Origin of the sequence: Thermopolyspora sp. NPDC052614, from assembly GCF_040678635.1 — a bacterium.
Classification (GTDB): domain Bacteria; phylum Actinomycetota; class Actinomycetes; order Streptosporangiales; family Streptosporangiaceae; genus Thermopolyspora.
The window spans coordinates 380,730-494,992 of the sequence record NZ_JBFATZ010000003.1 but is presented as its reverse complement, the minus strand read 5'-3'; the positions used below and the strand labels follow the sequence as shown (position 1 = coordinate 494,992).

106 protein-coding genes, 1 pseudogene and 1 riboswitch (2 of these 108 cut by a window edge) are annotated in these 114,263 nt (G+C 71.8%); of the genes and pseudogenes, 58 read left to right on the top strand and 49 right to left on the bottom strand.

Translation table 11 applies throughout. From position 1 onward, the window contains the following. Positions 1-533 carry the 3' portion of an adenylosuccinate synthetase gene (locus AB0K60_RS08855; protein WP_364050185.1) on the top strand. Its footprint begins 913 nt before the window's first position, so the window shows 533 of its 1,446 coding nt (coding positions 914-1,446); its start codon lies beyond the left edge, outside the window; its stop codon occupies positions 531-533. Here AB0K60_RS08855 and AB0K60_RS08850 read toward each other — a convergent pair. The 3 genes from AB0K60_RS08850 to AB0K60_RS08840 form a co-directional block, all read right to left on the bottom strand. Beyond that, the gene (locus AB0K60_RS08850; RefSeq protein ID WP_364050183.1) at positions 447-1,076 is read right to left on the bottom strand and encodes a hypothetical protein; all 630 of its coding nucleotides are present in this window, start codon (positions 1,074-1,076) and stop codon (positions 447-449) included. The two genes, AB0K60_RS08855 and AB0K60_RS08850, sit on opposite strands and share 87 nt — an antisense overlap. Before the next feature lie 229 nt (positions 1,077-1,305). After that, positions 1,306-1,983, bottom strand: a complete 678-nt coding sequence (gene nth / locus AB0K60_RS08845; RefSeq protein ID WP_364050618.1) for an endonuclease III — start codon at positions 1,981-1,983, stop codon at positions 1,306-1,308. A 249-nt stretch (positions 1,984-2,232) separates the two neighbouring features. Further along, entirely contained in the window at positions 2,233-4,773 is a 2,541-nt protein-coding gene (locus tag AB0K60_RS08840) for a M48 family metalloprotease (RefSeq protein ID WP_364050181.1), read from the bottom strand. Between the two features lie 175 nt (positions 4,774-4,948). Between AB0K60_RS08840 and AB0K60_RS08835 the strand changes: the two genes are divergently transcribed. Genes AB0K60_RS08835 through AB0K60_RS08820 form a run of 4 tightly spaced genes read left to right on the top strand, consistent with a single transcriptional unit; the run spans position 4,949 to position 9,873 of the window. Further along, the gene (locus AB0K60_RS08835) at positions 4,949-5,683 is read left to right on the top strand and encodes a Crp/Fnr family transcriptional regulator (RefSeq protein WP_364050179.1); all 735 of its coding nucleotides are present in this window, start codon (positions 4,949-4,951) and stop codon (positions 5,681-5,683) included. A gap of 30 nt (positions 5,684-5,713) precedes the next feature. Further along, positions 5,714-6,349, top strand: coding sequence for a hypothetical protein (locus AB0K60_RS08830; RefSeq protein ID WP_364050177.1), 636 nt, complete (start codon positions 5,714-5,716; stop codon positions 6,347-6,349). Beyond that, positions 6,346-8,481, top strand: a complete 2,136-nt coding sequence (locus tag AB0K60_RS08825) for a CHAT domain-containing protein (RefSeq protein ID WP_364050175.1) — start codon at positions 6,346-6,348, stop codon at positions 8,479-8,481. Before AB0K60_RS08830 ends, AB0K60_RS08825 begins: the two co-directional genes overlap by 4 nt. Positions 8,482-8,496: 15 nt before the next feature. Beyond that, entirely contained in the window at positions 8,497-9,873 is a 1,377-nt protein-coding gene (locus tag AB0K60_RS08820) for a hypothetical protein (protein WP_364050173.1), read from the top strand. A 137-nt stretch (positions 9,874-10,010) separates the two neighbouring features. Here AB0K60_RS08820 and AB0K60_RS08815 read toward each other — a convergent pair whose 3' ends face one another. The 6 genes from AB0K60_RS08815 to AB0K60_RS08790 all read right to left on the bottom strand — a co-directional run bounded on the left by AB0K60_RS08815 (position 10,011) and on the right by AB0K60_RS08790 (position 15,321). Next, positions 10,011-10,589 carry a hypothetical protein gene (locus AB0K60_RS08815; protein ID WP_364050171.1) on the bottom strand — a complete coding sequence of 193 codons (579 nt, stop codon included), beginning with the start codon at positions 10,587-10,589 and terminating at the stop codon, positions 10,011-10,013. 34 nt (positions 10,590-10,623) lie between these two features. Continuing rightward, positions 10,624-11,736, bottom strand: a complete 1,113-nt coding sequence (locus tag AB0K60_RS08810) for a DUF475 domain-containing protein (RefSeq protein ID WP_364050169.1) — start codon at positions 11,734-11,736, stop codon at positions 10,624-10,626. Next, a complete protein-coding gene (locus tag AB0K60_RS08805) occupies positions 11,733-12,302 on the bottom strand; it encodes a TerD family protein (protein ID WP_364050167.1) in 570 nt (189 codons plus the stop codon). The genes AB0K60_RS08810 and AB0K60_RS08805 overlap by 4 nt, the downstream gene beginning before the upstream one ends. 12 nt (positions 12,303-12,314) lie before the next feature. Then, positions 12,315-13,577: a hypothetical protein gene (locus AB0K60_RS08800; protein ID WP_364050165.1), complete on the bottom strand. Its 1,263-nt coding sequence runs from the start codon at positions 13,575-13,577 to the stop codon at positions 12,315-12,317. 221 nt (positions 13,578-13,798) lie between these two features. After that, the gene (locus tag AB0K60_RS08795) at positions 13,799-14,521 is read right to left on the bottom strand and encodes a hypothetical protein (protein WP_364050163.1); all 723 of its coding nucleotides are present in this window, start codon (positions 14,519-14,521) and stop codon (positions 13,799-13,801) included. Between the two features lie 5 nt (positions 14,522-14,526). Then, entirely contained in the window at positions 14,527-15,321 is a 795-nt protein-coding gene (locus AB0K60_RS08790; RefSeq protein ID WP_364050161.1) for a hypothetical protein, read from the bottom strand. Between the two features lie 733 nt (positions 15,322-16,054). On the opposite strand from AB0K60_RS08790, the pseudogene AB0K60_RS08785 reads away from it, so the two are divergent. Together AB0K60_RS08785 and AB0K60_RS08780 are read left to right on the top strand one after the other, a co-directional pair. After that, positions 16,055-16,294 (top strand): annotated as a pseudogene (locus tag AB0K60_RS08785) (GTP-binding protein); the annotation flags it as partial. Between the two features lie 54 nt (positions 16,295-16,348). Next, positions 16,349-16,615, top strand: a complete 267-nt coding sequence (locus tag AB0K60_RS08780; RefSeq protein ID WP_364050615.1) for a hypothetical protein — start codon at positions 16,349-16,351, stop codon at positions 16,613-16,615. Positions 16,616-16,679: 64 nt separating this feature from the next. Here AB0K60_RS08780 and AB0K60_RS08775 read toward each other — a convergent pair whose 3' ends face one another. From AB0K60_RS08775 to AB0K60_RS08760, 4 genes are read right to left on the bottom strand one after another with little or no spacing between them, the layout of a single operon-like run. Further along, on the bottom strand, positions 16,680-18,077 hold the full coding sequence (locus tag AB0K60_RS08775) for a hypothetical protein (protein ID WP_364050159.1): 1,398 nt from the start codon (positions 18,075-18,077) through the stop codon (positions 16,680-16,682). 42 nt (positions 18,078-18,119) lie between these two features. After that, positions 18,120-18,554: a hypothetical protein gene (locus AB0K60_RS08770; RefSeq protein WP_364050157.1), complete on the bottom strand. Its 435-nt coding sequence runs from the start codon at positions 18,552-18,554 to the stop codon at positions 18,120-18,122. 38 nt (positions 18,555-18,592) lie between these two features. After that, entirely contained in the window at positions 18,593-18,841 is a 249-nt protein-coding gene (locus AB0K60_RS08765) for a DUF397 domain-containing protein (protein WP_364050155.1), read from the bottom strand. Further along, positions 18,838-19,695 (bottom strand): helix-turn-helix transcriptional regulator, encoded by an 858-nt coding sequence (locus AB0K60_RS08760; protein WP_364050153.1) that lies wholly within the window; start codon positions 19,693-19,695, stop codon positions 18,838-18,840. The genes AB0K60_RS08765 and AB0K60_RS08760 overlap by 4 nt, the downstream gene beginning before the upstream one ends. A gap of 196 nt (positions 19,696-19,891) precedes the next feature. Here AB0K60_RS08760 and AB0K60_RS08755 point away from each other — a divergent pair, with 196 nt between their 5' ends. Then, positions 19,892-20,314 carry an ATP-binding protein gene (locus AB0K60_RS08755; protein WP_364050151.1) on the top strand — a complete coding sequence of 141 codons (423 nt, stop codon included), beginning with the start codon at positions 19,892-19,894 and terminating at the stop codon, positions 20,312-20,314. A 130-nt stretch (positions 20,315-20,444) separates the two neighbouring features. Here the strand turns inward: AB0K60_RS08755 and AB0K60_RS08750 are convergent, their stop codons facing one another. The 4 genes from AB0K60_RS08750 to AB0K60_RS08735 form a co-directional block, all read right to left on the bottom strand. After that, positions 20,445-21,446: an aldo/keto reductase gene (locus tag AB0K60_RS08750; protein WP_364050149.1), complete on the bottom strand. Its 1,002-nt coding sequence runs from the start codon at positions 21,444-21,446 to the stop codon at positions 20,445-20,447. 90 nt (positions 21,447-21,536) lie between these two features. Beyond that, positions 21,537-22,535, bottom strand: coding sequence for an ABC transporter substrate-binding protein (locus AB0K60_RS08745; protein WP_364050147.1), 999 nt, complete (start codon positions 22,533-22,535; stop codon positions 21,537-21,539). 57 nt (positions 22,536-22,592) lie between these two features. Beyond that, a complete protein-coding gene (locus tag AB0K60_RS08740; RefSeq protein WP_364050612.1) occupies positions 22,593-23,345 on the bottom strand; it encodes an amino acid ABC transporter ATP-binding protein in 753 nt (250 codons plus the stop codon). A gap of 8 nt (positions 23,346-23,353) precedes the next feature. Next, a complete protein-coding gene (locus AB0K60_RS08735) occupies positions 23,354-24,412 on the bottom strand; it encodes an amino acid ABC transporter permease (RefSeq protein WP_364050145.1) in 1,059 nt (352 codons plus the stop codon). A 340-nt stretch (positions 24,413-24,752) separates the two neighbouring features. After that, positions 24,753-24,867, top strand: a riboswitch (SAM riboswitch). Positions 24,868-24,912: 45 nt separating this feature from the next. On the opposite strand from AB0K60_RS08735, the gene AB0K60_RS08730 reads away from it, so the two are divergent. The 8 genes from AB0K60_RS08730 (at position 24,913) to AB0K60_RS08695 (ending at position 33,733) form a co-directional block, all read left to right on the top strand. Continuing rightward, positions 24,913-26,322, top strand: a complete 1,410-nt coding sequence (locus AB0K60_RS08730; protein ID WP_364050143.1) for an aminotransferase class V-fold PLP-dependent enzyme — start codon at positions 24,913-24,915, stop codon at positions 26,320-26,322. 482 nt (positions 26,323-26,804) lie between these two features. Beyond that, positions 26,805-27,575 (top strand): glutathione S-transferase C-terminal domain-containing protein, encoded by a 771-nt coding sequence (locus AB0K60_RS08725; protein WP_364050141.1) that lies wholly within the window; start codon positions 26,805-26,807, stop codon positions 27,573-27,575. A gap of 103 nt (positions 27,576-27,678) precedes the next feature. Further along, positions 27,679-28,719: a hypothetical protein gene (locus AB0K60_RS08720; RefSeq protein WP_364050139.1), complete on the top strand. Its 1,041-nt coding sequence runs from the start codon at positions 27,679-27,681 to the stop codon at positions 28,717-28,719. A gap of 68 nt (positions 28,720-28,787) precedes the next feature. Continuing rightward, positions 28,788-29,627, top strand: coding sequence for a DUF1684 domain-containing protein (locus tag AB0K60_RS08715; RefSeq protein WP_364050137.1), 840 nt, complete (start codon positions 28,788-28,790; stop codon positions 29,625-29,627). 41 nt (positions 29,628-29,668) lie between these two features. After that, the gene (locus AB0K60_RS08710) at positions 29,669-30,589 is read left to right on the top strand and encodes an NADP-dependent oxidoreductase (RefSeq protein WP_364050135.1); all 921 of its coding nucleotides are present in this window, start codon (positions 29,669-29,671) and stop codon (positions 30,587-30,589) included. Positions 30,590-30,689: 100 nt separating this feature from the next. Beyond that, positions 30,690-31,409: a GNAT family N-acetyltransferase gene (locus tag AB0K60_RS08705; RefSeq protein ID WP_364050133.1), complete on the top strand. Its 720-nt coding sequence runs from the start codon at positions 30,690-30,692 to the stop codon at positions 31,407-31,409. 129 nt (positions 31,410-31,538) lie between these two features. Further along, positions 31,539-32,447, top strand: coding sequence for an alpha/beta hydrolase (locus tag AB0K60_RS08700; RefSeq protein WP_364050131.1), 909 nt, complete (start codon positions 31,539-31,541; stop codon positions 32,445-32,447). A gap of 95 nt (positions 32,448-32,542) precedes the next feature. Then, positions 32,543-33,733: an acyl-CoA dehydrogenase family protein gene (locus AB0K60_RS08695; protein WP_364050129.1), complete on the top strand. Its 1,191-nt coding sequence runs from the start codon at positions 32,543-32,545 to the stop codon at positions 33,731-33,733. 27 nt (positions 33,734-33,760) lie between these two features. Here the strand turns inward: AB0K60_RS08695 and AB0K60_RS08690 are convergent, their stop codons facing one another. Further along, positions 33,761-34,351, bottom strand: a complete 591-nt coding sequence (locus tag AB0K60_RS08690; RefSeq protein WP_364050127.1) for a cupin domain-containing protein — start codon at positions 34,349-34,351, stop codon at positions 33,761-33,763. Between the two features lie 148 nt (positions 34,352-34,499). Here AB0K60_RS08690 and AB0K60_RS08685 point away from each other — a divergent pair, with 148 nt between their 5' ends. From AB0K60_RS08685 to AB0K60_RS08675, 3 genes are read left to right on the top strand one after another with little or no spacing between them, the layout of a single operon-like run. Then, the gene (locus AB0K60_RS08685) at positions 34,500-35,630 is read left to right on the top strand and encodes a substrate-binding domain-containing protein (protein WP_364050125.1); all 1,131 of its coding nucleotides are present in this window, start codon (positions 34,500-34,502) and stop codon (positions 35,628-35,630) included. A gap of 10 nt (positions 35,631-35,640) precedes the next feature. After that, positions 35,641-37,185, top strand: coding sequence for a sugar ABC transporter ATP-binding protein (locus AB0K60_RS08680; protein WP_364050123.1), 1,545 nt, complete (start codon positions 35,641-35,643; stop codon positions 37,183-37,185). Next, positions 37,182-38,234, top strand: a complete 1,053-nt coding sequence (locus tag AB0K60_RS08675) for an ABC transporter permease (protein ID WP_364050121.1) — start codon at positions 37,182-37,184, stop codon at positions 38,232-38,234. The genes AB0K60_RS08680 and AB0K60_RS08675 overlap by 4 nt, the downstream gene beginning before the upstream one ends. An 89-nt stretch (positions 38,235-38,323) precedes the next feature. Here the strand turns inward: AB0K60_RS08675 and mtnB are convergent, their stop codons facing one another. From mtnB to AB0K60_RS08630, 9 genes are all read right to left on the bottom strand, one after another. Beyond that, complete coding sequence (gene mtnB / locus AB0K60_RS08670; protein WP_364050119.1) at positions 38,324-39,007, bottom strand: methylthioribulose 1-phosphate dehydratase; 684 nt, start codon at positions 39,005-39,007, stop codon at positions 38,324-38,326. Beyond that, complete coding sequence (gene mtnC / locus AB0K60_RS08665; protein ID WP_364050117.1) at positions 39,004-39,720, bottom strand: acireductone synthase; 717 nt, start codon at positions 39,718-39,720, stop codon at positions 39,004-39,006. Before mtnC ends, mtnB begins: the two co-directional genes overlap by 4 nt. A 63-nt stretch (positions 39,721-39,783) precedes the next feature. Beyond that, positions 39,784-41,034: an S-methyl-5-thioribose kinase gene (gene mtnK / locus AB0K60_RS08660; protein WP_364050115.1), complete on the bottom strand. Its 1,251-nt coding sequence runs from the start codon at positions 41,032-41,034 to the stop codon at positions 39,784-39,786. Further along, positions 41,031-41,990, bottom strand: coding sequence for a nucleoside hydrolase (locus AB0K60_RS08655; protein WP_364050113.1), 960 nt, complete (start codon positions 41,988-41,990; stop codon positions 41,031-41,033). Before AB0K60_RS08655 ends, mtnK begins: the two co-directional genes overlap by 4 nt. Further along, positions 41,987-43,051 (bottom strand): s-methyl-5-thioribose-1-phosphate isomerase, encoded by a 1,065-nt coding sequence (locus tag AB0K60_RS08650; protein WP_364050111.1) that lies wholly within the window; start codon positions 43,049-43,051, stop codon positions 41,987-41,989. Before AB0K60_RS08650 ends, AB0K60_RS08655 begins: the two co-directional genes overlap by 4 nt. A gap of 24 nt (positions 43,052-43,075) precedes the next feature. Beyond that, positions 43,076-43,981, bottom strand: a complete 906-nt coding sequence (locus tag AB0K60_RS08645; RefSeq protein ID WP_364050109.1) for an ABC transporter permease — start codon at positions 43,979-43,981, stop codon at positions 43,076-43,078. Beyond that, positions 43,978-45,111 carry a hypothetical protein gene (locus AB0K60_RS08640; protein WP_364050107.1) on the bottom strand — a complete coding sequence of 378 codons (1,134 nt, stop codon included), beginning with the start codon at positions 45,109-45,111 and terminating at the stop codon, positions 43,978-43,980. The genes AB0K60_RS08645 and AB0K60_RS08640 overlap by 4 nt, the downstream gene beginning before the upstream one ends. Further along, positions 45,108-46,688, bottom strand: a complete 1,581-nt coding sequence (locus AB0K60_RS08635; RefSeq protein ID WP_364050105.1) for an ABC transporter ATP-binding protein — start codon at positions 46,686-46,688, stop codon at positions 45,108-45,110. Before AB0K60_RS08635 ends, AB0K60_RS08640 begins: the two co-directional genes overlap by 4 nt. 2 nt (positions 46,689-46,690) lie before the next feature. Further along, a complete protein-coding gene (locus AB0K60_RS08630; RefSeq protein WP_364050103.1) occupies positions 46,691-47,767 on the bottom strand; it encodes a BMP family ABC transporter substrate-binding protein in 1,077 nt (358 codons plus the stop codon). 165 nt (positions 47,768-47,932) lie between these two features. On the opposite strand from AB0K60_RS08630, the gene AB0K60_RS08625 reads away from it, so the two are divergent. From AB0K60_RS08625 to AB0K60_RS08560, 14 genes are all read left to right on the top strand, one after another. Next, positions 47,933-49,057, top strand: coding sequence for an LLM class flavin-dependent oxidoreductase (locus AB0K60_RS08625; RefSeq protein ID WP_364050101.1), 1,125 nt, complete (start codon positions 47,933-47,935; stop codon positions 49,055-49,057). Between the two features lie 73 nt (positions 49,058-49,130). Beyond that, positions 49,131-49,283, top strand: a complete 153-nt coding sequence (locus AB0K60_RS08620; RefSeq protein WP_364050099.1) for a hypothetical protein — start codon at positions 49,131-49,133, stop codon at positions 49,281-49,283. Further along, a complete protein-coding gene (locus AB0K60_RS08615) occupies positions 49,283-50,434 on the top strand; it encodes a putative sulfate exporter family transporter (RefSeq protein ID WP_364050097.1) in 1,152 nt (383 codons plus the stop codon). Before AB0K60_RS08620 ends, AB0K60_RS08615 begins: the two co-directional genes overlap by 1 nt. Positions 50,435-50,590: 156 nt before the next feature. Then, a complete protein-coding gene (locus AB0K60_RS08610) occupies positions 50,591-51,949 on the top strand; it encodes a lanthionine synthetase LanC family protein (protein WP_364050095.1) in 1,359 nt (452 codons plus the stop codon). Positions 51,950-52,308: 359 nt separating this feature from the next. Beyond that, on the top strand, positions 52,309-53,727 hold the full coding sequence (locus AB0K60_RS08605) for an NtaA/DmoA family FMN-dependent monooxygenase (protein ID WP_364050093.1): 1,419 nt from the start codon (positions 52,309-52,311) through the stop codon (positions 53,725-53,727). Then, positions 53,724-54,932: an LLM class flavin-dependent oxidoreductase gene (locus tag AB0K60_RS08600; protein WP_364050091.1), complete on the top strand. Its 1,209-nt coding sequence runs from the start codon at positions 53,724-53,726 to the stop codon at positions 54,930-54,932. The genes AB0K60_RS08605 and AB0K60_RS08600 overlap by 4 nt, the downstream gene beginning before the upstream one ends. Next, positions 54,929-56,098, top strand: a complete 1,170-nt coding sequence (locus tag AB0K60_RS08595) for an LLM class flavin-dependent oxidoreductase (RefSeq protein WP_364050089.1) — start codon at positions 54,929-54,931, stop codon at positions 56,096-56,098. The genes AB0K60_RS08600 and AB0K60_RS08595 overlap by 4 nt, the downstream gene beginning before the upstream one ends. 71 nt (positions 56,099-56,169) lie before the next feature. After that, positions 56,170-57,798 (top strand): ABC transporter substrate-binding protein, encoded by a 1,629-nt coding sequence (locus tag AB0K60_RS08590; protein WP_364050087.1) that lies wholly within the window; start codon positions 56,170-56,172, stop codon positions 57,796-57,798. Positions 57,799-57,946: 148 nt separating this feature from the next. Then, the gene (locus tag AB0K60_RS08585) at positions 57,947-59,017 is read left to right on the top strand and encodes an ABC transporter permease (RefSeq protein ID WP_364050085.1); all 1,071 of its coding nucleotides are present in this window, start codon (positions 57,947-57,949) and stop codon (positions 59,015-59,017) included. Then, the gene (locus AB0K60_RS08580) at positions 59,017-59,844 is read left to right on the top strand and encodes an ABC transporter permease (RefSeq protein WP_364050083.1); all 828 of its coding nucleotides are present in this window, start codon (positions 59,017-59,019) and stop codon (positions 59,842-59,844) included. The genes AB0K60_RS08585 and AB0K60_RS08580 overlap by 1 nt, the downstream gene beginning before the upstream one ends. A gap of 265 nt (positions 59,845-60,109) precedes the next feature. Then, positions 60,110-62,149: an ABC transporter ATP-binding protein gene (locus AB0K60_RS08575; RefSeq protein WP_364050081.1), complete on the top strand. Its 2,040-nt coding sequence runs from the start codon at positions 60,110-60,112 to the stop codon at positions 62,147-62,149. A gap of 182 nt (positions 62,150-62,331) precedes the next feature. After that, positions 62,332-63,399 (top strand): ABC transporter substrate-binding protein, encoded by a 1,068-nt coding sequence (locus tag AB0K60_RS08570; protein WP_364050079.1) that lies wholly within the window; start codon positions 62,332-62,334, stop codon positions 63,397-63,399. Between the two features lie 13 nt (positions 63,400-63,412). After that, on the top strand, positions 63,413-64,204 hold the full coding sequence (locus tag AB0K60_RS08565; protein ID WP_364050077.1) for an ABC transporter ATP-binding protein: 792 nt from the start codon (positions 63,413-63,415) through the stop codon (positions 64,202-64,204). Between the two features lie 216 nt (positions 64,205-64,420). Continuing rightward, positions 64,421-65,254: an ABC transporter permease gene (locus AB0K60_RS08560; RefSeq protein ID WP_364050609.1), complete on the top strand. Its 834-nt coding sequence runs from the start codon at positions 64,421-64,423 to the stop codon at positions 65,252-65,254. 81 nt (positions 65,255-65,335) lie between these two features. Here AB0K60_RS08560 and AB0K60_RS08555 read toward each other — a convergent pair whose 3' ends face one another. The 11 genes from AB0K60_RS08555 to AB0K60_RS08505 all read right to left on the bottom strand — a co-directional run bounded on the left by AB0K60_RS08555 (position 65,336) and on the right by AB0K60_RS08505 (position 74,605). After that, on the bottom strand, positions 65,336-66,166 hold the full coding sequence (locus tag AB0K60_RS08555; protein WP_364050075.1) for a hypothetical protein: 831 nt from the start codon (positions 66,164-66,166) through the stop codon (positions 65,336-65,338). Positions 66,167-66,429: 263 nt separating this feature from the next. Continuing rightward, positions 66,430-66,669 carry a HypC/HybG/HupF family hydrogenase formation chaperone gene (locus tag AB0K60_RS08550; RefSeq protein WP_364050073.1) on the bottom strand — a complete coding sequence of 80 codons (240 nt, stop codon included), beginning with the start codon at positions 66,667-66,669 and terminating at the stop codon, positions 66,430-66,432. Then, entirely contained in the window at positions 66,642-67,010 is a 369-nt protein-coding gene (locus AB0K60_RS08545; protein ID WP_364050071.1) for a hydrogenase maturation nickel metallochaperone HypA, read from the bottom strand. Before AB0K60_RS08545 ends, AB0K60_RS08550 begins: the two co-directional genes overlap by 28 nt. A gap of 111 nt (positions 67,011-67,121) precedes the next feature. Beyond that, a complete protein-coding gene (locus AB0K60_RS08540) occupies positions 67,122-67,943 on the bottom strand; it encodes a hydrogenase maturation protease (protein ID WP_364050069.1) in 822 nt (273 codons plus the stop codon). Positions 67,944-68,154: 211 nt separating this feature from the next. Beyond that, a complete protein-coding gene (locus AB0K60_RS08535) occupies positions 68,155-69,381 on the bottom strand; it encodes a hypothetical protein (protein ID WP_364050067.1) in 1,227 nt (408 codons plus the stop codon). Next, positions 69,374-70,252 carry a DUF6084 family protein gene (locus AB0K60_RS08530; protein ID WP_364050065.1) on the bottom strand — a complete coding sequence of 293 codons (879 nt, stop codon included), beginning with the start codon at positions 70,250-70,252 and terminating at the stop codon, positions 69,374-69,376. The genes AB0K60_RS08535 and AB0K60_RS08530 overlap by 8 nt, the downstream gene beginning before the upstream one ends. After that, a complete protein-coding gene (locus AB0K60_RS08525; RefSeq protein ID WP_364050063.1) occupies positions 70,249-70,482 on the bottom strand; it encodes a hypothetical protein in 234 nt (77 codons plus the stop codon). Before AB0K60_RS08525 ends, AB0K60_RS08530 begins: the two co-directional genes overlap by 4 nt. Next, positions 70,479-71,165 (bottom strand): DUF5947 family protein, encoded by a 687-nt coding sequence (locus AB0K60_RS08520; protein WP_364050061.1) that lies wholly within the window; start codon positions 71,163-71,165, stop codon positions 70,479-70,481. Before AB0K60_RS08520 ends, AB0K60_RS08525 begins: the two co-directional genes overlap by 4 nt. Positions 71,166-71,174: 9 nt before the next feature. Next, positions 71,175-71,687, bottom strand: coding sequence for a NifU family protein (locus AB0K60_RS08515; RefSeq protein WP_364050059.1), 513 nt, complete (start codon positions 71,685-71,687; stop codon positions 71,175-71,177). 8 nt (positions 71,688-71,695) lie between these two features. Next, complete coding sequence (locus tag AB0K60_RS08510) at positions 71,696-73,489, bottom strand: nickel-dependent hydrogenase large subunit (protein WP_364050057.1); 1,794 nt, start codon at positions 73,487-73,489, stop codon at positions 71,696-71,698. Between the two features lie 48 nt (positions 73,490-73,537). Then, positions 73,538-74,605 (bottom strand): hydrogenase expression protein HypE, encoded by a 1,068-nt coding sequence (locus AB0K60_RS08505; RefSeq protein ID WP_364050055.1) that lies wholly within the window; start codon positions 74,603-74,605, stop codon positions 73,538-73,540. Between the two features lie 512 nt (positions 74,606-75,117). Between AB0K60_RS08505 and AB0K60_RS08500 the strand changes: the two genes are divergently transcribed. Next, entirely contained in the window at positions 75,118-77,082 is a 1,965-nt protein-coding gene (locus AB0K60_RS08500) for a M28 family metallopeptidase (RefSeq protein ID WP_364050053.1), read from the top strand. Between the two features lie 382 nt (positions 77,083-77,464). Here the strand turns inward: AB0K60_RS08500 and AB0K60_RS08495 are convergent, their stop codons facing one another. Further along, on the bottom strand, positions 77,465-78,322 hold the full coding sequence (locus tag AB0K60_RS08495) for a TIGR03564 family F420-dependent LLM class oxidoreductase (protein ID WP_364050051.1): 858 nt from the start codon (positions 78,320-78,322) through the stop codon (positions 77,465-77,467). A 142-nt stretch (positions 78,323-78,464) separates the two neighbouring features. Here AB0K60_RS08495 and AB0K60_RS08490 point away from each other — a divergent pair, with 142 nt between their 5' ends. Continuing rightward, positions 78,465-79,403, top strand: a complete 939-nt coding sequence (locus tag AB0K60_RS08490; RefSeq protein ID WP_364050049.1) for a LysR family transcriptional regulator — start codon at positions 78,465-78,467, stop codon at positions 79,401-79,403. Between the two features lie 62 nt (positions 79,404-79,465). Here the strand turns inward: AB0K60_RS08490 and AB0K60_RS08485 are convergent, their stop codons facing one another. Beyond that, on the bottom strand, positions 79,466-80,080 hold the full coding sequence (locus AB0K60_RS08485; RefSeq protein ID WP_364050047.1) for an ATP-binding protein: 615 nt from the start codon (positions 80,078-80,080) through the stop codon (positions 79,466-79,468). 211 nt (positions 80,081-80,291) lie between these two features. Between AB0K60_RS08485 and AB0K60_RS08480 the strand changes: the two genes are divergently transcribed. The 3 genes from AB0K60_RS08480 (at position 80,292) to AB0K60_RS08470 (ending at position 83,830) form a co-directional block, all read left to right on the top strand. Beyond that, on the top strand, positions 80,292-81,656 hold the full coding sequence (locus AB0K60_RS08480; protein ID WP_364050045.1) for a helix-turn-helix transcriptional regulator: 1,365 nt from the start codon (positions 80,292-80,294) through the stop codon (positions 81,654-81,656). 154 nt (positions 81,657-81,810) lie between these two features. After that, positions 81,811-82,830, top strand: a complete 1,020-nt coding sequence (locus AB0K60_RS08475) for an ImmA/IrrE family metallo-endopeptidase (RefSeq protein WP_364050043.1) — start codon at positions 81,811-81,813, stop codon at positions 82,828-82,830. 94 nt (positions 82,831-82,924) lie between these two features. Then, positions 82,925-83,830, top strand: coding sequence for an NAD-dependent protein deacetylase (locus AB0K60_RS08470; protein WP_364050041.1), 906 nt, complete (start codon positions 82,925-82,927; stop codon positions 83,828-83,830). A gap of 215 nt (positions 83,831-84,045) precedes the next feature. Here AB0K60_RS08470 and AB0K60_RS08465 read toward each other — a convergent pair whose 3' ends face one another. The 3 genes from AB0K60_RS08465 to AB0K60_RS08455 are packed head-to-tail and all read right to left on the bottom strand — an operon-like array spanning position 84,046 to position 85,800. Continuing rightward, positions 84,046-84,264 carry an RNA-binding S4 domain-containing protein gene (locus AB0K60_RS08465; protein WP_364050039.1) on the bottom strand — a complete coding sequence of 73 codons (219 nt, stop codon included), beginning with the start codon at positions 84,262-84,264 and terminating at the stop codon, positions 84,046-84,048. Positions 84,265-84,268: 4 nt separating this feature from the next. Continuing rightward, entirely contained in the window at positions 84,269-85,081 is an 813-nt protein-coding gene (locus AB0K60_RS08460) for a nucleotidyltransferase domain-containing protein (protein WP_364050038.1), read from the bottom strand. Beyond that, a complete protein-coding gene (locus AB0K60_RS08455; protein ID WP_364050036.1) occupies positions 85,078-85,800 on the bottom strand; it encodes a nucleotidyltransferase domain-containing protein in 723 nt (240 codons plus the stop codon). Before AB0K60_RS08455 ends, AB0K60_RS08460 begins: the two co-directional genes overlap by 4 nt. Before the next feature lie 86 nt (positions 85,801-85,886). On the opposite strand from AB0K60_RS08455, the gene AB0K60_RS08450 reads away from it, so the two are divergent. Together AB0K60_RS08450 and AB0K60_RS08445 are read left to right on the top strand one after the other, a co-directional pair. Beyond that, positions 85,887-86,486, top strand: a complete 600-nt coding sequence (locus AB0K60_RS08450) for a short chain dehydrogenase (protein WP_364050034.1) — start codon at positions 85,887-85,889, stop codon at positions 86,484-86,486. Between the two features lie 207 nt (positions 86,487-86,693). Then, positions 86,694-87,227, top strand: a complete 534-nt coding sequence (locus AB0K60_RS08445) for a hypothetical protein (RefSeq protein WP_364050032.1) — start codon at positions 86,694-86,696, stop codon at positions 87,225-87,227. Between the two features lie 3 nt (positions 87,228-87,230). On the opposite strand, the gene AB0K60_RS08440 is transcribed toward AB0K60_RS08445, so the two are convergent. Next, complete coding sequence (locus AB0K60_RS08440; protein WP_364050030.1) at positions 87,231-88,181, bottom strand: wax ester/triacylglycerol synthase domain-containing protein; 951 nt, start codon at positions 88,179-88,181, stop codon at positions 87,231-87,233. A 494-nt stretch (positions 88,182-88,675) separates the two neighbouring features. On the opposite strand from AB0K60_RS08440, the gene AB0K60_RS08435 reads away from it, so the two are divergent. Continuing rightward, entirely contained in the window at positions 88,676-89,032 is a 357-nt protein-coding gene (locus AB0K60_RS08435) for a hypothetical protein (protein ID WP_364050028.1), read from the top strand. A gap of 277 nt (positions 89,033-89,309) precedes the next feature. On the opposite strand, the gene AB0K60_RS08430 is transcribed toward AB0K60_RS08435, so the two are convergent. Continuing rightward, entirely contained in the window at positions 89,310-90,374 is a 1,065-nt protein-coding gene (locus AB0K60_RS08430; RefSeq protein WP_364050026.1) for a LacI family DNA-binding transcriptional regulator, read from the bottom strand. Positions 90,375-90,950: 576 nt separating this feature from the next. Between AB0K60_RS08430 and iolC the strand changes: the two genes are divergently transcribed. The 10 genes from iolC to AB0K60_RS08380 all read left to right on the top strand — a co-directional run bounded on the left by iolC (position 90,951) and on the right by AB0K60_RS08380 (position 101,577). Further along, on the top strand, positions 90,951-91,919 hold the full coding sequence (gene iolC, locus AB0K60_RS08425; RefSeq protein ID WP_364050024.1) for a 5-dehydro-2-deoxygluconokinase: 969 nt from the start codon (positions 90,951-90,953) through the stop codon (positions 91,917-91,919). Then, on the top strand, positions 91,916-92,845 hold the full coding sequence (locus AB0K60_RS08420; protein ID WP_364050022.1) for a TIM barrel protein: 930 nt from the start codon (positions 91,916-91,918) through the stop codon (positions 92,843-92,845). The genes iolC and AB0K60_RS08420 overlap by 4 nt, the downstream gene beginning before the upstream one ends. Positions 92,846-92,884: 39 nt before the next feature. After that, positions 92,885-93,922, top strand: a complete 1,038-nt coding sequence (locus AB0K60_RS08415; RefSeq protein WP_364050020.1) for a Gfo/Idh/MocA family oxidoreductase — start codon at positions 92,885-92,887, stop codon at positions 93,920-93,922. 197 nt (positions 93,923-94,119) lie between these two features. Further along, a complete protein-coding gene (locus tag AB0K60_RS08410; RefSeq protein WP_364050018.1) occupies positions 94,120-94,812 on the top strand; it encodes a biotin transporter BioY in 693 nt (230 codons plus the stop codon). After that, positions 94,748-96,403: a class I adenylate-forming enzyme family protein gene (locus tag AB0K60_RS08405; protein ID WP_364050016.1), complete on the top strand. Its 1,656-nt coding sequence runs from the start codon at positions 94,748-94,750 to the stop codon at positions 96,401-96,403. Before AB0K60_RS08410 ends, AB0K60_RS08405 begins: the two co-directional genes overlap by 65 nt. A 213-nt stretch (positions 96,404-96,616) precedes the next feature. Continuing rightward, on the top strand, positions 96,617-97,765 hold the full coding sequence (locus tag AB0K60_RS08400) for a thiolase family protein (RefSeq protein WP_364050014.1): 1,149 nt from the start codon (positions 96,617-96,619) through the stop codon (positions 97,763-97,765). Further along, positions 97,766-98,440: an ABC transporter ATP-binding protein gene (locus tag AB0K60_RS08395; RefSeq protein ID WP_364050012.1), complete on the top strand. Its 675-nt coding sequence runs from the start codon at positions 97,766-97,768 to the stop codon at positions 98,438-98,440. 67 nt (positions 98,441-98,507) lie between these two features. Then, positions 98,508-99,113, top strand: coding sequence for an energy-coupling factor transporter transmembrane protein EcfT (locus AB0K60_RS08390; protein WP_364050010.1), 606 nt, complete (start codon positions 98,508-98,510; stop codon positions 99,111-99,113). 22 nt (positions 99,114-99,135) lie between these two features. After that, positions 99,136-99,663 (top strand): signal peptidase II, encoded by a 528-nt coding sequence (locus AB0K60_RS08385; RefSeq protein ID WP_364050008.1) that lies wholly within the window; start codon positions 99,136-99,138, stop codon positions 99,661-99,663. Positions 99,664-99,867: 204 nt separating this feature from the next. Continuing rightward, positions 99,868-101,577, top strand: a complete 1,710-nt coding sequence (locus AB0K60_RS08380; protein ID WP_364050006.1) for a VanW family protein — start codon at positions 99,868-99,870, stop codon at positions 101,575-101,577. Positions 101,578-101,683: 106 nt separating this feature from the next. Here the strand turns inward: AB0K60_RS08380 and AB0K60_RS08375 are convergent, their stop codons facing one another. Both AB0K60_RS08375 and AB0K60_RS08370 read right to left on the bottom strand, forming a co-directional pair. Next, a complete protein-coding gene (locus AB0K60_RS08375; RefSeq protein ID WP_364050004.1) occupies positions 101,684-102,547 on the bottom strand; it encodes a CAP domain-containing protein in 864 nt (287 codons plus the stop codon). A gap of 488 nt (positions 102,548-103,035) precedes the next feature. Continuing rightward, on the bottom strand, positions 103,036-103,755 hold the full coding sequence (locus AB0K60_RS08370) for a DUF1918 domain-containing protein (protein WP_364050002.1): 720 nt from the start codon (positions 103,753-103,755) through the stop codon (positions 103,036-103,038). Between the two features lie 330 nt (positions 103,756-104,085). Here AB0K60_RS08370 and AB0K60_RS08365 point away from each other — a divergent pair, with 330 nt between their 5' ends. The 5 genes from AB0K60_RS08365 to narI are packed head-to-tail and all read left to right on the top strand — an operon-like array spanning position 104,086 to position 112,109. Further along, positions 104,086-105,282 (top strand): MFS transporter, encoded by a 1,197-nt coding sequence (locus AB0K60_RS08365; RefSeq protein WP_364050000.1) that lies wholly within the window; start codon positions 104,086-104,088, stop codon positions 105,280-105,282. Between the two features lie 51 nt (positions 105,283-105,333). Then, a complete protein-coding gene (locus tag AB0K60_RS08360) occupies positions 105,334-109,005 on the top strand; it encodes a nitrate reductase subunit alpha (RefSeq protein ID WP_364049998.1) in 3,672 nt (1,223 codons plus the stop codon). Positions 109,006-109,039: 34 nt separating this feature from the next. Beyond that, on the top strand, positions 109,040-110,692 hold the full coding sequence (narH, locus tag AB0K60_RS08355) for a nitrate reductase subunit beta (RefSeq protein ID WP_364049996.1): 1,653 nt from the start codon (positions 109,040-109,042) through the stop codon (positions 110,690-110,692). Beyond that, a complete protein-coding gene (gene narJ, locus AB0K60_RS08350) occupies positions 110,689-111,384 on the top strand; it encodes a nitrate reductase molybdenum cofactor assembly chaperone (protein WP_364049994.1) in 696 nt (231 codons plus the stop codon). Before narH ends, narJ begins: the two co-directional genes overlap by 4 nt. Then, positions 111,381-112,109, top strand: a complete 729-nt coding sequence (narI, locus tag AB0K60_RS08345) for a respiratory nitrate reductase subunit gamma (protein WP_364049992.1) — start codon at positions 111,381-111,383, stop codon at positions 112,107-112,109. The genes narJ and narI overlap by 4 nt, the downstream gene beginning before the upstream one ends. Here the strand turns inward: narI and AB0K60_RS08340 are convergent, their stop codons facing one another. Beyond that, a complete protein-coding gene (locus tag AB0K60_RS08340; protein WP_364049990.1) occupies positions 112,110-112,295 on the bottom strand; it encodes an ATP-binding protein in 186 nt (61 codons plus the stop codon). Positions 112,296-112,714: 419 nt separating this feature from the next. Between AB0K60_RS08340 and AB0K60_RS08335 the strand changes: the two genes are divergently transcribed. Together AB0K60_RS08335 and AB0K60_RS08330 are read left to right on the top strand one after the other, a co-directional pair. Continuing rightward, a complete protein-coding gene (locus AB0K60_RS08335; protein WP_364049988.1) occupies positions 112,715-113,539 on the top strand; it encodes a helix-turn-helix transcriptional regulator in 825 nt (274 codons plus the stop codon). Next, positions 113,530-113,757: a DUF397 domain-containing protein gene (locus AB0K60_RS08330; protein ID WP_364049986.1), complete on the top strand. Its 228-nt coding sequence runs from the start codon at positions 113,530-113,532 to the stop codon at positions 113,755-113,757. Before AB0K60_RS08335 ends, AB0K60_RS08330 begins: the two co-directional genes overlap by 10 nt. Before the next feature lie 360 nt (positions 113,758-114,117). Here the strand turns inward: AB0K60_RS08330 and AB0K60_RS08325 are convergent, their stop codons facing one another. After that, positions 114,118-114,263, bottom strand: partial view of a hypothetical protein gene (locus AB0K60_RS08325; protein WP_364049984.1) — the 3' portion only. It continues 520 nt past the right edge of the window; only the last 146 of its 666 coding nucleotides appear in the window; its start codon lies beyond the right edge, outside the window; it ends in the stop codon at positions 114,118-114,120.

Sequence of the window (114,263 nt, the reverse complement as noted above, 5' to 3'; positions counted from 1 at the left end):
CCGCCGGGCTCCCCGACCGCCACAACGGCTTCGGCCCCTGGCAGGGCGCGTTCCGCGTCGGCCACCTGGACCTCGTCGCCCTCCGCTACGCCCTGAGCGTCGCAGGCGGAGCCGACGAACTGGCCGTCACCCACCTCGACGTCGCCCGCGACCGACGCGACCTGCTGATCTGCGACGCCTACCGCGTCGGCCCCGACCTCGTCCACCACCTGCCGACCCACCCGCCCGGCGACCTCGCCCGCCAGGAGACCCTGACCCGCCGCCTGCTCACCGCCGAGCCCGTCTACCGCCCCATGACCGACCCCGTCGAAGAGCTCGGCTCGGCCACCGGTCTCCCGATCACCCTCCGCTCCCACGGCCCCACCGCCGCCGACAAAACCCCGACCTCCCCCCGCTCGCACACCCCCGCCCAACCGTCCCGCACCGCCGACCGGGCTCCCTCACGGTCAGCCGCCGGGCCCGGTGTTCTGAATCGGGGCTCCGTCCCAACCGGGCGGCAGATCCCCCCGCTCCACGGGACTGGGCAGGGGTGACGGCGGACGGTCGGGCACGCGGGCGGGCCGCGCCCCGGCGACCGCCGCCTTCAACGTGGCCCGGTCCACCTCTTCGAGCACGCCCGCCAACGTGATGTGATGATCCCCGCGTACGGCGACGTACTCGTGGCGTCCCCCGCCCACCCGATACCAGCCGACCTCGTCCCGCTCACACCGCACCGGCGCGTCCCACGGCTGGGCGTCCGTCACCGGCACGTCGGGACACTTCGCGTCCGTCATGACGCCGCGATCCACCGCGAGCCACACCTGCCACCCGTTGCCCGCGACGTAGGAGGCCCCGAACCCGTCCTCGCCGACTATTCCGACGGACTGCCTGGCCAGCGTGTACCCCTTCACCGTCACGTCATAGATGAGCTCGGGCGCCGCGCCCCGCTGCCGCGCCTGGTCGATCACCGCCTCATCGAGCACCCCGGCGTCGCGCGCCCCGACCGACCCGGCTCCGCCCAGCAGCGATCGCCCGCCCACCACCAGCACCCCGAGGAGAACGGCGATTCCGGCGAACACCAGCACGATTCGCGTCATACCACCACTGTCCTTCGATCCGAGAGCGGGCACGAGCGGGCATAACTCGTCCGATCTTGTGGCTGGGGATGGACTCAGGGGCGGCGACTCCGAGCGGCTCGGCGGCTACCGCGTCGGAAGCCGTTTGGGAGAAGGCGGACAGGGCGTCGACGCCACCGCCGAGACGAGGATCAGGACGCCGACGGCCACCTGGTTCCATCCCTCGTTCCATCTCCTCGCCGTCATCGGCCTACTCTCGCGGCCGATCGTCGTGGGCCGAGCCGTACTCGCAAAGGTCGCGGAGTTCGCAGATGCCGCACTGCGGGACGCGGGCCCGGCAGATCGTACGGCCGTGCGTGATGAAGGCCACGTGCAGGTCGTATCTGATATCGGGTGGAATGCGCGGGGTGAGGAGGTCGTGTGCCTTCTCGGCCGTCGTGCCCGGCGGGACCCAGCCCAGTCGGGTGACGATGCGATGGACGTGGGTGTCGACGGGGAAGGCGGGGCGGCCCATCGAGAAGACGAGTACGCAGGCGGCCGTTTTGGGGCCGATGCCGGGGAGCGAGGTGAGGTAGGAGGTGACGGTCTCGTCGTCGAGGTCGTGTAGCCGGTCGAGGTTGATGCGGCCCTCGCGTTCCTCGATGGCGTGCAGGATGCGCTGGATGCGCCGTGACTTCACCTCGGCGATGCCGCCGGGGCGGATGGCGTCCGCGACCTCGTCGGGCGGCGCGTCGGCGACCTGCTCCCAGTTTGGGAAACGCTCTTTCAGTCGGGTGAACGCCCGTCCGGAGTTGACGTCCGAGGTGGCCTGGGACAGTACGGTGGCGACGACCTGGTCGACGATCGGCAGTGGCTCGCCGGGGACGAAGGGCCCCTGGCGGGCCCGCATTCGGCGCAGCACCTCCCTGATCAGCTCCGGATCGGGCATCGTCAAGTGCGCTCCTCGTCGTGAACGGCCCACCCCGAACCGGGCCGCACCGCCGGACGGGGCATCGGTCGCGTGCGACCGTGGCCGACGCGGTCAACCAAGATTACGAAGTATGCCGGATCGCCAGTCCGCGACAACCCGGGTGCCCCTCCCGGGTTCTGACGCCGGGAGGGCGCTCCATCGGCGCGGCGGGCTTTGTGCGCGGCCGGTGTGGTTGAGATTCCTGCGAACCGGGTGCCGCCGCGAAGGTCAGGGCGATGAGGTGATGTCGAGGGCGGCGGCGAAGTCGATCATGGGCCAGGGGTTGGTGTCGTTTGTGGTGCCGTCAAACTTGCGGAACCAGTGGGCGTCGATGACGGCGGGGGTCTGGCCGAGGTCGATGGTGCCGTTGATTTCGAAGGTGGTGGTTTGGCCGGCCGTGCCCTGCTCGATGGGGAGCCAGAAGGTGACGGTGTCGGCCTGGCGGAACCAGTAGCCGCCGGTGGGGTGCAGATCTGGGCGTTTCATTAGATCGGTGAAGGTGAGGCGGCCGTCCTTCTCGGCGCGCCAGACCCCCGCGCCCAGCCAGCCGGCGGCGATGTTGCGCCAGGCGGGGTCGCCGAGGAGCTGGTTGAGCTTCTGGTAGGGAGGCTGTAGGCGCAGGCTGACGGGCAGGGGCTGGCCCGCCCACGGGCGGTCGTCGATCACACCGGTCCTTTCGGGCGTCGCCGCCGAACCCGGGCCGGGGGTGAGGGAGGCGGGGACGGTCACGGCCGGGGGAGGGGGCTGGGTGGGAGTGGCGACCGGGGAACGGTCGATGGCGAGGTTGGCTTGCGTGCCCGAGGTGAGTTCGGACGGGGTGCCCGCGGTGAGTCCGCCCGCGAGGAGGAGGCAGGGGACGAGGGTGGGCGCCAGATAGGGGGCCAAACGGTGGCGGGTGGCGCGCAGCGGAGTCCAGACGCGTAGCCAGAGGGGGGCGATCAGGGGCCAGTTGACCAGGAGGACGGCCATCTCGGCGAGTTCGGTGCGGGCCGCCGCGAGTTTGCGGGGCAGTCCGTCGATCGCCGTGGCCAGCGCGTCGCCGAACGAGGAGTCGAGCAGCATGTGGGCGAGCACCTCGAACAGCGACACTCCGGCCAGCCACAGCACGTACGCCAGCGGCCACAGGGCGGCCAGCGCGGCCGTGCCGCCGGGCCACGAGCGTGCGGACCACAGCCGCAGCCGCGACGGCGGGTGGCTCAGCAGCCCGAAGATCCGGTGGAGTACGCCGACGTGCGGGCGCGTGGGGCCGAGCGCGCGTGCCAGGGCGCTGGGGCCGACCACGTTGACCGCGTACCGGTCGGCGCTCAGCTCGGCGACCCACAACCCGGCGACCGGCAGGATCAGGCTGATCGGGATCTCGAACGCGGCCAGGAGCGCGGGCAGGACCGCCGCCGAGGCGGCGGGCCCGCCCAGCAGGACGTAGAACGTCACCGGGATCACGGCGAGCACGATGAGCGCGACGGCCCAGATCCGTACCAACCAGGCGAACGGGCTGGCGAGGCCGACGATCAGGTGGTCGCCTTGGCGCAGGTGGGCGACCTCGTGCAGCAGTACGGCCTGCGCCGCCTCCCGATCGGTGCCCCACAGGCGGACCAGCGGGGGGTACACGGCCACCCGCGCCTCCCGCCACCCGACCGGGTAGACGCGGGCCAGCCGGTCGTGACGCTCGCCGAGGCGGATCCCCGCGCCGGGGGCGTGCCGCCGTACGAACGCCTCCATCTGGTTGAGCACCGGATCGTCGCCCGGAGGCAGCAGCCGGTGGCGACGCTCCACCCATCGGCCGCGCGTGCCCGGCAGCAGCACCCCGGCGAGTCCCGCGAGAAGCAGCAGCGCGGGCAGGAACTCCAGCAGGCCGGAGGCGGTCAGGACCGCGACCCCCGCCCGCTCGACCCCCGTGCCGAGGTAACCGAACAGGGTGGCCATGCCTTCGACGTCCTCGGCGATGCTCGCGATGGCCTGCGGCGCGTTCGGGGCGAGCACCCCGAGGAAGTACAGCCACAGCCACGGCGGCAGCATCCATCCCGAGCCCTCGCCCCGCGTCGCGGGCAGCGCGGCGGCCGGTGACGCGGTGGCCGTCGCCGCTTGCGCGGCCGGAGGCGCGGAGGGCGGGCTCCCGGCGAGCGCTCGCAGGAAGGCGTCGATCTCGGCCGGGTCGCGGTCCTGCCGGAAGACGAGCTTGAGCGTGTCGTAGGTGAGCGCTTCGGCCCGCTCGGGCGCGACGCCGTGCGCCCGCAGCCGCTCCCGCAGTCCCGCGATCGCCTGATCCAGCGCCGGAGCCGAGGCGGCAGGGTCAGAGGCCGGCGCGGGTGCCTGTGCCTGTTCGAACCCATGGCCGGACGCTTGAGCGGATGCCGGGTCGGGCCCGTGAGCGGGTTCTGAGCCGGGGTGGGCTTGTGGACCGGCCCCTGGAGCAGGGCCGCCCTGGCCGTACGCCGGAGCAGGCCCTTGATCAACCCATCGGACAGGGTCGGGCGGGGTCCCGCGGGCCGCCGCCCGCATGGCCAGCAGCGCGATCACCCCGGCCAGGGGGTGGTTGCCCAGTAGCCCGAGCAGATCACCGGACACGACCCGGAGCGCGTCCAGGATGATCGGCAGCTCGGCGGCCCCGGCGCCGCCGAATCCCCCCGGCTCGGCCGCCGTGGATCGCATCAGGTCGCGGCGGCGTCGCCCGCCGGACACGTACGCGGCGCCGACGCGTTCGGCCGACGCGGCCTCGGCCGGAGCCAGTTGTTCGGCCAGGCGCCGGGACCAGACCGCGACCGCGTCCACGGGCCCTCCCTACCAGTAGGTAATTCGCACACAGATCGTGACATTTAACGAAGGGAACGGTCCAGTAATTCTTTTCGCTATGCGCTATAAATCTGGATAAATCTGGTCATGCGTTCGGACAGCCGATCCCGGGAGGCGGGGAATGGCGGCATCGACGCCACGAGGACCTCGGCGAATGGGTCCCTGGCCCCCTAACACCTTCCTGGGCGCGCTGTCGCCGGCGACCAGGGAGAAGATGCTCACGCTCGGCACCCCCGTCCAGGTCTCCAGCGGTCAGATGCTGATCCTCGAAGGCGAGCGGCGCAACCGGGACGTCTTCCTCATCACCCACGGCTACGTGAAGGTGGTCAGCAACAGCGAGGACGGCAAGGTCGTGCTGCTCGCCATCCGCGCCGACGGCGACATCGTCGGCGAGCTGGCCGCCCTCGACGGCGGTCCGCGCTTGGCGTCCGTGGTCACCGTCGGCTCCTGCTTCGTACGAAAGATCGGGCAGGCCGAGTTCCGGGACTTCCTCCGCCGGCATCCGGACGCCGCGCTCGCCGCCAACGTCATCGTCTCGGCGAAGCTGCGCCTGTCCACCTGGTACCGCGTCGAGTTCGGCACCTCCGCCGTGCCGGTACGCGTCGCCCGCACGCTGCTCTACCTCGCCACCCGGTACGGCGAGCCGACCCCCGACGGCGTGCTCATCGGCTCGCTGACCCAGCCCGAGCTGGCCGCGATGATCGGGTCCCGCGAGGCCACCGTGTACAAGATCTTGAAAGCCCTGCGCACCGACAACGTCATCGAGACCAAATACGGCCGGATCCTGATCCGTGACCGGGCCGCACTCTGCGCCAAGGCGGGAATTTCCGGAATCCCGCCTGAATACGGTGTGTGGCCCGGTCAGGCACCGCAGAGTGATGAGCATTGACGAGATCATGGTCAGCTCATCGGAGGGCGTATGGAAGTCTCGGACCCGGTGCGGCGACTGTGCGTGGCGGTGGCCGCCGACGGCCCGGACCGCGGCCGTGACCGGCCCGCGCACCCGCCCGCGCATCGGCCGACATATCGGTCGGCATATCGGTCGGCGCGGCAGCAGGTGTCGCAGGTCGTCCGGCAGGTCGCGCGCGCGGTGGAGGACGCGAGCATGGCGGCCGGGCTCGACCAGGCCACCTTGCAGATCCTGCCCGCCGGCGTGCTCGTCGTGCTCAACTCCGGGGTCAACGAGGCCCGCGTCGTCACCGACCTCACCCGCGAACTGCGCAACGCCCTGTGGCGCCGGAACCAGCGGCACGCCGACAGCCGCCTGCGCTGCAGGATCTCCTACCATCAGGGGCTGGTACGGCTCACCGACGAGGGCTTCGAGGGGCAGGCGGTGACGGTGGCCGGCGACCTGTGCGCCAGCGCGGCCCTCCGCGCGGCCCTCGCCGAGGATCCCCGCCACGACCTCGCCATGATCATCTCCGGGCGTCTTCTCGACGATCTCGCCTACCCGGAGTCCGACGGCCTGCACAGGCACCACTTCCGCCCGGTCACCGTCCCCACGGGAGGCAGGTCCATCCTCGCGTACATCTACAGCCACGACCAGCCGACATGATCACCCCGCCTGATTCGCCCGGCTTATCGGACGTCGGCGTCGCCGACGCGGCGGCGCTGCGCCGCCTCGGCATCGACCTGGTGGCGCAGGGCGATCACGACCGCGCGGCCCCGATCCTCGACCGCGCCGCCGAACTCTACGCGGCCGCAGGCGCCCCCACCGGGGCCGCCGGCTGGATCGACCTCATCGGCCTGCGCAACGCCCAGGTGCACTGCGCCATCGCCCGGCGCGCCTTCCACCGCCTGCCCGATCTGCTGGTCGCCGCAGCCGACGCCCGGCGCGCGATCGCGCTCGGCCCCGACGCCCACAACCCCTGGCGGGACGCGCTCGTCTTCCTGGCCTCCACCGCCGCCGACCTGCACGAAACCCTGCGCACGCTGGCCGACGCGGCGCGTGCCGCCCCCGCCTGCCCCGACCACGTGCGCGCCGCGGCCGAGACGTCCGCCGCCACGGTCGCGACCGTGTGCGAGGCGATCCGCTCCGCCGACGCCCGGGCCGGCGACCCCGACTCCATCGAGGCCGCGGCGGCGCACCTCGACCGCCTTCTCGCCGACGCGCGCCGCACGCTCAGCGAGACCGCGGACCGGCTCGACGCCGAGCGGCCCGCTGGATCGGCAGGAGGCGACGGGGCGGCGGGGCCGCAGGAGGTGGCGACGGTGACCGTCCGCGGCGGAGTGGACCTCCTCGACCTGCTCCGGCGGCACCTGGAACGCGCCGACCCGCCCGGCGCCGCGCGCCTGGTGCGCCGGCTCACCCGCGACGCGTCCGTCGCGATCGCCGGCTACGTGGAGACGTGGCGCGCCCTCCTCGACGACCACTGGGAGAAGATCCTCTCGACGGGGCTCGCCCTGCCGTTCTACGAACGCATGGTCGCCCTGCTGCTCGACATCGACGCCTCCGAGGACGCCCTGGTCGCCTCGGAGATGTCCCGCGCCCGCGCCTTCGCCGACGCGCTGCGCGCGGGCCGGGCCGCGAGCGCGACCCGGGGACCCGGCCAGGCACCGCCGATGACCCGGCCACGGCTGCGGGACATCCTCGCCCGGCACGACGCCACCGTCGTCGAGTACTTCCTGCTCGGCGACGCGCTGCTCGTCTGGGTCTGCCCGCGCGGCGGCGACATCACGGTGATCAGGAGTGACCTCGACCGCGCCCGGCTGATCGAGGCGGTGGACGAGTTCAACCGCCTGGCCCGCACCCCCATGCACGACGCCGCCTCGCGCACCGCGATGGCGGACGTGCTGCGCCTGCTCGGCGCCATGCTCTGGGACATCATCCCGCCCGGCCTGCTGCCCGCCGACCCGGACGCGCCGATCACCGTCGTCCCGCACGCCGAGCTGTTCAGGGTGCCGTTCGGAGCGCTCCGCGACGAGGCCGGGACGTACCTGGTGCAACGGCACGCCATCCGGATGCTGCCCGCCCTCGCCCTCGCGCCCGACCTGACCACCGCCGCCGCGACCACTGCCGCCGTGACCACCGACACCGCGAAGACCGCCGCCCGCCGGGAGGGCCCGGTGTCGCTGGTGGCGCTGGTCAACCCGAGCCCGCTCCCCGAGGGCCCCGCGCTGGACTGGACCGAGCGCCACTTCGACGAGATCACCGACCTGTACGGCGAGCACCACACCGTCTACACCGGCCCCGACGCCGACCTGGCCACCCTGCGCCGGGTCGCGTCCCAGGGCACCGTGCTCTACTTGGGCACCCACGCCCGCGCCATCGGCGACGCGGACGCCGACCCGCTCATGTCCTACCTGGTGCTCGCGCCCTCGCCCGGCCACGACGGCTTCCTGCGCGCCAAGGACGTCCCCGCCCTCGGGCTCGGCGCCGACCTGGTGATCCTCGCCGCCTGCGAGACCGGCGGCGGGGCGGTGACGGCCGACGGCGTCATCGGCCTCAGCCGCGCGTTCCTCACCTCCGGCCCCACCGGGCTGATCACCACGCTCTACCCGGTCGGCGAACGGGCCGCACTCAACCTGATGACCGCCTTCCACGAGGCCTGGCTGCTCGACGGCCACGACATGGTGACCGCGCTGCGCCGCGCCCAGTGCGAGGCCGCCGCGCTCCAGCCCGCCGCGGCCCAGGAGCCCCACCTGTGGGCCGCCTTCACGTTCTTCGGCCTTGGCAGGAACCGATAGGAGGATGACAGCGGAGTGACCGACCCGACGACACGCGCCCCCGGCGCCCCCGGCGTCCCGGACGAGCCCGGGGAGTTCCCGGACGACGAACTGCTGACGAGCACCGACCTGTACGGCGCCGAGCACCTGCTCGGCCGTGGCACGCTGCGCCCGCGCGAGTCGGGGGTGAAGGTCGCCCGCCCGTACGTCTACCTCGTGCCGGACGAGCTGCTCTCCCCGGCCCTGCGCAGCCGCGCCGCCACCGCCGGCGTGCGGCACTACGAGGCCCTGTTCGCCTTCGACCTGGACGCCCTGGGGCCCGGCCGCCACTATACGGGCGTGCGGTTCGAGGTGCGCCTCCCCGACGACGCCCGCGCCCTCCGCGTCGCGGCCGGCCCGGACGCCCTGCACGACGCCATCGGCCCCTGGCCGGGGGACGAGGCCGCCCGGCGCAAGGACGTCGATCCGCCGATCGCCGAGGGCCGCTACCGGCGCCTGTTCAACCGGCTGCGCAACACCCCTGACGACCCCGAGCCCCGCGTCTTCGGCGCGCAGTACCCGAGCTTCGGGTTCACCCTCACCGCCGCCTCCGGCCGCCCGCTGACCCGCCGTTCGTACGCCCTGCGCGTGCTGCTGGAACTCCCGGCCGACGTCCCCGACCTGGCCGGCAGCCTGCTCATCGGCACCACCATCAGCCATGTGCGCCGCATCCGCACGGACCTGTTCGACGCGTCGATGGCGACGGCCGAGACGTTCAGCGAGCCGCTGCCCGGCCCCGTCCGGTCGCTCGCCCGCCCGACCGCCGGCCCCGCCGCCGTACGGCTGTGCGTGGCGACCGACATCGAGAAGTACAGCCGGTTCACCGATGCCGCCGCGATGCGCGCCCAGCAGCGGCTCGTGGACCTGCTGGCCGCGGCCCGCCGCCGCGCCGGCATCGACGAGTCCCGCGTCGATCTGCAGGAGCAGGGCGACGGCCAGTTCGCGATCCTGCCGCCGGACATCGAGGAGACGCGGGTCGTCCCCGACCTGGTCCGCGCGCTGCGCCTGGAACTGCACGCGGTGAACGCCGAGCTCAACGCCGACGCGATGCTGCGCCTGCGGGTCGCGATGTGCCGGGGCACGATCCGGCGGGCCGCGAACGGCTACGTGGGCGGCCCGGCCGTCGCCGTGCACCGGATGCTCGACGCCCCGTCGGTGCGGGCCGCCCTGTCCGCCGAGCAGGCGGCGATGCTCGTCATCGCCCTGTCGGAGTCGGTGTACGTGGAGGTCGTCGCCCGGGGCGGCACCGAGCTGGACCCGGCCGACTTCCAGCCGGTCACCGCCCGCCTTCCGGAGAAGGGGTTCGAGGAGACCGCCTGGGTGCTGGTCCCGCCGCCGCTGGCCCCTGGCCGGGAGCCCAGGGAGCTGCACTGACACCGAACCCGATACCAACCCGGCACCCGGTCCGGCACCCAACCCGGTGCCCGGTCCGGCACCTGGACCGGCGCCCGGAATGGCATCGGCCCGGCGGTCGTCGATGACCGCCGGGCCGATGCCTCCCCCCCCCAGGGTCAGGACTTGCGTCCCGGCCCCCAGCCGAGCCCCCATCCGTAGGCCGCGTCCATCGCCCGGTGCCCGCGCGCGAAGTAGCGCACCTCGCGGCGGATGCGCAGCTCCCCGTCCGCGTTGTGCAGCATGAAGATCGCGCAGACGCGGGCGTGTGGGTTGGCCTCGTCGAGCAGGACCTCGATCGGCGGCCCGCTCACCGGGTACACGGTGGCGACCGCGTCGGCCGCGGCCCAGTTCGGTACGCCGTCGTAGATGTGGGCGAACACGAGGATCCGCCGGACCCGGTCGGCCTGCCCCAGGTCGACGCGGATGTTCTCGCCCGTGTCCCCGCCCCGCCGGTCGTCCCGGTCCAGGGCGATGACCGGATCGGCGCCGCTCCTCGGCACGGTGAACTTGCCGCCGAGCGCCTGCACGCAGCCTCGGGAGCCGTCGGCCAGCTCCCACAGGCAGCACAGGTCCAGGTCGATCGGCGCCCGCTGCGAGGTTTTCCAGCTCAGATTGATCAGCATCTCCCCGCGCTGCCGGGGGATCGAGATGCGGGGGGCCTCCTTGGTGAGCACCACCCGGTAGGTTTCGGTCATCATCGGTTTCCCGTCGAATATCTCGGTCGCCCGTTCAGTCGCCCATGTCCATCGCCGTGGCAGGGGCGCGCTCCGCCGGGCCGGCGAGCGCCACCCGCCGGTTGCGCCGGGTGGAGGAGACCATCGCCAGGCCGATGAAGGCGAGCCCGACCAGGCCGGTGACGATCTCCGGTACGGCGTGGCCGAGCCCGGCGAGCATGATCACCGCCAGTGCCCCGATGGCCCAGTGCGCGCCGTGCTCCAGGTAGACGTACTCGTCGAGGGTGCCGCGCCGTACCAGGAAGATCGTGAGGGAGCGGATGTACATCGCGCCGATGCCGAGACCGAGGGCGATGATCAGCAGACTGTCGCTGATCGCGAAGGCGCCCACGACCCCGTCGAAGGAGAACGAGGCGTCCAGCACCTCAAGATAGAGGAACAGCGCGAACCCGGCCCTGCCCACGGCCCCCGCCACCCCCACAGCCCCCGCGGCCTCCGCCACCCCCGCCCTGCCCGACGGGACCGGCGGGCCGGGCAGCCCGTCGTCCCCGGCCTCGAACAGCCGGCCCAGGCCGTTGACGAGCAGGTACGTCACGACGCCGAGCACGCCGGCGGCGAGCGCCGGGCCGGGCTCGGGCGCGGCGAGCGAGGTCGCGGCGACCAGGACGGCCAGCGCGACCACGACCGACAACTGGTCGAGCTTGCCGATCTTCGCCAGCGGCCGTTCCAGCCAGGCGAGCCAGGCGTACTCGCGCTCCTCGAAGATGAAGTCCAGGAAGATCATCAGCAGGAACATGCCGCCGAACGCCGCGATGAGCGGATGCGCCTCGTGCAGCCGCCTGCCGTACTCGGCGGCGTCGGTCAGCGCCAGCGTGATCGCCTCGCCGGGGCTCATCCGGGCGGTGATCCCGACGACCAGCAGCGGGAACGCCAGCCGCATCCCGAACACCGCGATCAGGATGCCCACGGTGAGGAACATGCGCTGCCAGAACGGGCTCATGCGCTCGATCACCCGCGCGTTCACCACGGCGTTGTCGAACGACAGCGAGATCTCAAGGACCGCCAGGATGGACACCAGCGCCAGCGCCTTGAACCCGCCGAGGAACAGCGCGGCGAGCAGGGCGACGCCGGTCACGCCGAACGCCCAGCGGAAGGTGCTCAGCGTCATCCGGCCACGTCCACTCCGAAGCCGGTGACGATGCCACGCAGGCCGGTGCTGAACCCTTCCTCGATCGCCCGGAAGTGCCATTTGCTTCCCTTCCGGAAGAGCTCGCCGAAGATGATCGCCGGATACTTGGCCGCTTCCTCGGTGAGGTCGTAGCGAACCAGCTCGTCGCCGGAGGTCTGGTCGACCACCCGGATGTAGGCGTCGCGCACCTGGCCGAAGTTCTGCCCGGTGGTCTCGCCGTTGTAGATCGACACCGGGAACACGATCCGCGCGCACCGGGGCGGGACCTGCTCAAGGTCGACGCGGATGACCTCGCAGTCGCGCCCGGACACGCCCACCCGCTCGTCGCCCTCGTGAACCACCGAGCCGTCCGGGCTCTTCAGGTTGTGGTAGAAGACGAAGTGCTTCTCCGACAGCACCATGCCGTGCCGGTCAATCAGCAGCGCAGACGCGTCCAGATCGGGCTCGGGGCCGGCGTCGTCGGCGGGCCGCCAGCCGAGGGCGACCAGGACCCTGGTGAGGTCCTGGATGGGGGCGTCGCCGCCCTTGGCGAGATTCACGCTCATATCGGATGCCTTTCAGGAATCGGCCTGGATGTAGTGGCGGCGCTGGTGCCGGGCGAGTACGGCGGGGCCGTACCGCGCGGCGTCGGGGTCGTCGAGTCCGCCGAGCAGGCCCTCCATGTACTCGGCCTCCACCTCGTCGTAGCGGGCGTCGATCTGGGCGATGAGCAGCTCCCGGCTCCGTCCGGCGTCCGCGAGGTGGTCGTCGAGGAGCTTGCCGTACTCGTCGGAGTCCGCCAGGTTCGCCTCGGCGACCGCCAGGGCCGCGGCGGCGCGCTCCAGCTTGAGCCGCTGCTCCCGCAGGTCGCGGTCGTTGGGGTTGCCGGTCCGCCGGCCCAGCTCGACGGCGATCAGCGCGGTGAAGGTCATCAGGGCGAGGAACACCACGACCGTGGCGGCGAGCTTCCAGCCGTCGTCCGCCGCCGGGATCACCACTTCGCCGCCCGGCACGAGGATCCTCTTCTCGGCGGTGAGGGCCCGCAGCCGCAGCGTCACCACGCCGGTGATGGCGATGAACCAGATCACCGGGATGGCGAACAGCAGGATCGGCCGCTGGGCGAGACCGCGGCGGCGCTTGCGCACCTCCTCCTCGTCATCGAGCTCGTGGGCGGGCCGCCCGCGGAACTCCTGCCACTCCCGGAACTTGCGGCCGTACATGTGCGGGCCGAACACGAAGACGAAGATCGCGCCGACGGCCAGCGCGTACGTCATGATCGTCGCCTCGCCGAAATCGAGGAAGGTCCCGTAGTAGATGGGCGTCTCGACCGTGAGCAGCACGAGCAGCAGCAGCGCGGGCGCGCCCCAGGCGCGCAGCATCTCCCGCGCCCCGCCCTCGATCGCGACCGAGCTGGGTTTGCCGTCGCCGGGCCACTGCGACGGCCCGATCTCCAACTGCGCGACCTTGTCCCGCACCATGTCGTGCGCGGCGCGGGCGCGCACGTACTCCTCGTGCGCGGTCTCGGCGCGCCTGACGTGCGCCGCCTGCGCCGACCGCGCCTGCGATTCGTGCCGGGCGAGTTGCGCCTCCACGTCGTGGACGGTCGACTGCCGCCGGGAGTCGAGCACGATCAGGTGCTGCGGCTCGTACCCCTCGGTCTTGAGGGTGATCGAGTCGAAGGAGGGGCTTTTGGCGTCGGCCGCGCCCTGCTCCCTCGCCTTCCTTCGCAGGTCCTCCCAGTCGGGCAGGTTCACCTTCGGCGGCTGCCACCGGGTGGGGCCGGGGGCGGCCTCGACCTCGGCCGCCACTGGCCGCTTGGGGGTAATCAGCTTCATCGCCATGTCCGGTTCCTCGGGCTTGGTTCCGCGGCTCTCGTCCGCGATGCTTCTTCGGGTCGCTTCTTGGGGTCGCTTCTTGGGGTCGCTGTTTCGGGTCGCTTCTTCGGGTCGCGCTCGCGATGCCGCTCGGCGGCGGCGATCGCGGGCGGGGTGGCCGGGCGTGCCCGCCCGGCCGTGGCGTCTGTTCGCAGGGGTTCGCCGGCTAGAGGACGGCTAGACGCTGGCTAGAGGATGCGCAGGTTCGACTCGTCGACCCCGGCCGCTGCGAAGATCGCCTTCCAGAGCTCCTTCAGCGGGGGAACGCACTCCGGCCGGCGCTCCTCCAGCAGGTTGAACCCGTAGACGGTGACCGCGACGCCGCCGAGATCGGGGATCCGGCCGCCGCTCTTCAGCTTGTCCACGACGCCCGACCGGGCCGTGGGCTCGCCGAAGTCGCACGACTTGAAGTTGATGCCCTTGTTGTTCATCAGGTCGCTGAACACGATGATCCTGCGCTGCCCGCCCGCGCCGTCGGGCGCGTCGTCGAGCCGGTCCGCGATCATCTGCAGCCCGCCGAGCACGTCCGACCCGCTGGAGCCGTCATTGCAGGTCAGCAGGCCCCGGGCGCGCTCACCGGCCTGGCCGATGAGCTCCTCGCGGACCTTCTTCCTGACGAGTTCGTTGTCGTTGTTCCCCCCTTGCAGGGCCAGCGACTGCTGCTGGCACGAGGAGCCCACCGAACTGCCGGTGATCGCCGCGTATGCCACCCAGCCGCACTTGCCCAGGAACCCCGGCAACTGCTGCTTGATGAGTTCTTCGGACTTGGCGATCTCGGCGAAGCCGGTGGTGTCGATGACCGTGCCGCAGGCGGCCGTGCTCTCCTGCTCCCCCGAGCAGGCGGCGGCGCCGAGCACGGCGACGGCGAGCGTCGTGATCAGGGCGCACGCCCGGATAAGAAGATTCTTCATGGCCGTTACCGATCGAAGTCGTCGTCATGTCCGCGCTCGATGGAGCGGGGGAGCTGGTCCCGCCGCCACAATTTGAGCCACTCCTGCCAGGACTGGTTGGCGCTGTCGCGCACCCCCCGGGGGATCGCCTGCTCAAGGTGTGGCATCGGATCCTCGAACCAGTCGGGGAACAGCTCGAACGGCTGCCGCCGCCACCTGCGTTGGATCGCCGCCGCGTACTCGTGGCTGCTCAGCAGCCCGTCCACGTAGCAGTCGGCCAGCAGGTTCGCCTGCTCCAGCGCCTGTTTTGCCTGCTCCTGGTAGTGCTTCCAGATGTCCAGCCAGGTGTGGGTCGCGGTGGCGAGGCTGATCGCCCGCGACTCGATCTCCCGGTCGAACTCGCGCAGCTTCCGCTCCGCCCGCTCGCGCTTGGCCTCCTCCGGGGTGATGAACCGCACCTCCCCATACGACTCCACCGGATGACTGATGGTGGACTTCTCCAGCGCCAGCCGGCCGAAGTTGATGTCGTGGCTGATCGCCATCAATTCGTTGACCCGCTTGCGCAGCGATAATGACGAGGCATGCGCCTCCTTCTCGATTTCTCCCAGGGCCTTTGTACGGCTGTTGAGAAGCTCCAACTGCCGCGCGTTGAAAACCCTCGACACCTGCTTCAGGAAATCCGGCTGATGCCGCGGGTTCTCGACGAAGATCTGATAGTTCGCAGGATTCCTGCCGTCGGCGATACCGGCCCTCCGCGCCTTCTCCTGCGTGAGCACCTCACCCACCTCCCCAGGCAGCCCGGGGTCCAGGTCGTGCGCCATCGGCTGTGTCCCCCCTTCCCTTGCGCCGCCGCTGTGTGATCACAACCCAGAGTGGAGGAGGGCGTCACCGGAGACCCCTGCTAAATACGGGTTTGGTGCGGTTCGTCCGCGGCGGCTATAGCCACCCTTTGTCGCGGGCGCGCATGCGAGCTTTAGTGCGGTCGCGGACGCCGAGTCGGGCGTACAGGTCGGAAAGCGGACGAAACTTCATCGGTTCCGAGTAGCCCAGGTTACGAGGGTACGTCGCTCGTCGGCCGGCGAGAAGGAGGCCGCCCGCGAGGCGCTCCTGCGGAAAACCTGTTTCTCGCGAGCGCTCGGTCCGCGTACGATCTGCGCGAACCGCGTGCCACCGCGATTTGCGGGCCGCGTCGTGACGAGTGAGGGGAGCCGACCGTGCGTTACCGCACCACCGTCGTCGTTCCCTTGTCGCGGCACGAGGTGATCCTGGCATCTCCGACGCCCCGGCGCCGGCTGCGCGCCCGGCGCCGGGTGTGGTGACGAACACCTGATTTCGGTACGTCATTTCGGTACGTCCCCGGGCCCTTGACGGCCCGGCCCGTACGTGACCCGTTTGGCATGTCCGCACGCCGCGGCGCCGGCGGGAGGTCTCCATGGATCAGGTTGTTCCGTCCCGAAATCGCGCTGTCCAGCGAAAAGACGCCATGAAAGGCCATGGACCGTGCGCAACGACCTTCGACCACGTTTCCCGAATCCGCTCGCCGCCGTTCGCAACCTGGGCATCCTCGCCCACGTCGACGCGGGCAAGACCACGCTCACCGAGCGGATCCTGTACGCCAGCGGCGCCACGTACAAGCGAGGCGAGGTGCACGAGGGCACGACCGTCACCGACTTCGACTCCCAGGAACGCGACCGCGGCATCACCATCTTCGCCGCGGCGGTGAGCTGCGACTGGGACGGCCACCGGATCAACCTGATCGACACCCCCGGCCACGTCGACTTCTCCGACGAGGTGGCGTTCCGCACGGCCGGTCGCCTCGCCCTCCGCGAGGCCCTGCGCGGCTGCGCGATGGCCCTGCTGGAGCCGGTGGTCGAACTCACCGCCACCGTCCCCGACGACGCCGTCGGCGCCGTGCTCGGCGACCTCGCGGCCCGCCGCGCCCGCGTCACCGGCTCGACCACCCGGGCGGGCACCGTGATCGTCACCGCCACGGTCCCCCTCGCCGAACTGTTCGGCTACGCCACCCGCCTGCGCAGCCGGACCCAGGGCCGCGGCACCTTCACCACCCGCCCGACCGGCTACGCCACGGCCCCCTCCACGGTGCCGACGCGGTAGGCGCATGCCACGGTACGGCCCGGCCACTCCGGTCGGCCGGGCCGTACCGACGTACGCAAGGACCTCACTTGAGAGGTGGGTGAGGGCGCAGCGCGTGGGCGCGGAGGGCGGCCCTGGCGGCGGTCTCGCCGTGCGGGGTGAGGGTGAACGGGGCGCCGAAGCGGCGTTCGGGGCGGTGGCAGTCGAGGGCCCACAGGCGGCGGCGCAGGGCGATGCGCTGCCGGGCGACCGCGTCGGCGAGGCCGCCGGGGGTCGTGTTGTCGAGGGTCGGCGTGAGGTCGTCGTCCGCGGCGGGCTCCGCGGGGAGGCCGGGCCGCGCGGAGGGGCGGCGGTCTTCGTCCGGCTCGGCGGGCAGGGCCGTCGGGGTGTCCCATTCCTGGGCCAGGACGTCGATCGTCCGCTGTTCCAGCCGTTCGACCGGGGCGGGGTCGTGCACGAGGAGCAGGGTGAGCATGATCTCGCGGGTGGTGAGGGCGAGGACGGAACCCCGGCCGATGAGGGCCTGCACGGCGACGTCCCAGAACACGCGGTCGTCGGCGAGCATGCGGCGGCCCAGCGGGGTGAGCACGAGGGTCCTGCCGGTGCGGCGGATCGCCTTCATCTCGCGGGTGGCCAGCTCGCGCAGGTCGCTCAGCGGAGGGACGTCGAATTCGCGGGTCAGCGTGCCGACGAGTTCCTCACGCCAGCCGAACAGATTCACCGCCTCGGTGACCAGGCGCGGCACGATGTAGTGCCGCTCGGTGAGCGGAAGCCCGTCCCGGGCCGCGGTGAGCAGCCAGCGCAGCGGGCCGAACGCCTCCGGGGCCGGTGGCACCGGTTCGCGCAGCAGATCGGCGGCGGCGCGCAGCAGCGCGGCCTTGCGCGGGTTGACGGGCCGGGTCCAGGCGTCGAGGCGTTCGGCGTGTACGCGGTCCAGCCACGGCCCGCCGCGGCGCGGGGCGGTGAGGCAGCGGTTGGTGACCGCGGCCCGGACCCGTTCCCAGCCGCGTGCGCCGGGGCGCAGCTCCCCGGCGGCGACGGCCAGTTCGAGCGTGGCCGCGCACGCGTGCCGCGCCGCGTGCTCCTCGGGCCCGGTGAACACCCGCCAGGCCAGCAACGGGGTGTCGGGCGGCACAAGACCGGACTCGGTGATCGCCGCCTCGCACGCCTCACGCCCCGCGTCGGCGCCCTGGCCCGCGTACACCGCCAGGATCGTCCTGGTTCGCGCGCAGGTGGCGAGGTCGGCGTACCGGTCGAGGCCGGTGAGCGTGAACAGGTGGCCAAGCGCCGCCGCCACGCGCTCGGGATCGTCGATGCGCCATCCGGGCAGGGTCCGCCACAGGAACTCCTGCAGCCGATGCGCCGTGACCGCCTCCAGCCCGTCCGCGCCCGCGATCACGTCGATCGCGGCCTCGGCGAGCCGCGCCTCCCGCGCGCCGTACCGGCTGCGAAGCTCGGCGAGCGTCACTTGGTCGATTCCCATGGTCCCAGTCTGCCGGTGTGATCGCCCGGATGGTACGCATCGTCACTCGATTAAAAGCGGGACGGTCAGCGCGGTCAGCGTGATGAGGGTCCACAGGGCGGGCGCGGAGCCGAGAACCTGCGCGCGGCGGGCGGCGACGCGTTCGGCCTCCACCTGCCCGCGGGTCAGCCACCACGGGGACACCCGGCTCTCCAAGGCGTAGTAGACCAGGCCGAGCGCCGCCCCGTACGACAGGTGCCCGATGAGCGAGGGGAACAGGGCGGCGAGCGTGGCCGCGTCCCAGCGCGGCGCGCCGCCCAGCAGCAGCGGGAACAGGGTGAGCGCGCCCAGGATCCACCACAGGAATCCGTACGACAGCCCCGTGGCGGCGGATTCGGCCCCGACCAGCCGCGCCACCCGGGGGAGCACGCCGCCGGTGGCCATGACCAGGGTGAAATGGGCGGGAAGCGTGGCCACGACCATCCAGTCCACCAGCACCGGCCGGGCTCGTCACATGGTTTCGCCGCAGGGGTGAGTCACCGTTCGCTGCTGTGGCGTCGGAGTTCGCCACGTTCGATGCCGTCAACAAAGGCGTCGTATTCAGCGTCTGTAAACAGATGTGGCGGGTTTTGGGGGTTTTTTGAGTCGCGGAGAGCTACAAGTCCTTTGTCGAGGAAGGCCACTTGGACGCAGTTGGTACCGCCGCTGCTCCGGCTGCTGATCAGCCATCGGGCGTTGCGGAGCTGGGCTTCGAGCCATGCGGGGTCGAGGGCGTTCTTGTTCATGAGAGATCCTTCGCGATCGCGGAGAGGAGGGGGAGGGATGCCTTCGGAGACAGGGCGTCGGACTTCAGCAAATCGCTGGTGGTTCGGTAGAGGTCCACCGTTTCGTGGTCGTTGAGGTGCAGGGCGGCCCGGAGGGACTCGATGCATACGAGATCGCGGCCTGTGGGGAAGGACATGAGCATGAAGGGGCCGTCCATCCCCGCGTGGGCGCCGGCGGTGAAGGGCAGAACCTGGATGGTGACGCTGGGACTGTCGCGGGCCAGGAGGATGAGGTGTTCGATCTGGCCGCGCATGCAGGCTCGCCCGCCTACCTCCTGCCGCAGTACGCCTTCGGGGAGGACCGTCCAGATTTTCAGTGGCTGTGGGCGTTCCGCTATGGCGCGTTGATGTTCCAGGCGTAGCGTCACGAAGCGTTCGATGTCCCCAATGGTCTTCCATGCTCTGCTGCCCTCGGTTACCGCGCGGGCGTAGTCAGGAGTCTGAAGCAGACCGTGGATGGCAAGGGGGTTGAACACGAAGAGACCAGTGGCGCTTTCCACAAGGGAGAGGTAGTCGCCGAGCGGGTCGTCGATCACGCCCTCGTAGCGCTGCCACCAATCCACCTCGCCGGCGCGGCGGACGAGGTCACGAAGTTCTTCGCGTAGGGCGGGGTCGGTGATGTCGTAGACCTCGAAGAAGTGCGGGAGTTGCTGAATCTTCAGCGCCTGCAGCCCATTCTCGATCTTGCTGACCGTTGAGAGCGACTGATAGCCGAGACGTCGGGCCGCCTCGTCCTGAGTCCAACCCCGTGCCTCGCGGATGCGCCGGAGTTCCGCGCCGAGGCGGCGTCGGCGCGGGGTGGGTTCGACAGGCATGCACTCCTCCTCGCCGTGAGCGTAGTGCTCCCTTTGGCTCGGTGAAACCGCAGCCGTACTCAAGGAAAGACTTTCTTGTGAGAATGACTTGCCGCCAGGGGAGGTGTGCTGCATCATCGGCCGTAGCAGCGAATGGTAGTCGGATGACTACAGATTGAGATGGTCGCTGTCCCCCCGCCTATCCTGGAGACCTCACATGCCTGCTACGACGACGGATGCTCCCGCTCGGCAGTACTACATGGTGCTTTCTGAGGCCCACCCGGCGATCGTGCGGCCTGTGCGGGAGGTACTCCGAGCCCATCTGCGGCTGTGGTGCAAGAGCGAACTGAGTTCCGTGGCCGAACTCGGGGTCACCGAACTGCTGACCAACGTGCACAAGCACGCCTCTGGCATCTGCGAACTGCTGGTTCGCGAGATGCCCGATGGGATCACTATCGAGGTCACCGATTTCGAGAACCGCCTCCCCATCGTGAAGGAGTCGGTGGAGGACGAGGAGGGCGGAAGAGGGCTGTTCCTGCTCTCTGTGCTCACTGACGACCTGGGGTTCGAGCCACTGCTGGGAGGCAAGCGGGTGTGGTTCCGGTTACGGTGGCCGCCCTCAGCCTGCGATGGTGCCTGAGTGATGAGAGCAGCCACCGTTGGCCGCAAGCGCTCGTGTCCGTTGCCGGGGCCGGTGTCAGGCGTGTCCGCTTGAGCGCCCTGGTTCCGTAGCCGTGCCGCGGCCGGTGGTGTTGCCTGGTTCGGTGCTGTCAGGTGTCGATGGTGGACATGTCTCCGTAGCGGGCGCCTGCCACCGCGCCGCGCGGGACCGCTTGTTCCAGGGCGGTGAGCTCGTCCGGGGTGAGTTCGACGGTGGCGGCGGCGATGTTCTCCTCCAGGTACTTCACGCGCTTGGTGCCGGGGATCGGTACGACGTCGGCGCCCTGGGCGAGGACCCAGGCCAGGGCGAGTTGGCCGGGGGTGACGCCCTTCGCGTCGGCGATCTCGCGGATTCTGGCGACGAGGGCGAGGTTGGTTTCGAGGGCCTCGCCGTGGAAGCGGGGGAAGTAGGAGGTTCGGCGGGTGTCGCCCGGTTCGAGGGTCTCGGGGGACACGGCGCCGGTGAGCAGGCCGCGGCCGAGGGGTGAGTAGGGGACCAGGCCGATGCCGAGTTCGCGGATCGTCGGGAGGATCTCGTCCTCCAGGTCGCGGGTGAACAGGGAGTACTCGGACTGCAGGGCGGTGATCGGGTGGGTGGCGTGCGCCCTGCGGATCGTGGACGCCGAGGCCTCGGACAGGCCGAGGTGGCGGACCTTGCCGGCCTGGACCAGTTCGGACATCGCGCCGACGGTCTCCTCGATCGGGACGTTCTTGTCGACGCGGTGCTGGTAGTACAGGTCGATGTGGTCGACGCCCAGGCGGCGCAGGGAGGCGTCGCAGGCCGCGTGGACGTACTCCGGGCGGCCGTTGACGCCCAGGCGGGTGCCGTCGGGGAGGCGCTCGTTGCCGAACTTGGTGGCGAGTTGCACCTCGTCCCTGCGGCCGGCGATGGCCTTGCCGACGAGTTGCTCGTTGGTGAACGGGCCGTACATGTCGGCGGTGTCGATGAAGGTGACGCCGAGGTCGAGCGCGCGGTGGATGGTGGCGATGCCGGAGCTCTCGTCGGCGGTGCCGTAGAACTCCGACATCCCCATGCAGCCGAGTCCCATGGTGGAGACGGTCAGTGAAGAGGTGCGGCCCAGCGTGCGGGTTCCGATGCTTTGAGTCGTCATGTCTCCGAGTCAACCTGTTGGAGTGCGCTCCAGGTCAAGCCGGGACGGTGCCGGAATATAACGCGTGGGCTGATTTTTCGGTCGATCTCGTTACTTCTCCCGGGGCAGGCCGGGCGGGTTGAGCAGGGACTCCGGTACGGCCTCGTTGTCCAGGCCCCACCGCTTGAGCACCTCGGCGTACTTGCCGTTCTTGATGACGACGTTGAGCGCGTCCCTGATGGGCTCGGCCAGGCCGTTGCCCTTCTGCGTCATGGCCGCGATGAGGCCCTGCCGGTCGGGGCCCGCGCCCGAGAAGGTGCCGACGATCTTGGTGTCGCCGCTGACGGCGGCGTGGTAGGCGGAGGTGGGGTTGGGGCCGAAGTACGCCTGGATGCGGCCGGACTTCAGCGCCAGGTAGGTGTCGGCGGCCTGCTGGTAGTACTGCACCTGGATGGGCTTCAAGCCCGCGGCCTGGTTCTGCTTGTCCCAGTCGAGGAGGATTTTCTCCTGGTTCGTCCCGGAACCCACCGAGACGGTCAGCCCGGCGATGTCGGCCGGCTTGGTGATCGAGGTGATGGGGCTGTCCTTGGGCACCTCCCAGGCGAGCTGGTCCAGGCGGTAGGTGGCGAAGTCGTAGATGTCCTTGCGCTCCTCGGTCACCGTGATGTTGGAGAAGCCCGCGGCGTACTTGCCGGAGCGGACCGAGAGGAACAGGTTCTCCCAGGAGGTCGCCTCCAGCCGGAGTTTCAGGCCCAGTACGTCGGCGACCAGCGAGGCGATGTCCTCCTCCACGCCGATCGGCGTCGTGTTGTCGTCGGCGACGAACGACAGCGGGGGCTGGAAGGTGGAGGTGCCGACGAGCAGCTCGCCCTTGGCGCGGATCGCGGCGGGCACCTTGTCGGCGATGGCGGCGTCCTTGTCCGCCCGGACGCGGTTCTGCTCGGGGCTCGTATTGATTGTCAGAACGGTCGGCGAGGCCGCGCCCGCCGAGGCGGGGGCCGCGCCGCCGCCGGCGGCGGTGGTTCCGGCGCCGGTGCCGGACGTGCCGCAGGCGGTCAGCAGTAACAGGGAGGACAGGGCGGCGACGGCGATCCGGGACACCGATGGCATGGGGGATTCCTCTCAGGGGTTCGTCACAAGGGGGTTCGGGGCGTCCGGACGAGCAGGTCAGAGCACCTTGCCGAGGAAGGCGCGGGTGCGCTCGTGCCGGGGGGCGTCGAGCACCTGGGCGGGCGGGCCCTGCTCGACGATCAGGCCGTCGTCCATGAAGACCACGGTGTCGGCGACCTCGCGGGCGAAGCCGATCTCGTGGGTCACGACGATCATGGTGGTGCCGTTGCGGGCGAGGGTCTTCATCGCCTCAAGCACCTCGCCGACCAGCTCCGGGTCGAGCGCGGAGGTCGGCTCGTCGAAGAGCACCACCTTGGGGCGCAGGGCGAGCGCGCGGGCGATGGCGACGCGCTGCTGCTGGCCGCCGGACAACTGCCGGGGATAGGCGTTGATCTTGTCGGAGAGGCCCACCTGCTCCAGCAGCTCGGCCGCGAGCGCCTCCACCTGCGCGCGGGGCCTGCGTTGCGCCGACAGCGGGGCCTCGATCACGTTCTGCAGCACGGTCAGGTGGGGGAACAGGTTGAAGTTCTGGAAGACGAAGCCGATGTTGGTGCGCTGGCGGAGGATGTCGCGTTCCTTCAGCTCGTACAGGCGGTCGCCCACCCGCCGGTAGCCGATGTACTCGCCGTCGATCGTGACGTACCCGCGGTCGATCTTCTCCAGGTGGTTGACGCAGCGCAGCAGGGTCGATTTGCCCGAGCCGGACGGGCCGAGCACGACGGTGACCTCGCCGGGCCGTACGGTGAGGTCGATGCCGCGCAGTACCTCCAGCGGGCCGTAGCTCTTGTGCACGCCGCGTACCTCGACCATGGGCGCGGTCACGACGGGCTCCCAGTGTCAGAGGCAGTGTCAGGGGCGGGGTCAGGGGCGGGGTCAGAGGCGGGGTCAGAGGCAGGGTCAGGAGCGGGGGCCGGGCCGCCGGGGGCCGGGATGAGACGCCGGCGGCGGGCGGCGCGGCGCAGTTCGACCAGGCGGCGGGCGCGTTGCAGGGGCGTGGGCGGCAGGGCGCGGGACTGGCCGCGGCCGAAGTGCCGCTCCACGTAGTACTGCGCGATCGACAGCACCGTGGTCAGGATCAGGTACCAGATCGCGGCGACGAGCAGCATGGCGATCACGCGGCCGTTGCGGTTGTAGATGACCTGTACCTGGTAGAACAGCTCGGGCAGCGCCATGATGTAGACGACCGAGGTGCCCTTGACCAGGCCGATGATCTCGTTGCCGGCGTTGGGCACGATCGTCCGCATCGCCTGGGGGAGCTGGATGCGGAAGATCTGCCGGGCGCGGGGGATGCCGAGCGCGGCGGCGGCCTCCAACTGGCCCGGGTCCACCGACAGCAGGCCCCCGCGTACGATCTCCGCCGCGTAGGCGGCCTGGTGCAGCGCCAGGCCGAGGGCCGCCGCCGTCACCGGGCCGATCAGATCCATCGAGCCGATGGAGAAGAACGCCGGGCCGAACGGCACGCCGAACGAGATCTGCTTGTACAGCGCGGCCAGGTTGTACCAGAACAGCAGTTGCAGGATGAGCGGCACCGAGCGGAACAGCCAGACGTAGCCCCACGCCACCGACGTCAGCAGCGGGACGCGGGACAGGCGCATCAGGGCGATCACGGTCCCCAGCAGGAAGCCGAGGACGATGCCGAGCGCGGTGAGCTGCAGGGTGAACAGCACCGCGTTGAGGACGGAGGGGTGGAACAGGTACTCGCCGACGACCGGCCAGTCCCAGGCCGGGTTGGTGATCAGCGCGTTGACGGCCATGGCGAGCAGGACCAGGACGACGGCGGTCGCGATCCAGCGCCAGGGGTGGCGTGCCTTCACCACGCGCAAGGTGTCGGCGGAGTCGTGCGTGGTGTCGTGGTCGAGCGCTTGGGTCAGGCTCACGGCGGCTCCTCGGCCCGCTGGGGGCGGATGTGGGGCGGCCCCCGCGCCGGTCGGCCGAGGCGCATGCGGGCATGGCGGCCTGGTCGAGCCGGGTACGGGGGCCGTGGGGTACGGGAGATGGGCGGCCGGAGGCCGCGGGCGATCAGCGGGTCAGCCGTGACACAGAGATGACCGCACGCGGCAGTGGTCGATGTGACCTCGCCGGGTCAGCAGTGCCTGGGGGCGCATGGCCCTACTGCAACATGAGAGATTGATTCCGTCAAGTCCTACTTGTTTTGAGGGTTTTTCTTCGATCACCCGCTTGCGACCGCCCGGCCGGAACGGGTTATAGTTCCGGATGGGTCATGAGCGCCAGCGTCAAGCCCCGGCTTGCTGGCCGGCAACCCTCCGTCTGCGGCGGGGTGCCCCGGGTGAGGACCTGGCCTGGCGCGAAGGGCGTCGGGCAAGCGCGGGCCCCTTGAGCGGACGCCACGGGGGCCAATGGCCCCTGGAGGCTTGGCATGTCCATTTTGACGATTCTCGACTCCGCCGCCGCCGGTTCCGTCCGGCCCGACCCCGCGTCGTCCACGCCAGCGCAGACGCCCGCCGTGTCGTCGTCCAGCGCGCCGACGTCCAGCGCGCCGACGTCCAGCGCGCCGACGTCCGGCGTGCCGTCGCCAGCGGCGTCGTCCTCCGGCGCCCGGTCGTCCGCCGTGACGCGCATCCCGGCCGTGCTCGGCGCGGACCTGCGGGTGCCGGTCAAGGACGGGAGGCAGGTGCCGTACGCGAACCTCGACTACGCCGCCAGCGCGCCCTGTCTGGAGGCGGTGAGCGAGGCCGTCGCCGAGGCGCTGCCCGCCTACTCCAGCGTGCATCGGGGCGCGGGATACGCCTCCCGGCTCACCACCGCCCGCTACGAGCAGGCCAGGCACACGGTTCGGGCGTTCGCCGGGGCCCGGCCGGACGACGCGGTCGTGTTCACGCGCAACACCACCGACGCGATGAACCTGCTGGCCCGCTGCCTGCCGGACGGCACCACCGTGGTCGTCTTCGAGAGCGAGCACCACGCCTCGCTCCTGCCGTGGGGCCGGGCCGTCCGCCTGGCGCCGCCCGCGTCCCCCGGCGAGGCCGTACGCGCGGCCGATCGCGCCCTCGCCGCGCTCGACGGCCCGGCGCTGCTGGTCGTCACCGCCGCCTCCAACGTCACCGGCGAGCTGTGGCCGGTCGCCGCCCTGGCCGCGGTCGCCCACGGGTACGGCGCCCGGATCGCGGTGGACGCCGCGCAGTTCGCACCGCATCGCCGGCTGGACATCGCGGCGCTCGACGCGGACTACGTGGCGTTCTCCGGCCACAAGCTGTACGCGCCGTTCGGGGCGGGGGCCCTCATCGGGCGGGGCGACTGGCTCGCGCGGGCCGAGCCGTACCTGCGCGGGGGCGGCGCGTCGAAGAACGTCGGCGACGAGGTGGAGTGGAGCGCGGACCCCGAGCAGCGACACGAGGCGGGCACCCCGAACGTGCTGGGCGCCATCGCGCTCGCCGCCGCCTGCGAAACGCTGACCGCCGCCGGATGGACCGAGCTGGTCCGGGAGGAGGAACGGCTCACCGCCCGGCTCCGCGCCGGGCTGCCGAACGGCGTGCGCGAGCTGGCGCTGTGGGGGCCGGATCACCCGCGGATCGGCGTGGTCTCGTTCACCGTGGACGGACGCGGCGCGCGGGAGGTGGCCGAGATCCTCTCGTCCGAGTACGGCATCGGCGTGCGGGACGGCAAGTTCTGCGCCCATCCGCTGGTACGCAGGCTGGTGGGGGGCGAGGGCGGCTGCGTGGACGGGTCGGGGGCGGCCGTACGGGCGTCGATCGGCATCGGGACGACCGACGAGCACGTCGACCGGCTCATCGCGGCCCTGCGGGACATCGTCGAGGGGAAGGTCTGATGCTCGGCGGGCCGTCTCTGCCGGTTTGGTGTGCGGGATGGCAAGTTCTGCGCCCACCCGTCGGCCTCGACGCCGCTGTCAGCCATCGGCCCCTTGGATACAGCCCTGCCCGCAGCCGCGCGTCGTCCTCGGGTCCTCGCCAAGACACTTGCGGCTGTCGGCTTAACCAATGGGCTTGACGAAGATTCCTTTATTTCCTACTGTTTATATGGGTTAGACGGTCGATCCCGTGGGACGGCTCGCATCTCCGGTAGCGGCATGGATCCGCATGGGATGCGCGAGACCGCGGGTGCACGGATATCGCAGACCGCATGGAAGGCGGGACCGTCATGATCATCACGTCTGAGCACGCAGGCGTTTCGCTGCGCCTCGTGGCCAGACTCGACATCGACCTGTGCCGCTGGCGCAGCGCCCGGTGTCGGCGCTCCCTCGCACGCTGATCATGTCCTGATCGATTCGACCCGCTCTGTCGAGGGAGCACCATGTCCAAAACCGTCATCGACCATGTACGTGTCGACCATGCCCATCCTGCGGCGTCCGCGGGATGGGACGGCCGGATCGACCCCTATCCGGAGGGTGAGGGGGCGGAGGAACATCGCGAAGCGATCACCCGGGCGCTGACCGGCCGCGCCGGCTCACCCGCCCATGCGTCGCGTCCCGAGCATCCGCGCCAGGCCGAGCCGCTCGAAAGGGGCGAACATCCGCGTCCCGAACATCTGCGTCCCGAGCACCCGCACCAGGTCGAGCCGTTCGGGAGGGCCGATCATCTGCGCCCCGAGCGCCTGCGGCGCGAGATCGCCGAGCTCGACGCCGTGATCGACGAGTTCGTGGCGTGGACCGTCTACCGCGTCGCCTCCGCCACCACGGCCGAGGAGTACACGATCGCGCGCAAGCGGCTGACGGCCACGTTCCACGAACTGGACGGGCGGCTCAGCCGGGACCGGTTCCTGCTGGGGGCGGCGATCACCGAGCCCGACGTGCGGCTGTGGACGCTTCTGGTCCGCTACGACACGGGCTACAACCCGTTCGCCAAGATCAGCAAGCTGCGGCTGATCGACTTCCCCCGGCTGTGGGCCTACGCCAGGGACCTCTACCAGCACGCGCCGTTTCGCGACACCACCGACTTCGCCGCGATCGCCCGCCTGCCCGAGTACCCGGCGCCGCCCTTCTTCCACGACGCCCCCTGGCGGGTCCTGGTCGAGCCGTACGAGGCCGACTGGGAGTCCCCCCACGGCCGTGAACTCCTCGGCTGAGGCGACGGCCCGCCGGGCTCACCACGGAACTCACCACGGAACTCACGACGGGGCTCACGACGGGGCTCGCCATGGGCGCGGCCTCCCCGGACACGAGGGCGAGGTGATCCGGCTGCTTCGCGATGGCGAGGCCGCCGCGGGCGACCGCGAGGACGACGCCGCCTTCGCGTACGAGCATGGTCTGCTTCACCTGCCGCCCGGGCGGCTCGCCGAGGCGGCGCTCGACCGGGTGCCCGGCGGGGAGCCGGTGCTCGTGCGCGGGGCGGGGCCGGCCCTGGCGGACCTGCTGGCGCCGCTCACCGTGGGGCGCGGCGGCGGGTTCAGGCGAGGGCCGGGCGGGAGGCTGACGTACGCGGTCGGCGGTCACGAGCCGCTGGTGCACGTGGTCTCCCGGCGCGGGGTGCCGTACCACGCGAGGATCGAGTATCCGCTGCGCGGCGGGCCGCCGCCCGTCGGCGGATTCCTGCGGGACCTGCCCGACGGGCCGCTGGACCACCGGCGTGACGTGTGGCCGCTGATCGCCAAGGAACTGACGTACGCGTATTACCACGAGCTGCTCACCGCCCATCCGGAACGCGCGCGCATGACCTGGGACGAGTTCGCCGAGGCGTACGCCGCGGAGCCCTGGGACGGCAAGGCGATGCGGGCGCTCATCCGGCGGGCCGTGCCGGGGTACGCGGACCGGCTCAACCTGGCTCGGCTGGACCGGCCGCTGGCGGGGATCCGGTTCGGGGACTCGGCCGGGCTGCAGCGGTGGGTGCACGGCTACATCGCCGCCGATCTGGCCCGCCGCGGCGATCCGGCGCACAGCGCGGACCTGGCCATGGTCCATGGAATGTTCTCGGTGCTCGGCATGTTGGCGAAGGCGTCGGACATCGACCCCTCGTTCACGGAGCTGGTGGGCTTCGTCGCCGGTGGGCCTTCGGCGGCCCGGCTGGAGGAACTGCTGGCGCTGGCGCGCGCGGGGATCGTCACGTTCGTCGGGGCCGAGGGCAGGGTCGTGGCCGATCCGGTGGACGGCGTCTGGCGGGCGGGAAGCCTCACCGTGCCGGGGCACGTGCGGGCGCGGGTTTTGATCGAGACGCCTGCCCCTACGTGGCCCGCCGAGGCGGACGTCACGCCCGCGCCACCGCAGGTGGCGTGAGCCATAGCCCTATTAAACAGGTAGGGATACTATAGAAATACATCCGTTCCGATCCTTAAGGAGCAGGAATGACGACACACGCCCCCGACCTCGCCCCCGCCCCCACCGCCGACGAGATCGACGAGTTCGCCCGAGAGTGGCGCGAATGGCACGAGCGGCACGAGTCGCAGCGCGCCGACCGGCACGGCTTCCTCGCCGTCACGGGCCTGCACTGGCTGACCGGCGAACCGCAGCGGGTGCCCGGCGCGCCCGGCGAGTGGTCCACCGGCGAGGAGGGCGTCGTCGTGACCCTCGGCCCCGGCGAGGAACTGGTCGTGGACGGCGAGACGGTCAGCGGCCGGTACGTCTTCGGCGTCATCCCCGAGCGCGGCGGGATCAACGCCGTCTGGGGCGACGCGGTGATCGAGGTGGCCAAGCGGGGCGGCCACGACATCGTCCGGCCACGCCACCCCGACCACCCCACCCGCACCGCGTACACGGGAACCCCGACCTTCCCGCCGCACCCGCGCTGGGCGGTCACGGGCCGCTACGTGCCCTTCGACGAGCCCCGGCCGACGACCGTGGGCGCGGCCGTGGAAGGGCTGCAGCACGTGTACGACGCGCCCGGGCGGGTGGACTTCGAGCTGGACGGCCGGCAACTGAGCCTCACGGTGTTCCCCGGCCACGTGCCGGGAACCCTGCTGGCCCTGTTCCTCGACGAGACCTCCGGCGTGACCACCTACCCCGCCAACCGCAGCCTCAGCCTGGGCGCGCCCGACGCCGACGGACGGGTGGTCGTCGACTTCAACCGGGCGGTCAACCTGCCGTGCGCCTACACCGAGTTCGCCACCTGCCCGCTTCCGCCGGAGGAGAACCGGCTGCCGGTGGCCATCGAGGCGGGCGAGAAGATCCCCCACGAGCAGCACTGACGGCACCCAAGTCGTCGCAATCGTACGAATTGGAGAGATAGATGCCGAAGGCATACGTATTCGACCGGCACGGCGGCCCGGAGGTGGAGGCGTTGGCCGACGTCGAGCGGCCGGTGCCCGGTCCCGGGCAGGTGCTCGTCGCGGTGCGGGCGGCCGGGGTCAACCCCGTCGACTGGAAGCGGCGTGTGGGCTACGCCCCCGTGGGCGCGCCGCCGATCGAGCTGCCGGCGGTGTTCGGCAGTGAGGTCTCCGGAGTGGTCGAGGAGGTCGGTGAGGGCGTCACCTGGTTCAATCCCGGCGACGCGGTCTTCGGCAACCCGACCACCGGCGGCTACGCCGAGTACACCCTGCTCCCGGCCGAGCTGACCGCGCACAAGCCCGCCGAGGTGTCGTTCGCCGACGCGGCGACCCTGCCGGTCGCGGCGGCGACCGCCTGGGACGGCATCCGGCAGCTGGAGCTGCCGCCCGGCGCCACCCTGCTGATCACGGGCGTGGGCGGCGGCGTCGGCGTGGCCGCGGCGCAGATCGCGCTGCACGAGGGGCTCAAGGTGATCGGCACCGCGAGCGTCGGCAAAAAGGACTTCGTCGAGGGCCTCGGCGTGACGTACGTCGAGCCGGGGACGGGCGTCGCGGACCGGGTGCGGGCCGCCGCGCCGGGCGGCGTCGACGCCGTCTACGACCTCGTCGGCGGGGCCGCGCTTGAGGAGGTCGCGGAGGTTCTGGAGGACCCGGGCAAGCTGATCACCGCCGCCGACCGCCAGACGGTGGCCAAACTCGGCGGCTCCCCCGTACGGCGGGCCCGCGACCGTGCCGTGCTCGACGCGGTGGCGCGCCTGGTCGTGGAGGGCGTGCTGCGGCCGTACGTGACCGAGACGTTCCCGCTGGACCGGGCGGGGGAGGCGCTGCGCAAGGTCGAGGACGGCCACGCCCGAGGCAAGATCGTGATAGAGGTGAGCGGGTGACGAGACGGCCGAACGGTTTCGGCGGTGCCGGGCGCACCGCCGGGAAGAGGAACGAAAAGAGGAAGACCCGCGTCGGCGGCACGCCGTTGACGAGGGCGGCGTGAGCGAGCGGGAAGGCGGGCAGGGCGCCGCCTTCCACCCGCTGGACCATCCCGCCTGGACGTCGCTCACCGGCCCGCACGCGCGTTTCGCCGAGCGGAAGGGCGACGTGGTGCGCTATCCGGTGGACGTCTCCCCGTTCCTGGCGTTGCCGCCGGAGCCGAAGCCGGCCGACTGGGACGACCTCGCCGCGCTCGTCGGCCCCGGCGCGACCGTCATGGGACCCGGCCTGACGGACCCGCCTCCCGGCTGGGAGGTGGTGACGGAGGTCCCGGGGGTGCAACTGGTCGACGACGGCGTCGCCGCCGTCCCCGACGGCGAGGCCGTACGGCTGGGGGCGGAGGACGTGCCGGAGATGCTGGACCTGGTGGCGCGGACCCAGCCGGGCCCGTTCCTGCCGAGGACCATCGAGATGGGCGACTACCTGGGCATCCGCCGCGCCGGCAGGCTGGTGGCGATCGCCGGGGAGCGGCTGCGCCCGCCGGGCTGGACCGAGATCAGCGCCGTCTGCACCGATCCGGAGTTCCGCAACCAGGGCCTGGCGACCCGGCTCGTGCTCGCCGTCGCCGCCGGCATCCGGGCCCGCGGCGACACGCCGTTCCTGCACGCCGCGGCGTCCAACGTCAACGCGATCCGGCTGTACGAGTCCCTGGGCTTCACGCTGCGCGCCAGGGTGCGTTTCCGCGCCGTGCGGGTGCCCACGGACATCGCGATCGCCTGACCGCCGCCGGGTCCCGCGTCGGGGTCGCGGTCGGGACCCGGCGACGCGCCCGCGGGTGTGCCCTGGGCCGCTCTCGGGCACACCCGTGATGCCCGGCCGGGCGGGACAGGGACGAGAAGGGGGCGGCCGGTGGACGTCAGGCACGACACGTGGCGGGTGAACGGCATCGAGCTCGCCGTGACGACCGCGGGCTCGGGCCCCCTGGTCGTGCTGGCCCACGGCTTCCCCGATCTGGCCCTCACCTGGCGCCTCCAGCTTCCGGCCCTCGTCGAGGCGGGATACCGCGTGGTGGCCCCGGACATGCGCGGCTACGGGCGCAGCGCCCGCCCGGCAGCGGTGGCCGACTACGACGGCGACACCATCCGCGGGGACCTGATCGGCCTGCTCGACCACGAGCGGGCCGACCGGGCGCACTTCGTCGGGCACGACTTCGGCGCGGCCACCGTCTGGCCGCTGGGGGTGACGCATCCCGATCGCGTCCTGTCGCTGACGGGTCTCAGCGTGCCGTACGCGCTGCCGTCCCCGGTCGCCCCCACGCGGATCCTGCGCGACCGGCTCGGCGACGACTTCTACATGGTGCGGTTCCAGGAGCGCGAGGCCCCCGAGGCGATACTCGAACGCGACGTCGCCCACACCCTGAGCGCCGCGCTCTCGGGGCGTTTCGACCCGCCGTCCTTCGAACGGGACCCCGGTAAGCCGCCCGAGCCGCCCGCGTGGCTTCCCGCCGACGTGTTCGACGTGTACGTCCGCGAGTTCGAGCGTACGGGCTTCGGCGGCGGCCTCAACTACTACCGCAACATCGACGAGAACTGGCGGCAGGCGACCCGCCGCGACCGGCAGATCATCGAGGCGCCGTCGCTGCTCATCACCGCCGACCAGGATCCGGTCATCCGGTTCATGCCGCCCGAGCGCGCCGCCCGCGGATTCCGCGACCTGCGCTCGCACACCGTCGCCGGCGCGGGACACTGGATGCACCAGGAGAACCCCGAGCAGGTGAACGAGCTCATCCTCGGCCATCTGCGCGCGGCGGACCGGTGAGGGCACGACCCGGGGTCCCCGCCGGGGTCCGCCCGGCCGGTCTGAAACCATAATTCCCTACGGGAACACCGAACTTTCTCAGAGGGAAGATCACCATGACGATCGCAGAGCGCGCCACCACCGGCGAATGGCAGGCCGCGGCGCGTGCCGTCGCCGCCGAACTCGCCGACGGCGTCACGGCGCGGGACGCGGCCGGTTCCGCCCCCGTCGAGGAGGTCGCGCTGCTGCGCGAGTCGGGTCTGCTCGGCCTGCTGGTCCCGCGCGACCTCGGCGGCGGCGGACGCCCGTGGAGCGAGGGGCTGGCGGCCGTGGAGCTGATCGCGCGGGCGGACGCGTCCGCCGCGATGCTCCTCGGGTACCACTACCTGCACCTGTGGCGGCTCACCCACTACGACAACGCCGAGCTGGCGCGGCGGGCGGCGCGCGGCACGGCGCGGGAGGGGTGGTTCTGGGGCGGGGCCAGCAACCCGCGCGATCCCGGTCTCACGCTCACCCGCGACGACGGGGCGTACCGGGTGCACGGGCGCAAGGGCTTCGCCACCGGCGCCCAGGTCGCCGACCGGATCGTGGTGAGCGGCGCCGCGCCGGAGGGCGGGAAGGTCATGCTCGTCGTGGACGGCCGCGCCGAGGGGGTGCGGCACAACGACGACTGGGACGCGATCGGGGTACGCCGGTCGGCGAGCGGGAGCGTGGAGTTCGACGGCGTCCGGGTGCCCGACGAGTGGGTGGTCGGGCCGGTGCCGCCGAACGAGGCCGCGGCGGCGCCGTACCAGAGCCTGGTCGTGCCCGCGTTCCAGATCGTCTTCGTGCACCTGTACGCCGGGATCGCGCGGGGCGCGTTGACGGCGGCGGTCGAGTACACCCGGACGAAGACCCGGCCGTGGACGGGGAGCGGGGTCGAGTCGGCGGCCGAGGACCCCTACATCCTGGAGACGTACGGCGAGCTGGCGAGCCGGACGGCGGCGGCGGAGGCGCTGGCCGGGCGCGCCCGCGCGGCCTTCGACGCGGCCGTGGCGCGGGGGCGCGAGCTGTCGGCCGAGGAGCGCGGGGAGACCGCGGTGGCGATCTCGACCGCCAAGGTGGTCGCCCAGCACGCCGTCCTCGACGTGACCTCGCGGGTCTTCGAGGTGACCGGCGCGCGGGCGACGGCGCGAGCGACGGGGCTCGACCGTTTCTGGCGGGACGCCCGCACGCACACGCTGCACGACCCCGTGGCGTACAAGCTGCGGGAGATCGGCGAGCACGTGCTCACCGGAGGGCTGCCCACGCCGGGGCCGTACAGCTGACGTCCCGGCCGCCGACCTGCCCGCCGGTCAGCGGGCGGCGCGCCGGGCGGCGATGGCGTCGTAGTCGGGGATGCGCTCGGAGATCGGGTCGCCGGTGAAGTTCCCCACCCAGCCGTCGTCGTCGTGGAAGAAGCGGATGGCGGTGAAGGCGGGGTCGGTGCCCATGTCGAACCAGTGCGTGGTGCCCTTGGGCACGCTCAGCAGGTCGCCGGCCTCGCAGAACACGGCGTGCACCTTGCCGTTGACGTGCAGGTAGAAGATGCCGGTCCCGCTGACGAAGAAGCGGACCTCGTCGTCGTCGTGGGTGTGCTCGGACAGGAACTTCCGCCGCGCCTCGGCGGCCTTGGCCGCCCACTCCTGGTCGGTCTCGTCGGTACGGCGCAGCGACGAGACGTCGACGAAGACGTACCCCTCCTCGGCGACGATCCGCGCCACCTCGTCCTTGTAGGCGTCGAGAACGCCCTCCTGGTCGGGCGGGACGGCGTCCTCATCGAGCACCGGCCAGTGGCGGAGCCGTACGTCGATCTCCTTGAGGGCGGCGTCGATCTCGTCGAGGTCCTCGGTCTCCAGCAGGGTCTCCGGAGCGTCCGAATCGGTGTAAACGGTGAGATATGTCATGGGTCGATTGTGCGTCGCGGCAGCTCGCTGGGCAAATCATAGTTTCCAAATCGGAAATATAGACATGACCCGATATGCCGCCTATCATCCGTCATGTCATGCGCACCCCTGCGGCTCCTCGCCAAAGACGATCTCCAAGAACGACGTGATGACCATGAGAAAAACCCGCTCCCTCCTCGGCGTCCTCGCCGGCACGATCGCGGCCGTCGCGCTCGCCGGATGTTCCCAGGGAGCGCCGGCCGGCGGGACGTCCGCGAGCGCCGCCCCCGCGACCACGGCGTCCACTGGGACCATCGGGAGCGCCGCCCCCGCGGCCACCCGCTCCGCGCCGCCCGAGTTCGCGAACGGCGAGGTGACCATCGCCCTGGTGCGCCAGCTCTCGTCCGGCGACTACTTCGAGCAGTGGCTGGCGGGCGCGCAGGCCGAGGCGAAGTCGCTCAATGTGAAGCTCGACGTCTCCAGCGGCGACGGCAACAACGACAAGCAGGCGCTCAACCTCGAACAGGCCGTCAACCAGAAGGCCGACGCGATCATCGTCGACCACGGCTTCGCCGACACGATCCAGCCCGCGATCAAGAAGGCCGCCGCGGCGGGCATTCCGCTGGTCGCCTTCGACGTCGATCCCGGCACGCCCGAGGCCGTCGTCATCGGCCAGGACGACCACCAGATCGCCGCCAAGGCCCTGGACGTGCTGAAGGCCGACACCGGCGGTGCCGGCGAGGTCATCTACGTGTACGTGGCGGGCTTCGCGCCGCTGGATCGCCGCAACGAGACCTGGGAGCAGTTCAAGAAGGACAACCCCGGCATCAAGCAGGTCGCCCAGATCGGTGTGGTCAACAACTCCACCGCCTCGGCCGTCGCCGACCAGGCGAAGGCGGCCCTCCAGGCCAACCCGAACGTCAAGGCGATCTTCGCCCCGTACGACGAGTTCGCCAAGGGCGCCGTGCTCGCGATCAAGGAGCTGGGCCTGAAGGACAAGGTCAAGGTGTACGGCGCGGACATCTCCACCGCCGACATCGGCGTGATGGCCGAGGAGGGCAGCCCGTGGGTGGCCACCGTCGCCACGGACCCCTCCAACGTGGGGCGCGTCGCCGTACGGGCCGCCGCGCTGCTGGTCGCGAAGGAGCAGGTGGACAAGGCGCTCAACGTGCCGCCCGCGCTCATCACCCGGCAGACGCTGCTCGACGGCGGGATCGCCAACGTCGAGCAGCTCGTCGCGGCGATCCCCGCGCTGACGACCCCGGACGTGGCGAGGGTGCCCTGGGCCCCCGCGTCATGACCGCGACGTCATGAGCACGACCGCCGGGACGGCGGCGGGCCCGGCGGTGGTGTCGGTCTCGGGGGTGTCCAAGCGGTACGGCGCCACCACGGCGCTGCGCGACGTCACCCTCGAGATCCGGCCGGGCGAGATCTTCGGCCTGATCGGCACCAACGGCGCGGGCAAGTCCACCCTCATCAAGGTGCTGTCGGGCGTCACCCGTCCCACCGCCGGCGAACTGCGGCTGCGCGGCCGACGCCTCGAACCGTCGAACCCGCTCGACGCCCAGAACGCGGGCATCCAGACCGTCCACCAGAACATCGACGACGGCGTCGTCTTCGGAGTCTCCGTCGCCGAGAACCTCACCCTCGACGCGCTCGCCCGCCGCGGCCCCGGCCGTTTCGTCACCCGCGCCCGCACCCGCGACGCGGCCCGCGCCGTCGCCGAGGCCGCCGGGCTCGACGTGCCGCTGGACGCCCCCGTCGAGACCCTCTCGGCCGCCCTGCGCCAGCGCATCGTCATCGCCCGCGCCCTGTCCCGGCGTCCCGACCTGCTCATCCTCGACGAGCCCACCTCGACCCTGTCGGCCACCGAGACCGAGGCGCTCCTCGCCGCCGTGCGCGCCATGGCCGCCGACGGCATCGCGGTCCTGTACGTCTCCCACCGGCTGAGCGAGATCCGTGACCTGTGCGACCGGGTGGCCGTGCTGCGCGACGGCGTCATCCAGCGGACGTTCACCGCCCCGGTGGATCCCCGGCGTCTCGTCGAGGCCATGCTCGGCGACGACTTCGCGGCACGCGGCGCGCCCGCCGGAGCGCGGGCGGCCACGGGCGCGGTGCGGCTCACGGCCTCGGGGATCCGCACCCGCCCCGGGGCGGAGCCGTTCGATCTGACCGTCCGCGCGGGCGAGATCCTCGGCGTCACCGGCCTGGTCGGCGCGGGCAAGAGCGAACTGCTTGAGCAGGTGTACGGCGCGCGACCCCTGCTGTCGGGCCGCCTGCTGCTCGACGGCGAGCCGTACCGGCCCCGCGACCCCCGCGAGGCGATCGCGAACGGCGTCGCCCTGGTCGCGGAGGAACGCGCCGCCCAGGCCATGGTGCCCGCCTGGTCGGTCCGCGCGCACGTCACGCTGCCCCGGCTGCGCGCCCACGGCCGGGCGGGTCTGCTGTCCCGCCGCTCCGAGACGCGCGCCGCCGGGCGCGTCATCGACCTGTTCGGCGTGCGCGGGCCCGGCCCCGAGGCCCCGATCGAGGCGCTCTCGGGCGGCAACCAGCAGAAGGTCGTCGTCGGACGCTGGCTGGAGGGCGAGCCCCGCCTGCTCCTGCTCGACGAGCCGTTCCGCGGCGTCGACGTCGGCGCCCGCGCGGACATCGGCCGCGTGCTGCGCGAACGGGCGACGGAGATGGCCGTGATCGTCGCGTCCTCCGACCCGCAGGAGGTGCTCGACGTGGCCGACCGCGTCCTGGTCCTGCACGACGGCGGACCGGCGGGGGAGCTTCGAGCGGGGGAGCTTCGGGCGGGGGACGTGACGGCCGAGCGGCTGGCGGCGCTGATGGCGGGGGGAGCGGAACGATGATGGCGATTCGGGCGAAGACGGCCCGTCCGGTGGCGGAGGTCGCCGCGCGGCCGATCGGGGAGCGCGCCGCCCGGCTGGGCTACCGGTATGGGCTCGTCGCCGTGCTCGTCGCCATGGTGGCGGTCTTCGCCCTGGTACGGCCCGCCTTCGGCACCTACGCCAACGCCCTGATCGTGCTGCAGTCGGTGGCGATCGTCGCCGTCGTGGCGCTGGGCGTCACCGTGTCGATGGCCACCGGCGGATTCGACCTGTCGGCGGGCGCGAACGTGAGCTTCGTCGTCATGGTGACCGCCCTCACCATGGTCAGGTTCAACCTGACGGGCGGCACCGCGATCCTCACCGGCCTGCTCGCGGGCCTGCTCGTCGCGGGCGTCAACGTGCTGCTCACCGTGGTCTGCCGGGTCCCCGACCTGGTGGCCACGCTCGGCACGATGTTCCTGTTCCAGGGCCTCGCGCTGATCATCACCTCGGGCCAGTCGGTGTCGGCCGGCATGACGGTCGACGGCGCGCCCGCCCCGGGCCGCTATACGGCCGACTTCGTCTGGCTCGGCTCTGGCACGATCGCCTCGGTGCCCGTCCCCGTCATCGTGATGCTGCTGCTCGCCGCGGCGGCGTACGTGTTCCTCAACCACACCCGTTGGGGCCGCGCCCTGTACGCCATCGGCGGCAACGCGCGGGCGGCCCGGCTCGCGGGCATCCGGGTGGAGCGCTACCGCGCGCTGGCGTACGTGATCTCGGGCCTGTGCGCGGCCGTGGGCGGCATCCTGCTGTCGGCCCGGCTCGGCCGCGGCGACGTGGGCGCGGGCGACCCCTACCTCCTGCAGTCGGTCGCCGCCGCCCTCATCGGCTTCGCGGTGCTCGGCGCGAACCGCCCCAACGCCCTCGGCACGCTCATCGGCGCCCTCTTCATCGGCATCATGATCAACGGCATGACCATGCTCAACGCCCCGTACTACGCACAGACCTTCGTGCAGGGCGCACTGCTGGTCGGCTCGCTCATCGTGAGCTACACCCTCACGCCCGGCCGCCGGGAGCGGAACACCACGTAGCCGAAGCAGCGCAGGCGCCGGCGCCCGCGCGGGGTGCACATCTCAGGCCGCCGGTCGCGGCTCAAGCCTGAGCCGGGGAAGAGAACGGCTCAGGCCGTGGCGACGGCGTAGGCCAGCAGCCATTCCACGCATTCGGTGACGTGGCGGGCGTGGACCAGGTCGGTGCCCCAGGCGTACAGGCCGTGGGAGGCGACGATGAACGCCGGGGTGCGGGGGTCGAAGACCTCCTCGAAGCGGTCGCCGAGCTCGGTCATGTCCTGGCTGTTGGGGATGACCGGGATGATCACCTCGTCGTCGTGCGCCTCGCGGCCGATGCCCTTGAGGGTCTCGATGTCCCGCAGGTGTACGCCGCCGGGCCAGCGGTGCCCGGCGATCACGGCGTTGAGCGCGTGGACGTGGACGACCGCGCCCGCGCCCGCCACCGCCGCCACGCGGGCGTGCAGCCCGGCCTCGGCCGACGGCCGCAGCGGCGCGACGCCCTCGACCGGGACGGGCGCGCCGCCGGAGTCGACCACGGCCACGTCGGAGGGGGACAGTTCGCCCTTGTCGAGGCCGCTGGCGGTGACGGTGAGCCGCAGCGGGTCGCGGGTGAGCACCTCCGACAGGTTGCCCGAGGTGCCGCGCATCCAGCCGAACCCGGTGAACCGGGCCGACTCGGCGGCGAGCCGCGCGCCCGCCGCGAGGACGCGGTCGGCGGTGAGGCCGTCCGGCGCGGCCTTGTCCGGGGTGGGCGCGTCCGGGGTGGCTGAGACGGCGGGGGTGTGCTGGGTCATGACGCATCCTTCAGGGTCAGCTCGTCGAAGGTCGCGATCGTGGCGTGCGGGCCGAAGTCGGCGTGCTCGCTCGGCTCGCCGGGGCGGCGCACCCCCACCGTGTTCCAGCCCGCCGCGGCGGCGGCGTCGAGTTCGGCCGGTACGTCGGAGAGGAACAGCAGCCGATCGGGCGGCGTGCCGAGCGCGTCGGCGATGCGGCGGTAGGAGTCCGCCTCCTTCTTCGGCCCCGCGTTCACGGTGTCGAAGTGCCGGTCGATCAGCACCGACAGATCGCCCGCGTCGCTGTGCGCGAACCACGGCCGCTGGCTGGAGACCGCCCCGGACGAGAACACGGCCAGCCGCGGCCCCCGCTCCCGCCAGGCCCGCAGCGCGGGCGGCACGTCCGGAAAGAAGTGCGCGGTGAGCTCGCCCGCCGCGAACCCGGCCGCCCAAATGCGCCCCTGCAGCGTCTTCAGCGGCGTCGCCTTGACGTCGCCGTCCATCCACGTGTGCAGGACCGCCACCAGGTCGGCGACGGGCGCGTCCTCGGGCAGGCCCCCCTCCTCGCGGATCCGGGCCACCGCCTCGCGCACTTCGGCGTCGTCGGCGTTCGCCTCGATGAACGGCCCGAGGCGGGGCCGGGCATACGCGTACAGGCCCACGTGCACCGAGCTGGTGGAGCTCGTCGTCCCCTCGATGTCCAGCACCACCCAGGAGGCCGTCACCTCGACCATGTCCTCACCTTCACAGTTCTCGCGTTCGGCACGTATTCGTCCTGCCCGATGTTCGCGCGGCGATCACGCGCCCGGCTCCCCGTCGCCCAGGGCCAGAGCGGTCACGTCGCCGGGGGTGTCGAGGTCGCGGCGCCGTACGATCAGGGCGCGGGACAGGCGCGCCACCCGGGCGGCGGCCCGCCCCTGCTCCGGATCCGGCAGGCCGTCGATGTCGGGCACATGCGCGTAGCCGATGACGCGGCGCATCGCCTCCCCGCCCGCGAACCCGAGCCCGTCGCGCCACACCCCGTCGAGGAACACCTCAAGGAAGCCGTCGTCGAAGATCCGATCCACCCGGGACGGCCACAGCCGCCGGAACTCACCGGTGAACGCCTCCCAGCTCAGCCCCACCTGGGCGACGTGCTCGGCCGCGAGCGCCGGATCGCCGAGCACGTCGGCCCGGATCGCCGCGATGAACGCGTTCGCCCAGAACAGCCCCAGATCGAACCCGATCGGCCCGACGAACGAGAACTCCGGGTCGATGACGGCGATCCGCCCGTTCCCCTCCGGCCCGCCGACCATGATGCTGCCCGAGTGCAGGTCGCCGTGGAGCAGCGCCTCGGCCTTGGTCATGAAGACGTGCCGCAGCAGGCCGATCTCGCGCCGCAGCTCGGCGTCCGCCCGCAGCTCCTTCACCAGCGGGTCGATCGCCGGGTGGTTGCGGTTGTGCTCGTGCTCGATGTACGGCTCGCCGAGGATCATGGCCTCGGTGAGTTCGCACAGCTCGGGGTTGACCGACTCGGCGATGAGCCGCTTGCGATCCTGCGACGGCATGCCGAAGTCGGACGTGGCGAACGCCAGCCGGGCCACGAAGACCCCGATGCCGCGCCCGACCTCGCCGGGCGACGCCCCCTCGACCGTGGCGCCGCGCAGCACCCGCAGGTCGCCGACGTCCTCAAGGACCAGCGTGAACGTGCCCGGGTCGTAGCCGTGGAAGGCGGGCGTGAACTCCGGCGCGATCGCGGCGAGGTGCTCGTACGCCCGCGCCTCGGCCGCCGCCCGGTACGGCGTGAGCGGCCACGACTCGCCGTGCACGCGCACGTACGGCAGCGCCTGCTTGACGGCGAGGCCGGGCACGTCCGGGTCCCGGCGTACCAGGAAGATCCGGTTGAGGTTGCCGTCGCTCACCTCCCGCACGGTGAGGCCGTCGGCCGAATCCGAGTCCGGGAGGCCGAGCAGCGGGAGCAGGTCGCGGGAACGCAGGTAGCCGGGGATGTCGGCGGGCGCGAGCAGCGCGTACACCGGGTATCCGGAGGCGGTCGTGTCGCTGGTCATGGGCGGGTCAGCACCTCGACGAAGTCGGCGACGAATCGGGCGGAGTCCACCGCGGTGATCACCTTGGTGGGGGGCGCGGGCTCGTAGCGAAACGCCGGCGGCAGGCCGTCGGCGGTGCGCATCAGGTGCGCCCGCGCCTGCGGGCCGTGCCGGACGACGTTCACCGGACCCACGGCGTACGCGGTGACGAGCCCCGGGTCGAGCAGGACGCCGGCGGCGAGCGGGTCGTGCAGCGGGATGATCCGGCGACCCCAGTGGTGCTGGTAGAAGTCCAGGTAGGAGTCGAGGATCTCGGAGGCGAGGCGCGCCCGCGGCGTCCCGGCCGCGCGCAGCGCCGCGATGGCGTGCTCCTGCAGGAGCGTCACGGAGGTCACGTTCACGCCGACCATCACCAGCTCGCCGCGCGGCGCGGAGAACACCGCCCGCGCCGCCGCCGGATCGTTGTTGACGTTGGCGTCCACGGTGAGATGGGTGCCCGGCGGCGGGTACGGGCCGGAGCCGCCCATGAGCACCACCGAGCGGTACCGGGTGAACAGCTCCGGGTCGATGCGCAGCGCCAGCGCCAGGTTGGTGAGCGGGCCGAGCGCCAGCAGGTCCAGCTCGCCGGGCCGTTCGCGGGCCAGCCGGACGAGCGCCTCGGCGGCGGGCTCGCCGCCGTCGCGCGGCTGCGGCCGGTGGTAGCCGCGGTCGCCGAGGCCGTCGAGGCCGTGCACGTACCCGGCGATGTGCGGCGCGCTTTCCAGGGGTTTGCCCGCGCCGCGGAAGACGGGCACGTCCAGGCCGAGGAGCCCGGTGACGTAGCCGATGTTGCGTGCCGCGTCCTCCTCCTCGCAGTTGCCGTACACCGAGGTGACGGCGACGATCTCGGCGTCGGCGCGGCCGGCGAGGTACAGCAGCGTGTGGGCGTCGTCGATGCCGGTGTCGGTGTCCACGACGATCCGGCGGGTCGTGCTCATCGTGCGGTGCGCTCCTGTTCTTCGGGGGACTCGTCGAAGTGCCGGGCCACCTGGGACGGCTCGTACACGCCGCGCTCGGTGACGATCCGGGTCACCAGCCGCGGCGGCGTCGCGTCGAAGGCCGGGTAGAAGCCGCGGGTGCCCTCGGCGGCGCTGCGCACCCCGAGCACGTGCAGCACCTCGTCGCCGTCCCGGTGCTCGATCACCACGTCCTCCAGGCGGGGCGCCTGCGGATCGGGGGCCTGGACGAGCGCGTGGAACGGCACGCCGAACTCCCGCGCGGCCAGCGCCACCCCCAGCGTGCCGACCTTGTTCACCACGTGGCCGTCCATCGTCACCCGGTCGGCGGCGACCAGCGCGACGTCGGCGAGGCCGTCGGCGAGCGCCGCCGCGACCATCCCGTCGGTGATCACCGTGGGCCGGTAGCCCATCTCCACCAGGGCGGCGGCGGTGAGCCTCGCCCCCTGCAGGTACGGCCGCGTCTCGGTGCACACGAACGACAGCCGCAGGCCCGCGTCCTCGGCCGCCCGCACGGTCGCGATCAGGTACGCGTCGGCCCAGCAGTGCGTGAGCACCCGCGCCCCGTCCGCCAGCAGCGTGGCGGCGTGGCGGCCGAGCGCGTCGCTGCGGGCGTGGTAGGCGGCCTCGTGCGCGGACGCCGCCGCCGCGACCGCTTCGGCCAGTTCCTCGCCGGGCGCGTCGGCGAGCGGCCCGTCGGCCGTGGCCGCCAGGATGCCGTGGACGGCGTCGCGGATGTGATTGTTGGTCGGCCGGGTCGCGACCAGCCGCCGCCCGGCCGCCCGCAGCAGCTCCGCCGCCTCCCCGGGGCCGGCGTGCCGGGCCTCGCGGCCCGCGAGCGTCATGCCCGCCGTCGCCGCGAACAGCGTGCCCGAGCTCTGCGTCACCATGCGCTCGATCGCGACCGCGACGTCCTCGGTGGTGGCGCACCGCACCCAGCGGACCTCGAACGGGTAGACGCGCCGGTCGAGGATCTCCACGGCGTCGCCCGCGAACCGGACCGAGTCCGCCAGGACGGGCCCGGCCCTGTCTGCCGTACTCATGACCGACCCCTCATGGCCAACCCCTCATGACAAGCCTCCGCGTACCGTTCCGAACCGGCCCCTGAGCTGGGCGAGGGCGAGCAGCGTGATCACGTACGGCGCGGCGTCGGCCGCCTGCTGCGGCAGCCCCTCGCCCTGCAGCCGGAAGCCGAGCGCCTCGGCCACGCCGAACAGCAGGCACGCGGCCACGACGCCGAGGACCCGGCCGCCGCCCAGCATCACCGCGACCACGGCCACCCAGCCGCGCCCGGCGCTCATGCCCTCGCTGAACAGCGTCACGTTCCCCAGCGCGAGCTGCGCCCCCGCGAGCCCGCACAGCGCCCCCGCCGCCAGCACCACGCCGTGCCGGTACGTTCCCACCTTCAGCCCGAGGGACTCGGCGGCCTCGGCGTGCTCGCCGAGGCCGCGCAGCCGCAGCCCCGACCGCGTCCGGCGCAGCCACCACGCGCCCGCGCCCGCGAGCACGGCCGCGCCGATCACCAGCGGCGACTGCGGCCCCAGCACGCCCCCGACGACCGGCAGCCCGCCGAGCCCGAACTCCGCGAGCGTCGGCAGCCCCGCCAGATCGGGCGAGGAGTACGTCCCTCCGCTGCCGAGGATCGACCGCATCAGGAACGCGGTCAGCCCCAGGGCCAGCAGGTTCGTGCCCACCGCCACCACGATCGGGTCGGCGCGGAACGTCACCGCGGGCACCGACAGCAGCGCCGCGTACGCCGTCGTCGCCGCGACCGCGCCCGCCACGCCCCACCACGCGCCGCCGGTCAGGTGGCTGAACACCACGGCCGTGAACGCGCCCCACAGCAACTGGCCCTCAAGCGCGATGTTGAACACGCCCGCCGCCGAGCACAGCAGCCCGCCGAGCGCGGCGAGCACGACCGGCGCGGTCGCGGTGAGGACGGCGGCGGCGAAGGTCGCCTCGAAGACGTTCACGTGATCACCTCGGCGTCGGGGGAGCCGCGCCGCCGCCGCTCGCGCAGGCCGCGCACGGTCGCGAGCACGGCGACGAAGACGATCACGAGCCCCTGGATGACCTGCGTGAGCTGGCTCGGCACGCCCGCGTCGCGCTCCATGCCCTCGCTGCCCACCTGCAGCACGGTCAGCAGCGCCACCGTGACCGGCACCGCCGCGGGCCGGCCCGTCGCCTGCAGCACCGCCGCGATCGCCGTGAACGTGTAGCCGGGCGAGGTGAGCGCCCCGTCCACGAACCGGTACGGCGGGCTCAGCACGATGATCCCGCCGACCAGCCCGGCGAACGCCCCGCCGCCCGCGAGCGTGGCCACGGCCAGGCGGTCCACGGCGACGCCACCATACCGGGCGAACTCGCGGTTGGCGCCGGTCGCCCGCACCTCGTACCCGGTGACCGTGCGGGCGTCGGCGTACAGCCAGGCCGCCGTCAGCGCGAGCATCAGCGGCAGCGCGAGCGTGAGGTAGCCGCTGCCGCCGATCGCGGGCAGGTGCGCGGACTCGGGCAGGACGGGCGTCTGGGCGACGCCGGTTTCCGGCTCGGCGAGCGGGAACCGCACCAGGTAGGACGCGAGCGCCACCGCGGGCGTGCTCAGCAGCAGCGTGCTCACGATCGCCGGGATGCCGAGCCGCGTGCGTAGCGGCGCCGAGATCCCGGCCAGCAGCGCCCCCGCGAGCGCCGCCACGGCGAGCGGCACGACGACGCCCACTCCCGGGGGCATCGGCACCGCCAGGGCGAGCGCCGCCGCCGCGACCCCGCCGAGGGCCATCTGGCCGTCGCCGCCGAGGTTGAACTCGCCGGTGCGGAACGGGATCGCGAACGCCAGCGCCATGCCGAGCGTGGGCACCAGGGCGGCGATCGTGTACTCCAGGTTTCCGTCGCCGATCGCGCCCCGGATGAGGGCCGGGTACGCCCGCGCCGGAGAGACGCCCACGGCGAGCATGACCAGCGTGGTCAGCGCCAGCGTTCCGGCGACGGCGAGCACGGGCGCCGCACCGGCGACGGCACCGACGCCGCGCCACGCCCCGCGCGCCGCCCGTGCGCTCGCCTGTGCGGTCGGCCGTGCCGTCGGCTGGTCGCCGGGAACCGCGCTCACGGCCCGTCCTTGATCGTCGCCGCGCCGGTGCGGTGCCCGGTGTCGGTGGTCGTGCCGGTCATCGCCTCGCCGATCGCCGCCTCGGTGGCCTCGTCGCGGGTCAGCTCGGCCGTCACCCGCCCGGCGTACAAGACATGGACGCGGTCGGCGAGCGCTCGCAGTTCGGCGAGTTCGCTGGACACCAGCAGGATCGCCCTGCCCTCCTCGGCCGCCCGGGTGAGCAGGGCGTGGATCTGCTCCTGGGCCCCGACGTCGACGCCCTGCGTGGGCTCCTCGACCACGATCACCGGGGTGCCGCGGGACAGCTCCCGGGCGAGCACGGCCTTCTGCGCGTTCCCGCCCGACAGCGCAGAGACGGGCGCGTCCACCGACGGGGTCCGCACCGCGAAGCGCTCGACGAGCGACCGGGCGCGGGCGCGTACCTTCGCGGCCGAGAGGCCGAACCGCCCGCGCAGCCCGGGGGAGCGCTGGTCGCCCATGACGAGGTTCTCCGCGAGCGTCATCTCGGCGGCGACCGCGCGGCCGTGCCGGTCCTCGGGCACGTACGCGATGCCGGCCTCGCGGCGGCGCCGTACCGTGTCGGCGGCGGTCAGCTCCGCGCCGAGCAGCCGGACCACGCCCCGCTCCGGCAGCCCGCCGAGGCCGACGACCTGGTCGACCAGCTCGCGCTGCCCGCTCCCGGCGACGCCCGCCACGCCCACGATCTCGCCGGGCCGTACGCCCAGGGAGACGTCCGCCAGCCGGGTCACGCCGTCGGCGTCGCGTACGGTGAGGCCGCGGACCTCCAGCGCGTACGGCGCGGCGGCGTCGACGGCCGAGGCGCGTCCGGCGGGGGCGGCGACCGAGCGGCCGATCATGGCGCGGACCAGCTCGTCGGCGGTCGTCTCCGCCGTGGCGAAGCGGCCGGTCACCCGGCCCCGCCGCAGCACGGTGACCCGGTCGCTCGCGGCGAGGACCTCGCCCAGCCGGTGCGTGACGAGCACGACCGACGCGCCGGTGCCGGTCACCGTGCGCAGCACGGCGAACAGGCGCTCGGACTCGCCGGGCGTGAGCACGGCGGTCGGCTCGTCGAGGATGAGGATCCGGGCCTCGCGATGCAGCGCCTTGAGGATCTCCACCCGCTGCCGCACGCCCACGGGCAGGTCGCCGACGCGGGCGGCGGGGTCCACGCGCAGGCCGTACCGTTCGCCGAGGTCCGCCACGCGGCGGCGGGCGGCGGCCTGGTCGAGGGCGAGGCCGCGCCGTACCGGCTCGGCGCCGATCACCACGTTCTCCGCGACGGTGAGCCCGGGGAACAGCCGGAACCGCTGGTGGACCATGCCGAGGCCGTGCGCGATCGCGTCGGCGGGGGAGCGCAGCCGCGCCGGGACCCCGGCGATCAGGACGCGCCCGGCGTCGGGCCGGTGCAGGCCGAACAGGATCGACATCAGGGTGGACTTGCCCGCGCCGTTCTCGCCGACGACCGCGTGCACCTCGCCGGGCGCGATCGCCAGGTCCACGCCGTCGTTCGCCACGACGGGACCGAACCGTTTGGTGATGCCGACGAGCTCGGCGGCGTAGGGGGCCTGTGCGGCCACGGTCAGCCCGCCAGCGGGTCGGCGACCTTGACCTTGCCCGCGACGATGTCGTCCCTGGCCTGCTTGACCTTCGCCACCACCTCGGCGTTGGCCGCGACGGTGCACTGGGAGGAGGCGAGGTCGTCGTCGAGGGCGACGACGCCGACGCCGTTCTCGGCCAGGCCGTAGACCTTCACCCCGCCGGTACGGCCCGCCGCGATGTCCTTGATCGCCGCGGCCTCGGCGACGTCCACGCGCTTGAGCACGTTGTCGATGACGATGCCGGGGCTGCTCGGGCACTGGTTCACGTCCACGCCGAACGCCTTGGCCCCGCTCGCCGCCGCGGCCTCGAAGACGCCCTGGTTGCCGCCGGACGCCGCCGCGGAGATCACGTCCACGCCGCGCCCGATGAGCGTCTGCGCCTGCGACTTGGCGCGGGCCGGGTCGCTGAACGGGTTGTTGCCGCCGACGTACAGGGGGGTGCCGGTGACCTTGTCGTTCACGGACTTGGCCCCGGCGAAGAACGGGTCGATCCACCGGTGGATGAACGGGCTGTCGAGCGCCGCCACGACGCCGATCTTGCCGCTCTCGCTCAGCAGCCCGGCCTCGATACCGGCGAGGTAGGCCGCCTCGTGCTCCTTGAAGGACACGCAGGTGAGGTTGGCGGCCTGGTCCTTGGCGCAGGAGTCCACCTGGAGGAACTGCTGGTCGGGGTGCTGCTTGGGCACGGTGGCGAACACGTCGTCGAAGTTGAAGCCGATGCCCACGATCACCGTCGGCTTGGCGCGGACGGCCGCGTCCACGTTCTTGGCGATGCTCGTCGGGTCCTTGCTCTCGTACAGGGTGAACGTGGCGCCGATCTCCTTGGCGGCCGCCTCGCCGCCCTCGACGCCGAGCCGCAGGAAGCTGTTGGCGCCGACCGGGTTCGGCGTGATCAGGATGATCGACTTGCCGCCGGCCGCCGGTGCGGCGGAGTCCCCGCCCGCGGTGGAGGCGCCGCCGCCGCACGCGGCGAGCAGCAGGGACAGCAGTGCCCCGACCGCGGCCGACGCCGCGAGTCGAGAGGCGGCCCTGGGGAAGGCCGGAGGGGTGGTGCGCATGGTGCTTCCTTCGAGATGCCCGAATCCGACCGTGAGCATATCTACATATTCCCTGTCAGCAAAGTCGGGTTGACCCTCCGTGATCGCACCCCCGGGAGCGTTGACAGTTAAACATGCTTTTCCTACCTTTTGACTAGGTTATAGCCGCCGGAACGGAAGTGCTCCATGAAGTTTTTGCTGATCACGCTCATCGCGCACGGGCCGGACCCGGTGACCGGCGAGCTGAAGTCCACGACCGAGCGGTTCCGCGAGGTGGTCGACAACGCCGTGCTCGCCGAGGAACTCGGGTTCGACGGCTACGGCGTGGGGGAGCGGCACGAGCGCCCGTTCATCTCCTCGTCCCCGCCGGTGGTGCTCAGCCACATCGCCGCCCGCACCTCGACGATCCGCCTGTTCACCGCCGTCACCACGCTGAGCCTGCTCGACCCGGTGCGCGCCTACGAGGACTACGCCACCCTCGACCACCTGTCCGGCGGCCGGCTGGAGCTGATGATCGGCAAGGGGAACGGCGCGGCGCAGGCCAGGCTGCTCCACGTCACCGCCGAGGACCAGTGGGATCGCAACCGCGAGGGCTACGAGCTGTTCCGCCGCCTGTGGCGGGAGGACAAGGTGACCTGGAGCGGCCGGTTCCGCCCGTCGCTGGACGAGGCCGAGACCTGGCCCCGCCCGCTGCAGCGCCCGATCCGCGTCTGGCACGGCAGCGCCACCAGCAAGGAGTCGGTGGACCTCGCCGCCAAGTACGGCGACCCGCTGTTCTCGGCGAACGTCACCAACCCCATCGACCCGTACGCCGAGCTCATCGACTACTACCGCGAGCGCTGGGCGCACTACGGCCACGACCCGGCCGACGCGCTGGTCGGCGCCGGGAGCGCGGGCTACTACGCAGCCAAGAGGTCCCAGGACGCGGTGGAGACCTACCGGCCGATCTTCGACGCGCGGATTCGGCTGTTCCGCAGCGTGGGCGTGGAGCCGGTGTTCCCCACGCTGGAGGACGCGATCGAGCGCAGCTCGATCCTGGTCGGCAGCCCCCAGCAGATCATCGACAAGATCCACCGCTACCACGACCGTTTCGGCCACGAGGTCATGCACCTGCACGCCGACGGCGACGGCCTCACCCCGGCGCAGCACCGCGAGACGCTGGAGCTCTTCCAGAGCGACATCGCCCCCGTGCTGCGCAAGGAGATCCCGAGTCGCCCGTTCCCCGAGCCGGTCACGCAGGCCCCGCCGGAGCCGGTCGTGCCGCTCGCCGAGGCCGCGCGGCCCGGCACGGTGCGGCTGACCGAAGGGTGATTTACCGATTTTTCAGACTGAATTACTATGAAATACCTCGGGGGGATGGCAACCCACACCTGAGAGGTGGAAGATGAGCGATCTCGACGCGGTCCGCCGCGAGGAGCCATCCGTGTCGCCCGGCGGCGGAACCTGGATCAACGAGGACTGGGCGGCAACGATCCTCGGGCTCGTGCTGCTCCTGCTGGTGATCACGGGCGTGATCCCCGTCGGGCTGGTGCCGTGATGAGCGCCGGAGAAGCGGGAGTCCCCCCGCGGGCGACGCAGGCGGACGCGGCGCGCGGCACGGCCGCGTCCGGATCGGGCCTGCCCTGGGCGCTCGCCGGTCTTGTCGTGGTGCTCGCGCTCGCCGCGGTCACCCGCCTGCTCGACAAAAACGTGCCCGACCTGCTCGACGGCACCGCCCTCGGCGACATCGCCGCCGCGATCGAGTACCCGGTGTACGCGATCGTGCTCGGCCTGCTCGGCAACGCCGTGCTCACCGCGACCGGGTTGCGCGACCGCCTCGCCGGAGGGTTCCGCACCGAGTTCTTCATCAAGACCGGTTTGGTCCTGCTCGGCGCCTCGATCAACCTGAAGGTGATCGTGACCGCCGCCGGGCCGGCGATCATCCAGGCGATCGTGCTGATCAGCGCGGTGTTCCTGTTCACCTGGTGGATCGGCGGCAAATTCGGGCTCGACGACAGGCTGCGCGCGCTGCTGTCGGCGGCGGTGTCGATCTGCGGGGTGAGCGCGGCGATCGCCGCGGCGGGAGCCGTACAGGCCAGGCGTGAGCAGCTCACCTACAGCGCGAGCCTGGTGATCGCCTTCGCGCTGCCGTCGATCTTCATCCTGCCGTGGCTCGCCACCCTGTTCGGGCTCAGCCCGGAGGTGGCCGGCGCGTGGATCGGCGGCAACATCGACACGACCGCCGCCGTCACCGCCGCGGGCGCCATCGTCGGGGATGACGCGCTCGCGGTGGCGACCATCGTGAAGGTCACGCAGAACGCCCTGATGGGCGTGGTGGCCGTCGCGCTGACCGCGTACTTCGCCTTCCGGATCGAGCGGCGCGCGGACGCCCGACGTCCCGGGCTCGGCGACCTGTGGCGGCGCTTCCCGAAGTTCGTGCTCGGGTTCATCGCCGCGTCGGTGATCGCCACCTGGTGGCTGACGACGGTGAGCTCGGAGGTGGGCAAGGAGACCATCGGGGTCGCCAACGACCTGCGGACCTGGTTCCTGATCCTCGCCTTCGTCAGCATCGGGCTGGAGTTCCGGGTGGCCTCGCTGAAGGAGGCGGGCTGGCGTCCGATCGGCGTGTTCGGCATCGCGACGGTGGTCAACCTGGTGCTCGCGCTGATTCTCGCCGCCCTGCTGTTCAGCGGATTCTCGGTTTCGTAGCGGAAACGAGCGGATCCCCCCGGGATCCGTGATCTCGGTCGGTCCGTGAATACGCCAGAGGGCCGGTACGGTGGACGCGCTGCCGTACCGGCCCTCTTGTTCATGCCCGATTCGATGATACCTTAAAAACCTACCTGATGTGTGGGATAATGAACCATGAGCCTCGATCGGATCCGCCCGTCGCGCTCCCACGCCGACTCCCCGCTGGCCGCCGCCATCCTGGCCGGACGATGGATCCGGGCGGCCGCCGTCGACGACGAGCACGGCCGCTTCTGGCGGCCGAACCCCGATCCGCGCGGCAGGTCGGCGGTCACCCCCGAGCCCGCGTCGCTGTACTCCGGCGCGGCCGGCATCGTGCTGTTCTTCCTGGAACTGGCCGCCGCGACCGGCCATGAGGCCTACCTGGAGGACGCCAGGAAGGGCGCGGACCGCCTCGCCGCCACCTGGCGCGAGCAGAAGGACCTGTCCCTCTACCACGGCCTGACCGGCACGATGATCGCCCTGATCGAGGCCGGGTGGGTGCTGGGCGAGAGCCGCTTCGACGCCGAGGCCGCCGCGATCGCCGACGAGATCGTCCGCAGGGCCCGCCCGTTCGACGACGGCGTCGGCTGGACCGCCGAGACGGCCCAGCGCGGCGACGGCGGCATCGTCCTCGGCCTGCTGCGCGCCGCCGCCCATCTCGGCGTGTCGGCGTACCGGAACCTCGCCGCCGAGGCGGGCCTGCGCATCGCCCGGCTGCCCGTGCCGGGGCACCGGTTCGGCAACTGCTCCGAGGGCCCCGCCGACCTGCCCCCCGACGCCGTCACGCCCGGCTTCCTGTCCGGTACGGCGGGCACGGCGTACCTGCTGGCCCGCCTATACGGCGAGACGGGCGACCGGGCCTTCCTTGAAGGCGCCCGCCGAGGGGCCGACTTCGTGCGCGCGGTCAGCGCGGTGAGCGAGCGGTGCGCGATGGTCCCCCACCACCTGCCGCAGGGCCGCTCCCTGCACTATCTGGGCTTCTGCTCCGGATCCGCCGGAGTGGCCCGGATGTTCTACGAGCTGTACCGGGTGGCCGCCGACCCCGCCGACCTGGAGTGGGTCAATCGGCTCGCCGAGGGCATCGTGCGCAGCGGCGTCCCACACCGCCAGACCGAGGGCTACTGGAACGTGGCCTGCCAGTGCTGCGGCACGGCCGGCCTGATGGAACTGTTCGTCGGGCTGTGGGCGACCACCGGGGACGCCGCCCGGCTGGAGTTCGCCCGCACGCTCGCCGCGAACCTCGTCGGCCGCGCGACCGCGCACGACGGCGCGGGGTACCGCTGGTACCAGGCGTACCGGCGGCTGCGGCCCGGCGAGGTGTCCGCGGACACCGGCTACATGGTGGGCGCGGCCGGAATCGGCGCCGCGCTGCTCCACCTCGACGCGGCGGGCCAGCCGGACCAGGCCCGCCGGGTGATCCTCCTGCCGGACAACCCCTTCCCCTCGATCCCCGTGCCCGCAGGCGCGGTGCGGGGGATCGGCGGGGATCGGTAGCACGGACCAGGCCGACGCGCCGACCCCGCTCTGGCCTCGCCCGTACGTCTGCCGGATGCCGGGAGGATGCCGCGCATCGGGGCCGGCCGATGTCCTGACCCCGCCCTGACCTCGCCCGTACGTCTGCCGGATGCCGCGCATCGGCGCGGGCCGATGCCCTGGCCTCACTCTGGCCCCGCCCGTACGTTTCCCGGATGCCAGGGGGATGCCGCGTATCGGGGGCGGGCCGATGCCCTGGCCCCGCTCTGGCCCCGCCCTAACGCTGTCCGGTTTGGCCGGAAAGTTGCGGATGGATCGTTGACAGGGTTTCCGATTTTTCCTACTCTTCAGGTAGGTATTATCCGGAAGGATAGTCATTGATGTCCGCTTCCACCGGCAGGCAGATCCATCTCGCCGCCCATTTCCCCGGCGTCAACAACACCACCGTGTGGGCCGACCCCCGCTCAGGCAGTCAGATCGACTTCGCCTCCTTCGAACATCTCGCCCGCACCGCCGAGCGCGGCAGGTTCGACTTCTTCTTCCTCGCGGAGGGGCTGCGGCTGCGCGAGTTGAAGGGCCGCATCCACGACCTGGACGTGGTCGGCCGCCCGGAGTCCCTCACCGTGCTCGCCGCGCTGTCGGCGGTCACCGAGCGGCTGGGCCTCGCCGCCACCGTCAACGCCACCTACAACGAGCCCTACGAGCTGGCCAGGCGGCTCGCCACCCTCGATCACCTGTCCGGTGGCCGCGCCGCGTGGAACGTGGTGACCACCTTCGACGCGTTCACCGGGGAGAACTTCCGCCGCGGCGGGTTCCTCGACCGCGCCGACCGCTACCGGCGCGCCGAGGAGTTCGTACGGCTGTCGCGCACCCTCTGGGACTCCTGGCCGTCCGACGCGATCGCGGCCGACCAGGAGCGGGGCGCGTTCCTGCGCGACCCCGGCGTCGGAGCCTTCCGGCACCACGGCGTCCAGTTCACCGTCGAGGGCCGCTTCAACGTGCCCCGAAGCCCGCAGGGCCACCCGGTGATCATCCAGGCGGGCGACTCGCCGGACGGCCGCGAGTTCGCCGCCGCCAACGCCGACGTGATCTTCACCCGGCACGGCACCCTGGAGGCGGGCCGGGCGTTCTACGCCGACGTCAAGGGCCGCCTGGTCAAGTACGGGCGGGAACCCCACCAGCTCAAGATCATGCCGGGGGCGACGGTCGCGCTCGGCGACACCGACGCCGAGGCGGCGGAGATCGCCGCCGAGGTACGCAGGCAGCAAGTGAGCCCGCAGACCGCGATCGCCTTCCTGGAGCAGATCTGGGGCCGGGACATGTCCGCCTACGACCCCGAGGGCCCGCTGCCGGACGTCGAGCCGGAACGGGACCAGGAGGTCGCCGAGGGCCGGGTCAGGCTCGCCGACCGGCTGGAGATCGCCGAACGCTGGCGGACCGTGGCCCGGGAGAAGGACCTCACCATCCGCGAGCTGGTGATCGAGATGACCGGCCGCCAGTCGTTCATCGGCTCGCCGGAGACGGTCGCCCGCTCCATGCAGGAGTTCGTCGAGCAGGAGGCCGCGGACGGCTTCATCCTCGTGCCGCACCTCACCCCCGGCGGGCTCGACGACTTCGTGGACCGGGTCGTGCCGCTGCTGCAGGAACGCGGCGTCTTCCGCGCCGAGTACACGGGACCGACGCTGCGCGACCATCTCGGCCTCGCCGTACCCGAACCCGCCCGGCAGCCCGCCCGACAACCCGCACAGCAGCCCGCCCGACACCCCGGACGGCAGCCCGCAGGACAGGGGGACGCATGAGCACCGCACCGCCCCACTTGGTCCACCTGGCTGTAGCCCTCGACGGCGCCGGCTGGCACCCTGCGGCCTGGCGCGACCCGGCGTTCAACGCGCGGGAGCTGTTCACCGCCCGGCACTGGGCCAAGATCGTGTCCGAGGCCGAGCGCGGCCTGCTCGACTTCGTCACCATCGAGGACGCCTTCGGGCTGCAGTCCACCCTGCTCGACGGGCCGGACGACCGCGTCGATCAGGTGCGCGGCCGGTTCGACGCCGTGCTGCTCGCCGCCGCGCTCGCGCCCCTCACCTCCCGGATCGGCCTGATCCCGACGGCCACGACGACGCACACCGAGCCGTTCCACGTGGCGATGGGCATCGCCACCCTCGACCACGTCAGCCGTGGCCGGGCCGGCTGGCGCGTCCAGATCTCCGGGCGCAGGTCCGAGGCGGCGCATTTCGGCCGCCGGGAGCTGCCCGTGCTCGATTTCGCCGATCGAGGCCACGTCCAGGAGCTGTTCGACGAGGCCGCGGACGCGGTCGAGGTCGCCCGGCGGCTCTGGGACAGCTGGGAGGACGACGCCGAGATCCGCGACGTGGCGACCGGCCGGTTCATCGACCGGGACAAGCTCCACTACATCGACTTCACCGGCCCGTGGTTCTCCGTCAAGGGCCCGGCGATCACGCCCCGGCCGCCGCAGGGGCAGCCGATCGTCGCCGTCCTCGACCACGGCGGGGTCGGCGTCCCCTACCGGCTTCCGGCCCGCGCCGCCGACGTCGTCTTCGTCACCCCGCACGACCGCGACCAGGCCGCGGCGATCGCCGCGCAGGTGCGCGCACTTCCCCGGCAGGGGGCGCCCCTCAAGATCTTCGCCGACCTGCTCGTCTTCGTCGGCGCCGACGCCGCCGTACGCAAGGCGCGGCTCGACGAGCTGGCAGGGGCCGAGCTGAGCTCCGACGCGAAGATCTTCACCGGCACCGCCGACGAGCTCGCCGACCTGCTGCTGGACTGGCGGGAGGCCGGCATCGAGGGCTTCCGGCTGCGCCCCGGCGCGGTGCCCGCCGACGTCAAGGGCATCACCCGCGGGCTCACCGCCGCGCTGCGCAGGCGGGGGGCGTTCCGCAACGAGTACGAGGCGGACACGCTGCGCGGGCTGCTCGGCCTGCCCCGCCCCCTGAACCGCTACGCAAGCCCGGTGCCACCGCAGGCCCTACCAGGAAGGCTGTCATGACCGTTCCCCTCTCCATCCTCGACCTGGCGCCGATCTCCTCCGGCGGCACCGCGGCCGACGCGCTGCGCAACACGCTCGACCTGGCGCGGCGGGCGGAGGAGTTCGGCTACCGCCGCTACTGGGTCGCCGAGCACCACTTCGCCCCCGGTGTGGCGAGCTCGGCCCCGGCCGTCCTCATCGCCCTGCTCGCGGCGGCGACCAGCCGGATCCGGGTCGGCTCCGGGGCGGTGCAGATCGGGCAGCAGACGACGACGGCCGTGGTCGAGCAGTTCGGGCTCATCGACGCGCTGCACCCCGGCCGCATCGACCTCGGGCTCGGCCGCTCCGGGCAGCGCCGCTCCGAGCTGCTGTCCGGCAGGCCCGGCGGCCAGCCGGACGGGCACGGCTCGCCGGCGGGCGGAGGCGGGGCGTCGCACACGGCCACGCGGGAGGCCAAAGTCGTGGACGGCCTGCTCATTCCGCCGCCGTTCGACTACTCCACGCTCGGCAAGCATCCGCGGCTCATCCGGCTCGCCGAGCTGCTGCAGCAGCCGGGGGCGCAGGCGCCGGACTTCGCCGTCCAGGTGGACGAGATCATCGCCTTCCTGCGCGGGACCTACACCCTGCCCGACGGGTCGCCCGTGCAGGTCGTGCCGGGCGAGGGCGCGAACGTCGAGCTGTGGATCCTCGGCAGCAGCGGCGGGCAGAGCGCCCGGGTCGCGGGGGAGCGCGGCCTGCCGTTCGCGGCGAACTACCACGTCAGCCCGTCGCACGTGCTGGAGGCGGTGACGGCCTACCGCGAGGCGTTCCGGCCATCCGACGTGCTCGCGGAGCCGTACGTGAGCGTCTCGGCCGACGTGCTCGTCGCCGAGGACGAGGCCACGGCCGCCGAGCTGGCCAAGCCGTACGGGCCGTGGGTGCGCGACATCCGCACCGGGCGCAACGCCCAGCCCTACCTCAGCCCGGCGGAGGCCGACGCGGAGCCGTGGACCGACGAGGACGCCAGGCTCGTCGCCGACCGCGTCGACACCCGGTTCGTCGGCGCGCCCGACGCCGTCGTGGAGAGGCTGGAGGTGCTCCGGCGCGTCACCGGGGCCGACGAGCTGGTCATCACCACCATCACGCACGAGCACGCCGACCGCGTGCGCTCCTACGAACTGCTCGCCAAGGCCTGGTCGTCCCGGTGAACCGGTGGACCCCCGATGGACCCGATGGACCCGATGGGCACGGTGACCCCCACAGAAAGATGAGAACGTCAGTGAAAGCGACCAGAGCCGTCCTGCCCTGGCTGATCGCCCTGGCCCTCGCCGTAGCGGCCTGCGGATCCCCGAGCGGGGGCCCCGCCGCGACCTCCCCCGCGGGAGGCGAGAAGATCACCTGGGCGGTCGAGACCGAGCCGATCACCTTCAACCCCCACCTGTGGGCCCAGAACAAGGCCAGGCTGCTGGTCTTCAACCAGTTCGACGCGCTCGTGGCGCGGGGGAGGAACGGCGAGTTCGTCCCCTGGCTCGCCAAATCGTGGGAGGTGTCCAAGGACGGGCGCGTCTACACCTTCGAACTGCGCGACGACGTCACCTTCCACGACGGGGAGAAGTTCGACGCCGCGGCCGTGAAGGCGAACCTCGACCAGCTCGTCAGCCCCGGCTACAACCCCGCGGTGGCCGCGATCCAGTTGCGCACGTTCGACCACGCGGAGGTCGTCGGCCCCACCACGCTCAAGATCACGCTCAAGGAGCCGGACGGGCTGTTCCTCGACTTCCTCGCCTCGCCGTACGGCGGCCAGGTCTCGCCGAAGTCGCTGAAGTCGGCCAAGGACCTCAAGGCCGGCGGCCCCGACGTGGTCGGCACCGGCCCGTTCATCCTCGACCGGTACGTCCGGGGCCAGGAGGCGCACTACGTCCGCAACCCCAAGTACAACTGGGCCCCCGAGGGCGCCGAGCACCAGGGCCCGGCGTACCTGTCGGAGATCACCTACCGGTTCCTGCCCGAGGCCGCCGTCCGCGTCGGCGCCCTCACCTCCGGCCAGGTGCAGGTCATCGAGGGCGTCCCGGCGACCGAGGTCAAGCTCATCAAGGGCGACCCGAACCTCACCCTGCAGACGGCGCTCAACTCCGGCACCTCCTTCTCCTACTACTTCAACGTCTCCCGCCCGCCGTTCGACGACAAGCGGGTACGGCAGGCGTTCCGCGAGGCCGTGGACCTCGACGCCGTGCTGACCTCGGTCTACCAGGGCACGGCGACCCGGGCGTGGAGCATCGTCGCCGCGAGCAGCCCGTTCTACGACCCCTCGCTGGAGAAGACCTACGGCGGCGACGCCGCCAAGGCCAACGCCCTGCTCGACCAGGCCGGCTGGACCGGCAGGGACGCCGAGGGCTACCGCACCAAGGACGGCAAACGGCTCACCGTGCGCAGCGTCGACGCCGCGCCGTTCGTCCGGGACCGCCGCGACATCCTCGCCCAGGCGATCCAGGCCCAGGTGAAGCAGAGCGCGGGCATCGACTTCCAAGTCAAGATCGTCGACCAGGGCACGGCGCAGAAGGCGGCCGACGACAACGAGTACGAGATCTTCGAGAACTCGCGCGGCGACACCGACGCGGGCGCGGCGCTCAACCTCATCCTGCCGAGGAAGGGCGCGATCAACCGCACCCGCTTCACCGACCCCGACCTCGACAAGTGGCTCGCCGAGGCCTCGGCCAGCTCCGACGCCGCCAAGCGCAAGGAGCTGTACGCCAAGGTCCAGCAGGCGGTGGTGGCCGAGCACGCGATCGTCTTCCCGATCTACGTCCCGGCCGACCAGATCGCCGCGCACTCCAGCGTGCGGGGGCTCGGCTTCGACCCCGGCTCCGGCACGCCGAGGAGCGCCTACGACGTGCGGATCGGCACATGAGCGGCCGCGCCGTACCGGCCGGTCGGATCGCCGCGCAGCGTGCGGGGGCTCGGTTCCGACTTCGGCTCAGGCGTGCCGAGGAGCGCCTACGACGTGCGGATCGGCACATGAGCGGCCGCGCCGTACCGGCCTACCGCGGAGGACCCCGGTGAGCTCCACGTCCGTGGTCGGCCCCGCGTCGGACGCCGCCGGCCAGGCTCCGCCCGACCGCCCGGATCCACCGCTCCCCGGGACGGGCGGGCGGCCCGACCGAAAGCCCGACCGAAAGCCCGGCCGAAAGCCGGGCCGGGCCGCCGGGCTGCTGCGGGCCGTGGCGCGGCGGCTCGGCACCGGCCTGGCGGTGATCTGGGCCGCGGCGACGATCGCCTACCTCGCGCTGCTGGCCGCCCCCGGCGACACCGTCGACATCCTCGTCGGCGACGGCCCGGACACGCCGGAGATCCGGGCGGGCATCATCGCCGAGTGGGGCCTGGACCGCCCCGCGATCGTGCAGTACCTCGCGTACCTGGGCCGCCTGCTCCACGGCGACCTGGGCCGCTCTTACCAGCTCCAGCGCGGCGTCGGCGACATCCTCGCCGAGCAGATCGGCCCGAGCGCCCAGCTCGCGCTCGCCGCGAGCGTCACCGCCGTGGCGCTCGCCGTGGTCCTCGCGCTCGCCACCGCCGGGCGCGGCCCCTGGGCGCGGCGTACGGTGTCGGGGGCCGAGCTGCTCGCGGTGTCGGTGCCGACGTTCGTCATCGGCATCCTGCTGCTGTCGGTGTTCTCGTTCACGCTCGGCTGGTTCCCCGTCTCCGGCGGGGAGGGGCCGTCGTCGCTGGTGCTGCCCGCGCTCACGATGGCCCTGCCCGTCGCGGGCGTGCTCGGCCAGGTGCTGCGCGAGGGCCTGGAGAAGGCGATGGAGCAGCCGTTCGCGGTCACCGCGCGGGCGCGCGGCCTCACCGAACGCGCCCTGGTGGCCCGGCACGCCCTGCGGCACGCGATGCTGCCGAGCGCCACGCTCGTCGGCTGGTTCGTCGCCCAGTTCCTCACCCAGGCGATCATCACCGAGTCGGTCTTCGGCCGCCCCGGCGTCGGGCGGATCGTGCTGACGGCGGTCACCGGCAAGGACATGCCGCTGGTGATGGCCGTGGTGATCCTCTCGGCGATCGTCTTCGTGACCGTCAGCACCGTGCTCGACGTGATCTACCGTCTCATCGACCCCCGGCTGAGGAGCGCCTGATGGCCACGGTGGCACTGCGTCCGCGCCGGTCGTACGGGGTCGTGATCCCGGCCGCCGTGCTCGCCCTGGTGGCGGCGGCGGTCGCCGTACCCGGCCTGCTCACGTCGGTGGATCCGCTGGCGGCGGACCCGCTGCACGCGCTGGAGCCGCCGGGCGCGGCGCACTGGTTCGGCACCGACCATCTCGGCCGGGACGTGCTCGCCCGGGTCGTGTACGGCGCGCGGCACTCGCTCAGCATCGGCGTCGCGGCCACCCTGCTCGCGGGGGCCGCCGGGCTGCTGCTCGGCGTGGCCGCCGGGCTGGCGCCCAAGTGGCTGGACGAGGCGTTGACCCGCGCCTTCGACGTGCTGGCGACCTTCCCCGAGCTGCTGCTCGCCCTGCTCGTCATCGCGATCATCGGCCCCGGCACCGCGAACGTCATCGTCGCGATCGGCATCGCCCAGATCCCCAACCTGGCCCGCGTGGTCCGGGCCCAGACCTTCGTCGTACGGCGATCCGGCTACGTCGAGCAGGCGGTCACCTTCGGACTGCCGCGACCGGTGCTGATCCTCCGGCACGTGCTGCCCAACGTGCTCGGCCCGATCCTCGTGCTCGCGACCATCGTGCTCGGCCAGGCCGTCATCGCCGCCTCCGCGCTCAGCTTCCTCGGGATGGGGCCGCAGCCGCCCGCCGCCGAATGGGGGGCGATGCTCTCCGAGGCCCGCAACTACCTGCGGGTGGCCTGGTGGGAGGCGCTGTTCCCGGCCGCGGCCGTCGCCGCGACGGTGGTGAGCCTGACCGCGGTGGGCCGCGTGCTGCGCTACCGGTTCGAAGGGCGGGACGGGTGACGCGGTACGCCGGGCGAAGCGGGCCGAGGACGGAGGCCGGCGGGCGAAGCGGGCCGAGGACGGAGGTCGGCGGGCCATCGCGGAGGCCTGTCGCAATCGCAGGGCGGGGGCCGGTGGTGAATCGCCACGGCAGCGGCGTGCGGACGGGCCGGGACCGGCGCGGAGAGGCGTGCGGTTCGGTACGCACCGGCCCGGACCGGCATGGGGACGAGCGTACGGGCCGATGCGCGACCCGGCGTGTGGCCGCGCGGAAAGGGGAAAGATCGTGACGGAGAGCGCGATCGTCGCCCCGGCGGAACCCCGGGTCGAGGGGACGCCGCTGGTGGCCGTGACGGACCTGCGCGTCGGCTTTCCGGCGGCCGGGGTGGAGGCCGTGCGCGGGGTGTCGCTCGCGATCTCGCCGGGCGAGTGCGTGGCGATCGTGGGCGAGTCGGGGTCGGGCAAGAGCGTGACCGCCCGGTCGCTGCTCGGCCTGGCCGGACCGGGGTCCCGGGTGACCGCGTCGCGCTTCGAGATCGAGGGCCGGGACGCGCTGCGCTTCACCGGCCGGGACTGGCGGGGCGTCCGCGGGCGCTTCGCGGGCCTCGTCGTGCAGGACGCGCTCGTCTCGCTCGACCCGCTGCGCACGGTCGGGGCCGAGATCGGCGAGGTGCTGGCCGTGCACGACGTCGTGCCGCGGGCGGGCCGCGCCGCCCGCGTCCGGGAGTTGCTGGAGGCGGTGGGGGTTCCAGAGCCGCTGCTGCGTGCCCGGCAGTACCCGCACCAGCTCTCCGGCGGCCTGCGGCAGCGGGCGCTGATCGCCTCCGCGATCGCGGCCGACCCGGCACTGATCATCGCCGACGAGCCGACCACGGCACTCGACGTCACCGTCCAAGCGCAGGTCCTGCGCCTGCTCGCGGCCCGAAAGGCGGCGGGCGCGGCGCTCCTGCTGATCAGCCACGACCTCGCGGTGGTGGCCTCCGTAGCCGACCGCATCCTCGTGATGAAGGACGGCGTCATCGTCGAGGAGGGGCCCGCCGAGCGCGTGTTGTCCGAGCCGTCCCACGCGTACACGCAACTTCTGCTCGCGGCCGTGCCATCGGCGGCCAGCAGAGGGACGAGACTGTCGGGCCCGGCGAGAAGCGGGCCCCCTGCCACCGACCCGCCACAACCCGCCGACGGTCCGCCGCCGACCAATGTCCCGATGTCCGCCAACGGGTCACCGCCGGTCAAGGGGCCACTGTCCGACGAGGGGTTGTCCTCGGCCAAGGAGCCGCCCTCGGCCAATGGGTCATCGCTGGCCAATGGGTCATCGCCGGTCAAGGGGCCACTGTCCGACGAGGGGTTGTCCTCGGCCAAGGAGCCGCCCTCGGCCGACGGGTCGCCGTCTGTCAAGGGGCCACCGTTCATCAAAGAGTCACCGTCTGCTGAGGGGGCACCGTTCGCCGACGCCGCCATCGTGTCCGATGACGTCGTGGGCATCGCGCCGGAGGCCGCCGTGCCGCGGGCCGTCGTGGAGCCCGGGTCGCACGTACTCGCCACCGCCCCCGCGGTCATGCGCCAAGTCGATGGTCAGGCCGCCGTGCTTGAGGTTGTCGGCCTGTCCGCCGCGTACGGCCCGCGCAAGGTCGTGGACGAGGTGTCGTTCTCCCTGCGCGCGGGCGAGACGCTGGGCCTGGTCGGCGAGTCGGGCTCGGGCAAGACGACGGTCGCCCGCCTGGTTCTCGGGCTGCTCGCGCCGTCGCACGGCGAGGTGCTGCTGTACGGCCGTCCGTGGAGCGGCGTGCGCGAGCGCGAGCGGCGTTCCCGGCGTTCCCGCATCCAGCTCATCTCGCAGAATCCGCTCGACTCGTTCGATCCCCGGTACACCGTCGGCCGTTTGATCGCCGAGCCGCTGCGCGGCCTGCCGAGGCGCGACCGCGAGGCACGCGTGGCCGAGCTGCTGGAGCGGGTGGGACTGGCGGCGGGCCTGGCGTCCCGGCGACCGCGTGAGTTGTCCGGCGGCCAGCGGCAGCGGGTCGCGATCGCCCGTGCCCTGGGTCCCCGGCCGGACGTGCTCGTGTGTGACGAGCCGGTCTCCGCGCTGGACGTGTCGGTCCAGGCGCAGGTGCTCGACCTGCTCGCCGACATCCAGGCGGCCGAGGGGACCGCGCTGCTGTTCATCTCTCACGACCTGGGCGTCGTCCACCATCTCAGCGACCGGGTGCTGGTGATGAAGGACGGGCGCGTGGTCGAGGAGGGCGACGTGGACGAGGTCTTCCACCGGCCCCGGCACCCGTACACCGTCGAACTGGTGGCGGCGATCCCTCGCTTGACGCCCGCTTGACGCCCCCTGACGCCCGCCTGATCCAAGGGTGAGCCGCCGGCCACCGCCATCTCCGACCGGAGCCGAGGCCGTCTCGGGGGGGCCGGGCGCCGCAACCGGTGAGGAACCCTGACTTGACGTAACCGTCGCAAGCCCCTTATAACTCCATTATCTACTATATAAGTGGGAAATAGGGAGTTTGCATGGACGCTCGCAGGGTCCGCCGGGTGCTGGCCGCCCTGGCCGCCATGGCGATCACCACCGTCGTGGCCGCCTGCGGGGGCGGTGGCGGCGGCACGGAGGCGGCCTCCTCCGGCGGGAGCGCCCCGGCGGAGGTACGGCTCGGGTTCTTCCCGAACATCACCCACGCCACCGCGCTCATCGGCGTGGAGAAGGGCCTGTACGCCAAGCACCTCGGCCCCGGAACCACGCTGAAGACCAGCACCTTCAACGCCGGCCCTGCCGCCATCGAGGCCCTCTTCGCGGGCGCGATCGACGCCACGTACGTCGGCCCCAACCCGGCCATCAACGCCTGGGCCAAGTCCAAGGGCCAGGCCATCAAGATCGTCGCGGGCGCGGCCTCCGGCGGCGTGTTCCTCGTCGTCAAGCCCGAGATCAAGTCGATCGAGGACCTCAAGGGCAAGAAGATCGCCACGCCGCAGCTCGGCAACACCCAGGACGTGGCCCTGCGCTACCTGCTGCAGGAAAAGGGCATCAAGACCGACACCAAGGGCGGCGGCGAGGTCTCCATCGTGCCGCAGGAGAACTCCCTGACCCTGCAGACCTTCGCCACCGGCGACATCGACGGCGCGTGGGTACCCGAGCCGTTCGCCAGCCGGCTGATCAAGGAGAGCGGCGGCAAGGTGCTCATCGACGAGCGCGACCTGTGGCCGAACGGGCAGTTCGTGATCACGCACCTGATCGTCCGGCAACAGTTCGCCAAGGAGCACCCGGACACGGTCAAGAAGCTCATCGAGGCCCACGTGGAGGCGAACGACTACATCGCCTCCGACCCCGCCGGGGCCGAGACCACCGCCAACGCCGCCCTGGAGAAGCTGACCGGCAAGCCGCTCAAGCCCGAGGTGCTGGACGCGGCCTTCAAGAACATCACGTTCACCAACGACCCGATCGCCTCCTCTCTGGTCGCCAGCGCCGACCACGCCGTCAAGGTCGGTCTGCTTGAGCCGGTGGACCTGAACGGCATCTACGACCTGAAGATCCTCAACGAGGTCCTCGCCGCCAAGGGGCAGCAGCCCGTACCGGACAAGTGAGGGGCCGCATTCGATGACCGCTCCGCTCACGGAGCAGACCGCCGGCCGGGCCGAGGGGCACACCCCCGCGGTCCGGCTGGACGGCGTCTCCAAGATGTACGGCCACGGCGCGAACGGCCTGCTCGCCCTCGACGGCGTGACGCTGGACGTGGCCCCGGGCGAGTTCGTCTGCCTGCTCGGCGCATCCGGCTGCGGCAAGAGCACGCTGCTGAACCTGGTCGCCGGGCTCGACCGGCCCACCACGGGGACGATCGACGTCGACCGCGACCGGGTGGCGATGATGTTCCAGGAGCCCGCGCTGTTCCCCTGGCTGACCGTGCGCGCCAACGTCGAGATGGCGCTGCGGGCCAAGGGCGTCGCCAAGGCCGAGCGCCGCGAGCGCGCCGCCGGGTTCCTGGACATGGTGCACCTGGGCGGGTTCGGGGCCAAGCGTCCGCACGAGTTGTCCGGCGGCATGCGCCAGCGCGTCGCCCTCGCCCGCGCGCTCGCCCAGGACGCCGACGTGCTGCTGATGGACGAGCCCTTCGGGGCTCTGGACGCGATGACCCGCGACCTGCTCCACGACGAGCTGGAACGCATCTGGCGCGAGCGCAACGTCGCCGTGATTTTCGTCACGCACAACGTCCGCGAGGCCGTACGGCTCGGCGACCGCGTGGTGCTGCTGTCCAGCCGGCCCGGCCGGGTGGCCGAGGACTTCCCGGTCGCGTTGCCCCGGCCGCGCCGTACCGACTCGGCGGAGGTCGCCGAGGCGGCGGCGCGCATCACCGACCGGCTCCGCGAGGAGGTGCTGCGCCATGGCCGCTGACCATGCGCCCGCCGACGGGGTCGCCGAGCACAGGGCATCGATCAAGCGTTGGGCGGCCGGTGCGCGCCGTCCGAGTGAGTCAGGAGCAGAACGACCGTGACGCCCAACCTCCGCGAGGCCGATCCGGAGTCCACTTCCAACGCCACTTCCGCCGCCACTTCCGGCGCCGCTTCCGGCGGCACGTCCGCCGCCGGCACGGACGTGCACGCCCAGCAGATCGCCGGGCTGGACGCGCTCGAACTCGCCACCCGCGAACGCGGCGGGCTCGCCTCCCGGATCTGGTCGGGCCTGTGGCCGGTCGCGTCCGCGATCGTCATCGTGCTCGCGATCTGGCAGGGCGTGGTGTGGGCGGGGTGGTGGCCCGAGTACGTCTTCGCCGGACCGGTCACGACGCTGGGCGTGCTGGGGAAACGGCTCGGCGATGCCGAGTTCTACCGGGCGATCGCCGTCACGATGCAGCGGGCGGTGACCGGGTTCGCGCTGGCCATCGCCGTCGGGGCGGTCGTGGGGGCGCTGGTGTCGCGCATTCGGCCGCTGCGGCGGGCCATCGGGTCGCTGATCACCGGGTTGCAGACGATGCCGTCGATCGCCTGGTTCCCGCTGGCGATCCTGCTGTTCGGGCTCACCGAGAGCGCGATCCTGTTCGTGGTGGTGCTGGGGGCGGCGCCGTCCATCGCCAACGGGCTGATCTCCGGCGTGGACTACACCCCGCCGATCCTGCTGCGCGCGGGCCACATGCTGGGATTCCGGGGGCTGGCCCTCTACCGGCACGTGATCATGCCGGCGTCGCTGCCGTCGTTCCTGGCCGGGCTCAAGCAGGGCTGGGCCTTCGCCTGGCGCTCGCTCATGGCCGGCGAACTCCTGGTGATCATCGCCAACCAGACGTCGCTTGGCGAGCAACTGCACTACGCCCGCGAACTGGCCGACTCGCCCGGCCTGCTCTCCACGATGGTCGTCATCCTCATCATCGGCATCGTGGTCGACCGCGTCTTCGGCGCGGCCGACGCCGCCCTGCGCCGCCGCTGGGGACTCCACCAGGTCACCAACTGACGGCCACCACGCGCACCCCCGCCCGGCCTCGGCACCCCGCCCGGCCTCGGCACGCCCGGCCGGGACAGGGGCGGAGGGAGCTCACCCGCGACGCAGGCGCCGCTGCCGCCAGATCAGGCCGGTGAAGCCGCCGAGCATGAGCACCAGCCCGGTCAGGGTGATCAGCCGGGCGTCCGGGCCCGCCTCCCCGCCGCCCCCGGTCGCGGCCGATCCGGCGGGGGTTTTGGCCACGCCGCCCTTTCCGTCGTTCACGGCCGCCGGCTCGGTCTCGGTCTTGGTCTTGGTCGCCGTGGCGGTGGCGGTGGCCGTGGCGGTGGCCGTGGCGGTGGTCGTGGCGGTGGTCGTGGTCGTGATCGTGACGGTTGGAGTCGGGGAGGTTGACGTGGTGGTACCGGTCCCGACGATGAGGGGATAGGTGCGCAACGCGTCCGTATTCAGGACCTCGCATGTGATGACCGGGTCGTTGGGCCGGGGGCCGATGTTGATGGCGGCGGGTTTCACCCGCGCGGTTCCGGCGTTGTTCGCGGTGGTTTTCAACTCGACGGTGCCGGTGGGCAGGGGGATGGGCTGGCCCGCGGCGATGTTCGCGCTGCTGAGCTGACCCACTCCGGTGGCGGAGGTCAGCCCGGTGAGGCCGCTGATCGAGGCGTACGCGTACAGCTTGGCGTTGGTGAGACCTCCGGCGGGCGCGGTCAATTCGGAGTCGACGTAGGTTCCCCGCCAGCCGATGGTCATCTGCACGCCCTGCCGGGCATTGGTGGGCATCGTCAGCTCCACCTGAACCCTGATGATCGTGACGTCCTCGCCGGAGTCACACTCGTATTGGACGACATTGGTGCCTTCGTCCGGATTGTGCCGTACCGAGGTGTCGGCCTGCGCCGACGAAAAGGACAAAAGCGTCGCGCTTGCCATAATTGCTACAAAGAAAACGGAACGCACACGCACCATGACTCCGGACAGCGCAAGTGGGGCAAAATGGGGACGAAGCGCAAGTATGCTCCGTCGTTTGCGCATGCGCATCTGGAGTACCGCTTAGGTGCGTGACCACCCGTCCTTTATTGCCGTCCGAAAATGGCGTCGTGGTGAATGCGCCGGATCGGGCCGCGCCGTTCCCCGGCGGCGGTCGGCGGGACGCGGCCGATCGCCTGACGCGATCTCGCCGCGGTCCCGCCGCGTCAATCGGCGTCGGCGTGCTCGGCGGCGTCCAGAAGATCCAGTACGGCGAGCGCGTCCGCCTCGGCGAGCCGGGAGAGGGCGAACCCGGCGTGAATGAGCACCCAGTCGCCGCAGACGGGAGGGTCCTCGCAGAGCAGGGCCATGTTCACGGGGAGCGGACGGCCGCCGACGTCGACCAGGGCGAGGCCCGTGTCGGCGTCGGCGGCCTCGATCAGCCGGCCGGGGAGGCCGAAGCACACGGGCTTTCCTCCTCGAAGGTGATCGACTCCAGGACCAGTTCGTCGCCGCCCCGCAGCTCGATGTCGTCGCCGCCGCAACCGGGGCACTCCGACAGCACGTCGTGGCTGTCCGACACCCGGCCGCACCCCCGGCACAGCACCGTGACGGGGGAGACGACGAGGTCGAGGCGCGCGCCCTCGGCGGCGGTGCCTCCGGCGACGATGGCGAAGGCCTGGCCGAAGGCCTCGTCGAGCACGGCGTGCCGGGCGCCGATCCGGACCTTGACGCCGGTCACGCGCCGCCCCTCGGCCTGACGCCCGACCAGGTCGAGCAGGCCCTCGCACAATCCGATCTCGTGCATCGAACGACTACATCCTCTTCATCTTCATGTACCGCTTGATCTCCGGCCACTGCGCCACCACCATCCCGGCCACGGCGCACATCGCCAACAGGGCCGCCACGTGTCTTTTCCTCATCGCCTGCCACCTCCTCCGGTCTGTTCCAACTCGGGGTCTTCACTCGCCCGGCCGGGGGCGTCCGACGGGGATGCCGCCGGCCTCCCGGCCAGGTCCCGCGCGAGCTCCCCGGCCAGGTCGACGGCCGTCTCGACCGCCGCCCGCACCGGCTCGCTCAGGTCGGTCACCAGGTCCTCGTCCGGCCCGCCGGACGGCACCGTCGCCGGCTCGCACGCCAGGATCAGCACCCGCCGCGGCGCCGGCCCGAGTTCGGCGGCGAGGCGCAGCACGCGTACCGGATCCATGCCGTGGGTCTCCACCGAGGCGACCCCCGCGCACAGGTGCGGGTCGGCGGGGTCCACCTCCAACACGGTGAGCGTGCCCGGCCGCTCACCCCGCGGCGCGGCGTCCACGAAGATCACACTGTCGTAGCCGCGCTGCAGGGCGTACACCAGATCCATGCCGCGGATGCCGAAATCGACCACGTCCACTCCGGCGGGCAGCGGCCGGGACGCCAGCAGGCGTACCACCTCCACGCCGAACCCGTCGTCGCCGAGGAAGACGTTGCCCACCCCCGCGACCAGCACCCGCGCCCGCCCCGCGTCGTCGCCGAGCGGCTCCACCTCGGACGGCGCGTAGAAGAAGCGGTGCCCCGGCAACCCCGCCTCGCCCAGGTCGCGGCCCGGGTCGTCGGCGAGGGTGACCGCTAGCTGGATGGCGCCCGATTCGTCCTGCTCGACGCTGTCCACGACGGCGACACGGCCGTCGAGCGTGGCGTCGAGCACGTCGGCACGGGCCTTGGGCCGCAGCCGGACGCGGCTGCCCGACCCCACGGACACGCCATCGACGATCACCGTGCGCGGGCCCCGACGCTCCATCAGAGCCCAGAAGTCCCGCCGGGCGCGCACCATTCCTTCCGGGTCAGGCACCCCCAGGGCGGGCTTTCCCGCGTCGGGCCTTCCCGCGTCGGGCCTTCCCGCGTCAGGCCCTCCAGCGTCGGGCCCACGGCCGGAAAGGCCGCCGCCGTGCCCGCCGACCCGATCGAACCGCTCACTCACGGCCCGCCCCCTGCCCGGTCAGCGGACGGAACTCGCGCAGCGCCCCGTGCAGCCGCATCAGGTGCTCGGGCGGCAGCGAGACGCACCGGTCGAGGATCTCCCTGGCCCGGGGGTCGCCGTCGCGGATCTCCCGCTGCTCCTCCTCGGTCAGGCAGAGCACGCCGAGCGTGAGCAACTGGTCGATCTCGGTGGCGTCGAACAGGTCGCCCGGACTCTCCGGGGCGATCCGCGGGTGGTCGTACAGGATGATCGGCGACGATAGCACGGTATGCCGGTCGCCCTCGTCACCCGCGAGCACCGGCCACGTGCCCGTGTTGTCACACTCCCGCGCGTACGACCGCAGCGGCTCGGGCGGGTCCATCAACGACACGAACCGTCCCCTGGGCGAATGCAGAATCGTGTGCGCGGAGGCGAACGTCCGCCGCAACGCCTCGGTACGGCTGCCGCCGTCCCACTCGGTGGTGTTCCGCACCTCGATGGTGAGCCGGAAAATCCCGCAAGAGGAGACCTTCGTGAGCCTCTCGGCACGGATCTCCACCTGCCCGCGCAGCGCGCGCCACCCCCGCGTGACGGCGCCCACGCACTGCCCGCCGGGCTCGGCCAGCCACTCCACCTCGCGCCCTTCGGGGATGTCGATGTCCACCACGACCGGCCGCCGCAGCAGCCCGGCCAGGTTGAGCCCGGTCGCGACGATCCTCCGCTCGACGGCCTCCTCCCGGGCGAGGTGGCGACGCCCGGCGACGGTCAGCTCCCGCACCGGCACCAGCTCGTCCCCGGCCAGGCGGCCCACGTCCAAGGTGAGCGCGTGCAGGAAGTACACCCGCACGTCCACGGTGTCGCCAGGATCGGCCTCGACCAGCACCTGGGTGCGCATCGTCGACGCGTCCCCGGTGGCCTCGCACGCCGCGGGGTGCACGCCGCCGAGCGTCCAGCGCCGCGAGTTCTTCAACGCCGACGCGCGGTACGGCCACAGCATGTAGCCCTCGTACAGCACGGCCCGCGCCACCTGCGCCACCGCGCCCACCGGCCCGTCCGCGTCCGTCCCGAGGAAGGTCTCGCCCTCGCCGTACGTCTCCGCCCCGCCGGTGGCCTTCGCCCCGCCGCGCGTCCACCGCCCGCCGAGGGGCTCCGCTCCGCCGCGCGCCCCCACCCCATCCGGGGCGTCGGCCGGACCGGGCGAGTCCGTCACGGGCTCCACCCGGCCCCCCTGATCAGTCACCTTCTTCTCCCGCTCCTTCCCGCGTTCTCTCACCCGAGCCCGTGCCGCCCGTGCCACCCGCGCAGGCCGTGCCGGCCGAGCCCCACCGGACCGAGGTCCGCCCGCGCGACGCCTCTCCGGCCGCCGCCAGCAGCGAGTCGACCACCTGCTCCCAGGTCCCCAGCGTGTTCCGCACCCGATAGGCGTACAGCCGGTCGAAGGCGTCCTGATCGAGCCGCAGCCAGGCCTCGCGCGGAAAGTAGTGGTTCATGACCTCCCGCCACACCCGCACCGGCATGCGGAACGTCGCCTCGGCGTCCCACGGCACCCGGGCCGCCCGCAGCAGCCCCCGGTCGAGGTAGAACACCGTCCCGCTGAACTGGAACTCCAGCGGCACCTCGCCCCCCGGCAGCACGTGGAAGTACTTGGCCACCGCCACCTCGAAGTCGTAGGTGCACCCCACGTCCACATGCGTGACGGTCCCGTGCTCGAAGCCCGCCACCTGCGAGGACGTACGCGCCCACAGCAGGCCGGGCGGCGGCCGGTCGCAGCCCTCGCCGGTGCCGAACAGCTCGGCGAGCCGTAGCCGGGTCGCCGGATCGTGGGCCCGGCGTGCCGGGACGATGCGGATCTGCGTGTTCAGCGCCAGGCACTGAACCGGCGCGGTCCCCACGCGATCGATCCGCACCGTGAAGCGCACGGTCGGCACGGCGGCGCACTCCAGCGCCGCCGCGTCCTCCACCGCGAACCGCAGCACGGGCGGACGGGCCGCACCGGGCAACCCCGGAGACCCCTCCGCGTCCCTCTGCGCGTCCCGGTGACCGATCTCGTCGGCGGTCCCGCCGGCGATCTGCCCGGCGGTTCCGCCCGCCACGGATCCCGGCCCGCTCATGGCGGTGACAGACAGGGCATGGCGGGATCGATCGGATCCCGATCCTGCGCGTTGATCCCGGTGGACCGCGCCGCCGTCGAACGGCCGTCGAGCAGATGGCCGATTTGGCGCTCGTAATGCCCGATCGCGTTGCCCTGGTTGACCCCCCTGGTGTGCGAGGGCAGGTCGGGCCGCACATCCGGCCGTCCCACCACGATGTTCGCGGCCTTCCGTTTCCGCTTTCCGATCACGCCGGAGCTCCTCTCAGTGGACGCGCGGGCACGTCCCCGGCCCGCCCGCGCAGTTCGGCGAAGAATCCGCTCAACGCGGACCACACCTGCGGCCCGCCCGCGAGCCCCTTCCACCGGGTGCGGAGCAGGGCCACCAGCCGATGACAGTCGTCGATCGGCACCAGCCAGGCGTCGCGGGCGGCGCCCCGGCGATCCACCAGCAGCGCCTCCACGTCCGCCGCCAGGTGCCGCAGCACGGGATTGACCTGTTCAAGCGACGCCCAGACGTCCGGCTCCATCGCCGCCTCCACCGCCCCCGCCGGGCTCGGGTAACGGGCCATCACCCGCCCCTCGGCGGAGTCCCGGTAGGCGAACAGGACGCTCACCGGAACCGCGAGCGACGCCCAGACGGCGTCGTCGAGCTCGAAGTCCCGCAGCCGCCACCGCCGATCCGGTATGAGCACGTACCGGTTCCCCTGGCCCGGCGACCGGTCGAACAGCACCGCGCACGGCGCGCAGGCGCACCGGGGCACCCGCTCCTCCCGGTCCAGCAGATGCCGGTGGCCCTCCGCCACGGGCGCGGCGCACAGCTCGCACCGCCCGACCGGCTTGGCCGTCCCCTTCCGCCGCCCTCGCAGGATCAGCTCCCGGAGCCCGCTCCGCCGTACCGCTCCGCCGCCGCCATCGTCGTCGAACGCGTCCACCCCGCCCCCTCACACCGTGGAGGCGCGGGCGCGGCGCAGCGCGTCGATCGAGATCACGACGGGCGGCGGCGGAAGCTCCTCCACCTCGACCCGCCCGATCTCCGGGGCCGCGTTCCCGATCGCGTCCCGCAGCACGGCCGCCGGGTCGCCGGACGACCCGCACCCGCCCGCGCCACGCCGCATCCGCACCCGGACCGCGTCGCCGTCGACCTCGACCTCCTGCACGTACGCGCCGCCGCCCAGGCGCGTCCCCCGTACGGCCCGCTCGACCCGGGCGGTGACGTCCAGCGGATGCAGGTCGTGCAGCGCCAGCAGATGCCCCACGAGGTCGTCGTCGGCGAGCCGCGCCGCCAGCCGTTCGTCCCCGGCGTCGAGGACCCGCGACAGGGCCTCGCCGTACAGGTCGAGCAGCTCCCGCACCAGCTCGACGGCGGGCTCGGCGTCGGGCAGCCCGCCGACCCGGTCCAGCAGCGCGTCGATGCGCCGCACCCGCTCGGCCGCCTGTTCTTCGGACGATGCCATCGGCCCGCCTACCCGGAGACGCCCGCGCCGAGCGTCGGCGAGTGCACCTTCGTGAGCACCTTGCCGCCGCCGAGGTACATGTGCACCCCGCACGGCAGGCAGGGGTCGAAGCTGCGCACCGTGCGCAAGATGTCGATGCCCTTGAAGCCGTCGGGCCCGTTCTCCTCGAAGATCCTGGTGCCCTGCACCGCGTCCTCGTACGGCCCCGGCGTCCCGTAGACGTCGCGCGGGCTCGCGTTCCACGGCGTCGGCGGGTACGGATGGTAGTTGGCGATCTTGCCTTCGCGGATCACCAGATGGTGCGACAGCACGCCGCGCACCGCCTCATGGAACCCGCACCCGATCGCCTCCTCGGGCACCTCGAAGTCGGTGAACACCTTGGTACGGCCCGCCCTCACCTCGTTCATCGCCTCGTCGAGGAAGTGGAACGCCATCGCCGCCGAGTAGGCGATGAAGTAGATCCGCGCCCGGTTGCGCTCGATCGTGTTCGCCCACCTCGGGATCTTCCACTCCAGCCGGGTCTCCGGAAACGCCCCGCTCTTCGGCAGGTTGATCTCCACGCTGTGGCCGGTGGCGCGCACGTACCCGGTGTCGACGAACCCGGCGAGCGCGGTCGCCCACAGCCGGGCGAGCGGGCCGCCGCCGGTGTCGAGCGCGAGATGCTCGCCGCTGGGCTCGTGGAACCAGCGCGGGCTCATCACCCAGCTGTAGTTGCCGCCGTCGAGGTCGCGTTTCTGCGGGCGCGGCAGCGTCGTCTGGTTCCACGGGTGGCGCGGGTCCACCGGGTTGCCGAGCGGGTCGTGCGTGACGAACCGCTCCTCGCCCACCCAGTCGTCGTAGTACGAGCTGCCGAGCAGGATCCGGATGCCGAGGTTGATGTCGACCAGGTTCGTGGTGATCAGCTCGCCGTCGAGCACGATGCCGGGCGTGACGAACATCGACCGGCCCCACTCGCCCATGGTCCGGTAGTCGTAGTCGACGACGTTCGGGTCCTGGAACGAGCCCCAGCAGCCGAGCATGACCCGCCGCCTGCCGACCTCCTCGTACCCGGGCAGCGCCTGGTAGAAGAAGTCGAACAGGTCGTCGTTGAGCGGGACGATCTTCTTGACGAAGTCGAGGACCTTCAGCAGCCGGGCCAGGTAGTCGGTGAACAGCTGCGGGCTCGGCATCGTGCCGACGCCGCCCGGATACAGCGTCGAGGGGTGCACGTGGCGCCCCTCCATCAGGCAGAACATCTCCCGGGTGAGGCGGCTCATCTGCAGCGCCTCCTTGTACATCGACCCGGTGAACGGGTTGAACGCCCGCATCACGTCGGCGATCGTCCGCATCCCGTGCACCCCGGCGTTCGGCGCCTCGGTGGTCTCGGCGCGGCGCAGCAGGCTCGGGTTGGTCTCCTTGACGACCTGCTCGCAGTAGTCGACGAACACCAGGTTGTCCTGGTACAGGGTGTGGTCGAACATGTACTCGGCCGCCTCGCCGAGATTGATGATCCACTCGGCCAGCGGCGGCGGCTTGATGCCGTACGCCATGTTCTGGGCGTAGACCGAGCAGGTGGCGTGGTTGTCCCCGCAAATGCCGCAGATGCGGCTGGTGATGAAGTGCGAGTCGCGCGGATCCTTGCCGCGCATGAACACGCTGTAGCCGCGGAACAGCGAGGAGGTGCTCTTGCACTCCACGACCTCGCCGTTGGCAAAATCGATCTTCGTGTAGATCCCCAGGTTGCCGATGATCCGGGTGATCGGATCCCACGACATCTCGACCAGTTGCCGCGTCTCCTGCGGCTTGGCCGACCGGACTGCCACTTCGCTCGTCCCCTTCCCGCCCTCGCCGGGCCTACAACTCCACAAGCCCTAGTAGCCGCGCCGCTTGGCCCGGCCGTCGCCGCGCACCGGCTGGTACCCGCTGGTCAGCGCGGGCCGGTTGTGGTGCCACTTCGGCTCGGTGTTCGCCGACTTGTTGGTGATGCCGCGCAGCTTGCGGACCAGCACGCCGTACGCCCCGCTGATCGCGCCCGAGACCGACGCGCCGGGCGGCTGGTCCATGAACGGCATGAACTTGTCCGGAAAGCCGGGCATGGTGCAGGCGATGCAGATGCCGCCGACGTTCGGGCAGCCGCCGATGCCGGCCATCCAGCCGCGCTTGGGCACGTTGCAGTTGACCACCGGCCCCCAGCAGCCGATCTTCACCTGGCACTTGGGGGAGTTGTAGTCCTCGGCGAAGTCGCCCTGCTCGTAGTAGCCGCCGCGGTCGCAGCCCTCGTGCACGGTCTTGCCGAACAGCCAGGTCGGCCGGAGCTGCTTGTCCAGCGGGATCATGGGCGCCCGCCCGGCCGCCTGGTACAGCAGCCAGGTGAGGGTCTCCATGAAGTTGTCGGGCTGCACCGGGCAGCCGGGCACGTTCACGATGGGCAGCCCGCCGGCCGAGCGGAAGTGCGGGCCGAGGTAGTCGGCCAGGCCCATGCATCCGGTGGGGTTGCCCGCCATCGCGTGGATCCCGCCGTACGTGGCACAGGTGCCGATGGCGATCACCGCCCACGCCTTGGGCGCGAGCCGGTCGATCCACTGGTTGACGGTGATCGGCTGGCCGGTCACCGGGTCGTTGCCCATCGAGCTCCAGTAGCCCTCGCCGTTGATCTGCTCGTTGGGGATCGACCCCTCCACCACGAGCACGAAGGGCTCAAGCCGGCCTTCGGCGGCCTCGTGGAAGGCGGCCATGAAGTCCTTGCCCGTCTGCGCCGCCAGCACCTTGTTGTGCAGGTGGACCTTCGGCAGGCCCGGAACCAGGCCGAGCAACACGTCCTCGATGCTCGGCAGCCCCGCGGCCGTCACGGAGACGGTGTCCCCGTCGCAGCTCATCCCCTCGGAGGTCCACAGGATGTGGACCTCCTCCACGGCGGCGTCCTTCACGCTCTCACTCATCACGCGGCCCTTGTCTCGGCGTCGTCTGTCTCGGCGTCGGCGCAACCTCTCGCCTGTCGGCACAACGCCCTATCTATGACCTGCGGTAACGGTTTGTAAGCGTGGAATGCGGATAGTGACCGGACCTTTGGCGGGAGATCTGGCACGTGGTCGGTTCCTTTGCCGATCCATCCACCTTCAGGGGTGATGTCCGCAGGATGTATCAGGAAGCGGGGGCCGGAGCCGGTACAGCGCCCATCAATGGCGACAAATGGGCTTGTGGATGGTTTAGCGGCATCAATCGTGCGTGGCGATAAGACCGTCTTGGGTACTGCACCCCTGTTTCCAGGTATTCGGTGGCGAATGGCGCGTACGCTTTCCGATTTCTTTACCCGTCCATGAACGGCTCGGGGTGCTGTTCCGGGGATCTTGAGGGAACGGTCGGTCCGGAGCGGTCTCAACGGCGAGCGGGCGCGATGGACGTCCGGCGTCGCAGGTGGCACGTGATCGTCGCAATCGGTGAAGGAGTTCGGATGCGTACCAGCCCCGGCCTTGTCCGCGCCCTCGCGGTGGCCGCGAGCGTCGCGTTGTCGTTGTCCCTCATCCAGGTGGTGGCATCCCAGGACGTCGCCCTTCGATCCGCGGCGTCCCCGGACATCACGTCCCCGAGCGTCGCCTCCCGGAGCACGGCCTCCCCGAAGCCCGCCTCCCCGGCCTCCGCGCCCCTCAACCTGGGAAGCCCAAGAGCCGGAATCTCGAATCCCGGCACCTCGGGCGCCGGAACCTCGGGCACCGGAGCCGCCGGAGCCGCCGAGGCCGCCAAGTCGAATGCCGGAATCCCGAACACGGGAGGCCCGGTTTCCGGCCCCGCGAACTCCGGCCCCGCGAACTCCGCCTCGCCGGGCCCGCAGCCGTCTTCGTCGTCCTCAGGCACCATGCCTGCGGGGTCCCCGGAGTCCCCGCGCTCCCCGCGCGCCGTACCGCAGAAAGCGCAGGTCACGCCCCCGAGCCCCGTACCCCCGACCCCCCAACCGTCGGCCCCGCGGCCCTCGGCCACCCCCTCCCCGACCCCCACCGCCGCCAAGCCGAAGCCTTCCCGCCCGCTCCGCCTCAGCCGCACCCAGCGCCGGTTGATCGACTCGGTGGACGTACGGCGGGTGCACACCCACCTGAAGGAGCTCCAGCGCATCGCGGACGCGAACGGCGGCACCCGCGCTGCCGGCACCCCGGGCTACCGCGCCTCCCGCGACTACGTGGCCGCCAAACTCCGCGAGGCGGGCTACCGGGTGACCCTCCAGCCGTTCGAGTTCGGCTACTTCGCCGAGAACTCCACCGCCCTGATGGAACGAATCGCCCCCACCCGCGCCACCTACGCCCCCACACCCCCCGACGGCTCGGCGACCGGCGACTTCGCCACCATGACCTACTCGGGCACCGGCGAGGTCACCGCCCCCGTGCACGCGGTCGACGTCACCCTGCCCCCGACCGCCAAGCACCCCTCCACCTCCGGTTGCGAGCACGCCGACTTCGCCAAGTTCCCACGCGGCGGCATCGCCCTGATCCAGCGCGGCACCTGCAGCTTCGCCCTCAAGGTGAGCAACGCCCAGGCCGCCGGGGCCGCCGCGGTCATCGTCTTCAACGAGGGCCTGCCCGACCGCACCGACCTGCTCCGCGGCAGCCTCAGCACCCCCGGCGTCACGATCCCGGTCGTCGGCACCACGTACGCGACCGGAGCCGCCCTGGCGACCACACGCGGAGCCGTGATCCACCTCAGAACCGACACCACCAGCCAGGCCCGCGTCACCCACAACGTGATCGCCGACTCCCCCCGGGGCGACCGCAACAAGGTCGTCATGGTGGGCGCGCACCTGGACTCGGTCGCCGCCGGCCCCGGCATCAACGACAACGGCTCGGGCAGCGCCGCGATCCTCGCCGTCGCCGAGGCCCTGAGCGACGCCCGGACCCGCAACCACCTGCGATTCGCCTGGTGGGGCGCCGAGGAACTCGGCCTGATCGGCTCACAGCACTACGTCACCACCCTCCCGCCCGACGACCGCGCCCGAATCCGCCTCTACCTGAACTTCGACATGATCGCCTCCCCGAACCCGGCCATGAAGGTCTACAACGGCACCGTCTCAAGCACCGGCGCCGTCCCGCCCGGCTCGGCCGAGATCGAGGGCCTCTTCCGCGCCCATTTCGACGCCGTCAAGCAGCCGTACGGCGAGGCCGATCTCGGCGGCCGTTCGGACTACGTCGGCTTCATGAAGGCCGGCATCCCCACCGGGGGCCTGTTCACCGGCGCGGGGGGAGTCAAGACCGAGGAGGAGGCCCGCCGCTTCGGCGGCGTCGCCGGCCGCCCGTACGACCCCTGCTACCACCGGCCCTGCGACACCATCGCCAACATCGACCACCCGGCCCTGGCCGTCGCCACCCGCGCCATCGCCACCGCCGTCGTCGTGTACGCCTCCGCCCGCGACCTGCCCGGCCCTCACGCCTGAGCAGGCCCGCGACACCGGATCCGGCCCCGATCCCGCCCGGTCATCGACGCGCGTCGCCGTAGCAAATCGAGCCGTCCTCGGTCGAGACGCTCGGCCCGGCGTCGGTGGAGTGCTCGGGCAAGACCGGCACCCCCCCAAGGGCGAGATGACCCTTGGGCGGGTGGTGACCGCCCCAGGGGATGTCGTCGTACCTCTTACTCGACCAGTGGCTTACTCGACCAGTGGCTCGCCCGCGCGGCCACGGCGAGCGTGGCGCTGTGGGCGGGCGAACCGCGCAAACTGCTGCTCCGCCGTACCGGCGCGGCGGCACCCCGCCATACGCCCGAACGCCCGCCCCCCTGGGTGTGAGCCACCCGGCCGGTCCCCGCGGCCGGGTGGGCGGTCACGAACGCGCCTGGGCAGCGACCTCAAGCACCCGGCCCCGCTCCTCGGGCGGGCAGAAAGGCGCGACGAGCAGGTCGGTGGTTCCGGCGTCGCGGAAGCGGCGCAGCTCGGCCAGCACCTCCGACTCGGAGCCGACGATGATGGCGTCGGCGGGGCCGGACAGGCCGCCGCGATCCAGGATGGCCCGGTAGGCGGGCATGTCATTGACGATCGAGAGGTTCGTGGCAACCGCTTCGCGTACGGCGTCGGGGTCGTTCGTCACAGCCACCATCGCCCCCACCACCACACGAGCGCCGTCGGCCAGGCGGGGCACCAGCCAGTCGGCGACGGTCGCGGGCCGTACCCAGGTCGCGATGGTGCCGTCGGCGAGGTCATGGGCGATCTGGAGCATGCGCGGCCCCATCGCGGAGATCAGGACCGGCGGCGCGGGGACGTTGACGGCGAGCTGGGCGTCCACGGTGAAGAACTCGCCGGAATATTTGACGTGCTCGCCACGCAGCAGCGGGCGCAGGACCTCCAGGTACTCGCGGGTGTGCCGGGCCGGCGCGGTGTAGGGGATGCCGAGCTGGCCGGTGACGATCCAGGCGTGGCTCGGTCCGAGGCCCAGCGTGAGCCGCCCGCCGACGAGCTCCTGAACCGTCAGCGCCGCCGTGGCCCTCGCGACCGGATGCACCGGGTACGTCTGCGCGACCGCGGTGCCGACCTCCCGAGGCCCGTCGCCCGCCGCCGCCAGCACGCTCAGCGCGTCCAGACCGCCGGGCTGCTGCCCCGCCCAGACGCTGTCCAGCCCGTAGGACACGGCGAGCGCCGCCTCCGCGGCGACGTCCGCCACCGGGCCCATGGTGTTGAGACTCATTCCAATACGCATGCGGCGTAGTTCAGCACGCGCACCACGAGGTGATCGAGATCTATTCTGAATGTGTAGCGATAAGGTAAAGAGATCGTCGCAGGCAGGGGGCGCTGCAAGCGCGATTCGACGGGGGTTCGACGGGGGCACGATGGAGTTGCGGGCTCTGCGCTATTTCATAGCGGTCGCCGAGGAACTGCATTTCGGGCGGGCCGCCGAGCGGCTGAACATCGCGCAACCCGCGGTCAGCCAGCAGGTCGCCCGGCTGGAACGCGAGCTGGGCGTCCGCCTGCTCGACCGCTCACCACGCACGGTCCGCCTCACCGACGCCGGACGCCGCGTGCTCGACGCCGCCCAAGACGTCCTCAAGGCCGCCGACCGGGTCCGCGTCGTCGCCCACGAGGTGGCCGCCGTCGTACGCATCGGCACCGGGCCGGGGCTCGCCCGCCGCCTCGAACGCGGCATCGACGCCCTACGCGAATACAACTCCGCCTTCGAAGTCGTGCTCGTCGACCTCCCGATCGAGAGCCGTCTCGCCGCCATCCGACGCGGCGACCTCCACATCGCCCTGGCCCGCGGCATCGTCACCGCACCCGGCCTCCTGGTGCTCCCGGTCTGGTCCGAGCCGCTGCACGTCGTCGTATCCGCACGCCACCCGCTCGCGGACCGCGACGTCGTCACCGTCGGCGACATGGCCGACGACGTCCTGCGCATGCCGTCCCGAGACAACGACGCCCCACTACACGACGCCATCACCGCCGCCCTGGAACCGGACAAGGCACGCCTGCGCTTCGGCCGCCCCACCGGCACGGTCCAGGACACCGTCATCGAGGTCGGCTCCAACCCGCGAAGCTGGGCGCTGTTCCCCGCCGAGCAGATCGCCGCCACCGGCGCCACCCGAGTACGCTCGATCCCCCTCGACCCACCCCTCACGATCGGCGGCAGCGTCATCCTCCCCACGGACGTCACCCCCTACTGCGCCGAGGCCATCGCAAACGCCTTCCGCGACACCCCCACGACCTTGAACGGCCACGACCCACGGGCACCCCGGAACGGCGCTTCACGCGTACCCGGTAGCCGTAGCAGGTAGCCGTACGCGGTGGCCGTACCCGGTGGTCGTACGCGGTGACCGTACCCAATCGGTCAGGTCGGTCAGGGCCGCCCCGGCTCGGGCAAACCGGTCCACGGCGGGCCCATGTGCCGCACCCCCGACCGGGTGGGCAGGCCGAAGGCGACGGCCTTGCCGTGGACGCCCGTACAGGAGGTCGTGGCGGGGTAGGCGAGGCAGTGCCCGTCGGAGAGTTGGCGCAGCAGGGGCAGCCCCCTGCCGTGCTCCGGCAGAGGGTCGCCGCCGACCGGGCCGGAATCGTGCAGCGCGGCGGCGACCCGCCGCAGGTCCGGGTCACCGTCGATGACCTCGCACCAGATGGGCACCCCGCCGACGATGAAGACGCGCATCTCGTACGGCGGCCTGCCGTGCCGTTCGGCATTGCCCGCCAGCTCGGCCACGGCCAGCTTGGCGTCGAAGACGGCGGCCTCGTCGAGCCCGGCTCCGCGCAGGACGCCCTCCAGCAGCGTTCGCGCCTGCCGGGCCGCGCCGCCGGGCTCGAGGGTCCAGGCCAGCATGCGAACCCGCGCGGTGGTCGCGGCGGCTGCGGATTCCCCACCTCGTACGGTGCCGGTCTCGGCGGCGTTTGCTGCGGCGACGCGACGGGAGAGGAGAGACGCTTCGTCGGCTTTGGCGGAATTGCCGCTGGTGAATCCCATATTTTTACGCTCCGTTGTCGGCGATAACGGAAGGTAGAAAACTGGAGGCGTGACGGCCTCTGGGAGATCGCCGCCGTGTCATTCGGCTCGATCGCGCCAACGGGTGGGGTGCTGGTCGTTTCCTGGTCGTTTCCGCCGGTGGCGCGGCCCGGATCTACCGGATGATTGACAATTGGTTGTTGTCCGGTGACGTTGAGTCCTGGGAGGCCGCATGAGTGAGACCACGGGCCCGCGGGGCAGGCCCGAGCTGGTGCGGGCGCGTAAGCGGCTCGGCATGAGCCAGGCGGAGGCCGCCGAGGCGTTGCTGGTCACGCCCACCACGCTGAGCCGGTGGGAGCGGGGCGCCCAGGAGATCCGCCCGGTGTACCGCGCCCGGATGGCCGAGGTGTTCGGGGTCAACGGCGAACAGATCGAGCGATGGCTGGAATGCGCCGACCCCGTGGCCACCGAGCTGTGGCCGTTGCCGGACTTCACGGACATGTCGATCGCCTCGACGGTGAAATCGGCCGAGAAGTTATGGAGGAGCGAATTGGACCTGCAACGACGGCACATGCTGGCCGCCCTGCCCTTCGTGCCCACTGCGGTCGACGGGTGGCTGTCGTCTTGGAGCTATGGTGCCGCCGCGACATCCGTGGCCGGGTCGGAGTCCGGACGCGCGGTGGGGCTCTCTGACGTGCGGCGCATCGACGAGATGCGAGAGCTGTTCAGCCGGGCGGATCACCAGTACGGGGGCGGCCTGGTGCGCCCGGCGGCGGTGGACTACCTCAACACCACCGTTGCACCCCTGCTGCGGGGCAGTTACGACGATCGGATCGGGTCCGCGTTGCTGACGGCGGCGGCGACCATGACCGCCTTCGTCGGCTGGACCGCGTTCGACACGGGACGGCAAGGGCTTGCGCAGCACTATTACGGCCAGGCGCTCAAGCTCGCGAAGACCGCCGACGATCAATTAACGGGTGCGCTCGTGCTGAGCAGGATGACGTATCAGGCCATCCACCTCAACCAGCCCGCCCAGGCGTCTCTGGTAGCCCGCGCGGCCGTGGAGAGCGCCCGAAAGGCGGAAGCGTCGCCCAGGGTCATGGGCATGCTCCTCGTCCGCCAGGCCTGGGCCGATGCCATCATACGGCCCGGCGACCGGCACAAGATTCGCCAGATCGAGGCGCTGCTCGGCGAGGCCGAGCGTGTGTACGGCAAGGGCACGTCAGACCGGGACCCGGACTGGGCCGCCCGGTGGGACGAGCCGCAGTTCGGTGGCGAACTCGGCACTGTCTGGGAACTCATCGGCAACAACTCCCGTGCGGCGGACTACGCCGAGCAGGCCATCCGCGCGTTTGAGACCGATCGCCCGAGATCCGCCGCGCTCAACCGTGTCGCCGCAGCCCACGCCCAGCTGGGCTTGGGCGAGCTGGATCAAGCGGTCGATTGGGCCCGGAAAGCCGTCGCCGATGCGAGATCCTTGAACTCGCTTCGGCTGATCGAGCGGGTCAAGCGCTTCGACAAGCGACTCAAGCCGTACGAGAAGAGCATCCACATCCGTGAGTTCCGCTCCTACCTCGATCAGGCGATCGCCGTGTGACCACAGTCGAGCCTCTGTTGCGATTTTCGCAACAGAGGCATACTGTGAGGTCATGTCCGGGGAAGTCATCGTGCAGCGTGTCCGCCAAGTGATCGCGAGGAGCGGCCGAAGCCAAGGTGAGTTCGCCGCTCTGGTCGGCCTTGACGCAGCCAAAATGTCCAAATCGCTCTCGGGCGCCCGACGGTTCACCTCGCTTGATTTGGCACGCATCGCCGAGGTCGGCGGTGTGACGGTCGACTGGCTGCTGGGGCTGGACGACACCCCGGCACTGGCCGCGCGGTATTCGTCTGCTCTGGCCGAGCCCGCCGAGAAGGCGATCGAGGAGGCCGCTAGACTCACGCAGTTCCGTGCCGACCTCGCCTTTCTCGGGTACGAGCAGCGTGCCGTCCTTCCTCCCACCCCGCCCACCGGCGGTTGGTGGGTCGGGCAGGGCCTAGAGCTCGCCGCCTGGGCACTCGACCGGGCACGCGATGCTGGGGCCGACCCCAGCCATACGCGGGACCTCGCCGAACTGATCGAGAACGTTTTCGGCATCGACATCGCGGTCAGCGAACTGCCCAATGGCTTCGACGGTCTGGCCTGCAGCAATAAGCAGGCCTGGCTGATTCTCGTCGGCACCTCGGCGGTCCCCAGCCGTCAGCGGTTCACCCTCGCCCACGAACTGGGGCACGTACTGGCCGGAGACGACCAGGGCCTGCTGATGGACGCCGACATCTACGACCAGCGCCACCGTCAGCACGCCTCCGAGACCCGTGCCAACGCCTTCGCCACCGCCTTTCTCCTTCCCCGGGAGCTGTTGGAGGCGGAGACGAGCGAGACGACCTGGACGGACGAGTCCTTCGCCAGGCTCGTCTTCCGTTGGTGGGTGTCCCCGAGCGCCCTGGCATGGCGGCTGCACAACCTTGACCTGCTCCCCAAGAAACTCTGTGCCAGGTTCCGCGGTATGACCACCGAGGCGGCGGCGTTGCTCGCCGGCGAGTTGGGTGCGTTCACCGAGTGGATCGACGCCGCCTCCCGCCACCGCATCCCGCAGCTCCTGCTCCGCGACGCCTTCCAGGCGTACCTCGACGGCAACGCGACCCTCCGCCCCTTCGCGAACCTCATCGGCGTGGACAGCGAGACCATCCGGCGAGCTCTCGAACAAGCCGGAGAGGAACCTCCGCTCACGTCATGACCTGGCATCTCGGTCGTCATCTCCGCTTGCCAACCCGGCCTACCGACCTTGGGCAGGGATCGTACGGTGGCAAAGGGTGGGGCATGCTTGAGGAATGGCGCAGGCGATGGGTAACGGCGGCGGGCCGGTCGGAGGGCTGGGCACTTTGCCGTGGGTGTCGGATTCCGGGGCCGTCGAGTGGTTAGCCGATCTTGTCGCTGATGGCGATGTGGTGGTGCTCAGTGGGGCCGGGATATCCACCGAGTCGGGGATTCCGGACTATCGGGGTGAGACCGGGCGGGCGCGGCGGGCCACGCCGATGACCTATCAGACGTTTGTGGGCAGTGTCGAGGCGCGGCGGCGGTACTGGGCGCGGAGTCATTTGGGGTGGCGGCATATCGTGCGGGCCGCGCCTAATGATGGGCATCGGGTGGTGGCGGCGCTGCAGGGGCATGGGCTGGTCGCTGGGGTTATCACGCAGAACGTGGACGGGCTGCATCAGGCCGCTGGGGCGCGGAACGTGATCGAGTTGCATGGCAGCCTGGATCGGGTGCTGTGTCTGGGGTGCGGGCGGCGGAGCTCTCGTGAGGTGTTGCATCGGCGGCTGTGTGCGGCGAATCCGGGGTGGGAGGCGCGGCCCGGGACGATCAATCCGGACGGTGACGTGGTGCTCGACGATGACGAGGTCGCCACGTTCACCGTGGTGGACTGCGAGGACTGCGGGGGCATGCTCAAGCCTGATGTGATCTTCTTCGGGGAGAATGTGCCCCGGCCGCGTGTCGAGCGATGTTACGAACTGACCGAGCGGGCCGGTCTGCTGCTCGTGCTCGGCTCGTCCCTCACCGTGATGTCCGGCTACCGCTTCGTACGGCATGCCGCGGAGCGTGGGATCCCTGTGGCGATCATCAACCGCGGTGCGACCAGGGGCGACACGCACGCCCTGCTGACCCTCGACGCACCCCTCGGCCCTGCCCTCACCGCACTCCTGTCGGCGCTGCCCGTCGCGACGTCCGCTCGCTGAGCCTCGGGCGGGGTGCTGCGGCGGGTTGGGGGTCGTCGTTCATGGGTGGCGCTCATGGGTGGGAGGGAGAGCCGCCGTTCTCGGCCGGTGGTCTCGGCCGCGATGGTCTCGGCCGATCGTTTCGGGCATGGGCTGGACGGCCTCGCCGTGGTGCGTGCGTCGTCAGTGTCCAGGGCGGGCTCAGCGACCCCACGGTTCCGCCGCGCGGGTTCGGGTCAGGGGCCGGCGATCACGTGGATTTCGAAGTCGTGGCCGCTGACCACCTGGCCCGCCCTGATCTTGCGCCGCTTCCGTAGTTCCACGACGCCGTCGACGAGGACCTCGCCGTCCGCGATGAGATGCTTGGCCTCGCCGCCGCTCTCGGTTATGGCGCAGACCTTCAGCAGATCGCACAGCGGGATGTACTCCGAGCGCAGTTGGAAGGTCTCGTCCACCTGTTCAGCATAGGCCGTGCGGGGCGGCGAGCCGGGCGCGGACGATCAGGTCGTGGAGGGTTCGCTTGGCGGTGGGCGCCTCGGGGAGGTGGGAGGTGTCCCTGGCCTGCTCCAGGGCGGCGGTGAGGCGGTGGACGTCGGTCTCCAGGGCGGCGGTGTCGGGGGCGTCGGCGGGGAGGGTGCCGTGTTCGGCGGTCTTTTTCGCCTCGACCAGGCCGGGGAGGTACGGCGGGGCGTCGGCGTACAGGCGGGTCAGGTCGGCGACGACCTCGCCGGTGCGCATCAGGTGGATGCCGGTCAGCAGTACGCGGAAGGTGTAGAGCAGCGGCTTGAGCTCCCGGCTCTTGGTGAACAGCGTCCACTGGGTGCGGGCGAAGCCCAGGTAGTGGTGGGCGTGGTGCCGGGTCAGGCAGCCGGGGGCGGCCGCGCGCAGCTCCTCGTGGATCGGGGAGGACGTCACGATCAGGGGCGACAGCAACTGTTCCAGGACGTAGCCGTTGCGGGTGAGCAGCAGGCGGCAGAACTTGATCAGGTCGTGGGTGACCAGGTCGACCTCGACGCCCTCGCGGCGCCAGGTGCGGGTGATCGTGTCGTCGCCTTCGTACAGGCCGATGACCTGCTCGACCGGCAGCAGGTGTACGCCGCGCAGATCGACGTCGGAGTCGGCGGACGGGAACCCGTACAGGTGTGCGCCGCTGACGGTGGCGAACAGCAGCGGATGCGGCTGTTCGGCGGCGATCGCGGGCAGCCAGGCGGGCAGGCCGTCGAGGCCGTCCAGGTGGTTCAGCGGCGTGACGTTCTCGGGGGCCTTGTTCACAGGTTGGCCTTTCGCACGCTTGTCAGGAATTCGTCGATGGCGTCACGGTCGGGATGATCGGGCAGGATGCCCGGGTGGTCGTCCAGGTTGGAGCTGAGGTCGTCGCGCCAGCGTTCGACCTCTTGCCAGGACAGTTCGCCGCGGCGCAGGGCCAGCAGGCGGTCGCGGTGCTCGTCGACGTCCACCAGCGGCTCGCCGTGCAGCACCAGGTGGCGGCCGGACAGCAGCAGGCGGATCATGTGCATCGCCTGCTTCCACTTGGGCCGCTCCGGGTTGAGCCGGCGGAACTGGGCGTGTGCGTACTCCAGAAAGGTACGGCGGGCGCGCTGGGACAGGAATGCGCGGCGCAGCGCGAGCAGTTGCTCGCCGGTGGGGGTGGCGCGCTCCACGATCGGCGACCACAGGCATTCCAGGATGGTCGGGTTGGACTGCAGGGCCAGCACGCAGAACCGCTCGATCTCCCAGGAGAACTGCTCGGGCAGCGGGCCGTCCACGTGCGTGGGCGGTTTGTCCAGGTGCCAGAACAGCGGCGTCGGCGCGACGAAGACGCCGCGCCGGTCGGTGTCGGAGGACTCGGTCCGCAGGCCGTACGCGCGGGAGCCGACCACCACCGACAGCACGGTGTGGTCGGTGACGAGGCGTTCGGCGAGTTCCACGGATCGGGCCTCCTGTACGCGTCCGGCGGTGGTTCCGGCCCCACCGGCGGTGATCCGGACCATGGGCGTCAATTGTGGCCAGGGGTGACGTATCAGCGCGACCTGGTTTCGGCGGGGCCGGTGGCTTCGGTGCGGCTAACGTCGGGCGTATGAGGATTCTGCTGATCGGCGCCACCGGCAAGCTCGGTACGGCCCTGCACAAGACCCTGGCCGCCCGCGGACACGAGATCGTCGCCGTCTCCCGCAACGCGGGCGATCTGCGCTACGACTTCACTGATCCCGCGCAGGTCACCGAGATGTACGAGCGGGCCGGCGCCCTGGACGCGGTGGCCGTCGCCGCCGGGCACGTGCCGTACAAGCGGGTCGTCGAGATGGCCCCGGAGGACTATCTGGCCGGTTTTCGCGGCAAGGTGCTCAGCCAGATCGACGTGGTGCGGCAGGGGGCATCCCGCATCGCCGAGCGGGGCTCGTTCACCCTGATCAGCGGAGTGCTCGGCCGCGACCCCGTCGTCACCGCCAGCGCCGCGGCCATGGCGAACGGCGCTCTGGAGGCCTTCGTCCGCGCCGCCGCGATCGAGCTCGCGCCGCAGCGGGTCAACATCGTCGGCCCGACCGTGTTCACCGAGTCCGTCGCCGACTACGGTCACATCTTCCCCGGGATGGAGCCGGTCGATCTGTCGCGGGTCGCGATGGCCTACGTGCACTCCGTCGAGGGCGCGCATACCGGGCGCGTCTACCAGCTCGGCTAGGCGGTCGCTCGACGATCGGGGTGTGGTCGGCGTGGCCAGCGGGGGCGGGACGAGGTCGGTGAAGACGTCGGGCCGGTTGAGGGGGGACGTGTGCCCGGCGTCTTCGACTTGTCCATCTGGGTCACTACGGGGCCGGGGGCGCGTATCGGAACGGACAGTGCCCCCGGGCCGTCGCCGTCGTCACACCTGGACGCTACGGTGGCGATCGTGACCGCCTATCTGCTCATCCTGGGTGAACGCGAGGCCGTGGCGTGGGTGCTGCGGGAGTCTCGCATGGCCTTTCCACCGACGAACCGGCGGGAGGTGGACCGGCTGACGGTCGGCGACGAGCTGTTCCTGCTGACCACGCGGGGCTGCTGGCACAATCCCACGCGGGACCGCACGCGGGTGATCGGGCTGGCGCGGGTCGCCACCGGCGTCGAGACGTACGCGAGGGCGGTGAACATCGCCGGGCGCGACTTCACCCGGGGGTGCGGGATCGACGTCGATCTGCTCGCGCCGTACCTGCGCGGGGTCGAGCTCGCGCCGCTGCTTCCGCGGCTGGCCGCGTTCCCCGACAAACGCGCCGGGGCCTGGTCGATCAGGCTGCGCCGCCCGCTGCTCGCGTTGCCCAAATCGGACGCCGACCTGCTGCGGGAGGAACTCGCCGAGGTCGCCGTGGCGCCGGCCGTCGCCGTCGAGGAGTACTTCGACAGGATCCGGCCGGTACGCCGGACCAGGCCGGGCGTGCCGACGGGGTGACCGTCAGCCGTCGTCCCGGGCGGGGGCGGCCGGGGTGCGGGGAGCCGGGGTTCCGGGTGCCGGGGTTCGGGGTTCCGGGGTTCGGGGGGCCGTCAGGGCGTCGAGTTCGGTCCGCAGGGCGGCGGCGAGGAGGGGCAGGTCGGGGCAGCCGTCGACGTCGGCGAGGATCGTGACGGTGAGGACGCCCGCGTAGGAGAGGGCGGCGAAGACGACGGTCACGTTGCCGGTGGTCGAGGGCAGTGGGATGATCTCGCGGATCGGCGTGCCGCAGAAGGAGAGCCGCTCGGCGGGGCCCCGCATGTTGGTCAGGAACGTGTTGGTCAGCCGCTGGTGATCCATCAGCCAGGGCAGGACGCCGGTGGCCCGCATGACGCGGAGCATGAGGCCGAGAACGGTGCCCGGAGGATCTGCGGGGCCCGGTCTTGCGGGCGCGGGTGATGGCGGCGACGCGCCGCAGTCGCGGCTCGGGGGCGCCGTGCAGCGGCAGCAGCACCGCCATGGAGCCGACGTGATTGCCGGGCCGGTCGGGGGCGGTCGCCGGATCGTCCGCCGTACGGCCCGAGACCGACACCGAGACCGACAGGGCGTCGCCCGCCACAGCGGGCGTGAGCGCGGCAGCGGTTCCGTGACCAGACGCGCCACCAGATCCAGCAGCGCCTGCTCGTCGCCGGGGCCGGGGCACTTCACCACTCGCACGTGCCGGCGTACGTCGAACGCCGGGTCGGGGACCCAGATCGGACGCCCGCATCCGGGCGGCGTGCCGACGAGCCGCTGCCGCAGGCGGGGCGCCCGGCCGACGCGGGCGGCCATGAGCCGCTGAGCCCGCTCGACGGTGAACGATTCCGCGGCCTCCAGCAGGATCACCGCGCCCACCTGCATGGGCAGCCGCCCGGCGTCGTTGGCCAGGTGCGTGAGATCTCCGGCGCTCGCCCGCTCGATGACGTGCCCGCTCATGCCCCTCATCGCGCCTCGCCACCAGCCCTTTCCGCCTCCGGAGTCGATCTCAGGGTGGCGGGGCGCCGCCGATGGCGGACAGTGCCGAACGTCCCGGGGCATCGTCCGAACGTCCCGGCGTCGTCCAGGCGCCGAGGGCCGTTCCAACGCCAGAAGGTATCGAACCGCCCATCGACGACATTTCCTTATCTGTCTAAATTAGTCACATCTATGGGTGAATCTCGCCTGGATCGGGCAAATTGCCGCATGTGCCGTATCCATAAATGGTGGCTTAAGCCGATGTTGTAGGAAGTCTTGGCGCGGCCTGATGTGACGTGTATAAATATCACTGTGGCCATGAATCAACAAAAAATGGCCCGAGGCCGATACGTCCCTAATCGGCAGCAAGTCATTCCGTGTCGCGCCAGGGGACAGGCGTGGCCGGAATGCGTACCTCCGAACAGACCGCTCCTTGGGCAACCGAGGAGCGCTGGATCAAGAAGGCGGATGATTTCATGAGGGTCCGGAAGCGCCTGGCTTCGCTCGCCCTGCTCGCCGGCCTGGCCGGCGGTTCGCTGCTGGTCGGCACCCCCGCCGCTCAGGCGGCCGGCGGCTACTCCTGCTCCAACGGCCTCGCCAACCTCGTCACCTGCAACAAGACCATCCTCGGGATCCCGGTCTCGATCGGCATCGTCGGCAACCGGGTCCTGTCCGGCAACGAGATCAGCATCCTGGAGAACAGCCTGAACGGCCTCGACCTGAACGTGGCCAACATCAAGGACTCCGTCCTCGGCGTCTACGGCTCGTTCAATCCGCCCATCAACCTCTTACTCAAGGACGTGAACGTCTGCATCGGGTCCCTGTGCATCTGACCCTGCGTACCATCGGACGCCGGAATGCCGGCGTGTGAGTCCGCGACCGACGGCCATGGCGAATTCGCATTCGCCATGGCCGTCTATTGTTAATGCCATTCGCGGGCTTTTGAGGAGTGCAGGCCCTCGGAAATTATTGTTCATGCCCGATGGACGTTAAGTCGCATGCGCCCTATTCGCGGTCATTCGAGGATTCCCGGCCTCGGCGATCGCGGCCGGACCTGCTGGGCGTCACGAGCGTGCCGACCTCCTGTCGCCAAACGGCGGCCGCGGCCGGTCACCGGCGCGCCTCGGCGTGCCGCGGGGGCGCGGTGCTCGTGCGGACCAGCAGGCGAGGGGGAAGGACCGTCTCGCGCGCGGCGGTCGAGACGCCCTCCAGGCGGCGGATGGCGGCCTCCACCGCGAGCCGCGCCTGGTGACGCGCCTCGTGGCGCACCGTCGTCAGGCCGACGTGCGGCATCCCGGCGATCGGGACGTCGTCGTAGCCGGTGACGGAGACGCGGTCGGGCACGTCGACGCCCGCGCGGGCCAGACGCTCCAGCACGCCCAGGGCGCAGTGGTCGTTGTACGCGGCGATCGCCGTGGGCAGATCGCCCTGCGCGAGCAGCACCTCGGCCGCGGCGACCCCGTCCGATTCGGTGGCGCCGCCGAAGACCGTCCGGATCTCGTTCTCCAGCCCGTGCTCGCGCATCGCGGCCTCGTAGCCGCCCCGCCGGTCGGCCGCGATCGCGCCGCTGCCCCCGTCGACGTACGAGATGCGCCGGTGCCCGAGCCCGATCAGGTGCTCGACCACCGCCCGCATGCCCGCGCCGTCGTCGGTCCGCACCACCGCCACGCCCGGGTGCCGCATCCGCCGCCCGACGACGACCACGGGCGCCTGCCCGGTCAGCGCGGCCAGCTCGTCCGACGGCGACTCCGGGCCGAGCAGCAGCAGCGCCTCGCAGCGGAACTCCAGCAGGGTCTCGATCGCACGCCGCTCGTCGCGGCTGCGCGTCACCGCGCTCAGCACGATCTCGTACCCGCTCGCGTCGGCCGCCGCCTGCACCTCCTCGGCCATCTCCGCCTGGAAGGCGTCGCGCAGGGCCATCACGACGCCCAGGTGCCGGTTGTGCCGCCGGGCGAGCAGGCTCGCCGTGCGGTTGGGCCGGTAGCCGATGCGCTCGGCCACCGCCAGCACATGCGTACGGCTTCGCGCGCTCGGGCCGGGGGCGTTGCGCAGGACCAGCGAGACCAGGGCCTTCGACACCCCGGCCGCCTGCGCGACATCCCGCATCGTCGGGGGTCGCGTCGTCGGCGACGGCCAGTCGCCGACGGCCGGACGCGCGCCGCCGTACTCGGCCATGGGAACCTCCAGGGGACGTCGACAAGGTCATGAGTGGTGTCATGGGGACCGAAAGGTCACGCGGCGCCAGTATCACCACGAGACCGGTCGAAAAGGCCAATGCGGAGGCCGTTCGCACCCGTCCGTTTCCGTCACGAAAAGGGACCTCCGCTTCGGTCGGTGGACGCCGTCGTCACGGAAGCGCGGCCGGGTCCGGCGCGATTTCCCCGGGGCGCGCGGCGCGGGACAGGACGGGCTCGCAGCGGCGGACCCGCCCGCCGACCTGCGTGAACGCCGCGAAGGAACCGCCGCGGGGAGGGACGGCGCGGGTCCGGAGTCGGCGTCGCGCGGACGAACCGGGTCACCGTACGGGCGCGACCGCAAATCGCCCGTTTCTTGATGAAACGTACATCGCCGGAGATGGGTAAGGGCCTTCCCAGGGGGGTTTCGGTGGCATGTTAGGAAGTAAATATGTCAGGACCAAGCATTGACGGCTCGGACAGGTCCCCGCATACTCCTCGTAACGTGCGAGCCAGGCGGTTCCGGCTTCGACCAGCACTTATGTCCGTCCTGCCGAGACCCGGGGGGGTCCGCGGAGTGAGCGCGCCGTACGAGGTGCTGACCATGGGACGGGTCGGCGTGGACATCTACCCGCTGCAGATCGGCGTCGGCTTGGAGGATGTGGAGACCTTCGGCAAATTCCTCGGCGGGTCGCCCGCCAACGTGGCGGTGGCCGCAGCCCGGCACGGACGGCGCGCGGCGGTGATCACCCGCACCGGCGAGGACTCGCTCGGCCGCTTCGTGCGCCGTGCGCTGCGCGAGTTCGGCGTGCACGACCGCTTCGTCGCCCCGGTGCCGGGCCTGGCGACCCCGGTCACGCTTTGCGAGATCTTCCCGCCCGACCACTTCCCGCTCTACTTCTACGGCCGCACCCCCACCGCCCCGGATCTGACCATCCGGCCCGAGGAGCTCGACACCGAGGCGATCGCCGCCGCCGGAATCTTCTGGGTCACCGTCACCGGCCTGTGCCGGGAGCCCAGCTTCACCGCGCACCTGGCCGCGCTGCGCGCCCGGGGCCGCCGCCGGCACACCGTGCTCGACCTGGACTACCGCCCCATGTTCTGGGGGTCGCGCCGGGAAGCCCGCGACCGGATCGCCCGGGTGCTGCCGTACGTCACCGTCGTGGTCGGCAACCTCGACGAGTGCGAGACCGCGGTGGGCGAGCGCGACCCGGAGCGGGCCGCGGCGGCGCTGCTCGACCTCGGCGTGGAACTGGCCGTGGTGAAGCAGGGGCCCGGAGGCGTGCTGGGCCGTACGGCGGACGAGTCGGTGCGGGTGCCCCCGTTCCCGGTCGAGGTGGTCAACGGCACGGGCGCGGGCGACGCGTTCGGCGGGGCGCTGTGCCACGGCCTGCTCGCGGGGCGTCCGCTGGAACGCGTCCTGCGGTTCGCGAACGTCGCGGGCGCGCTCGTCGCCGCGAGAGTGGAGTGCTCGTCGGCCATGCCCACCGAGCGGGAGGTCCTGGCCGCGTTGGGGGAGGCGTTCGAAGGAGAAGGAACACCATGACCGACATAACCGATATATCCGGCATTTCGCGGCTGCGGCTCGGCAGCTGTCCCGACTCCTGGGGGGTGTGGTACGCCGACGACCCCTTGCAGACCCCCTGGGACCGCTTCCTCGACGAGCTGGCCGACTGCGGCTACACCTGGCTGGAACTCGGCCCGTACGGCTATCTCCCCACCGACGCCACGCGCCTGAAGGACGAGCTGGACCGGCGCGGCCTGCGCGTCGCCGGCGGCACCGTGCACGGCGTCAGCGGGCTGCACCGGCCCGGCGAGTTCCCCGAGATCGCCGCGCAGACCCGCAGGGTCGCCGCGCTGACCCGCGCGGTCGGCGCCGAGCACGTCATCTTCGTCCCCGTGCCGGGCTACCGCGACGACCGGACCGGCGCGTACCTGGAGCCCGCGGAGCTCACCGCCGAGGAGTGGCGCGCCCTCACCCGCGCCGTGGACGAGCTCGGGAAGATCGTCGCCGAGGAGTACGGCCTGCGCCTGCAGTTCCACCCGCACGCCGACTCCCACGTGGAGACCGAGGAGCAGACCGAGCGCCTCCTCGCCGACACCGACCCCCGCCACGTCTCGCTGTGCCTCGACACCGGGCACCTGGCGTACCGGCACGCCGACGTCACCGGCATCATCCGCCGCCACCCCACCCGCGTCGGCTACGTACACCTCAAGCAGATGGATCCGGCGGTCGTGGCGCGGGCCGAGCGCGAGGACCTCGCCTTCGGCCAGGCGGTGGCGCTCGGCGCGAGCTGCGAGCCGCCCGGCGGGCTGCCCGACGTGCCGTCCGTGCTGGAGGCGCTCGCCGGGCTCGACGCCGACCTGTTCGTCGTGGTCGAGCAGGACATGTACCCCGTCGACTTCGACGTGCCCGGCCCGATCGCCCGGCGCACCCGCGCCTACCTCACCTCCTGCGGCCTGCGGACCTGACCCCGGCCGCCCCGTCACCAGCGCGAACAGGAGACCGATGTGGCAGTGAGGGTCGGAGTCATCGGCACCGGGACGATCGGCCGGGACCACATCCGCCGACTCACCCGGACGCTGTCCGGTTCCCGGGTCGTCGCCGTCAACGACATCGACGCCGGCCTGGCCGAGAAGGTCGCGGCCCGCCTCCCCGGCGACGTACGGACGCACGGCACCGCCGACGGCCTCATCGCGGACGACGCCGTCGACGCGGTCGTGGTGTGCTCGTGGGGGCCCGCGCACGCCGAGCAGGTGCTCGCCGCCGTCGCCGCCGGGAAACCGGTGTTCTGCGAGAAGCCGCTCGCCACCACCCGTGCGGACTGCCTGCGGATCGTCGAGGCCGAGGTCGCGGCCGGGCGGCGGCTCGTGCGGGTCGGCTACATGCGCCGGTACGACCCGGCGTACCGGGAGCTGAAGCGAGTCGTGGACGCCGGAGCGATCGGGGCGCCGCTGATGATGCACTGCGTCCACCGCAACGCCGGCGTGCCCGCCTTCTACGAGCCCGACTCAACGATCACCGACACGGCGGTGCACGAAATGGACGTCACCCGGTGGATGTTCGGCGAGGAGATCACGACGGTCACCGTCCTGCGCGGCAGGCGCAACCGCCACAGCGGCGACATCGACGACCCGCTGCTCGTGCTCCTGCAGACCGAAAGCGGCATCCTCGTCGACGTCGAGATCTCGGTGAACATCCGATACGGCTACGACATCCGCTGCGAGGTGGTCGGCGAGGACGGCACAGCCGCGCTCGGCGACACCGCACCCGTCACCGTACGCCTCGACCGAGGCATCACCGGACGCGTCCCCGCCGACTACCGGGAACGATTCGCCGAGGCCTACGACCGCGAGTTCCAGTCCTGGCTCGACGAACTCCGCAGCGATCTTCACGGCAGCGGTCACACCGACCACGACGGCGATCGGGGCCCGAGCGCCTGGGACGGCTACGCCGCCTCCGCCGTCTCCGACGCCACCCTCACCGCCGCCCGCACGGGTTCGCGCATCGCCGTGCAACTCGCGCCGCGGCCTGCTTTGTACGGCTGACGCCCCCGAGAACGCCGTCGGTCTGGCCCGTCGGCCGGTCCGCAGGCGGAGGCGTGGGGGTGCACCCGATGAGCCGTTTGTTGTGGGATACCGTTAGTCGCGCCCGTGATTTCCTCGTCTCCCTGCAGACAACCGGCGTGAAAGTTGTGGGATCCCTATATGCCGGAGAGGTGGAACCCTGGTGTGGGATCGACACCATGAGAGCTGACGAGCCGACGTCACCGCCGTCCGGCGACGAACCCTCCCGGTCCTCCCCGAACGAGGGGCCCTCCCCGGACGAGCGGCCCGCCCGGCCGCCGGGCCGTGGGCTCGTGACGGGGGACCTGGCAAGGGTCGCCGTGTTCGCCGCGCTGATCGCCGTGCTGGGCCTGCCCGGGACCTTTTTCGCCTTCGGCAACAGCGTGCCGATCACCCTGCAGACGTTCGGCGTCATGCTGGCCGGAGCGATCCTGGGGAGCCGGCGGGGCGCGCTCGCCGTGGCGGTCCTGCTCGTGCTGGTGGCGGCCGGGCTGCCGCTGCTGGCCGGGGGACGCGGCGGCCTGGGCGTCTTCGCCGGTCCGTCGGTGGGCTATCTCATCGGGTGGCTGCCCGGGGCCGCCGTGACCGGGTGGATCGTGGAACGCGGCGGGCACTCACCGAGCATCGGCCGGCTGCTGGCGGCCTGCGCGATCGGCGGTATCGGGGTCGTCTACCTCCTCGGCATCCCCATGCAGGCGGTGATCGGCGGACTTACGCTCGTCCACGCGGCGCAGCTCGGCGCCGTCTTCCTGCCGGTCGACGTGGTCAAGGTCGTGCTCGCCGCCGTCGTGGCGCGCGGGACCCAGCGTGCCTACCCCGACGCGGTCCCCGCCGTACGGCAGGAGCGGCTGCGCGCCGCCCGGGAGCGTTGACCCGATCATGCCGGTCGCCGCGCAGGTCCTGCACCACGCCCACGCCCAACCCGATCGCCCCGCCCTGTACGGCCCGCACAGCGCCCTCGACTACGCCGGCCTGGCCCGCCGCGTCCGCGACGGCGCTCGACGCCTCGCCGCGCTCGGCGCGAAACCCGGGACGCTCGTCGCGATCAGCCTGCCCGACCCGGTCGAGCAACTCGTCGCCGTCCTCGCGGCGGACCTCGCCGGCGCCACCCCGCTGCTGTGCGACCACGGCTGGACTCCCGACCGCCGCGAGCAGATCATGCGGGCCGTCCCGGTGGGTCTGCACCTCGCCGAGCCGTTGTCCATGCCGACCGAGGCGTCGATGGCGGCCGTGGGCGGGGGCGGTGTTGCCCGCCGAGAGCAGGTGGCGCCCGCCGTTCCAGCGGACCCGCGCCTTGGCGAGCCATCATCCAGCGCGTGCGGGCAGCCGATGGTGGCCGTCGGGCCGCGTGAGAACGCGGACGTGGCGCACGTGCCGTCGGACGGATTCGCACCCCGCCCGGACGACCGGGCATGGGCCAACTTCAGCTCGGGCAGCACCGGACGGCCGCGCGCCGTGATCCGTACGCGGGCCTCATGGACCGATTCGTTCCCGCACCTGAACAAGCTCGCCGAGATCGGGCCCGGGGATGTCATGCTCGTCCCCGGGCCGCTGGTCTCCTCCCTGTACGGCTTCGCCGCCGTGCACGCCCTGTCCACCGGGGCCGCCGCCCTGGTGCCGGGGCGCTGGTCGCCCGAGGCGCTGCCCCGTCATCTGCGCCTGGCGACGGCCGTGCACCTGGTGCCACACCACCTGCCCGTTGTGCTGGAGGCCCTCGCGGAGGTCCCCGAACCGTCCCGAACGTTGCGCACCGCGATCGTCGGCGGCGCCGGGCTGCCCGCCGACGTGCGGGCCGCGGCCGAACGCCACGGGGTACGGGTGGTGGCCTACTACGGCGCCACCGAGCTGTCCTTCGTCGCGGTGGACGCCGACGGCTCGGGGCTGCGGCCCTTTCCCGACGTGGAGATCGAGGTGCGGACACCGCCGCGGGGAGGGCTGGGGGAGGTATGGGTGCGTTCGCCCTGGGTCTCCGCCGGATACGTGGCGGGTGCGCGAGGGCCGCTCCGGGTGGACGCGCACGGCTGGATGACCGTGGGCGACCTCGCCGAGCCGTACCGGCCGGGGGAGTCCTTGCGGGTGCGCGGCCGGGGTGACGGCGCTATCCAGACCGGCGGCGCGACCGTGGTGCCGGAGGATGTGGAGGCGGTGCTCAAACAAGCCCCCGGCGTGAGCGATGTCGTGGTCATCGGCTCGCCGCATCCGCGCCTGGGCGCGGTCGTCACGGCCGTCATCGAGATCGGGAACGCTACGGACACGGGAGACACCGGCGACACGGGCGACGCGGCCGCGCCGTCGCGGGCGGCCCTGGAGGCGATCGCTCGCGGTGGTCTCGATCCCGCCCAGCGCCCGCGCCGCTGGTACGCCCTGCCCGCGCTGCCACGCACCCCGACCGGGAAACCGGCGCGGGGCCTGATCGCGTCCCGCCTCGCCGACGGTGACCCTGAACTGCGGCGGCTCGTCTGACATGGCTGAACATCCGGCCGTGATGGCGGCATCCACGCCGAAAGGTGCGTCACCGCCTGATTCGGACCGGCCCGTGCTCTGTCGCCGACACAGCCAGGAAAGGACATCCGTGATGCGCGGATCTGACAGGTCAGGGCACGCTCGGGCCTTGGCGGCCCTCCCGCTGCCGATTCCCCCGACGGCTAAAGCCGCCGGTGCCCTCGGGAGGTTGTGATGGACATGATCCCGGTCGTGGTCGCGGCGCGGCGGACGGCGATCGGCACCGCCGGGCACGCCCTGCGCGACGTGCCGGTCGAGGGGCTCGCCGCGCCGGTGATCGCGGCGGTGGCCGAGGACGTCGCGGACCTCGGGCTGCCCGTGGACGACGTCGTGCTCGGCAACTGCATGGGGCCCGGCGGGAACGTGGCGCGGGTGTCCGCGCTCGCCGCCGGGCTCGGGTACGGCGTGCCCGGTCTGACCGTGGATCGGCAGTGCGGCAGCGGCCTGGCGGCGGTGCTCGTCGCCGGGCAGGCCGTACGCGCCGGGGAGATGGGCCTGGTCATCGCCGGTGGGGCGGAGAGCGCGTCCACCGCGCCCGTGCGCGCCCGCCGGGGCCCGGACGGCGAGGCGGCGGAGCCGTACGCGCGTGCGCCCTTCGCCCCGGCGGGGCATCCGGACCCGGACATGGGCCCGGCGGCGGAGGCGCTGGCGGCGGCGCGCGGGGTGAGCCGGGAGCGGCAGGACGAGTACGCCCGCCGCAGCCATGCCAAGGCGGTGGCGGCGCGGGACGCGGGCCGGTTCGCGAAGGAGATCGTGCCGGTGGAGGGGCTGGCCGCCGACCAGCGTCCGCGCGTGCTGCGGGCCGCGTCGCTGGCCCGGCTGCCCGCCGCGTTCGTGCCGGGCGGCACCGTGACCGCAGGGAACTCCTCGCCGGTCAGCGACGGGGCGGCGGCGCTGGCGATCGTGCCGGAGGGGCTGCGGGCGGGGCTGCCGGGGCTGCGGCTGCGGGCGGGGGCGGTCGTGGGTTGTGACCCCGCGCTGCCCGGCTGGGGGCCGGTGCCCGCGGTGCGGCGGGTGCTGGAGCGCGCCGGGGTGGAGCTGGACCGGGTGGCGGCGGTGGAGATCGTGGAGGCGTTCGCGGCGCAGGTGCTTGCGGTGACCGACGCGCTCGGCCTGGATCCGCTCGGCGCCGACGACGGCCGGGTGTGCGCGGACGGCGGCGCGCTCGCCCTCGGCCACCCGTGGGGCGCGACCGGCGCGGTGGTGGTGACGCGGCTGTTCACCCGGCTGGTCAGGTCCGGTGCCCCGCCGGGGACACTGGGGGTGGCGACGGCGGCGGTCGGCGGCGGCCTGGGCGTCGCCGCGCTCTTCGAGGTGGTGTGAATGATCGAGTTCGCCGGGGTCGGTCTCCGGCTGGGACGGCGGGACGTGCTGAGCGGCGTCACGGCGCGGCTCACCGAGCGCCGGATCGGCGTGATCGGCGCCAACGGCTCGGGCAAGAGCACCCTGGCCCGCCTGATCAACGGTCTCGCCCTGCCCACCTCGGGCACCGTCACCGTGCGCGGCCTGGACACCCGCCGCCACGGCGCGCGGGTCCGCCGCGAGGTCGGCTTCGTGTTCACCGACCCGGACGCGCAGATCGTCATGCCGACCGTGGCCGAGGACGTCGCGTTCTCGCTGCGCCGTCGCGGCGTGCCGAAGGAGGAGATCGACCGGCGGGTGCGGGAGGTCCTGGCCAGGTACGGCCTGGAGGAGCACGCCGACCAGCCCGCCCACCACCTGTCAGGCGGCGAGAAGCAACTGCTGGCGTTGTGCTCGGTCCTGGTCCTTGAGCCCGCCCTCCTCGTCATGGACGAGCCGACCACGCTGCTCGACCTGCGCCACTCCCGCATGCTCGCCGCGATCCTGCGCGAGCTGCCCCAGCACGTGGTCGTGGTCACCCACGACCTGCCGCTGCTGGAGGACTTCGACCGCGTCCTCGTCCTCGACCGCGGCAAGATCGTGGCCGACGCGGACCCGGCCACCGCGATCGCCCACTACCGGGCGCTGATGTCATGACGCCTGCCGCGAATGCCCGCCCGGGTGATGCGCCCACCGTCGCCGGACGGCGCCGGAGGTCCGCGCCATGACGGCCCTCACCGGCGCGTACGTTCCCGGCGACTCCCCGCTGCACCGCCTGCCCGCCGGGGCGAAGCTGCTCGGCCTGCTGGTGGCCTGCACGGTCATGCTGCTGCTCGGCTCGCCCGTCGCGCTCGTCGTCGCCGCCGTGGTCGTCGCGCTGTTGTACGCCGTGTCCGGAGTGGGCCCGGCGGCGGCGTGGGCGCAGGTGCGGCCCGTACGCTGGTTCGCCGCCGTCCTGTTCGTCATGCAGCTCGTCGTCGCCGACGCGTCCACCGCGCTGTCCACCACGCTGCGCGTCGTGCTCGCCGTGGCGCTCGCCGGACTGGTCACCCTCACCACTCGCACCACGGAGATGGTGGCCTTTCTTGAAAGATTCCTGGCGCCTGCCCGTTATGTCGGACTCGATCCGTTTCGGCTGTCCCTGCTGCTGTCGCTGACGTTGCGCAGCGTGCCGGTCGTCGCCGCCCTCGCGACCCGGGTACGGGAGGCCCAGCGGGCGCGGGGCGTGGAACGCAGCCTGCGGGCGTTCGCCGTACCGTTGGTCGTGAGCGCCCTCCGCTACGCCGACGCCCTCGGGGAGGCGCTGAGCGCCCGTGGAGTGGACGACTGAGCCGAGCGGTTAGGGTGCAGGTGTGTTCCTCTGGGTTCTGGGTCTGGCGGCCCTGCTGGTGGTGGTCGATCAGGCCACGAAGTTCTGGGCGGTCTCGGCGCTCGCCGACGGGCGGGTCATCGACGTGATCGGGGAGTTGATCCAGTTCCGTCTGATCTACAACCCCGGCGCCGCGTTCTCCATCGGCACCGAGTTCACCTGGATCTTCGCGGTCGCGTCCGCCGCCGTGGTGGTGATCGTGGCGTGGATCGCGCGGCGGGTGCGGACCTGGCCGTGGACGATCGCGCTGGGGCTCGTGCTGGGGGGCGCCACCACGCATCTGCTGGATCGGCTGTTCCGGGAGCCGGGGTTCGCACGGGGCGCGGTGGTGGACTTCATCGACTACTTCGACTGGTTCGTGGGGAACGTCGCCGACATCGCGCTGGTGCTCGGCATCCTGTGGGCGGCGCTGCTGCACCTGCGCGGCATCGGACTGGACGGGCAGCGGGAAGGGCAGCGGACCGAGCGGGGGCCGGACGCGGCGGGGCCGGTCGACACGGCCGAGAGCTGAGTCGGGGGGCTGAGTCGCGGGCTAGGCCGAGGGTTGAGTCAAGGGCTGAGTCAAGGGCTTGGTCAGGGGCTGAGCCAGGAGCTTCGCCGGAAATCCCCTGACGGCGTCCGGTCGGCTGTCACAATGCGAAAGGCGGACGGCCCCAGGGGCGGGGCGATGGGCGGGAACTCGGCTCACCGTTCCGCCGGTCGGAGGGGGTGATCGATGACGGCCGCGCGTCCGAGGCGTCGCGCCAACCCCGGACCGCGTCGCCGGCCCGGCGCCTTATGGGCGGCCGTGGTCGGCGGGGTGCTGGCGGTGCTGGTCGCCCTCTACGCCGTCCCGGCCGTGATCCTGGCGGGGGAGATCCCGCCCGGCACCTTCGTCGCCGACGTCGACATCGGAGGGCTCGCCCCCGCGGAGGCGGAGCGCAAGCTGAGCGACGAGCTGGCGACGGAGGCGTCCCGTATGCTCGTGGTTCAGGTCGGCGGCAAGACGGTACGGCTGGTGCCCCGGGAGGCCGGGCTCTCCCTCGACACGGCGATGACCGTGGCCGCCGCCGAAGGGTCGTCGAGCCCGGCCGGTGTGCTGCGGGCCCTGTTCGGGCGGACCGACGTGCGGCCCCGCGTCAAGGTCGACCACGAGCGGCTGAACGCCGTGGTGGCGGACCTGGCCGAGTCGGTGGACGTCCCCCCACGCGGCGGCACCATCCGATATGCCGGATTGAAGCCCGTCGCGACGCCGCCCCGGCCCGGACGGGCCCTGGACCAGGAGGCGGCCGTCCGGGCGGTCCTGGAGGCCTATCCGCTGAAGCGGCAGCTGACCATCCCGATGCGCACGGTCCCCCCGGCGGTGACGGCCGCCGAGGTGAACCGGGTCGCCGGTTCGACGGCGCGCGACGCCGTCGCCTCGCCGCTCACGCTCGTCAACGGCGGGCGCAAGGCCACCCTCACCGCCGAGACGATCGCCCGCCATCTGCGCTTCACACCCGACGGCAAGGGCGGCCTGCGGCCGGACTTCGACGCGCGCAAGGCGCTCGACGGGGTGGAGGACGGCCTGGTCGACGGGGCGCAGGCGCCCAGGGACGCGTCGTTCAAGGTGGTCAAGGGCAAGCCGGTCGTCGTGCCCTCGCGCGACGGTCAGGGGGTGGACGCCGAGGCGCTGAAGGGCGAGGTGGAAAAGGTCGTCGCCGCGGGCGGGAGCCGTACGATCGCGGTGGCGCTGACGAAGGCGAGCCCGAAGCTCACCACGGCCAAGGCCCGGCGGCTCGGCATCAAGCAGCGGGTGTCGTCGTACACCACGCACTACCCCTGCTGCCCGCCGCGGGTGACCAACATCCACCGCATCGCCGACATCCTCGACAACCACCTGGTGCTGCCGGGGCAGACGTTCTCGCTCAACGGCGTGGTCGGCCGGCGGGACAAGGCGCGCGGCTTCGTCGATGCGCCGATGATCCTCAACGGGCGGTTCGTCAACGACGTCGGCGGCGGCATCTCGCAGTTCGCCACCACGATGTTCAACGCGGTGTTCTTCGGCGGCTTCGAGGACGTGCGGCACACGCCGCACATCTTCTACATCTCCCGCTATCCGGCGGGGCGCGAGTCCACCGTCTCCTACCCGCAGCCGGACTTCCGCTGGCGCAACGACTCGCCGTACGGCGTGCTGATCACGACCTCCTACACCAGCACCTCGGTCACGGTGAACTTCTGGAGCACCAAGCGGTTCGACATCGAGTCGCGCAGCTCGGGCCGCTACGCGGTGCGGGGCATCGAGACCCTCACCGACTCCGGCCCCGACTGCATCCCGATGGAGGGGGCGGAGGGCTTCTCCATCGACGTGTGGCGCGTGTTCAAGAAGGACGGCAAGGAGATCCGCCGCCAGAGGTTCCACACCGTGTACGCCCCGGAGCCCAAGCTCACCTGCGAGAAGACCTGAGCGTCCCGCGCCCGCGCCTTCCCCGGCCTTGCCGGGCAACGGTACGGCCCGCGTCCCCGTCGGCGGGGAGCGCGGGCCGTACCGTCAACGCCGGGCCTTCGCGGCCTTAGAGGGGTCGGGCGAAGTCCTGGGTCCAGAAGAGCTTGCCGTCGGAGGCCTGCGCGACGCCGACGCCGATGTGGGTCAGGCCGCAGTTCTCGATGTTGGCGCGGTGGCCGGGGCTGTTGATCCAGGCGCTGACCACGGACTGCGGGGTCGGCTGGCCGGCCGCGATGTTCTCGGCCGCGGAGCGGAACGAGAACCCGGCCGCCTTGATGCGAGTGCCGAAGTCCGGCTCGCCGGCGAGCTGGTGCTGCATCTGGTTCTTGGCCGCCATGAGCTTGGTGTGCGCGAGCGCGGCGTTGTGCAGCCTGGCGTCGTTGACGAGCGGCGCGCACCCCACCTTCTTGCGGTGCTCGTTGGTGAGCCGGATGACCTCGTTCTCGGTCGCGCTGCCGACCGTGGTGCCGCCGGAGCCGGATCCGGATCCGGACCCGCCGGAGCCGCTGGGCAGGCCCGAGCCGTGGTCGAACCCGAACCGGGAGCCGCAGCGCAGGCGGACCGGGTCGGACTTGGCGAAGTTGCCGTCGCTGTCGGTGACGACCACGTAGTACGAACGCGTCTTGAAGCTGCAGCGGGCGCTTGTGAACAGTAGGCCGTTGTCATCCAGGGCCTTCCTCGCCCGCTTGATGACCTTGTCGGGACCGAAGCGCTCGATCCTGATCTCGGCGCGCAGGAAGGTCGGCTCCTCGCAGCCGGTGCGCTCGACCGCCGTGCGGATCGAGGTCTTCGTGGCCACGAGGCGGGTGACGGAGACCTTGCAGGTCTCGGTGTCCACGGGGGTTCGCGTGTGCGCTGAGGCGGCGGTCGCCGGGGCGATCACCGCCGCCGCGCCGCCGATGCACGCGAGTGCCCGAAAAAGTGCCCGCATATGTCCTCCAGGACGGTTTGGCATCCACTGGACACCGAATTGTGGCCTGGAGACATCGGTCGTGTCCTGAGAATCCAGATATTTCTGTGATTTCTGGTAAATCTCGTGACCCCCTATACGCGACGGAGGCCAGTGCGGTTCAACCGTTTCGGGTAAAAATTGGGAAGATTTTTGCGATCCGGACGATCGAGGGGGAGTGCCTGGTCAGCGTCCTGCTCACGGACGATCGAGGGTCCTGTTGATCGGAATGGCACGTTCCCACGGCGATTTGGCGCGTTCTAAAGGCGGTCCCGCCGGGCGAACCGGGGATGCGATCTTACGTTGTCGCTGAGTGGGCGGGCGAGATCGTACCGTGATCTCCCGGTGATAGGCGTCCGGCCCGGGCTGAACCGGGCCAAAAAGGGGCCGGGCGCGTGCGGGGGATGTGCACGCGCCCGGCCGGAACCCCGGAGTGGCTACGGCTCCAGGGGGTCGTGGGGCCCTTACCGTCAGACGGTGTGGTGGGCGACTATACGGGCGTCCGGCCCCGGGAAGACGAGGGTCTCGTGCTCCTGGCCCTCCCAGCGCACGACGTAGGGCGGCGATCCGTCCGGGTGGTGGAGCTCCACGATGGTCCCGACCCGGCGCGGCTCGTCCAGATGCGTGCTCTCAATGACCAACTGGTCGCCGACTGCTGCCTTCATGATCGCTCCCTCGGTCGGTTCACCCCCAGTCTCACGAGTACGGCGGAGGCCGAACCAGGGACGGAGGCCCTCATAAAAGTGGCCAAAGTCCCTGTCCGCGTCTGCGAGCCGCGAGTAGGGGCGGCGAGTGCGGGTGACGAGCGCGGCGACGAGTGGCGCTGACCCGGCCTCCGGCCCCACGTCCCCCGCCAGGTCGGGGACCTCCACCCGCGCGGGACCGGTCGAGACCCACAGGACCACCCGGCCGCCCCGGTCGACGGCCTGACCCTCCTCGGGCTCGGTCCGGTACACGCGGCCCCGCATCTGCTCGGCGGACGGCCCCTCCGCGATCTCGGGCCGCAGGCCCGCCTGCTCGACGACCCGCACGGCCGCCGCCCGGGTGAGCCCGACCACGTTCGGCACCTCCACGGTCCTCCCGGCGGGGGACGTGAGCAGGTAGGTGACCCCGGCGGTCGCGGCCGCCAGCACCAGGGCGACCAGGATCCAGCCGACCGCCCCGGCCCGGCCACCAGCCAGGCCGGTCATGTCATCCCGTCCCTCACCAGCGCGTACTCCTTCGTGCTCCCTCACGCCCTGCCTCACGCCCTGCCTCACGCCCTGCCTCACGCCCTGCCTCACGCCCTGCGGGCTCGTGCTCCTCTGCCCCGGCTGGACTTAAAAACGGCCCAAAGTGGAATAAATGCAGTGAAAAGGTCAAAACATGGTCTGAACAGGGACGTTAGCCGGGTCTTTGGGTCCGTCCGAAGGGACTAAAGACCCTCACGTCCCAGATCACCGGTTGTGAGGCTTAGGGGGGATCACGGACTACGTCGTGGTCCGTCCCCCATCGTCCCGTACCGCAAGAGGTGGATTCACATGACGACCGTCGGCGAATCGGCCCCGCCCGCGACGACCCGTGGGCAGACGACCGCGCTGGTGCTCGCCACGCTGGGGTTCGCGGTCAACTTCTGGGCCTGGGCGCTGCTCAGCCCGCTGGGCCCCGTGTACAAGGAGTTGCTCGACCTGACCCCGGTCGCGGTGTCGGTGCTCGTCGCCGTGCCCGTGATCGTCGGTTCCCTGGGCCGCATCGTGGTGGGCGCGCTGACCGACCGGTACGGCGGGCGCATCGTGTTCGGAGTGACGAGCCTGCTCGGCGTGCTCCCGGTGCTGTTCCTGTCGATGGTGCAGAACTACCCCGCGCTCCTCGTCGGCGGCTTCGCGCTCGGCATGACGGGCGCCACGTTCGCCATCGGCATCCCGTTCGTCAACGGCTGGTTCCCGCCGGAGCGGCGCGGGCTCGCGCTCGGCATCTTCGGCATGGGCAACATCGGCACCGCGATCTCCGGCTTCGCCACCCCGTGGCTCGCCGACTCCTACGGGCGGCCCGCGCCGTTCCTCGTGGTCGCGGTCGCGCTGGTCCTCGTCGGGCTGGCGTTCCTCGCCGTGGGCCGCGACGCGCCGGGCAGGCAGGCCGCCACCGAGCCGTTCCTGACCCGCTTCCTGGCCGCCGCGCGGCTGCGCGCCACCTGCGAGCTCGCCACGATGTACGCGCTCACCTTCGGCGGGTTCGTCGCCTTCGGCGTCTACCTGCCGCTGTACCTGAAAGAGGTGTACGGCCTCACCACCGCCGACGCCGCCGCCCGCTCCGCCGGATTCGTGGTGCTCGCCACCCTCGCCCGGCCGATCGGCGGCTGGCTGTCCGACCGGTGGGGCGGCGTGCCCGTGCTGAGCGGCTCGATCGCCGTCGTGGTGGCGTGCGCGATCATCGTGTCGTTCGCGCCGGCGATGCTGCTGGCCACGGTCGGCTTCCTCGCCATGGCCGCCGCGCTCGGCCTCGGCAACGGCGCGGTGTTCGCGCTGGTCGCCAAGCAGGTGCCCGGGCACATGGTCGGCAGCGCCACCGGCGTCGTCGGCGCGGCCGGCGGGCTCGGCGGATTCCTGCCGCCGCTGGTCATGGGCATGATCTACCAGGCCACCTCGTCGTACGCGGTCGGGCTGATGCTCCTGGCCACGGTCGCGGCGGCGGCGGCCGTCTACAGCTGGTTCGTTATGGGGGCGCCCCAGCGGGCATAGCCCGCGGTCCAACGGGGCCCCCGCAAGGCACGACTGACGAAAGAGGCACACATGGCGGGCATGGACGGACCGGTGAGCGACGCGCTGCTCCGGCTCGGCAGACACCTGCGACCCGGCACAACCTCCGCCGACCTGCGTACTCTGCACCAGATCGGCGGGCGGGACGGCGACGTCTTCTACCGGGACCGGTGGAGCCACGACAAGGTGGTCCGCTCCACGCACGGGGTGAACTGCACCGGCTCCTGCTCCTGGAAGGTGTACGTCAAGGACGGCATCATCACCTGGGAGGCCCAGCAGACCGACTACCCCAGCGTCGGGCCCGACCGGCCGGCGTACGAGCCCCGCGGCTGCCCGCGCGGCGCCGCGTTCTCCTGGTACACCTACTCGCCCACGCGGGTGCGCTTCCCCTACGCGCGCGGCGTGCTGGTGGAGATGTACCGCGAGGCCCGCGCCCGGCTCGGCGACCCGGTGGCCGCCTGGGCGGAGATCACCTCGGATCCGGACAAACGCCGCCGCTACCAGTCGGCCCGCGGCAAGGGCGGGCTCGTGCGCGTCACCTGGGACGAGGCCACCGAGATCATCGCCGCCGCGCACGTGCACACGATCAAGACGTACGGGCCGGACCGGGTCGCCGGGTTCTCCCCGATCCCCGCCATGTCGATGGTGTCGCACGCCGTCGGCGCGCGGTTCGTCTCGCTGCTCGGCGGGACGATGCTCTCCTTCTACGACTGGTACGCCGACCTGCCGGTGGCCTCCCCGCAGGTGTTCGGCGACCAGACCGACGTGCCCGAGTCGGCCGACTGGTGGGACGCGGCCTACCTGATCCTGTGGGGCTCCAACGTGCCGGTGACCCGCACGCCCGACGCGCACTACATGGCCGAGGCGCGCTACCGGGGGCAGAAGGTCGTGGTGATGTCCCCCGACTACAGCGACGCCGCCAAGTTCGCCGACGAGTGGATCGCGCCGCATCCCGGCACCGACGGGGCGCTGGCGATGGCGATGGGGCACGTGATCCTCAAGGAGTTCTTCGTGGACCGGCAGGCGCCCCGGTTCACCCTGTACGTGAAGCGGTACACGGACCTGCCCTTCCTGGTACGGCTGCACGAGCGCGGCGAGGGCGCGCAGGGGTACGAGCCCGGCAAGTTCCTCACCGCCGCCGACCTGGGCGAGGAGGGCAAGGAGGCGGCGTTCAAGACCGTGCTGATCGACGCGGGGAAGGGCGAGCCCGTCGTGCCGAACGGGTCGCTCGGCTTCCGCTTCTCGGCCGAGGGCGAGGGGCGGTGGAACCTCGACCTCGGCGACGTCGATCCCGCGCTCACCCTGCTCGGGGCGGCCGACGCCGAACCGGTCGAGGTCGCCCTGCCACGCTTCGACGGCGCGGGTGACGGGGTGCTGCGGCGCGGCGTCCCGGCGCGGCGCGTCGGCGGGCACCTGGTCACCACCGTGTTCGACCTCATGCTCGCCCAGTACGGCGTGGCGCGGCCGGGACTGCCCGGCGAGTGGCCCGCCGGATACGACGACCCGGCCGTGCCGTACACGCCGGCCTGGCAGGAGCAGATCACCTCGGTGCCGGCGGCGCGGGCGGCGCGGATCGCCCGCGAGTTCGCCCGCAACGCCGAGGACTCCGGCGGCCGGTCGATGATCATCCTGGGCGCGGGGACGAACCACTGGTTCCACTCCGACACCATGTACCGCTCGTTCCTCGCGCTGCTGACGCTCACCGGCTGCCAGGGCGTGAACGGCGGCGGCTGGGCGCACTACGTCGGGCAGGAGAAGTGCCGGCCGGTCACCGGGTGGGCGCAGCTCGCCTTCGGGCTCGACTGGCAGCGCCCGCCCCGGCAGATGATCGGGACCGCGTTCTGGTACCTGCACACGGACCAGTGGCGTTACGACACCTTCAGCGCGGACGTGGTGTCCTCGCCGCTCGCCCGGGGCGCGTTCGCGGGGAAGGCGACCGCCGATCTGCTGTCCCAGTCGGCGCGGCTGGGCTGGATGCCGTCGTACCCGACCTTCGACCGCAATCCGCTCGAACTGGCCGAGGAGGCGGCGGCGTCCGGGCAGGAGGCCGGGCCGTACATCGCGGGGAAGGTCGCCGCCGGGGAGCTGGGCTTCGCCTGCGAGGACCCCGACGCGCCGGAGAACTGGCCGCGCGTGCTCACCGTGTGGCGGGCGAACCTGCTCGGCTCGTCGGCGAAGGGCAACGAGTACTTCCTGCGGCACCTGCTCGGCACCGACTCCTCGGTGCGCGCCGAGCAGGCCGGGCCCGACCACCGGCCCGAGTCGGTGACCTGGGCCGAGGAGGCGCCGCGCGGCAAGCTCGACCTGCTGCTGTCGCTCGACTTCCGGATGACGTCCACGACGCTGTTCAGCGACATCGTGCTGCCGGCCGCGACCTGGTACGAGAAGCACGATTTGTCCTCGACCGACATGCACCCGTTCGTGCACGCGTTCTCCCCGGCGATCGACCCGCCGTGGCAGACCCGCACCGACTTCGCCGCCTTCAACGCGATCGCCAAGGCGTTCTCCGCGCTGGCCCGCACGCACCTGGGCGTACGCAAGGACCTGGTCGCGGTGCCGCTGCTGCACGACACCCCCGACGAGCTCGCCACGCCGCACGGGGCGGTGCGCGACTGGCGGGAGACCGGCGAGACGCCGGTGCCCGGCCGCGACTTCCCCAAGATCGTCGTGGTGGAGCGGGACTACGGCGCGGTCGCCGAGAAGATGACCGCGCTCGGGCCGCTCGTGGACCGGCTCGGCGCCACCACCAAGGGCGTCACCTTCCAGGTCGGGCCCGAGGTCGAGAAGCTCGGGCGGCTCAACGGCACCGTGCACGACGGCGTCGCGGCCGGGCGGCCGTCGCTCGCCCGCGACACGCACATGTGCGAGGCGATCCTCGCGCTGTCCGGCACGACCAACGGACGGCTGGCCGAGCAGGGGTTCGCCGCGCTGGCCCGGCGTACCGGGACCTCCTTCGACGGGCTCGCCGAGGAACACAAGTCGATCAGCTTCGCCGACACCCAGGCCCGGCCGGTGCCGGTGATCACCTCGCCGGAGTGGTCGGGCAGCGAGACCGGCGGGCGGCGCTACTCGGCCTTCACCATCAACGTCGAGCACCGCAAACCGTGGCACACCCTCACCGGGCGGCAGAGCTTCTACCTCGACCACGACTGGATGCAGGAGTCGGGGGAGGCGCTCCCGGTGTTCCGGCCGCCGCTCAACATGGGCGCGATGTTCAACGAGCCCACGCCGGGCGCGAACGGCGCCGACGGGGTCGTGGTGCGCTACCTGACCCCGCACTCGAAGTGGTCGATTCACTCCGAGTACCAGGACAACCTGCTCATGCTCACCCTGTCGCGCGGCGGCCCGACCATCTGGATGAGCCCCGCCGACGCCGCCAAGGCCGGCATATCCGACAACGACTGGGTGGAGGCGGTGAACCGCAACGGCGTCGTCGTGGCGCGGGCCGTCGTCTCGCACCGGATGCCCGCCGGGACCGTGTACATGTACCACGCCCAGGAGCGGGTCGTGGACGTGCCGCGCAGCGAGACCTCCGGGCGGCGCGGCGGCATCCACAACTCGCTCACCCGGCTGCTGGTCAAGCCCACCCACCTCATCGGCGGGTACGCCCAGCTCTCGTTCGCCTTCAACTATCTCGGGCCGACCGGCAACCAGCGGGACGAGATCACGGTGATCCGCCGCCGCGCCCAGGAGGTCGACTACTGATGCCCGCCGCGACTTCGCCGGAATGGAGTGAGACATGAAGGTCATGGCGCAGCTTGCCATGGTCATGAACCTGGACAAGTGCATCGGCTGCCACACCTGCTCGGTCACCTGCAAGCAGGCGTGGACGAACCGGGCCGGCACCGAGTACGTCTGGTTCAACAACGTCGAGACCCGGCCCGGCCAGGGGTACCCGCGTACGTACCAGGACCAGAAACGGTGGAAGGGCGGCTGGGAGCTGAACCGGCGCGGCCGGCTCCGGCTCAAGGCGGGCGGCCGGCTGCACAAGCTGCTGACGATCTTCGCCAACCCGCTCATGCCGTCCATCAAGGACTACTACGAGCCCTGGACGTACGACTACGACCGGCTGTTCAGCGCCCCGATGCAGGAGGACACGCCGGTCGCCCGGCCGCGCTCGCTCATCAGCGGCGAGCCCACCAAGATCACCTGGAGCGCGAACTGGGACGACGACCTGGCGGGCGGCCCCGAGCTGGCCCCCGCCGACCCGGTGCTGCGCAAGGTGTCCGACCAGGTGAAGCTGGAGTTCGAGCGCGCGTTCATGTTCTACCTGCCGCGCATCTGCGAGCACTGCCTCAACCCGTCGTGCGTGGCCTCCTGCCCGTCCGGCGCCATGTACAAGCGCTCGGAGGACGGCATCGTCCTGGTGGACCAGGACCGCTGCCGGGGCTGGCGCATGTGCGTCACCGGGTGCCCGTACAAGAAGGTGTACTTCAACCACCGCACCGGCAAGGCGGAGAAGTGCACCTTCTGCTTCCCGCGCGTCGAGGTGGGCATCCCGACCGTCTGCTCGGAGACCTGCGTGGGGCGGCTGCGCTACATCGGCCTGGTCCTGTACGACGTGGACCGGGTCGCCGAGGCCGCCGCCACGCCCGACGAGAAGGACCTGTACGAGGCGCACAAGGGCGTGCTGCTCGACCCGTCCGACCCCGAGGTGATCGCGGCGGCGCGGGCCGACGGCATCCCGGAGGACTGGCTGGACGCCGCGCGGCGCTCGCCGATCCACAAGCTCATCTTCGACTACGGGGTGGCGCTGCCGCTGCACCCCGAGTACCGCACGATGCCGATGGTCTGGTACGTGCCGCCGCTGTCGCCGGTCGTGGACGTGCTCGCCGAGACCGGCCACGACGGCGAGGAGGCCGGCAACCTGTTCGGCGCGATCGAGGCGCTGCGCATCCCGGTCGAGTACCTCGCCGAGTTGTTCACCGCCGGGGACGTCGAGCCGGTCAAGGGCGTGCTGCGCCGCCTGGCCGCCATGCGGGCGTACATGCGCCGCCTCAACCTCGGCGACAAGCCGGACGAGACGATCGCCGAGGCGGTCGGCATGACCGGCGAGCAGGTCGAGGAGATGTACCGGCTGCTCGCCATCGCCGCCTACGAGGAGCGGTACGTGATCCCCAAGGCGCACGCCGAGCAGGGCGCGAAGCTGGAGGAGCTCGCCACCGGGTGCAGTCTCGACTACGAGGGCGGCCCCGGCATGGGCGGCCCGTTCGGCGAGGCGTCCGGCTCGCCCGCCCCCATCGCCGTCGAGAGCTTCCACGCGCTGAAGGACCGGCAGGACTCCGGCGCCCTGGTGGACCCCGCGGACCGGCGGGGCCGCATCAACCTGCTCAACTGGGACGGCAAGGGCGCCCCCGAGGGCCTGTTCCCGCCCAAGAAGAAGGAATCATGAACCGGCGCACGCCCGGCGAGCACGTCGCGGTGACCCACCAGGTCGCCTCGGTGCTGCTCGGCTACCCCGACGAGCGGCTCTACGACGCCCGCCCCGTGCTGGCCGAGGCCGTGACCGGCCTCCCCGACGGCCCGGCGGCGACGCATCTGCGCGAGTTCCTGGCGCACCTCGACGTCACCCCGCTGCCCGGCCTCGCCGCGCACTACGTGGAGATCTTCGACTTCAAGCGCCGCTGCTGCCCGTACCTCACCTACTACACCCACGGGGACACCCGCAAGCGCGGCATGGCCCTGCTCCGCTTCAAACACGCCTTCCGCGCCGCCGGCTTCGAGATCTCCGACGGCGAGCTCCCCGACCACCTCGCCGTCGTCTGCGAGCTCTCCGGCCGCGGCGCCTCCCGCGAGGCCACCCGCCTGCTCCAGGAGCACCGCCCCGGCGTCGAGCTCATGCTGCGCGCCCTGGAGGCCGAGTCCTCGCCGTACGCCCACGTCGTCGCCGCCGTGCTCGCCACCCTGCCCCCGCTCGGCCCCCGCGACCGCGCCGCCCTGCACAAACTCGCCGCCGAAGGCCCGCCGCCCGCCGAGGAGGTCGGCCTGGAACCCTACGGGGCCACCACCCCGCAGGACTTCCCCGGCCCGCTCGACGGCCACCTGTACGCACCGCTGGAAGGACAACTGGAGGACCACCGTTGAACGCGCTCGACCTCATCCTGTGGGTGGTGGCCCCCTACGTGGCACTCACGGCCTTCGTCCTCGGCCACGTCTGGCGCTACCGCTACGACAAGTTCGGCTGGACCACCCGCTCCTCCCAGCTGTACGAGTCCCGCCTGCTGCGCATCGGCAGCCCGCTGTTCCACTTCGGCATCCTCATCGTCATCCTCGGCCACTTCGGCGGCCTCGTCATCCCGAAGTCCTGGACCGAGACCCTGGGCGTCTCCGAGGAGCTCTACCACCTCACCGCCGTCGTCCTCGGCACGCTCGCCGGCTTCTGCACCCTGGTGGGCCTGGCCATCCTCATCTACCGCCGCCGCACCGTCGGTCCGGTCTTCACCGCCACCACCCGCAACGACAAGTTCATGTACGCCGTCCTGGCCCTGACGATCCTCCTCGGCCTCTACGCGACCGTCGCCGCCAACATCGCCGGCGGCGGCTACGACTACCGCACCACCATCTCGCCCTGGTTCCGCTCCATCTTCTACTTCCAGCCCCAGGGCAACCTCATGGCCTCCGCCCCCCTCCTGTTCCAACTCCACGCCCTCAGCGCCATGCTCCTATTCGCCATCTGGCCCTTCACCCGCCTCGTCCACATGCTCACGGCCCCCATCGGCTACCTGACCCGCCCATACATCGTCTACCGCAGCCGCGAGGACCGCCCGGGCGCCCGAGCCCCCCGCCGAGGCTGGGAGCCGTCCCGCTGATCAAGGGTCCAGCACGAACCAGACGGTCCGACCGTTCGCGTCGCCGTCGACGCCCCACCGGGCGGCGATCGCGGCCACGAGAAGCAGGCCACGACCGTTCACGGCATCGACGTCGTCGTGGACCGCGGGGACATGGCCGCCGCCGAGGTCGGTGATCTCCACGCGGATGCGATCGACGGCTTCCACCACGGTGACGCTGAAGGTACGCCCCCGCTGTGTGAATGACGTACCGCGTTGGTGGCGATCTCGCTGGCCAGGAGAATGGCGTCGGCGGTCGTCGGGCGGTCGGCGAGCAGGCTTCTCAGGTACGCGCGGACGGTGCCGATGGCCTCGGGGACGCCGGGAAACACCCGTGATCCCAGAAGCCGGGGTGTCTCCCTGCCGGTGTCGTACGCCATGTGACCGGCCGAAGGGAGCTGTGTCTCGGGCTCGGCAGAGCTCACGGTGGTGGGCCTTCCTCGTATTCGGGTTGGGAATTTGACCTCCTCACCGTGCCGCACGTCGATTACCTTTGGTGATGCCTTGATGACGATCGGTGTGAGCCGTCGTCCCGAGGTGACCACGGGAGAGCCGGGTGTGGCTTGGGAAGATTTGGAGAGTCGGCCGTGTCCCTCGAATACGAACCGCAGCCATGCGCGAGCCCGCTGGAGTACTTCGGTTATGAGCTGCGGCGTCTGCGCGAGGAAGCCGGCAAGACCCAAGACGAACTGGCCTCGATCATCAACTACTCGTCGGCGCACGTCAGCGCGGTGGAGAACGCCAAACGCAGCCCTCGCAAGGACTTCGCCATGGGCTGCGACGCCGCCCTGGAGACGGGTGATCACTTCGTCCGCCTCTGGCGCGACCTCAGGCGGGCCCTATACCGCCCCGTAGTCCGTTCCTACTTCGAACTGGAGGCGACGGCTATCCGTGTGCGGACCTTCGAGCCGATCCTCATTCCCGGCCTCCTGCAGACGGAAGCCTACGCACGCGCGGTCATCCGGGGAAACATGGTCGCTGAGGACGATGACCGCATCGAGTCACGCGTGGCCGAACGTAGAGAACGTCAGAACATCCTTAACGGGGAGGGCGGGCCGATGCTACTGGCGGTCATGGAGGAAAGCGTGCTCCATCGGCCCATCGGCGGTCCTCACACGATGCGGGAGCAGCTACAACATCTGCTCGTGGTGGCCGAACGCCCAAAGATCACGCTTCAGCTTATCCCGGTAACGGTAGGTGCCCATCCCGGACTGCAGGGCCCCATCACACTCCTGTCCTTTCCAGGATCCCCCGAAGTCGCGTATTTTGATAACGCTGGAGGGGGAGAAATCGTTGGCCGCCCCGAGGACGTGGCCGGCGCCTGCTGCCGCTTCGATGCGCCCCGCGCCGAGGCTCTGCCGCAAGGGGCGTCCATCGAGCTGATCAGGAGGGCGATGGACCGATGGATCTGACAAACGTCACCTGGCGTAAGTCCACTTACAGCGGAGGGGACAACGCGTGCGTCGAGGTCGCGCAGGTGGCCATGCGCAAGACGGATACGGAACGCATCTTCGTGCTGCGCGACAGCAAGAACCCTGACGGTCCTCGACTTCATCTCACCCATGCGGCGTGGAACGCGTTCCGTGTCGGCATAAAATCAGGAGACTTCGACCACCTGACGTCCGAGTAGGCTCCCGCCTCGGTATGTAGAGCATGCTCGGGAACAATTGAATAGGCGACAGGGGCGGCCAAAGACCCCTTCGCCGACCCCGATGCCCCCTCGGCGATAAAGACTGCACGAACGTCGGGGAGGTCTGACCCGGGCGTCGTGACCGCCGGGCGGCCCGGAAGATGAGAATCCCCGCGCCCCCGGCGGGTTTCACACGCGGTCCTGGTCCGGAAGGATGCCTGCCTTAGTTTTGTGGTTTGGGATCGCAGAGTACAGTGTCATTGTACTCGCAGTTCAGATTGACGTCCGCTGCATAGAGTGCCTTGACTCTTGGGTCCTTAGAGATCTCAAGTAGCGATCTTGCATCGTAATTCTCGTAAATCAGGCCGAAGATCCTCCCCTCCCCTGCCTTGCCGCTGCTTGCAGGGCCTTCAGTTCCAAATCAAACGCTTCCAAAGCGGGCTTGTCTTCGGGTCGAAGAGTTTCCACCCAGTCCTGAAAGGAGGAAACAGACGACATCTCGTTAC

Coding starts and splice junctions, on each gene's coding strand:
- AB0K60_RS08850 (WP_364050183.1), bottom strand. CDS start 1,076: ATGACGCGAATCGTGCTGGTGTTCGCCGGAATCGCCGTTCTCCTCGGG.
- nth (WP_364050618.1), bottom strand. CDS start 1,983: ATGCCCGATCCGGAGCTGATCAGGGAGGTGCTGCGCCGAATGCGGGCC.
- AB0K60_RS08835 (WP_364050179.1), top strand. CDS start 4,949: ATGGGTCCCTGGCCCCCTAACACCTTCCTGGGCGCGCTGTCGCCGGCG.
- AB0K60_RS08830 (WP_364050177.1), top strand. CDS start 5,714: ATGGAAGTCTCGGACCCGGTGCGGCGACTGTGCGTGGCGGTGGCCGCC.
- AB0K60_RS08825 (WP_364050175.1), top strand. CDS start 6,346: ATGATCACCCCGCCTGATTCGCCCGGCTTATCGGACGTCGGCGTCGCC.
- AB0K60_RS08815 (WP_364050171.1), bottom strand. CDS start 10,589: ATGACCGAAACCTACCGGGTGGTGCTCACCAAGGAGGCCCCCCGCATC.
- AB0K60_RS08810 (WP_364050169.1), bottom strand. CDS start 11,736: ATGACGCTGAGCACCTTCCGCTGGGCGTTCGGCGTGACCGGCGTCGCC.
- AB0K60_RS08805 (WP_364050167.1), bottom strand. CDS start 12,302: ATGAGCGTGAATCTCGCCAAGGGCGGCGACGCCCCCATCCAGGACCTC.
- AB0K60_RS08800 (WP_364050165.1), bottom strand. CDS start 13,577: ATGGCGATGAAGCTGATTACCCCCAAGCGGCCAGTGGCGGCCGAGGTC.
- AB0K60_RS08795 (WP_364050163.1), bottom strand. CDS start 14,521: ATGAAGAATCTTCTTATCCGGGCGTGCGCCCTGATCACGACGCTCGCC.
- AB0K60_RS08790 (WP_364050161.1), bottom strand. CDS start 15,321: ATGGCGCACGACCTGGACCCCGGGCTGCCTGGGGAGGTGGGTGAGGTG.
- AB0K60_RS08780 (WP_364050615.1), top strand. CDS start 16,349: ATGGCCCTGCTGGAGCCGGTGGTCGAACTCACCGCCACCGTCCCCGAC.
- AB0K60_RS08775 (WP_364050159.1), bottom strand. CDS start 18,077: ATGGGAATCGACCAAGTGACGCTCGCCGAGCTTCGCAGCCGGTACGGC.
- AB0K60_RS08765 (WP_364050155.1), bottom strand. CDS start 18,841: ATGAACAAGAACGCCCTCGACCCCGCATGGCTCGAAGCCCAGCTCCGC.
- AB0K60_RS08760 (WP_364050153.1), bottom strand. CDS start 19,695: ATGCCTGTCGAACCCACCCCGCGCCGACGCCGCCTCGGCGCGGAACTC.
- AB0K60_RS08755 (WP_364050151.1), top strand. CDS start 19,892: ATGCCTGCTACGACGACGGATGCTCCCGCTCGGCAGTACTACATGGTG.
- AB0K60_RS08750 (WP_364050149.1), bottom strand. CDS start 21,446: ATGACGACTCAAAGCATCGGAACCCGCACGCTGGGCCGCACCTCTTCA.
- AB0K60_RS08745 (WP_364050147.1), bottom strand. CDS start 22,535: ATGCCATCGGTGTCCCGGATCGCCGTCGCCGCCCTGTCCTCCCTGTTA.
- AB0K60_RS08740 (WP_364050612.1), bottom strand. CDS start 23,345: ATGGTCGAGGTACGCGGCGTGCACAAGAGCTACGGCCCGCTGGAGGTA.
- AB0K60_RS08730 (WP_364050143.1), top strand. CDS start 24,913: ATGTCCATTTTGACGATTCTCGACTCCGCCGCCGCCGGTTCCGTCCGG.
- AB0K60_RS08725 (WP_364050141.1), top strand. CDS start 26,805: ATGTCCAAAACCGTCATCGACCATGTACGTGTCGACCATGCCCATCCT.
- AB0K60_RS08715 (WP_364050137.1), top strand. CDS start 28,788: ATGACGACACACGCCCCCGACCTCGCCCCCGCCCCCACCGCCGACGAG.
- AB0K60_RS08710 (WP_364050135.1), top strand. CDS start 29,669: ATGCCGAAGGCATACGTATTCGACCGGCACGGCGGCCCGGAGGTGGAG.
- AB0K60_RS08695 (WP_364050129.1), top strand. CDS start 32,543: ATGACGATCGCAGAGCGCGCCACCACCGGCGAATGGCAGGCCGCGGCG.
- AB0K60_RS08690 (WP_364050127.1), bottom strand. CDS start 34,351: ATGACATATCTCACCGTTTACACCGATTCGGACGCTCCGGAGACCCTG.
- AB0K60_RS08685 (WP_364050125.1), top strand. CDS start 34,500: ATGACCATGAGAAAAACCCGCTCCCTCCTCGGCGTCCTCGCCGGCACG.
- AB0K60_RS08680 (WP_364050123.1), top strand. CDS start 35,641: ATGAGCACGACCGCCGGGACGGCGGCGGGCCCGGCGGTGGTGTCGGTC.
- AB0K60_RS08675 (WP_364050121.1), top strand. CDS start 37,182: ATGATGGCGATTCGGGCGAAGACGGCCCGTCCGGTGGCGGAGGTCGCC.
- mtnB (WP_364050119.1), bottom strand. CDS start 39,007: ATGACCCAGCACACCCCCGCCGTCTCAGCCACCCCGGACGCGCCCACC.
- mtnC (WP_364050117.1), bottom strand. CDS start 39,720: ATGGTCGAGGTGACGGCCTCCTGGGTGGTGCTGGACATCGAGGGGACG.
- mtnK (WP_364050115.1), bottom strand. CDS start 41,034: ATGACCAGCGACACGACCGCCTCCGGATACCCGGTGTACGCGCTGCTC.
- AB0K60_RS08655 (WP_364050113.1), bottom strand. CDS start 41,990: ATGAGCACGACCCGCCGGATCGTCGTGGACACCGACACCGGCATCGAC.
- AB0K60_RS08650 (WP_364050111.1), bottom strand. CDS start 43,051: ATGAGTACGGCAGACAGGGCCGGGCCCGTCCTGGCGGACTCGGTCCGG.
- AB0K60_RS08630 (WP_364050103.1), bottom strand. CDS start 47,767: ATGCGCACCACCCCTCCGGCCTTCCCCAGGGCCGCCTCTCGACTCGCG.
- AB0K60_RS08625 (WP_364050101.1), top strand. CDS start 47,933: ATGAAGTTTTTGCTGATCACGCTCATCGCGCACGGGCCGGACCCGGTG.
- AB0K60_RS08620 (WP_364050099.1), top strand. CDS start 49,131: ATGAGCGATCTCGACGCGGTCCGCCGCGAGGAGCCATCCGTGTCGCCC.
- AB0K60_RS08615 (WP_364050097.1), top strand. CDS start 49,283: ATGAGCGCCGGAGAAGCGGGAGTCCCCCCGCGGGCGACGCAGGCGGAC.
- AB0K60_RS08610 (WP_364050095.1), top strand. CDS start 50,591: ATGAGCCTCGATCGGATCCGCCCGTCGCGCTCCCACGCCGACTCCCCG.
- AB0K60_RS08605 (WP_364050093.1), top strand. CDS start 52,309: ATGTCCGCTTCCACCGGCAGGCAGATCCATCTCGCCGCCCATTTCCCC.
- AB0K60_RS08600 (WP_364050091.1), top strand. CDS start 53,724: ATGAGCACCGCACCGCCCCACTTGGTCCACCTGGCTGTAGCCCTCGAC.
- AB0K60_RS08595 (WP_364050089.1), top strand. CDS start 54,929: ATGACCGTTCCCCTCTCCATCCTCGACCTGGCGCCGATCTCCTCCGGC.
- AB0K60_RS08580 (WP_364050083.1), top strand. CDS start 59,017: ATGGCCACGGTGGCACTGCGTCCGCGCCGGTCGTACGGGGTCGTGATC.
- AB0K60_RS08570 (WP_364050079.1), top strand. CDS start 62,332: ATGGACGCTCGCAGGGTCCGCCGGGTGCTGGCCGCCCTGGCCGCCATG.
- AB0K60_RS08565 (WP_364050077.1), top strand. CDS start 63,413: ATGACCGCTCCGCTCACGGAGCAGACCGCCGGCCGGGCCGAGGGGCAC.
- AB0K60_RS08555 (WP_364050075.1), bottom strand. CDS start 66,166: ATGGCAAGCGCGACGCTTTTGTCCTTTTCGTCGGCGCAGGCCGACACC.
- AB0K60_RS08545 (WP_364050071.1), bottom strand. CDS start 67,010: ATGCACGAGATCGGATTGTGCGAGGGCCTGCTCGACCTGGTCGGGCGT.
- AB0K60_RS08530 (WP_364050065.1), bottom strand. CDS start 70,252: ATGAGCGGGCCGGGATCCGTGGCGGGCGGAACCGCCGGGCAGATCGCC.
- AB0K60_RS08515 (WP_364050059.1), bottom strand. CDS start 71,687: ATGGCATCGTCCGAAGAACAGGCGGCCGAGCGGGTGCGGCGCATCGAC.
- AB0K60_RS08505 (WP_364050055.1), bottom strand. CDS start 74,605: ATGAGTGAGAGCGTGAAGGACGCCGCCGTGGAGGAGGTCCACATCCTG.
- AB0K60_RS08500 (WP_364050053.1), top strand. CDS start 75,118: ATGCGTACCAGCCCCGGCCTTGTCCGCGCCCTCGCGGTGGCCGCGAGC.
- AB0K60_RS08495 (WP_364050051.1), bottom strand. CDS start 78,322: ATGAGTCTCAACACCATGGGCCCGGTGGCGGACGTCGCCGCGGAGGCG.
- AB0K60_RS08490 (WP_364050049.1), top strand. CDS start 78,465: ATGGAGTTGCGGGCTCTGCGCTATTTCATAGCGGTCGCCGAGGAACTG.
- AB0K60_RS08485 (WP_364050047.1), bottom strand. CDS start 80,080: ATGGGATTCACCAGCGGCAATTCCGCCAAAGCCGACGAAGCGTCTCTC.
- AB0K60_RS08480 (WP_364050045.1), top strand. CDS start 80,292: ATGAGTGAGACCACGGGCCCGCGGGGCAGGCCCGAGCTGGTGCGGGCG.
- AB0K60_RS08475 (WP_364050043.1), top strand. CDS start 81,811: ATGTCCAAATCGCTCTCGGGCGCCCGACGGTTCACCTCGCTTGATTTG.
- AB0K60_RS08470 (WP_364050041.1), top strand. CDS start 82,925: ATGGCGCAGGCGATGGGTAACGGCGGCGGGCCGGTCGGAGGGCTGGGC.
- AB0K60_RS08455 (WP_364050036.1), bottom strand. CDS start 85,800: ATGGTCCGGATCACCGCCGGTGGGGCCGGAACCACCGCCGGACGCGTA.
- AB0K60_RS08450 (WP_364050034.1), top strand. CDS start 85,887: ATGAGGATTCTGCTGATCGGCGCCACCGGCAAGCTCGGTACGGCCCTG.
- AB0K60_RS08440 (WP_364050030.1), bottom strand. CDS start 88,181: ATGAGCGGGCACGTCATCGAGCGGGCGAGCGCCGGAGATCTCACGCAC.
- AB0K60_RS08435 (WP_364050028.1), top strand. CDS start 88,676: ATGAGGGTCCGGAAGCGCCTGGCTTCGCTCGCCCTGCTCGCCGGCCTG.
- AB0K60_RS08430 (WP_364050026.1), bottom strand. CDS start 90,374: ATGGCCGAGTACGGCGGCGCGCGTCCGGCCGTCGGCGACTGGCCGTCG.
- AB0K60_RS08420 (WP_364050022.1), top strand. CDS start 91,916: ATGACCGACATAACCGATATATCCGGCATTTCGCGGCTGCGGCTCGGC.
- AB0K60_RS08410 (WP_364050018.1), top strand. CDS start 94,120: ATGAGAGCTGACGAGCCGACGTCACCGCCGTCCGGCGACGAACCCTCC.
- AB0K60_RS08400 (WP_364050014.1), top strand. CDS start 96,617: ATGGACATGATCCCGGTCGTGGTCGCGGCGCGGCGGACGGCGATCGGC.
- AB0K60_RS08395 (WP_364050012.1), top strand. CDS start 97,766: ATGATCGAGTTCGCCGGGGTCGGTCTCCGGCTGGGACGGCGGGACGTG.
- AB0K60_RS08390 (WP_364050010.1), top strand. CDS start 98,508: ATGACGGCCCTCACCGGCGCGTACGTTCCCGGCGACTCCCCGCTGCAC.
- AB0K60_RS08380 (WP_364050006.1), top strand. CDS start 99,868: ATGACGGCCGCGCGTCCGAGGCGTCGCGCCAACCCCGGACCGCGTCGC.
- AB0K60_RS08375 (WP_364050004.1), bottom strand. CDS start 102,547: ATGCGGGCACTTTTTCGGGCACTCGCGTGCATCGGCGGCGCGGCGGCG.
- AB0K60_RS08370 (WP_364050002.1), bottom strand. CDS start 103,755: ATGACCGGCCTGGCTGGTGGCCGGGCCGGGGCGGTCGGCTGGATCCTG.
- AB0K60_RS08365 (WP_364050000.1), top strand. CDS start 104,086: ATGACGACCGTCGGCGAATCGGCCCCGCCCGCGACGACCCGTGGGCAG.
- AB0K60_RS08360 (WP_364049998.1), top strand. CDS start 105,334: ATGGCGGGCATGGACGGACCGGTGAGCGACGCGCTGCTCCGGCTCGGC.
- narH (WP_364049996.1), top strand. CDS start 109,040: ATGAAGGTCATGGCGCAGCTTGCCATGGTCATGAACCTGGACAAGTGC.
- narJ (WP_364049994.1), top strand. CDS start 110,689: ATGAACCGGCGCACGCCCGGCGAGCACGTCGCGGTGACCCACCAGGTC.
- AB0K60_RS08330 (WP_364049986.1), top strand. CDS start 113,530: ATGGATCTGACAAACGTCACCTGGCGTAAGTCCACTTACAGCGGAGGG.